The sequence below is a fragment of the Mesorhizobium abyssinicae genome, from assembly GCF_049887195.1.
Classification (GTDB): domain Bacteria; phylum Pseudomonadota; class Alphaproteobacteria; order Rhizobiales; family Rhizobiaceae; genus Mesorhizobium; species Mesorhizobium abyssinicae.
In genome coordinates this window covers 1-111,700 of record NZ_JARAKC010000005.1, presented here as the reverse complement: position 1 = coordinate 111,700, position 111,700 = coordinate 1, and the positions used below count along the sequence as shown (strand labels likewise).

The 111,700-nt window shown below is 63.9% G+C and carries 120 protein-coding genes and 1 tRNA gene (1 of these 121 cut by a window edge); 83 read left to right on the top strand and 38 right to left on the bottom strand.

The genetic code is table 11. From position 1 onward, the window contains the following. The 7 genes from PU724_RS13470 to PU724_RS13440 form a co-directional block, all read right to left on the bottom strand. Nucleotides 1-104, bottom strand: partial view of a GNAT family N-acetyltransferase gene (locus tag PU724_RS13470; RefSeq protein ID WP_127284543.1) — the beginning only. The gene continues 361 nt to the left of window position 1, outside the view; 104 of the gene's 465 nt are visible here — the first part of the coding sequence; it begins with the start codon at nt 102-104; its stop codon lies off the left edge, out of view. 33 nt (nt 105-137) lie between these two features. After that, nucleotides 138-3,059, bottom strand: coding sequence for an excinuclease ABC subunit UvrA (gene uvrA, locus PU724_RS13465; RefSeq protein WP_128346749.1), 2,922 nt, complete (start codon nt 3,057-3,059; stop codon nt 138-140). Nucleotides 3,060-3,815: 756 nt separating this feature from the next. After that, entirely contained in the window at nt 3,816-4,094 is a 279-nt protein-coding gene (locus tag PU724_RS13460; RefSeq protein WP_127285648.1) for a hypothetical protein, read from the bottom strand. Between the two features lie 73 nt (nt 4,095-4,167). After that, the gene (locus PU724_RS13455; RefSeq protein ID WP_127285647.1) at nt 4,168-4,773 is read right to left on the bottom strand and encodes an ATP-dependent Clp protease proteolytic subunit; all 606 of its coding nucleotides are present in this window, start codon (nt 4,771-4,773) and stop codon (nt 4,168-4,170) included. Nucleotides 4,774-4,789: 16 nt separating this feature from the next. After that, nucleotides 4,790-5,254 (bottom strand): SRPBCC family protein, encoded by a 465-nt coding sequence (locus tag PU724_RS13450; protein ID WP_127285646.1) that lies wholly within the window; start codon nt 5,252-5,254, stop codon nt 4,790-4,792. After that, complete coding sequence (locus tag PU724_RS13445; protein WP_127285645.1) at nt 5,251-5,565, bottom strand: ArsR/SmtB family transcription factor; 315 nt, start codon at nt 5,563-5,565, stop codon at nt 5,251-5,253. The genes PU724_RS13450 and PU724_RS13445 overlap by 4 nt, the downstream gene beginning before the upstream one ends. A gap of 43 nt (nt 5,566-5,608) precedes the next feature. Then, entirely contained in the window at nt 5,609-5,998 is a 390-nt protein-coding gene (locus tag PU724_RS13440; protein ID WP_348627108.1) for a cupin domain-containing protein, read from the bottom strand. Nucleotides 5,999-6,207: 209 nt separating this feature from the next. On the opposite strand from PU724_RS13440, the gene ssb reads away from it, so the two are divergent. The 3 genes from ssb to PU724_RS13425 are packed head-to-tail and all read left to right on the top strand — an operon-like array spanning nt 6,208 to nt 7,622. Then, complete coding sequence (ssb, locus tag PU724_RS13435) at nt 6,208-6,732, top strand: single-stranded DNA-binding protein (protein WP_127285644.1); 525 nt, start codon at nt 6,208-6,210, stop codon at nt 6,730-6,732. Nucleotides 6,733-6,768: 36 nt separating this feature from the next. Then, nucleotides 6,769-7,167, top strand: a complete 399-nt coding sequence (locus PU724_RS13430) for a DUF2306 domain-containing protein (RefSeq protein ID WP_127285643.1) — start codon at nt 6,769-6,771, stop codon at nt 7,165-7,167. A gap of 29 nt (nt 7,168-7,196) precedes the next feature. Next, a complete protein-coding gene (locus tag PU724_RS13425) occupies nt 7,197-7,622 on the top strand; it encodes an OsmC family protein (protein ID WP_127285642.1) in 426 nt (141 codons plus the stop codon). A gap of 30 nt (nt 7,623-7,652) precedes the next feature. Here the strand turns inward: PU724_RS13425 and PU724_RS13420 are convergent, their stop codons facing one another. The 3 genes from PU724_RS13420 to PU724_RS13410 form a co-directional block, all read right to left on the bottom strand. Continuing rightward, nucleotides 7,653-8,282 (bottom strand): MarC family protein, encoded by a 630-nt coding sequence (locus tag PU724_RS13420; RefSeq protein ID WP_127285641.1) that lies wholly within the window; start codon nt 8,280-8,282, stop codon nt 7,653-7,655. Between the two features lie 94 nt (nt 8,283-8,376). Beyond that, entirely contained in the window at nt 8,377-8,754 is a 378-nt protein-coding gene (locus PU724_RS13415) for a VOC family protein (protein ID WP_127285640.1), read from the bottom strand. 32 nt (nt 8,755-8,786) lie between these two features. Continuing rightward, entirely contained in the window at nt 8,787-9,317 is a 531-nt protein-coding gene (locus PU724_RS13410) for a hypothetical protein (protein WP_127285639.1), read from the bottom strand. A gap of 86 nt (nt 9,318-9,403) precedes the next feature. Here PU724_RS13410 and PU724_RS13405 point away from each other — a divergent pair, with 86 nt between their 5' ends. Both PU724_RS13405 and gyrA read left to right on the top strand, forming a co-directional pair. After that, nucleotides 9,404-10,231, top strand: a complete 828-nt coding sequence (locus PU724_RS13405; RefSeq protein WP_135908585.1) for a helix-turn-helix transcriptional regulator — start codon at nt 9,404-9,406, stop codon at nt 10,229-10,231. Between the two features lie 243 nt (nt 10,232-10,474). Continuing rightward, nucleotides 10,475-13,261 (top strand): DNA gyrase subunit A, encoded by a 2,787-nt coding sequence (gene gyrA / locus PU724_RS13400; protein ID WP_354421585.1) that lies wholly within the window; start codon nt 10,475-10,477, stop codon nt 13,259-13,261. A 71-nt stretch (nt 13,262-13,332) separates the two neighbouring features. Here the strand turns inward: gyrA and PU724_RS13395 are convergent, their stop codons facing one another. Continuing rightward, complete coding sequence (locus PU724_RS13395; protein ID WP_127285636.1) at nt 13,333-13,476, bottom strand: hypothetical protein; 144 nt, start codon at nt 13,474-13,476, stop codon at nt 13,333-13,335. Nucleotides 13,477-13,668: 192 nt separating this feature from the next. On the opposite strand from PU724_RS13395, the gene coaD reads away from it, so the two are divergent. From coaD to tgt, 7 genes are all read left to right on the top strand, one after another. After that, entirely contained in the window at nt 13,669-14,169 is a 501-nt protein-coding gene (gene coaD / locus PU724_RS13390) for a pantetheine-phosphate adenylyltransferase (RefSeq protein WP_354421588.1), read from the top strand. Between the two features lie 168 nt (nt 14,170-14,337). Continuing rightward, nucleotides 14,338-14,832, top strand: a complete 495-nt coding sequence (locus PU724_RS13385) for a peptidylprolyl isomerase (protein WP_426213288.1) — start codon at nt 14,338-14,340, stop codon at nt 14,830-14,832. A 41-nt stretch (nt 14,833-14,873) separates the two neighbouring features. Next, nucleotides 14,874-15,386: a peptidylprolyl isomerase gene (locus tag PU724_RS13380; RefSeq protein WP_127285967.1), complete on the top strand. Its 513-nt coding sequence runs from the start codon at nt 14,874-14,876 to the stop codon at nt 15,384-15,386. Nucleotides 15,387-15,399: 13 nt separating this feature from the next. Continuing rightward, complete coding sequence (locus PU724_RS13375; RefSeq protein ID WP_292349006.1) at nt 15,400-15,849, top strand: DMT family transporter; 450 nt, start codon at nt 15,400-15,402, stop codon at nt 15,847-15,849. After that, on the top strand, nt 15,849-16,937 hold the full coding sequence (gene queA, locus PU724_RS13370; RefSeq protein WP_354421593.1) for a tRNA preQ1(34) S-adenosylmethionine ribosyltransferase-isomerase QueA: 1,089 nt from the start codon (nt 15,849-15,851) through the stop codon (nt 16,935-16,937). Before PU724_RS13375 ends, queA begins: the two co-directional genes overlap by 1 nt. Next, nucleotides 16,927-17,196, top strand: coding sequence for a hypothetical protein (locus tag PU724_RS13365; protein WP_127285970.1), 270 nt, complete (start codon nt 16,927-16,929; stop codon nt 17,194-17,196). Before queA ends, PU724_RS13365 begins: the two co-directional genes overlap by 11 nt. Continuing rightward, nucleotides 17,189-18,319: a tRNA guanosine(34) transglycosylase Tgt gene (gene tgt / locus PU724_RS13360; RefSeq protein ID WP_354421595.1), complete on the top strand. Its 1,131-nt coding sequence runs from the start codon at nt 17,189-17,191 to the stop codon at nt 18,317-18,319. Before PU724_RS13365 ends, tgt begins: the two co-directional genes overlap by 8 nt. Before the next feature lie 5 nt (nt 18,320-18,324). Here the strand turns inward: tgt and PU724_RS13355 are convergent, their stop codons facing one another. Then, nucleotides 18,325-18,744, bottom strand: coding sequence for a DUF4864 domain-containing protein (locus PU724_RS13355; protein ID WP_354421597.1), 420 nt, complete (start codon nt 18,742-18,744; stop codon nt 18,325-18,327). Between the two features lie 215 nt (nt 18,745-18,959). Between PU724_RS13355 and PU724_RS13350 the strand changes: the two genes are divergently transcribed. The 15 genes from PU724_RS13350 to glpK all read left to right on the top strand — a co-directional run bounded on the left by PU724_RS13350 (nt 18,960) and on the right by glpK (nt 35,298). After that, nucleotides 18,960-19,196, top strand: coding sequence for an Lrp/AsnC ligand binding domain-containing protein (locus PU724_RS13350; RefSeq protein ID WP_127285973.1), 237 nt, complete (start codon nt 18,960-18,962; stop codon nt 19,194-19,196). A 172-nt stretch (nt 19,197-19,368) separates the two neighbouring features. Further along, nucleotides 19,369-20,781 (top strand): circularly permuted type 2 ATP-grasp protein, encoded by a 1,413-nt coding sequence (locus PU724_RS13345; RefSeq protein WP_187331400.1) that lies wholly within the window; start codon nt 19,369-19,371, stop codon nt 20,779-20,781. A gap of 145 nt (nt 20,782-20,926) precedes the next feature. Continuing rightward, the gene (locus PU724_RS13340; protein ID WP_354421600.1) at nt 20,927-21,868 is read left to right on the top strand and encodes an alpha-E domain-containing protein; all 942 of its coding nucleotides are present in this window, start codon (nt 20,927-20,929) and stop codon (nt 21,866-21,868) included. A gap of 30 nt (nt 21,869-21,898) precedes the next feature. After that, the gene (locus PU724_RS13335; RefSeq protein WP_354421602.1) at nt 21,899-22,693 is read left to right on the top strand and encodes a transglutaminase family protein; all 795 of its coding nucleotides are present in this window, start codon (nt 21,899-21,901) and stop codon (nt 22,691-22,693) included. A gap of 128 nt (nt 22,694-22,821) precedes the next feature. Next, nucleotides 22,822-23,553: a proteasome-type protease gene (locus PU724_RS13330; protein ID WP_127285977.1), complete on the top strand. Its 732-nt coding sequence runs from the start codon at nt 22,822-22,824 to the stop codon at nt 23,551-23,553. A gap of 105 nt (nt 23,554-23,658) precedes the next feature. Then, nucleotides 23,659-25,071: a pyridoxal phosphate-dependent decarboxylase family protein gene (locus PU724_RS13325; RefSeq protein ID WP_354421604.1), complete on the top strand. Its 1,413-nt coding sequence runs from the start codon at nt 23,659-23,661 to the stop codon at nt 25,069-25,071. 127 nt (nt 25,072-25,198) lie between these two features. Further along, complete coding sequence (locus PU724_RS13320; RefSeq protein ID WP_127286741.1) at nt 25,199-25,966, top strand: DeoR/GlpR family DNA-binding transcription regulator; 768 nt, start codon at nt 25,199-25,201, stop codon at nt 25,964-25,966. A gap of 127 nt (nt 25,967-26,093) precedes the next feature. Further along, on the top strand, nt 26,094-27,620 hold the full coding sequence (gene glpD / locus PU724_RS13315; RefSeq protein ID WP_354421606.1) for a glycerol-3-phosphate dehydrogenase: 1,527 nt from the start codon (nt 26,094-26,096) through the stop codon (nt 27,618-27,620). Nucleotides 27,621-27,658: 38 nt separating this feature from the next. After that, complete coding sequence (locus tag PU724_RS13310; protein ID WP_127311277.1) at nt 27,659-28,738, top strand: ABC transporter ATP-binding protein; 1,080 nt, start codon at nt 27,659-27,661, stop codon at nt 28,736-28,738. Nucleotides 28,739-28,748: 10 nt separating this feature from the next. Then, entirely contained in the window at nt 28,749-29,831 is a 1,083-nt protein-coding gene (locus PU724_RS13305; protein WP_354421609.1) for an ABC transporter ATP-binding protein, read from the top strand. After that, the gene (locus PU724_RS13300; RefSeq protein ID WP_126054723.1) at nt 29,832-30,698 is read left to right on the top strand and encodes a carbohydrate ABC transporter permease; all 867 of its coding nucleotides are present in this window, start codon (nt 29,832-29,834) and stop codon (nt 30,696-30,698) included. A 1-nt stretch (nt 30,699) separates the two neighbouring features. After that, nucleotides 30,700-31,614, top strand: coding sequence for a carbohydrate ABC transporter permease (locus tag PU724_RS13295; RefSeq protein ID WP_127287343.1), 915 nt, complete (start codon nt 30,700-30,702; stop codon nt 31,612-31,614). Nucleotides 31,615-31,616: 2 nt separating this feature from the next. Continuing rightward, a complete protein-coding gene (locus PU724_RS13290) occupies nt 31,617-31,904 on the top strand; it encodes a DUF2160 domain-containing protein (protein ID WP_127287342.1) in 288 nt (95 codons plus the stop codon). A gap of 77 nt (nt 31,905-31,981) precedes the next feature. Beyond that, nucleotides 31,982-33,709, top strand: a complete 1,728-nt coding sequence (locus PU724_RS13285; RefSeq protein WP_127392623.1) for an ABC transporter substrate-binding protein — start codon at nt 31,982-31,984, stop codon at nt 33,707-33,709. A 95-nt stretch (nt 33,710-33,804) separates the two neighbouring features. Then, a complete protein-coding gene (glpK, locus tag PU724_RS13280; protein WP_354421614.1) occupies nt 33,805-35,298 on the top strand; it encodes a glycerol kinase GlpK in 1,494 nt (497 codons plus the stop codon). A gap of 274 nt (nt 35,299-35,572) precedes the next feature. On the opposite strand, the gene PU724_RS13275 is transcribed toward glpK, so the two are convergent. Beyond that, the gene (locus PU724_RS13275) at nt 35,573-36,034 is read right to left on the bottom strand and encodes a BA14K family protein (protein ID WP_354421616.1); all 462 of its coding nucleotides are present in this window, start codon (nt 36,032-36,034) and stop codon (nt 35,573-35,575) included. Nucleotides 36,035-36,320: 286 nt separating this feature from the next. On the opposite strand from PU724_RS13275, the gene PU724_RS13270 reads away from it, so the two are divergent. Further along, nucleotides 36,321-36,396: transfer RNA gene (locus PU724_RS13270), tRNA-Lys, on the top strand. Between the two features lie 473 nt (nt 36,397-36,869). Here the strand turns inward: PU724_RS13270 and PU724_RS13265 are convergent. Continuing rightward, nucleotides 36,870-37,193 carry a c-type cytochrome gene (locus PU724_RS13265; protein WP_127285396.1) on the bottom strand — a complete coding sequence of 108 codons (324 nt, stop codon included), beginning with the start codon at nt 37,191-37,193 and terminating at the stop codon, nt 36,870-36,872. Between the two features lie 110 nt (nt 37,194-37,303). Further along, nucleotides 37,304-37,630: a hypothetical protein gene (locus PU724_RS13260; RefSeq protein WP_127285397.1), complete on the bottom strand. Its 327-nt coding sequence runs from the start codon at nt 37,628-37,630 to the stop codon at nt 37,304-37,306. Nucleotides 37,631-37,812: 182 nt separating this feature from the next. Here PU724_RS13260 and PU724_RS13255 point away from each other — a divergent pair, with 182 nt between their 5' ends. The 3 genes from PU724_RS13255 (at nt 37,813) to PU724_RS13245 (ending at nt 39,055) form a co-directional block, all read left to right on the top strand. After that, entirely contained in the window at nt 37,813-38,343 is a 531-nt protein-coding gene (locus PU724_RS13255) for an SMP-30/gluconolactonase/LRE family protein (RefSeq protein ID WP_354421619.1), read from the top strand. After that, the gene (locus PU724_RS13250; protein WP_354421621.1) at nt 38,286-38,705 is read left to right on the top strand and encodes an SMP-30/gluconolactonase/LRE family protein; all 420 of its coding nucleotides are present in this window, start codon (nt 38,286-38,288) and stop codon (nt 38,703-38,705) included. Before PU724_RS13255 ends, PU724_RS13250 begins: the two co-directional genes overlap by 58 nt. 206 nt (nt 38,706-38,911) lie before the next feature. Continuing rightward, entirely contained in the window at nt 38,912-39,055 is a 144-nt protein-coding gene (locus tag PU724_RS13245) for a hypothetical protein (RefSeq protein ID WP_189379657.1), read from the top strand. A 117-nt stretch (nt 39,056-39,172) separates the two neighbouring features. Here the strand turns inward: PU724_RS13245 and PU724_RS13240 are convergent, their stop codons facing one another. Next, the gene (locus tag PU724_RS13240; RefSeq protein ID WP_127285399.1) at nt 39,173-39,385 is read right to left on the bottom strand and encodes a hypothetical protein; all 213 of its coding nucleotides are present in this window, start codon (nt 39,383-39,385) and stop codon (nt 39,173-39,175) included. A gap of 284 nt (nt 39,386-39,669) precedes the next feature. Between PU724_RS13240 and PU724_RS13235 the strand changes: the two genes are divergently transcribed. The 3 genes from PU724_RS13235 to PU724_RS13225 all read left to right on the top strand — a co-directional run bounded on the left by PU724_RS13235 (nt 39,670) and on the right by PU724_RS13225 (nt 41,707). Further along, nucleotides 39,670-40,212, top strand: coding sequence for a J domain-containing protein (locus PU724_RS13235; protein WP_127311516.1), 543 nt, complete (start codon nt 39,670-39,672; stop codon nt 40,210-40,212). 77 nt (nt 40,213-40,289) lie between these two features. Then, a complete protein-coding gene (locus PU724_RS13230; protein ID WP_189340646.1) occupies nt 40,290-40,466 on the top strand; it encodes a hypothetical protein in 177 nt (58 codons plus the stop codon). A 185-nt stretch (nt 40,467-40,651) separates the two neighbouring features. After that, nucleotides 40,652-41,707 (top strand): hypothetical protein, encoded by a 1,056-nt coding sequence (locus PU724_RS13225; protein WP_354421624.1) that lies wholly within the window; start codon nt 40,652-40,654, stop codon nt 41,705-41,707. A gap of 98 nt (nt 41,708-41,805) precedes the next feature. Here PU724_RS13225 and PU724_RS13220 read toward each other — a convergent pair whose 3' ends face one another. Genes PU724_RS13220 through PU724_RS13200 form a run of 5 tightly spaced genes read right to left on the bottom strand, consistent with a single transcriptional unit; the run spans nt 41,806 to nt 46,233 of the window. Continuing rightward, the gene (locus tag PU724_RS13220) at nt 41,806-42,204 is read right to left on the bottom strand and encodes a hypothetical protein (protein WP_320255600.1); all 399 of its coding nucleotides are present in this window, start codon (nt 42,202-42,204) and stop codon (nt 41,806-41,808) included. A gap of 3 nt (nt 42,205-42,207) precedes the next feature. Beyond that, nucleotides 42,208-43,344, bottom strand: a complete 1,137-nt coding sequence (gene dprA / locus PU724_RS13215) for a DNA-processing protein DprA (RefSeq protein ID WP_354421626.1) — start codon at nt 43,342-43,344, stop codon at nt 42,208-42,210. Beyond that, complete coding sequence (gene plsY, locus PU724_RS13210) at nt 43,341-43,928, bottom strand: glycerol-3-phosphate 1-O-acyltransferase PlsY (RefSeq protein ID WP_127287357.1); 588 nt, start codon at nt 43,926-43,928, stop codon at nt 43,341-43,343. Before plsY ends, dprA begins: the two co-directional genes overlap by 4 nt. Before the next feature lie 56 nt (nt 43,929-43,984). Continuing rightward, nucleotides 43,985-45,271 (bottom strand): dihydroorotase, encoded by a 1,287-nt coding sequence (locus PU724_RS13205; RefSeq protein WP_127311927.1) that lies wholly within the window; start codon nt 45,269-45,271, stop codon nt 43,985-43,987. Beyond that, nucleotides 45,268-46,233 (bottom strand): aspartate carbamoyltransferase catalytic subunit, encoded by a 966-nt coding sequence (locus PU724_RS13200; RefSeq protein ID WP_127286222.1) that lies wholly within the window; start codon nt 46,231-46,233, stop codon nt 45,268-45,270. Before PU724_RS13200 ends, PU724_RS13205 begins: the two co-directional genes overlap by 4 nt. Before the next feature lie 157 nt (nt 46,234-46,390). On the opposite strand from PU724_RS13200, the gene PU724_RS13195 reads away from it, so the two are divergent. The 3 genes from PU724_RS13195 to PU724_RS13185 all read left to right on the top strand — a co-directional run bounded on the left by PU724_RS13195 (nt 46,391) and on the right by PU724_RS13185 (nt 49,073). Next, nucleotides 46,391-48,019 (top strand): DNA alkylation response protein, encoded by a 1,629-nt coding sequence (locus PU724_RS13195; RefSeq protein WP_127286221.1) that lies wholly within the window; start codon nt 46,391-46,393, stop codon nt 48,017-48,019. 152 nt (nt 48,020-48,171) lie between these two features. Further along, complete coding sequence (locus PU724_RS13190) at nt 48,172-48,732, top strand: hypothetical protein (RefSeq protein WP_127286220.1); 561 nt, start codon at nt 48,172-48,174, stop codon at nt 48,730-48,732. Then, the gene (locus PU724_RS13185) at nt 48,732-49,073 is read left to right on the top strand and encodes a DUF6105 family protein (protein ID WP_127286219.1); all 342 of its coding nucleotides are present in this window, start codon (nt 48,732-48,734) and stop codon (nt 49,071-49,073) included. The genes PU724_RS13190 and PU724_RS13185 overlap by 1 nt, the downstream gene beginning before the upstream one ends. On the opposite strand, the gene ruvX is transcribed toward PU724_RS13185, so the two are convergent. Beyond that, nucleotides 48,991-49,497 carry a Holliday junction resolvase RuvX gene (gene ruvX, locus PU724_RS13180; protein ID WP_127286218.1) on the bottom strand — a complete coding sequence of 169 codons (507 nt, stop codon included), beginning with the start codon at nt 49,495-49,497 and terminating at the stop codon, nt 48,991-48,993. The genes PU724_RS13185 and ruvX overlap by 83 nt on opposite strands. Before the next feature lie 120 nt (nt 49,498-49,617). Between ruvX and PU724_RS13175 the strand changes: the two genes are divergently transcribed. The 6 genes from PU724_RS13175 to PU724_RS13150 all read left to right on the top strand — a co-directional run bounded on the left by PU724_RS13175 (nt 49,618) and on the right by PU724_RS13150 (nt 54,125). Continuing rightward, on the top strand, nt 49,618-50,325 hold the full coding sequence (locus PU724_RS13175) for a metal-dependent hydrolase (RefSeq protein WP_127286217.1): 708 nt from the start codon (nt 49,618-49,620) through the stop codon (nt 50,323-50,325). Nucleotides 50,326-50,378: 53 nt separating this feature from the next. Beyond that, complete coding sequence (locus tag PU724_RS13170; RefSeq protein ID WP_354421631.1) at nt 50,379-50,795, top strand: hypothetical protein; 417 nt, start codon at nt 50,379-50,381, stop codon at nt 50,793-50,795. An 89-nt stretch (nt 50,796-50,884) separates the two neighbouring features. Then, nucleotides 50,885-51,172 carry an Asp-tRNA(Asn)/Glu-tRNA(Gln) amidotransferase subunit GatC gene (gene gatC / locus PU724_RS13165; RefSeq protein ID WP_127286215.1) on the top strand — a complete coding sequence of 96 codons (288 nt, stop codon included), beginning with the start codon at nt 50,885-50,887 and terminating at the stop codon, nt 51,170-51,172. A gap of 7 nt (nt 51,173-51,179) precedes the next feature. Beyond that, entirely contained in the window at nt 51,180-51,638 is a 459-nt protein-coding gene (locus PU724_RS13160) for a GNAT family N-acetyltransferase (protein WP_127286214.1), read from the top strand. Further along, complete coding sequence (locus PU724_RS13155; protein WP_292348930.1) at nt 51,638-53,203, top strand: amidase; 1,566 nt, start codon at nt 51,638-51,640, stop codon at nt 53,201-53,203. Before PU724_RS13160 ends, PU724_RS13155 begins: the two co-directional genes overlap by 1 nt. Nucleotides 53,204-53,333: 130 nt before the next feature. After that, nucleotides 53,334-54,125 (top strand): YdcF family protein, encoded by a 792-nt coding sequence (locus PU724_RS13150; RefSeq protein ID WP_354421634.1) that lies wholly within the window; start codon nt 53,334-53,336, stop codon nt 54,123-54,125. Here the strand turns inward: PU724_RS13150 and PU724_RS13145 are convergent. Beyond that, entirely contained in the window at nt 54,080-54,817 is a 738-nt protein-coding gene (locus PU724_RS13145; RefSeq protein ID WP_127392151.1) for a DUF599 domain-containing protein, read from the bottom strand. The two genes, PU724_RS13150 and PU724_RS13145, sit on opposite strands and share 46 nt — an antisense overlap. Before the next feature lie 42 nt (nt 54,818-54,859). Continuing rightward, nucleotides 54,860-55,555: a cysteine hydrolase family protein gene (locus PU724_RS13140; protein WP_292169115.1), complete on the bottom strand. Its 696-nt coding sequence runs from the start codon at nt 55,553-55,555 to the stop codon at nt 54,860-54,862. A 181-nt stretch (nt 55,556-55,736) separates the two neighbouring features. On the opposite strand from PU724_RS13140, the gene PU724_RS13135 reads away from it, so the two are divergent. The 3 genes from PU724_RS13135 to PU724_RS13125 all read left to right on the top strand — a co-directional run bounded on the left by PU724_RS13135 (nt 55,737) and on the right by PU724_RS13125 (nt 58,585). Then, nucleotides 55,737-57,140: an L-serine ammonia-lyase gene (locus PU724_RS13135; protein WP_354421637.1), complete on the top strand. Its 1,404-nt coding sequence runs from the start codon at nt 55,737-55,739 to the stop codon at nt 57,138-57,140. A gap of 74 nt (nt 57,141-57,214) precedes the next feature. Beyond that, entirely contained in the window at nt 57,215-57,652 is a 438-nt protein-coding gene (locus tag PU724_RS13130; RefSeq protein WP_354421639.1) for a DUF1489 family protein, read from the top strand. Between the two features lie 237 nt (nt 57,653-57,889). Then, nucleotides 57,890-58,585: a DnaJ domain-containing protein gene (locus PU724_RS13125; RefSeq protein WP_292169112.1), complete on the top strand. Its 696-nt coding sequence runs from the start codon at nt 57,890-57,892 to the stop codon at nt 58,583-58,585. A 43-nt stretch (nt 58,586-58,628) separates the two neighbouring features. Here the strand turns inward: PU724_RS13125 and PU724_RS13120 are convergent, their stop codons facing one another. Beyond that, nucleotides 58,629-60,050 carry an SPOR domain-containing protein gene (locus PU724_RS13120; protein ID WP_354421641.1) on the bottom strand — a complete coding sequence of 474 codons (1,422 nt, stop codon included), beginning with the start codon at nt 60,048-60,050 and terminating at the stop codon, nt 58,629-58,631. 288 nt (nt 60,051-60,338) lie between these two features. Between PU724_RS13120 and PU724_RS13115 the strand changes: the two genes are divergently transcribed. From PU724_RS13115 to PU724_RS13060, 12 genes are all read left to right on the top strand, one after another. Next, the gene (locus PU724_RS13115) at nt 60,339-60,668 is read left to right on the top strand and encodes a phasin family protein (protein WP_292169111.1); all 330 of its coding nucleotides are present in this window, start codon (nt 60,339-60,341) and stop codon (nt 60,666-60,668) included. Nucleotides 60,669-60,945: 277 nt separating this feature from the next. Continuing rightward, nucleotides 60,946-61,272: an ATP-dependent Clp protease adapter ClpS gene (gene clpS / locus PU724_RS13110; protein ID WP_187331408.1), complete on the top strand. Its 327-nt coding sequence runs from the start codon at nt 60,946-60,948 to the stop codon at nt 61,270-61,272. Nucleotides 61,273-61,278: 6 nt separating this feature from the next. Then, nucleotides 61,279-63,744 (top strand): ATP-dependent Clp protease ATP-binding subunit ClpA, encoded by a 2,466-nt coding sequence (gene clpA, locus PU724_RS13105; protein ID WP_354421643.1) that lies wholly within the window; start codon nt 61,279-61,281, stop codon nt 63,742-63,744. A 357-nt stretch (nt 63,745-64,101) separates the two neighbouring features. After that, the gene (locus PU724_RS13100) at nt 64,102-64,932 is read left to right on the top strand and encodes an aspartyl/asparaginyl beta-hydroxylase domain-containing protein (protein WP_128275797.1); all 831 of its coding nucleotides are present in this window, start codon (nt 64,102-64,104) and stop codon (nt 64,930-64,932) included. 162 nt (nt 64,933-65,094) lie between these two features. Further along, nucleotides 65,095-66,063: a helix-turn-helix domain-containing protein gene (locus PU724_RS13095; protein WP_354421646.1), complete on the top strand. Its 969-nt coding sequence runs from the start codon at nt 65,095-65,097 to the stop codon at nt 66,061-66,063. A 143-nt stretch (nt 66,064-66,206) separates the two neighbouring features. Then, nucleotides 66,207-67,724, top strand: coding sequence for an aldehyde dehydrogenase (gene adh / locus PU724_RS13090; RefSeq protein ID WP_354421648.1), 1,518 nt, complete (start codon nt 66,207-66,209; stop codon nt 67,722-67,724). A 63-nt stretch (nt 67,725-67,787) separates the two neighbouring features. Further along, entirely contained in the window at nt 67,788-68,156 is a 369-nt protein-coding gene (locus PU724_RS13085) for a DUF779 domain-containing protein (protein WP_292169122.1), read from the top strand. 31 nt (nt 68,157-68,187) lie between these two features. Then, on the top strand, nt 68,188-68,562 hold the full coding sequence (gene crcB / locus PU724_RS13080) for a fluoride efflux transporter CrcB (RefSeq protein ID WP_292169106.1): 375 nt from the start codon (nt 68,188-68,190) through the stop codon (nt 68,560-68,562). Nucleotides 68,563-68,661: 99 nt separating this feature from the next. Further along, the gene (locus PU724_RS13075; protein ID WP_292169105.1) at nt 68,662-69,648 is read left to right on the top strand and encodes an RluA family pseudouridine synthase; all 987 of its coding nucleotides are present in this window, start codon (nt 68,662-68,664) and stop codon (nt 69,646-69,648) included. A gap of 41 nt (nt 69,649-69,689) precedes the next feature. Next, the gene (locus tag PU724_RS13070; RefSeq protein WP_292103462.1) at nt 69,690-70,562 is read left to right on the top strand and encodes a DMT family transporter; all 873 of its coding nucleotides are present in this window, start codon (nt 69,690-69,692) and stop codon (nt 70,560-70,562) included. A 10-nt stretch (nt 70,563-70,572) separates the two neighbouring features. Next, nucleotides 70,573-71,364, top strand: coding sequence for an ATP12 family chaperone protein (locus PU724_RS13065; protein ID WP_320320898.1), 792 nt, complete (start codon nt 70,573-70,575; stop codon nt 71,362-71,364). Nucleotides 71,365-71,550: 186 nt separating this feature from the next. Then, a complete protein-coding gene (locus PU724_RS13060) occupies nt 71,551-73,437 on the top strand; it encodes an MFS transporter (protein WP_292169103.1) in 1,887 nt (628 codons plus the stop codon). A gap of 84 nt (nt 73,438-73,521) precedes the next feature. Here PU724_RS13060 and PU724_RS13055 read toward each other — a convergent pair whose 3' ends face one another. After that, nucleotides 73,522-73,716, bottom strand: coding sequence for a DUF2735 domain-containing protein (locus PU724_RS13055; RefSeq protein WP_354421651.1), 195 nt, complete (start codon nt 73,714-73,716; stop codon nt 73,522-73,524). 309 nt (nt 73,717-74,025) lie between these two features. Between PU724_RS13055 and PU724_RS13050 the strand changes: the two genes are divergently transcribed. Next, nucleotides 74,026-75,066: a glutamine synthetase beta-grasp domain-containing protein gene (locus PU724_RS13050; protein ID WP_292348912.1), complete on the top strand. Its 1,041-nt coding sequence runs from the start codon at nt 74,026-74,028 to the stop codon at nt 75,064-75,066. Between the two features lie 260 nt (nt 75,067-75,326). Here PU724_RS13050 and glnA read toward each other — a convergent pair whose 3' ends face one another. Both glnA and PU724_RS13040 read right to left on the bottom strand, forming a co-directional pair. Then, the gene (gene glnA, locus PU724_RS13045) at nt 75,327-76,736 is read right to left on the bottom strand and encodes a type I glutamate--ammonia ligase (RefSeq protein ID WP_127286113.1); all 1,410 of its coding nucleotides are present in this window, start codon (nt 76,734-76,736) and stop codon (nt 75,327-75,329) included. Nucleotides 76,737-76,787: 51 nt separating this feature from the next. Next, complete coding sequence (locus tag PU724_RS13040; RefSeq protein ID WP_006205430.1) at nt 76,788-77,126, bottom strand: P-II family nitrogen regulator; 339 nt, start codon at nt 77,124-77,126, stop codon at nt 76,788-76,790. Between the two features lie 357 nt (nt 77,127-77,483). Between PU724_RS13040 and PU724_RS13035 the strand changes: the two genes are divergently transcribed. Beyond that, complete coding sequence (locus PU724_RS13035) at nt 77,484-79,019, top strand: NAD(P)H-hydrate dehydratase (RefSeq protein WP_354421654.1); 1,536 nt, start codon at nt 77,484-77,486, stop codon at nt 79,017-79,019. After that, a complete protein-coding gene (locus tag PU724_RS13030; protein ID WP_354421656.1) occupies nt 79,019-81,019 on the top strand; it encodes a hypothetical protein in 2,001 nt (666 codons plus the stop codon). The genes PU724_RS13035 and PU724_RS13030 overlap by 1 nt, the downstream gene beginning before the upstream one ends. Before the next feature lie 6 nt (nt 81,020-81,025). On the opposite strand, the gene waaF is transcribed toward PU724_RS13030, so the two are convergent. Further along, nucleotides 81,026-82,045: a lipopolysaccharide heptosyltransferase II gene (gene waaF, locus PU724_RS13025; RefSeq protein WP_354421658.1), complete on the bottom strand. Its 1,020-nt coding sequence runs from the start codon at nt 82,043-82,045 to the stop codon at nt 81,026-81,028. A gap of 156 nt (nt 82,046-82,201) precedes the next feature. Between waaF and PU724_RS13020 the strand changes: the two genes are divergently transcribed. After that, entirely contained in the window at nt 82,202-82,597 is a 396-nt protein-coding gene (locus tag PU724_RS13020) for a DUF6165 family protein (RefSeq protein WP_354421660.1), read from the top strand. A gap of 395 nt (nt 82,598-82,992) precedes the next feature. On the opposite strand, the gene PU724_RS13015 is transcribed toward PU724_RS13020, so the two are convergent. Beyond that, a complete protein-coding gene (locus PU724_RS13015) occupies nt 82,993-84,525 on the bottom strand; it encodes an acyl-CoA carboxylase subunit beta (RefSeq protein WP_354421890.1) in 1,533 nt (510 codons plus the stop codon). A 407-nt stretch (nt 84,526-84,932) separates the two neighbouring features. Between PU724_RS13015 and PU724_RS13010 the strand changes: the two genes are divergently transcribed. Then, on the top strand, nt 84,933-86,354 hold the full coding sequence (locus tag PU724_RS13010; protein ID WP_354421662.1) for a DEAD/DEAH box helicase: 1,422 nt from the start codon (nt 84,933-84,935) through the stop codon (nt 86,352-86,354). 96 nt (nt 86,355-86,450) lie between these two features. Here PU724_RS13010 and PU724_RS13005 read toward each other — a convergent pair whose 3' ends face one another. After that, nucleotides 86,451-87,428, bottom strand: a complete 978-nt coding sequence (locus PU724_RS13005; RefSeq protein ID WP_354421664.1) for an alpha/beta hydrolase — start codon at nt 87,426-87,428, stop codon at nt 86,451-86,453. A gap of 68 nt (nt 87,429-87,496) precedes the next feature. Further along, the gene (locus PU724_RS13000) at nt 87,497-88,345 is read right to left on the bottom strand and encodes an SDR family oxidoreductase (RefSeq protein WP_354421666.1); all 849 of its coding nucleotides are present in this window, start codon (nt 88,343-88,345) and stop codon (nt 87,497-87,499) included. Between the two features lie 215 nt (nt 88,346-88,560). Between PU724_RS13000 and PU724_RS12995 the strand changes: the two genes are divergently transcribed. From PU724_RS12995 to PU724_RS12980, 4 genes are read left to right on the top strand one after another with little or no spacing between them, the layout of a single operon-like run. Further along, the gene (locus tag PU724_RS12995; protein ID WP_354421667.1) at nt 88,561-89,595 is read left to right on the top strand and encodes a cysteine synthase A; all 1,035 of its coding nucleotides are present in this window, start codon (nt 88,561-88,563) and stop codon (nt 89,593-89,595) included. Continuing rightward, nucleotides 89,595-90,338, top strand: coding sequence for an alanyl-tRNA editing protein (locus PU724_RS12990; protein ID WP_354421669.1), 744 nt, complete (start codon nt 89,595-89,597; stop codon nt 90,336-90,338). Before PU724_RS12995 ends, PU724_RS12990 begins: the two co-directional genes overlap by 1 nt. A gap of 34 nt (nt 90,339-90,372) precedes the next feature. After that, a complete protein-coding gene (sseA, locus tag PU724_RS12985; RefSeq protein ID WP_354421671.1) occupies nt 90,373-91,224 on the top strand; it encodes a 3-mercaptopyruvate sulfurtransferase in 852 nt (283 codons plus the stop codon). A gap of 5 nt (nt 91,225-91,229) precedes the next feature. Continuing rightward, nucleotides 91,230-91,793, top strand: coding sequence for a GNAT family N-acetyltransferase (locus PU724_RS12980; protein WP_320320908.1), 564 nt, complete (start codon nt 91,230-91,232; stop codon nt 91,791-91,793). A gap of 12 nt (nt 91,794-91,805) precedes the next feature. Here the strand turns inward: PU724_RS12980 and PU724_RS12975 are convergent, their stop codons facing one another. Further along, nucleotides 91,806-92,216, bottom strand: a complete 411-nt coding sequence (locus PU724_RS12975; RefSeq protein ID WP_354421673.1) for a GFA family protein — start codon at nt 92,214-92,216, stop codon at nt 91,806-91,808. 183 nt (nt 92,217-92,399) lie between these two features. Here PU724_RS12975 and PU724_RS12970 point away from each other — a divergent pair, with 183 nt between their 5' ends. Further along, on the top strand, nt 92,400-92,957 hold the full coding sequence (locus PU724_RS12970; protein ID WP_127393534.1) for an OmpA family protein: 558 nt from the start codon (nt 92,400-92,402) through the stop codon (nt 92,955-92,957). A gap of 266 nt (nt 92,958-93,223) precedes the next feature. Then, nucleotides 93,224-93,691 (top strand): DUF1203 domain-containing protein, encoded by a 468-nt coding sequence (locus PU724_RS12965; RefSeq protein WP_127393535.1) that lies wholly within the window; start codon nt 93,224-93,226, stop codon nt 93,689-93,691. 367 nt (nt 93,692-94,058) lie between these two features. On the opposite strand, the gene ald is transcribed toward PU724_RS12965, so the two are convergent. Beyond that, complete coding sequence (ald, locus tag PU724_RS12960; protein ID WP_127311806.1) at nt 94,059-95,174, bottom strand: alanine dehydrogenase; 1,116 nt, start codon at nt 95,172-95,174, stop codon at nt 94,059-94,061. Nucleotides 95,175-95,332: 158 nt separating this feature from the next. Between ald and PU724_RS12955 the strand changes: the two genes are divergently transcribed. Next, the gene (locus tag PU724_RS12955; protein WP_126054644.1) at nt 95,333-95,806 is read left to right on the top strand and encodes an Lrp/AsnC family transcriptional regulator; all 474 of its coding nucleotides are present in this window, start codon (nt 95,333-95,335) and stop codon (nt 95,804-95,806) included. Here the strand turns inward: PU724_RS12955 and PU724_RS12950 are convergent. Beyond that, entirely contained in the window at nt 95,803-96,462 is a 660-nt protein-coding gene (locus tag PU724_RS12950; protein WP_354421676.1) for a 5-formyltetrahydrofolate cyclo-ligase, read from the bottom strand. The genes PU724_RS12955 and PU724_RS12950 overlap by 4 nt on opposite strands. Before the next feature lie 172 nt (nt 96,463-96,634). Between PU724_RS12950 and PU724_RS12945 the strand changes: the two genes are divergently transcribed. Both PU724_RS12945 and PU724_RS12940 read left to right on the top strand, forming a co-directional pair. Then, entirely contained in the window at nt 96,635-97,900 is a 1,266-nt protein-coding gene (locus PU724_RS12945; RefSeq protein ID WP_354421678.1) for an NAD(P)/FAD-dependent oxidoreductase, read from the top strand. 143 nt (nt 97,901-98,043) lie between these two features. Then, nucleotides 98,044-100,014 (top strand): bifunctional 2',3'-cyclic-nucleotide 2'-phosphodiesterase/3'-nucleotidase, encoded by a 1,971-nt coding sequence (locus PU724_RS12940; protein ID WP_354421680.1) that lies wholly within the window; start codon nt 98,044-98,046, stop codon nt 100,012-100,014. 43 nt (nt 100,015-100,057) lie between these two features. On the opposite strand, the gene PU724_RS12935 is transcribed toward PU724_RS12940, so the two are convergent. Then, nucleotides 100,058-101,314 (bottom strand): class I SAM-dependent methyltransferase, encoded by a 1,257-nt coding sequence (locus PU724_RS12935; protein WP_354421681.1) that lies wholly within the window; start codon nt 101,312-101,314, stop codon nt 100,058-100,060. A gap of 247 nt (nt 101,315-101,561) precedes the next feature. Between PU724_RS12935 and PU724_RS12930 the strand changes: the two genes are divergently transcribed. Both PU724_RS12930 and PU724_RS12925 read left to right on the top strand, forming a co-directional pair. Beyond that, the gene (locus PU724_RS12930) at nt 101,562-101,696 is read left to right on the top strand and encodes a hypothetical protein (protein ID WP_281033931.1); all 135 of its coding nucleotides are present in this window, start codon (nt 101,562-101,564) and stop codon (nt 101,694-101,696) included. A 92-nt stretch (nt 101,697-101,788) separates the two neighbouring features. Further along, nucleotides 101,789-102,076, top strand: a complete 288-nt coding sequence (locus PU724_RS12925) for a Dabb family protein (RefSeq protein WP_354421891.1) — start codon at nt 101,789-101,791, stop codon at nt 102,074-102,076. Here the strand turns inward: PU724_RS12925 and PU724_RS12920 are convergent. Further along, nucleotides 102,049-103,005, bottom strand: a complete 957-nt coding sequence (locus tag PU724_RS12920) for a glycosyltransferase family 2 protein (protein WP_354421683.1) — start codon at nt 103,003-103,005, stop codon at nt 102,049-102,051. The genes PU724_RS12925 and PU724_RS12920 overlap by 28 nt on opposite strands. A gap of 464 nt (nt 103,006-103,469) precedes the next feature. Here PU724_RS12920 and PU724_RS12915 point away from each other — a divergent pair, with 464 nt between their 5' ends. From PU724_RS12915 to PU724_RS12900, 4 genes are all read left to right on the top strand, one after another. Further along, on the top strand, nt 103,470-104,348 hold the full coding sequence (locus tag PU724_RS12915; RefSeq protein ID WP_292348881.1) for a VOC family protein: 879 nt from the start codon (nt 103,470-103,472) through the stop codon (nt 104,346-104,348). Then, nucleotides 104,345-105,190 carry a 3-deoxy-8-phosphooctulonate synthase gene (gene kdsA / locus PU724_RS12910; protein ID WP_127393430.1) on the top strand — a complete coding sequence of 282 codons (846 nt, stop codon included), beginning with the start codon at nt 104,345-104,347 and terminating at the stop codon, nt 105,188-105,190. Before PU724_RS12915 ends, kdsA begins: the two co-directional genes overlap by 4 nt. Before the next feature lie 86 nt (nt 105,191-105,276). Beyond that, nucleotides 105,277-105,483 carry a dodecin family protein gene (locus PU724_RS12905; RefSeq protein WP_127286801.1) on the top strand — a complete coding sequence of 69 codons (207 nt, stop codon included), beginning with the start codon at nt 105,277-105,279 and terminating at the stop codon, nt 105,481-105,483. 119 nt (nt 105,484-105,602) lie between these two features. Then, on the top strand, nt 105,603-105,968 hold the full coding sequence (locus PU724_RS12900; protein ID WP_127286802.1) for a PRC-barrel domain-containing protein: 366 nt from the start codon (nt 105,603-105,605) through the stop codon (nt 105,966-105,968). Nucleotides 105,969-106,039: 71 nt separating this feature from the next. Here PU724_RS12900 and PU724_RS12895 read toward each other — a convergent pair whose 3' ends face one another. Continuing rightward, nucleotides 106,040-106,162, bottom strand: coding sequence for a hypothetical protein (locus tag PU724_RS12895; RefSeq protein WP_274608485.1), 123 nt, complete (start codon nt 106,160-106,162; stop codon nt 106,040-106,042). A gap of 199 nt (nt 106,163-106,361) precedes the next feature. Here PU724_RS12895 and eno point away from each other — a divergent pair, with 199 nt between their 5' ends. From eno to PU724_RS12870, 5 genes are all read left to right on the top strand, one after another. After that, the gene (gene eno / locus PU724_RS12890; RefSeq protein ID WP_128346554.1) at nt 106,362-107,636 is read left to right on the top strand and encodes a phosphopyruvate hydratase; all 1,275 of its coding nucleotides are present in this window, start codon (nt 106,362-106,364) and stop codon (nt 107,634-107,636) included. Between the two features lie 156 nt (nt 107,637-107,792). Then, nucleotides 107,793-108,116, top strand: coding sequence for an FtsB family cell division protein (locus PU724_RS12885; RefSeq protein ID WP_127286905.1), 324 nt, complete (start codon nt 107,793-107,795; stop codon nt 108,114-108,116). Between the two features lie 196 nt (nt 108,117-108,312). Then, the gene (gene pdhA / locus PU724_RS12880; RefSeq protein WP_127286906.1) at nt 108,313-109,353 is read left to right on the top strand and encodes a pyruvate dehydrogenase (acetyl-transferring) E1 component subunit alpha; all 1,041 of its coding nucleotides are present in this window, start codon (nt 108,313-108,315) and stop codon (nt 109,351-109,353) included. Nucleotides 109,354-109,368: 15 nt separating this feature from the next. After that, the gene (locus tag PU724_RS12875; protein WP_127311552.1) at nt 109,369-110,754 is read left to right on the top strand and encodes a pyruvate dehydrogenase complex E1 component subunit beta; all 1,386 of its coding nucleotides are present in this window, start codon (nt 109,369-109,371) and stop codon (nt 110,752-110,754) included. Between the two features lie 18 nt (nt 110,755-110,772). Then, nucleotides 110,773-111,700: biotin/lipoyl-containing protein (locus tag PU724_RS12870; RefSeq protein WP_426213211.1), on the top strand; the 928-nt coding region annotated here is incomplete at its 3' end.

Below are 111,700 nucleotides of genomic sequence, written 5' to 3'. Positions count from 1 at the left end.
GGCATGGGCGGCGCGCCGAGCAGCGCGGTGTAGGGCGCGTAGGCAGCTGTGGTCAGCGAAACGACCGCGGGGAGATCCGCCGCAAGCGCCTTTGTGATTGTCATTCAAACGCTCTCCAGGCACTGACGATTGCGCACTCACTCCGCCGCTTCGCGCTTGCCTCCGGGGCGCCGCTCCAGCAGCTCCTTGAGGAACTGGCCGGTGTAGCTGCGCTTCTCGCGCACGATCGCTTCCGGCGTGCCGGAGGCGACCAGTTCGCCGCCTCCGTCGCCGCCTTCGGGGCCGAGGTCGAGCACCCAGTCGGCGGTCTTGATGACCTCGAGATTGTGCTCGATGACCACCACCGTGTTGCCCTGGTCGACCAGCTCATGCAGCACTTCGAGCAGCTTGGCGACGTCGTGGAAATGCAGGCCGGTGGTCGGCTCGTCGAGGATGTAGAGCGTCTTGCCTGTCGCCTTGCGCGACAGTTCCTTGGCCAGCTTGATGCGCTGCGCCTCGCCGCCCGACAGGGTCGTCGCCTGCTGGCCGATATGGATGTAGCCGAGACCGACCTGCTTCAGCGTCTCCAGCTTGTCGCGCACGCCGGGCACGGCAGCGAAGAAGTCGACGCCTTCCTCGACCGTCATGTCGAGCACGTCGGCGATCGACTTGCCCTTGAACAGCACGTCGAGCGTCTCGCGGTTGTAACGCTTGCCGTGGCAGACGTCGCAGGTGACGTAGACATCGGGCAGGAAGTGCATCTCGATCTTGATGACGCCATCGCCCTGGCAGGCCTCGCAGCGGCCGCCCTTGACGTTGAACGAGAAGCGTCCCGGCTGATAGCCGCGCGCCTTGGCCTCGGGCAGCCCGGCGAACCAGTCGCGGATCGGCGTGAAGGCGCCGGTATAGGTGGCGGGATTGGAACGCGGCGTGCGCCCGATCGGCGACTGGTCGATGTCGATGACCTTGTCGAGGAACTCCAGCCCCTCGATGCGGTCATGCTCGGCCGGATGCTCGCGCGAGCCCATGATGCGGCGCGAGGCCGCCTTGAACAGTGTCTCGATCAGGAAGGTCGACTTGCCGCCGCCGGACACGCCGGTCACGGCAGTGAAGGTGCCGAGCGGGATCTCGGCGGTAACGTTCTTCAGATTGTTGCCGCGCGCGCCGACGACCTTGATACGCCGATTCTTCTTCGCCTCGCGGCGCACGCCAGGTGTGGCCACTTCGAGCTCGCCCGACAGGTATTTGCCGGTGATCGAGGCGGGGGTCGCCATGATCTGCTGCGGTGTGCCTTGCGCGATGATCTCGCCGCCGTGGATGCCTGCGGCCGGACCGATATCGACGACATAATCGGCATGCAGGATCGCGTCCTCGTCATGCTCGACCACGATCACTGTGTTGCCGATGTCGCGCAGGTGCTTCAGCGTGTCGAGCAGGCGTGCATTGTCGCGCTGGTGCAGGCCGATCGACGGCTCGTCCAGCACATAGAGCACGCCGGTGAGGCCCGAGCCGATCTGCGACGCGAGCCGGATGCGCTGGCTCTCGCCGCCCGACAGCGTGCCGGAATTGCGCGAAAGCGTCAGATAGTCGAGGCCGACATCGTTGAGGAAGCGCAGCCGCTCGCGGATCTCCTTGAGCACGCGCACCGCAATCTCGTTCTGCTTGTCGTTCAGCTGCGCCGGCAGATCGGTGAACCACTGGTCGGCATTGCGGATCGACTGCTCGGTCACTTCGCCGATGTGTTTTCCCGCGATCTTCACCGCCAGCGCCTCCGGCTTCAGCCGGTAGCCGCCGCAGGAGGGGCAGGGGGTCGCCGACATGAAGCGCTCGATCTCCTCGCGCATCCAGGCGGATTCGGTCTCCTTCCAGCGCCGGTCGAGATTGGGGATGACGCCCTCGAAGGTCTTGGTCGTCTTGTAGGAGCGCAGACCGTCATCGTACTGGAAGGTGATCTCGCGCTCGCCGGTGCCGTGCAGGATGGCTTCCTGCGCCGCGGCGGAAAGATCCTTGAACTTGTCGCCGAGCTTGAAGCCATAGGCCTTGCCCAGCGCTTCCAGCGTCTGCGCGTAATAGGGCGAGGTCGACTTCGCCCACGGGCTGACGGCGCCGTCGCGCAGCGAAAGGTTCTCGTCGGGCACCACCAGATTGGCGTCGATGGCGCGCTGGCTGCCGAGACCGTCGCAGGTCGGGCAGGCGCCGAACGGATTGTTGAAGGAGAACAGCCTGGGCTCGATCTCCGGAATGGTGAAGCCCGAAACCGGGCAGGCGAATTTCTCCGAGAACAGGATGCGCTCATGCGTCTCGTTCTTCGACTTGTTGACCGAGTCCTCACCGGTCAGGCTGGCGTCGAGCGGCCTGTCGGCGAATTCGGCGACGGCCAGGCCCTCGGCGAGCTTAAGCGCCGTCTCCATGGAATCGGCAAGTCGCGTCGCCAGGTCGCCGCGCACGACAATGCGGTCGACGACCACGTCGATGTCGTGCTTGTACTTCTTGTCCAGCGCCGGCACGTCGGCGATCTCGTAGAAGACGCCGTCGACCTTGACGCGCTGGAAACCCTTCTTCTGCAGCTCCAGGAGTTCCTTGCGGTACTCGCCCTTGCGGCCGCGCACGATCGGCGCCAGCAGGAACAGGCGCGTGCCTTCCTCGAGCGCCAGCACCCGGTCGACCATTTGGCTGACCGTCTGGCTCTCGATCGGCAGGCCGGTGGCCGGCGAATAGGGAACGCCGACGCGCGCGAACAGGAGGCGCATGTAGTCGTAGATCTCGGTGACGGTGCCGACCGTCGAGCGCGGATTTTTCGACGTCGTCTTCTGTTCGATGGAGATGGCGGGAGACAGCCCGTCGATCTGGTCGACATCAGGCTTCTGCATCATTTCCAGGAACTGGCGCGCATAGGCCGACAGGCTCTCGACGTAGCGGCGCTGGCCTTCGGCATAGATCGTGTCGAAGGCGAGCGACGACTTGCCGGACCCTGACAGGCCGGTCATGACGATAAGGCTGTCACGCGGCAGGTCGAGATCGACGTTCTTCAGATTGTGTTCGCGCGCCCCGCGAATGGAAAGGTATTTATGGTCGGCCATCGCCGGTCGCCGCCTCAGGTCTGGAATTCGTGGGATCGGCGGGTTTCTCCCGGCCATCCCCTATGTAGGTAATTTTCCCGCCACGTCGAGAGACGCCACAATTCTCGACAAAAGCGTTTAAGCGTCTTTCGCGCGGGCGAGCAAGCGGAAAGAACAAAGGCCGAACACGCTCCTGACAAAGCGGTGTGGAAATCCGGTCTCGACTTGACCTGGACGTAACCTCCCGGCGATCACATTTTTCGGTAACCGGCTATTCGATGGTTGACGTCTCCGAGCGAGGGGAGCAGTGTCCACAGGTCCAACGGAGCCGGCTGTCTTTCGATGGCCTCGCCGCCCAAAGGTGGCCTGCGAGACGCCGCAGGTTTTGCGATTTGCGCTCTGGACGACAATTGTCGCAACGGACCCAGGAGCGGAGCATGACGCCACCGGACAGTCCCTTGAGGCTCCACACCAAGATGGAGCCGCGGCGGGCATAAGTGCCAGGGCAGGCGTGAGCGTCAGCCCGACAAACCGTGACCTGTCGAATCCTCACAATTAGAGACGATAGTCGGATCGTCGGCTGAATGCCGCGATGCATCCGAAATCAAACGCCGGCAGAACACTCCCGGCAAGTTTGGATTTCAAATCCAGAAAAGCCCCGTCCGTTTTGCGGAAGCAACGGCGGGGCTGTTCGTTTGTGCAAGCACGCTACACCCCATTGCCATTGGAAACATTGGAATCGCAGTCTAGGCAGCGAAGCGCCCGGACGGTAGCCGGCTAGTGGCCCGGCGGCCTGATCCCGCCCGTCGCCATGTCGATGGTTATGCTGCCGGAAATCCTGACGTCGGTATCGCCGATCTTGAACTGGCCGTTGCCGCCGGCGGGCAGCGCGTCGTCGGGTTCGGGCTGCGGGGCAGGCTTGGCGATGCGATAGTCGCTGCTGACGCCGGGCAGCGCGCCCTTCTGCGTCGCGCTGTCATCGGCGACGGCGGCGCCCGCCAACACGCACGCGACCGCCACGATTCCCAGGAGTGTGGAAGAATGCTTGCCAATCATTGCCGGACTATAGGGTCGGCACGGCAGCGATGCCAGATCGCACGCGATCAAATTGCCGCGCGCCGGCATTCCTTCACGCGGCCTTCTTGCGGGTGTCGTAGACATGGTCGACGAGGCCCCAGGCCTTCGCCTCCTCGGCAGTCATGAAATAGTCGCGGTCGAGCGTGCGCTCGACCTCCTCGTAGGTCCGGCCGCAATGATGCGCATAGAGCTCGGTCATGCGCCGCTTGGTGCGCATGATGCCTTCGGCGTGACGCTGGATGTCGGAAGCCTGGCCCTGGAAGCCGCCCAGCGGCTGATGCAGCACGATGCTGGAGTTGGGCAGCGCGATGCGGCGCCCCGGCTCGCCCGCCATCAGCAGGAAGGACGCCATCGAGGCGGCAAAGCCCATGCACACGGTCGACACGGGGCAGGAGATGTAGCGCATCGTGTCGTAGATGGCGAAGCCGCTGGTCACCACCCCGCCAGGCGAGTTGATGTAGAGCGATATCTCCTTGTCGGGATTGTCGGACTCCAGCGACAGGAGCTGCGCGCAGACCAGCGCCGACATGCCGTCGTTGATCTCTCCGTTGATGAAGATGATGCGCTCGCGCAGCAGCCGCGAGAAGATGTCGAAGGCGCGTTCGCCGCGGCTCGACTGCTCGATCACCATCGGCACCAGATTGGCAAGCCCGCTCATCTCGTTTCTCCCTTGCTCAGGCCGCGCGCCGCAACAGCGGCGCATTCGCCGCGATCGCGCGTCCTGCGCCTTGCGCGTTGAAAGCGAGCCGGCAGCCGGCGCCAGCCATGACGACGGCGGGTGTGCGGGCGAAGCCGTCATGGACGATGCGCAGATGCGTGCCGCCGGAAACCGTGCGGGCAAGCGTGAAGGTGACGATGCTGTCCAATGCTGGAAGCTTGTCTGCATCGTCGGCACCGGGCCGCTCGCGCCACGAATAGCGCAGCAGTCGTCCAGGCTCGGCTTCAAGGACTTCGCATTCGATCGGCGCCTCGGGTCCGGCAAAGGCGAAACGGCTGCCCACTTCAGGCGTGATGTCGTTCGGCATCATCCAGGCCGCCAGCAGTTCCGGTTCGGTCAGCGCGCGCCAGACCTTCTCCGGCGGATCGGCAAGCTCGCATTCGAAGTCGAGCGGCGCTTCGGCAGGAGGACGTTCCGTCATTGGTCCATTCCCTTCAGAACTGTCTTCAGTTTCTCGATGCGTTCCGGCCAGAACGCGCGGTAGCGTTCGATCCAGCCGAGCAGCGGCTCGAGACCTTGCGGGTCGGCGCGGTAATAGGCGTTGCGGCCGGCGCGCCGTTCGACCACCAGGCCGGCGCCGCGCAGCACCGCCAGGTGCTGGGAAACCGCCGGTTGCGATACCGTCATGCCGGTGCGCAGCTCCGACACGGTCATCTCGCTGGCGGCGAGCCGCTCGTAGACGGCGCGGCGCGTCGGGTCGGCCAGCGCGCGGAAAATCTCTGCCTCGATCATGGCTGAAGCATAAGTCGATACTTATTGATTTGGCAAGCGCTGTTTACGAACCGTCAGCAAGCCAGCGTCTCACCAGTCCGGCCGGCCCGTCGAACGTCGCTTCGAAGATCGGCGAAGCGAGCACCGCATGGATGTGAAGCGGTTCGTTGCCGACATTGCGGAAGCCGTGCTTCCTGTGCGCAGGGATGATGAGAGACTGTCCTGCGGTGAGCACGCTGTGCTCGTCGTCGATCCACATCTCGGCCGTGCCGGCGATGACGGTGAGCACTTCCTCGACCGAATGCCAATGCGTCGGGGCGCCGACCGTGGGTTCGACCCACTGCTCAAAGATGCAAAGCTGCGCGGCGCCATTTCTGGCCGAGACGTGCATGCGTGTCTCGACACCGGCGCGCCACTGTTCGCGCGGCTGGTCCCCATGTGCGATCGAATTCACCTGGCACTCCATCCATTCCCGATCACGTGGAAATTCCGGGCCGGAACACTACATGCTGCTGACAACCATTGACAGCGCGTCGCCCACATCATAGAACGAAAAGAGAACAAAAACCTTGTGGGAAAAGCCAGTCACGACGGGCGGCGATTGCCCGCAAGCTGTAAGGTGCAGCGTCAAAAATTTGTTTCGGATGAGCGCGGAGAAGTACGATGGCGGGTAGCATCAACAAGGTCATTCTGGTCGGCAATCTCGGGGCGGACCCGGAAATCCGCCGCCTGAACTCGGGTGAGCCGGTCGTCAACATCCGCATCGCCACCTCGGAAAGCTGGCGCGACAAGAATTCCGGCGAGCGCAAGGAAAAGACCGAGTGGCACAACGTCGTCATCTTCAACGACCAGATCGCCAAGGTGGCCGAGCAGTATCTGAAGAAGGGCATGAAGGTCTATGTCGAGGGCCAGTTGCAGACGCGCAAATGGCAGGACCAGACCGGCAATGACCGCTACACGACCGAGGTCGTGCTGCAGAAATTCCGCGGTGAGTTGCAGATGCTCGACGCGCGCGGCGAGGGCGGCGGTCAGGTCGGCAGCTATGCCGGTGGCGGCAACAGCAGCCGCGGCTCGGATTTCGGCCAGTCCGGCCCGAACGACAGCTTCAGCCGCGGCGGCGGTGGTGGCGGCTCCAGGGGTGGCGGCGGCGGCGCGTCGCGCGAACTCGACGACGAGATCCCGTTCTGAGCGCCAGGACCACGTAACCGGCATTGAGGAGGGGAGATGTCGCTCGGACCATTGCTATCCGCGCCCCCTCCCATTCCGTGGCATGCATTCGCGGCCCTTGCCGCCCTGGCGATTGGCGGCGCGCAGCTGGCGCTGCCGAAAGGCACGCCGAGCCACCGCGTGATGGGCTATGCCTGGGCGGCGCTGATGCTGGTCATCGCCGTCTCGAGTTTCTGGATCCAGCAGATCCGCCTGATCGGCCCGTTTAGTCCGATCCATCTGCTGTCGATCCTGGTGCTGGTCACCGCGCCGCTGGCGGTGTGGTATGCGCACACCCATCGCGTCGCCGCGCATCGCGGCGCTATGATCAAGCTCTATGTCTTCGCCTTGATCGGCGCCGGCATCTTCACGCTGCTGCCTGGCCGGATCATGCATACGGTCATGTTCGGTCAATAGGCTAGCCAAGGCCTCGCAAGGAAAATGCCGTGAAAGCACGCGTCAAATGGGTCGAGGAACGCACCTTCGTCGGTGAGTCCGGCAGCGGCCACAAGGTTGTCCTCGGAACCGCGTCCGGCCCGGAGGGCAAAACGCCGGGGCCGAGCCCGATGGAGCTGGTGCTGATCGGCACCGGCGGCTGCTCGGCCTACGATGTCGTCCACATTCTCGAAAAAGGCCGCGAGGCGATCGAGGATTGCGTCGTCGAGCTCGACGCCGACCGCGCCGAGAAGGAGCCCAGGGTCTTCACCCGCATCCACATGCATTTCATCGTCAAGGGCCGCGCGCTCTCGCATGACAAGGTCAAGCGGGCGATCGACCTCTCGATCGAAAAATATTGCTCCGCCACCGCCATGATGGCCAAGACGGCCACCGTCACCCACGATTTCGAGGTCGTCGATACGGCGGCGAAATAGGGCAATAGGCAGTAGGCAGTAGGGTACGGCTCAAGCAGCCATCAGCGCCTTGACCCCGTCGGCGACAAACTGCACCGCCAGCGCCGCCAGGATGACGCCGAGCAGCCGCGTCAGGATGGAGCGGCCGGTCTGGCCGAGGATGCGGTCGATGCGCTCCGCCAGCACGAACACCAGATAGGTGATGGCGAGGCAGACGAAGATGATGCCGACCAGCGCCGCCTGCGCCGCGAACCCGTCGAAGTGTCCCGACAGCAGCACCGTAGCCGAGATCGCGCCGGGGCCGGCGATCAGCGGGATCGCCAACGGGAAGGCGGCGATGTTGTGGATCATATCCTTGGTGATGGCGACGTCGCCGATCTTCTCCTTGCGGTCCTGCCGGCGCTCGAACACCATTTCGAAGGCGATGAAGAACAGCAGGAAACCGCCGGCGACGCGGAAGGCCGGCAGCGTGATGCCGAACACCGACAGGATCGACGCGCCGGCAACCGCGAACAGCGCCATCACCAGGAAGCCGATCACCGAGGCGCGCACCGAAACCTGCTGGCGCTCCTCGCGGTTCATGCCGCGCGTCACGGCGAGGAAGAGCGGCGCCAGCCCCGGGGGGTCGATGGTCACCAGTATGGTGACGAAGGCGTTGAACAGGCTGTCGAAACTCGGCATCGCTGGTCCCCTCCTGCCGGGCGAAGCCCAAGCTCGCCAATTGGTAGAGCAAAGCGGAAGCGGTGGGAACAGGAAGGGAGGGGATTTCAGCCGGCTATTCGGCTTTGCCGCAGTAAGCCTCAAGCCGGTACCCGTCAGGGTCTATGACGAAGGCGGCATAGTAGTTGTCGCCATAGGCGGCGCGCAGGCCAGGCGGGCCATTGTCGCCGCCGCCGTCACGCAACGCAGCCGCATGGAAGGCATCGACGCTCTTGCGCGTCGGCGCGGCGAAACAGAAATGCAGGCCGGACTCCGTGTCCGCCGAAACCGGCCGCGCCGCTTCATTCACCCAGAGCGCCACCGCATCGGCGCCATAGCCAAGCGAGCCGGGCGACTGGCTGAGACAGCTATAGCCGAGCGGTTGCAGCACGGCATCGTAGAAGCGCTTCGAGACAGTCGCGTCGCGAACGCCGAGCGAGATGTGGTCAAGCATCGTTTTCTCCGTTTTTGCAATAGGTTGGCCGATCAGCCTTGAGTCGTGCGGCGGGCGAGGAATTCGACCTCGAGCCGCCAGGTGGCGCCGCCGTCAGGCGAGCGCTCGCCGAGCCAGCGGAACGAATTCTCGGTGATGCGCGAAAAGCTCCAACGCACCGACGCGCCGGAGCCATCGGCGCCGATCTGCACGATCGTATCGCCCTCGGCGCGGCCGAGTTGCCGGCTGTAGTATTGGTTACGGGGATCGCTCCAGAAGATGTGCCAGGCATCGACCCCGGGATCGTAGACGCGCAGCGTCGTGCCGTAGAACGTCCACGCGCCGAGGGATGTCTGCACACCAGTTTTGCGCGCGGGCAGGATCCACACATCCTGGATCGCCTTGCCCTCCAGAACCCAGCCGAAATGCACCTCGCCACGCCCGGTAAGAACCGTGCCATCTTCGAGATGGCGGGTGGCGTCGAACGTCCAGGCGCCGACGAAGCGGCCATAGAGCTCCAGCTTTTTGGCTAGGTCGGCGTTTGGGCTGGCGCTGTGCAGGGCCTCGGTGAAAGGATCGGTCATGATTGCTGCCTCGTTTGTCAGGAGAGGGCGAGCAATAGCGGCCGGACACGGTTCTGTGCTTGGGGAAAATTGCTATCTTTCCGGCCATGACGCGCGACAAGGAAATTGCTTCCGGGCAAGGCTGGCAGGTGTCGGACGTGGTGTGCACCGCCGGCGCCGGCGACAGCCCGTTCGAGGAAGAGCATCGCGGCTTTTGCGTCGCCGCGGTGACCCAGGGCACGTTCCGCTACCGGACGCGCGAAGGCACGGCGATGCTGGCGCCCGGCGCGATCCTGCTCGGCAATCCAGGCGCCTGCTATGAATGCGGGCATGAGCACGGCGCCGGCGACCGCTGCCTCTCCTTCCATTTTTCGCCGGCCTACATGGAACGCGTCGTTGCCGACGTGCCTGGCGCCAGGCGGCTTGGCTTCACCGGCCCGCGCCTGCCGCCCTTGCCGGCGCTCGCGTCGTTGCTTGCTGAAGCGGAGGCCGCGCGGGAGACAGGCGATACTGATGCATTCGAGGAAATCGGCCTGCGCATTGCCGGGGCGGTGGTCACGGCGAGTTCGGATGCCGCCGATGCCGTCGTCACGCCAAGCCGGCGCGACCAGAAACGGGTCGCCGAGGCGGTGCGGCTGATTGAACTCGACGCGGACCGCCCGCTGTCGCTCGCCGACCTCGCCAGCAGCGCGGCGACCAGCCCCTATCATTTCCTGCGCACCTTCCGACAGGTGGCCGGGATGACGCCCTACCAGTTCCTGCTCAGGACCAGGCTGCACAGGGCCGCCGTGCGGCTGCGAACCTCCGACACGGCGATCTCGACGATCGCCTTCGACGCCGGCTTCAACGACCTGTCGACCTTCAACCGCCGCTTCCGACGCGAGATGGGAGAAGCGCCCGGCGCCTACCGGGCGGGCCGGACGTGCCGCCGCTGAGGACACCCGCAAGGCCGCCAACGGGGCCAGTTCAGCGTATTTGCGGTTCCCGCTCGATGAGGCGATCGGTTGCGAACCAGCCGCAGCGGCGGCAAAACCCGCCGTGGCCATATCGTCGCAATCAGCGGTATCCTTTTGAAATTGCCGTCAAAATTGTCTCTGGAAAAGCGCCATGAAGATTGGAGTTTCGGCGCCGCTTCCTATATAAGCAGCAAGTGATTCCCGACTGGATTGTGACCTGATTTGACCGACCAGAAGACACCGCGCGGGCCGGACGGCGGCCCCAACGGCATCGAGCCGATTTCGATCATCGAGGAGATGCAGCGCTCCTATCTCGATTACGCCATGAGCGTGATCGTCAGCCGCGCGCTGCCCGACGTGCGCGACGGCCTGAAGCCGGTGCATCGCCGCATCCTCTACGCTTCGCATGAGAGCGGCTACCACTGGAACCGCAAATATGTGAAGTCGGCGCGCCCGGTCGCCGACGTGATGGGTAAATACCATCCGCATGGCGACGCCTCGATCTATGACGCCCTCGTGCGCATGGCGCAGGACTGGTCGCTGCGCGTGCCGCTGATCGACGGGCAGGGCAATTTCGGCTCGATCGACGGCGATCCGCCGGCGGCCATGCGCTACACCGAGTCGCGTCTGACCAAGGTCGCGCATGAATTGCTGGAGGATATCGACAAGGAAACCGTCGATTTCCAGGACACTTACGATGCGTCGGGCAGCGAGCCGAAGGTGCTGCCGGCGCGCTTTCCCAACCTACTGGTCAACGGCTCCGGCGGTATCGCCGTCGGCATGGCCACCAACATCCCGCCGCACAATCTCGGCGAAGTCTGCAACGGCGCCATCGCCCTCATCGACAATCCGGCCATCGACCTGCCGGCGCTGATGGAGATCGTGCCTGGGCCGGATTTCCCGACCGGTGGCATCGTGCTTGGCCGTTCCGGCATCTACAGCGCCTATTCGACGGGGCGCGGCTCCATCGTCATGCGCGGCCGCGTCAACATCGAGGCCCGCGGCAACGACCGTGAATCGATCGTCATCACCGAGATTCCCTATCAGGTGAACAAGGCCTCGATGATCGAGAAGATGGCCGAGCTGGTGCGCGACAAGCGCATCGAGGGCATTTCCGACATTCGCGACGAGAGCGACCGCCAGGGCTACCGCGTCGTGGTCGAGCTGAAGCGCGACGCCGTCGCCGACGTCATCCTCAACCAGCTCTATCGCTTCACGCCGCTGCAGACCTCCTTCGGCGCCAACATGGTGGCGCTGAACGGCGGCAAGCCGGAAGTGATGACGCTGATCGACATGCTGAAGGCCTTCGTCAGCTTCCGCGAGGAGGTGATCAGCCGCCGCACCAAGTATCTGTTGCGCAAGGCGCGCGAACGCGCCCACGTCCTGGTCGGCTTGGCCATCGCCGTCGCCAACATCGACGAGGTGATCAAGCTGATCCGCACGGCGCCCGATCCGCAGACGGCGCGCGAGCAGTTGATGGAGCGGCGCTGGCCCTCCGGCGACGTCGAGTCGTTGATCCTGCTGATCGACGACCCGCGCCATCGCATCAACGAGGACGGCACCTACAACCTCTCCGAGGAACAGGCACGCGCCATCCTCGAATTGCGCCTGCAGCGCCTGACCGCGCTCGGTCGCGACGAGATCGCCGACGAGTTGAACACGATTGGCGCGGAAATCATTGATTATCTTGATATTTTGTCGTCTCGCGCGCGCATCCAGCAGATCGTCAAGGACGAGCTGATCGCGGTTCGCGACGAGTTCGGCACGCCGCGCCGCACCGAGCTCTCGGACGGCGGCGCGGACATGGAAGACGAGGACCTGATCCAGCGCGAGGACATGGTCGTCACCGTCAGCCATTCCGGCTACATCAAGCGCGTGCCGCTGTCCCTCTACCGGGCGCAGCGCCGCGGCGGCAAGGGCCGCTCCGGCATGTCGACCAAGGACGAGGATTTCGTCACCCGGCTGTTCGTCGCCAACACGCACACGCCGGTGCTGTTCTTCTCCTCGCGCGGCATCGTCTACAAGGAAAAGGTGTGGCGCCTGCCGATCGGCAACCCGCAGTCGCGCGGCAAGGCGCTCATCAACATGCTGCCGCTGGAGCAGGGCGAGCGCATCACCACCATCATGCCGCTGCCCGAGGACGAGGCGAGCTGGGGCGAGCTCGACGTGATGTTCGCCACCACGCGCGGCACCGTGCGCAGGAACAAGCTGTCCGACTTCGTCCAGGTCAACCGCAACGGCAAGATCGCCATGAAGCTGGAGGAGGAGGGCGACGAGATCCTCGGCGTCGAGACCTGCACCGACAATGACGATGTGCTTTTGACCGCGAATTCGGGCCAGTGCATCCGCTTTCCGGTCAGCGACGTGCGCGTCTTCCAGAGCCGCAATTCTGTCGGCGTGCGCGGCATAGCCATGGCCGACACCGACCGCGTCATCTCCATGTCGGTGATTGAGAATGTCGACGCATCGCCGGCCGAGCGCGCCGCCTATCTCAAGCGGGCGGCGGCGGAGCGGCGGCTTGCAGCCGGTGTGGCCGGCGAGGAAGAAGAGATCGCGCTGACCAACGAGGAGATCGGCGAGGAGGCGGAGCTTTCCGACGAACGCTACGAATTCCTCAAGGAGCACGAGCGCTTCGTGCTGACGGTGACGGAATATGGCTATGGCAAGCGGTCGTCGTCCTATGACTTCCGCCTGACCGGGCGCGGCGGCAAGGGCATCCGCGCCACCGACGTGTCGAAGGTGGCCGAGATCGGCCAGCTCGTGGCGACCTTCCCGGTCGGCAATGATGACCAGATCATGCTGGTTTCGGATGGCGGCACGGTCATACGCGTTCCGGTCTTCGGCATCCGTTTTGCCAGCCGGGCCACCAAGGGCGTCACCATCTTCAACACGGCCGAGGGCGAGAAGGTCGTCTCGGTGGAGCGGATTTCAGAACCGCAATCGGACGAGGAAGAGAGCGTCGAGGGCGAGACGGACGCCACGGACGCCGCTCCCGATACCGCCGAATAGGCCTTGAAACGGCAACGCCGGCCAGACGGCCGGCGCAATCAGGACTGTCGCCGCAATCAGGCGGGTCGAATTCAGTAGTGGCGGTAGGGTTTGCGGGCTTCGAAGCGCCGCGTGTTCGTCTTGGCGCGAACGCGCACGGCTTCCTGATGCAGGCCGAATGCGGTGGCGATCAGCATGGCGACTGTCATTGCGGTGGCTAGCATGTAGATCAGCATGTGCGTGTTCTCCTGCGCCTAATAACGGATAGATGGGACTTTGGTTTCATCTCCTGAAGCGGCAACCTAGTGAACGCTGCGTGAAACGTTCCTGATCGTCGCATTCATCTGTCGTTCACGTCTGCGAAAAGGTTCACGGATGCCTGATCAATCGGATTTGCGTTCCGTCCGCGCGCCCGCTAGAAGCCTGCCATGACCGAACGCATCGCCCTTTACGCCGGCTCCTTCGACCCGCTGACCAACGGCCACCTCGATGTGCTGAAGGCCTCGCTCGCCGTGGCCGACATCATTTATGCGGCGATCGGCATTCATCCCGGCAAGAAGCCACTGTTTTCCTTCGAGGAACGGGTGAAGCTGATCGAGGCGGCGACCAAGGCCGAATTCGGCCGCGACGGTGCCCGCATCAAGGTCGTGGCGTTCGACGGTCTGGTCATCGACGCGGCAAGGCGGGAGGGCGCCTCGATCATGATCCGCGGCCTGCGCGACGGCACCGATCTCGACTACGAGATGCAGATGGCCGGCATGAACGAGACCATGGCGCCGGAACTGCAGACGGTTTTTCTGCCCGCCAGCCCGTCGGTCAGAACCATTACCGCCACACTTGTCCGCCAGATAGCCTCGATGGGAGGCGACATCCGCCCCTTCGTGCCGGCGGCCGTCGCCGGGGCGCTGACAGCAAAATTCGCGAAATAGTGCATGTCGCCCAAAAGGGGATGCCGGCTTTGGGGTGACGACATGCACCAAACAAAAGATCTTCGGAGAAATACCATGCAGCTGAAGAAGCTCGCTACGTTCCTTGTCGTGCTGGCCGGTCTCGTGACCGCCTCGGTCTCGGCCTTCGCCGCCGATCCCGAAAACACCATGATCATCACGCTGAAGGATGGCGACGTGACCGTCGCGCTGCGCCCCGACCTGGCGCCCAAGCACGTCGCGCAGATCAAGAAGCTGGTGCGCGAGGGCGCCTACGACAATGTCGCCTTCCACCGCGTCATCGACGGCTTCATGGCGCAGACCGGCGACGTCAAGTTCGGCAACATGAAGAAGGGCTTCAACCCCCAGGCCGTCGGCACCGGCGGTTCCGACCTGCCGGACCTGCCGGCCGAATTCTCGCAGACCGAGCACTACAAGCGCGGCGTGGTCGGCATGGCCCGTTCGCAGGATCCGAATTCGGCGAATTCGCAGTTCTTCATCATGTTCGCGCCGGCGTCGTCGCTCGATGGCCAGTACACCATCGTCGGCAATGTCGTCAGCGGCATGGAGCTGGTCGACAACATCAAGAAGGGCGACGAGGCGGACAACGGGACGGTCAGCGACCCCGACCGGATGATCAAGGTGCGCATCGCCGCCGACAAGTAAAGTTGTCAAATCAAATCTGTTTTTTCAAAAGGATATCTGACATGGCTGAGATCAAGGACCGCGAGAACGCGCTCATCATGGAAACGACCAAGGGCCAGGTCGTCATCGAACTGTTCCCCGACCTGGCGCCCGGCCATGTCGCCCGCATCAAGGAACTGGCGCGCGAAGGCGCCTATGACGGCGTTGTCTTCCACCGCGTCATCGACGGCTTCATGGCGCAGACCGGCGACGTCAAGTTCGGCAATTCGAGCAAGCCCTCTTTCGCGCCTTCGCGCGCGGGCATGGGCGGTTCCGACAAGCCGGACCTGAAGGCCGAGTTCTCCAACGCCAACCATGGCCGCGGCACCTGCTCGATGGCGCGCGCCCAGAACCCGAATTCGGCCAACTCGCAGTTCTTCATCTGCTTCGACGACGCCTCCTTCCTCAACCGCCAGTACACGGTTTGGGGCCAGGTCCTCGAAGGCATGGACAATGTCGACAAGATCAAGCGCGGCGAGCCGGTGCAGGACCCCGACAAGATCGTGTCGCTGAAGGTCGCGGCCGACGTCAAGTAAAGGCGGCATAACGATGATGGGCGCCGTCTGGTCCCTGCTCGGCATCCTGTCCGGCGCCTTCATCGCCGTTCAGGCGCCCATCAATTCGCAGCTGGCGCGCGGCCTGGGGCTGCCGGTCGCGGCGGCTGCGTTCTCCTTCCTGTCGGGCGCGGTCGTGCTCGGCATCATCGCTGTCGTCGTGGTGAAGCTGCAGGGCATTTCGCTCGACTGGAAGGCGCCGGCGCCATGGCTGTTCATCGCCGGCGGCATGCTCGGCGGCTTCTACGTCACGCTCTCGACCATTCTCACTCCGCGCATCGGCGCCGCCGCGCTGATGGCGTTCCTGGTCGCCGGCCAGCTGCTGGCCGGCATGCTCATCGACCGTGCCGGATTCCTCGGCGTGGCGGTGCGCGAGATCTCGCTCGGCCGCATTGCCGGCGCCGTGTTGCTGCTCGCCGGAGCGCTGCTCATCCGGCTCTTCTGATGCGCGTCGACCTCTTCGACTTCGACCTGCCGGAAGCGCGCATCGCGCTGCGCCCCGCCGAGCCGCGCGATAGCGCCAGGATGCTGGTCGTCAGGCCGGGGGAAGGGCTGTCCGACCGTACGGTGCGCGACCTGCCGTCGCTGCTCGGCGGCGGCGACGTGCTCGTCTTCAACGACACCAAGGTCATTCCGGCGCAGCTGAAGGGCATTCGCAGGCGCGGCGAGGCACAGGCGCAGGTCGAGGCGACGCTGCACATGCGGGTCGCGCCCGACCGCTGGCAGGCCTTCATGCGGCCGGGCAAGCGTATCAGTGCCGGAGACCGCATCCATTTCGGCCATGACACCAATTCCTGCTTCCTCGGCCAGCTCGACGCCACGGTGATCGAGAAGGGCGAGGCCGGCGAGGTTCTGCTCGGCTTCGATCTCTCCGGCCCGTTCCTCGACGAGGCGCTGCACGCCGTCGGCCACATCCCGCTGCCGCCCTACATCGCCTCCAAGCGCGACGACGACGAGCGCGACCGCAGCGACTACCAGACCATCTACGCCAGGGAGGAGGGCGCGGTCGCAGCGCCCACCGCCGGGCTGCATTTCACGCCCGAGCTGTTTGCCGCTCTCGACGCCAAGGGGGTGGAACGCCGCTTCGTCACGCTGCATGTCGGCGCCGGCACCTTCCTGCCGGTCAAGGCAGACGACACCGCCGACCACAAGATGCATGCCGAGACCGGCTCTGTCAGCGCCGAGACCGCCGAAGCGCTCAACGCGGCAAGGGCGCGGGGAGGGCGGATCGTCGCCGTCGGCACGACGTCGCTGCGCCTGCTGGAGAGCGCCGCCAGGGAAGACGGCAAACTCGCCGCATGGTCGGGCCCGACCGATATCTTCATCACACCCGGCTACCGCTTCCGCACCGCCGACCTGTTGATGACCAATTTCCATCTGCCGCGCTCGACGCTGTTCATGCTGGTGTCGGCCTTCAGCGGGCTGGAGACGATGCGCGCGGCCTATGCGCATGCCATCGACAGCGGCTACAGGTTCTACTCCTACGGAGACGCCAGCTTGCTTTACCGAGCGGAGACGAGCGATGGACGATGATCTGGAACACATGGACCGCGACGCTCTGGTCGCGGAGGTGAAGAAATTGCGCGCCGGGATTCGCACACATCGCGACTCCACCGGCCACGATCTCTGCTGGCATCACCCCGACCTCTGGGCCCTGCTGCCGGAAAAGACCGAACCTGCCATCGCGGTGCCGCCCTGGGAAAAATTCATGCGCGGCTGCATCCGCTACCGGCAGTCGCTCGACGAGCAGGCACCCGGCGCGCCTGTGCACGACAAGGATTTCAATGGCTGAGGCTTTCACCTTCAAGCTGCTTGCCACCGACGGCAAGGCGCGGCGCGGCGTGATATCGATGCCGCGTGGCGAGATCCGCACGCCGGCCTTCATGCCGGTCGGCACCGGCGGCACCGTCAAGGCCATGTATATGGACCAGGTGCGCGGCGTCGGCGCCGACATCATCCTCGGCAACACCTATCATTTGATGCTGCGGCCCGGCGCCGAGCGCGTGGCGAAGCTCGGCGGCCTGCATGAATTCGCGCGCTGGCCGCATCCCATCCTCACCGACAGCGGCGGCTTCCAGGTGATGTCGCTGTCCAAACTGCGCAAGCTCTCGGAAAAGGGCGTCACCTTCCGCTCGCATATAGACGGCGCGCCCTACGAGATGTCGCCAGAGCGATCGATCGAGATCCAGGGTCTGCTCGATTCCGATATCCAGATGCAACTCGACGAATGCACGGCACTGCCGGCCAAGCCGAAAGAGATCGAGCGCGCCATGGAACTGTCGCTGCGCTGGGCCGAGCGCTGCAAGACGGCCTTCGGCGACCAGCCGGGCAAGGCGATGTTCGGCATTGTCCAGGGCGGCGACATTGCCGATTTGCGCGTGCGCTCGGCGCAAGCACTGAACGCGATGGATCTGAAAGGCTATGCCGTCGGCGGGCTGGCCGTCGGCGAGCCGCAAGCGGTGATGCTGGAAATGCTCGACATCACCTGTCCCGAACTGCCGGCCGACAAGCCGCGCTACCTGATGGGCGTCGGCACGCCGGACGACATCTTGAAATCGGTGGCGCGCGGTATCGACATGTTCGACTGCGTGATGCCGACCCGCGCCGGTCGCCATGGCCTCGCCTACACGCGCCGCGGCAAGGTCAACCTGCGCAACGCCCGCCATGCCGACGATCCGCGCCCGCTGGACGAGGAGAGCGATTGCCCGGCCGCGCGCGACTATTCGCGCGCCTATCTGCACCATCTGGTGCGTTCGCAGGAATCGCTGGGGGCGATGCTGCTCACCTGGAACAACCTGTCCTACTACCAGAAACTGATGCAGGACATCCGCGCCGCGATCGAGGCCGGCGCCTTCGAGGCGCGCGCGGCCGAGATTTCCGAGGGCTGGGCGCGCGGCGATATTCCGGTCGTCTGACCGGATCAGGTGCTCAGCGACGTCGACGCCCGCAGGCTGCAGCCGGTGATCTGGAAGCTGCCGTCAGGCTGCTGCTCCAGCGTGTAGACCGCCTCGTAGTCCTTGCCGTCGGGCCCGACGATCATCACCTGCTGGATGATCGAGGTCGGGCCCGTCTGCTCGACCTTGCCGAAGGCATAGCTTTGCGGCTTGCGCACCGGCGCGTAGCCGTTGGTCACCATGTTCATGAACATGTCGACGGTCGGGAAGACGCGTTTCACGTTCGGCGCGGCGAAACTGTAGGCCTTGGCGCCGTCATTGGCGACGAAGGCCTTCAGCTGGCTGTCGATGACCGTCTGCGCCGCCTTGATCTCGGCGTCGCCGGCTAAGGCCGAGGACATGAACAGGAATGGAATGATTACGAATGCGAATAGTGAGCGGCGCATGGCCTGTCTCCGTTGTCCCCGGGGGAAATCGCAGTCCGAAGATGCATCCTAACATACGCATGGCATCGCTTGGTGGTTTCAGCAGCTCGCAAGCATCAGCCATTCGGCGCTGCCGAGCAGCCAACTGTGGTGCATGGCCGGCTGATGCTTGAAAGCCGGGCGGCAGTCTGCCAAAAGGGCCGCTTATTCGCTCACAGGCTAGGCAGGACCGGGCAATGAAGGCATTTTTCGTGCAGATTAAGTGCGATCTCGGCAAGGCCTATGAGGTCGCCAGCGCGCTTGCCGATGCCGAGATCGCATCGGAAATCTACTCGACTGCCGGCAATTACGACCTGCTCGCCAAATTCTATGTCGAGGACGACCAGGATGTCGGCCACTTCATCAACGAGAAGGTGCAGGTTTTGCCCGGCATCAAGGACACCTTCACCATCGTGACCTTCCGCGCCTTCTGAGTCGCCTTTTGTCGTTTGCCCGGGAGCAAGGCACAGCCTGACCCGGTCCTGTCGGCCCTGCCTTAATCTTGGGCAGTCCTGACATAACGACCGCCGTCACTCATCAAATCACCGATTGCGCTTGATTTTCTCCGGCGACGCCAGTGAAATGGTCTTACAGGGGAGTACGCGATTGGCAGCGTTCGATGAAATGCTTCCGGAAGTTTCCGGACTGAGAAGACCATATTCGGCTTATGATCGCTGGCTGAAGGAGCAAGACCCGGCCAGGCTTACCGAGAAAATGCAGGACGCCGAACGCGTCTTCCGCAAGACGGGCATCACCTTTGCCGTCTACGGCGAGCAGGAAGCCTCGGAGCGGCTGATCCCCTTCGACATCGTTCCGCGCATCATCTCGGGCAATGAATGGCGCCGCCTGACGCAAGGCATCGAGCAGCGCGTCCAGGCACTGAACGCCTTCCTCGACGACATCTACCACCGCCAGGAGATCCTGCGCGCCGGCCGCGTGCCCAGGGAACTGGTCGCCAAGAACGAGGCCTTCCTGCCTGAGATGATCGGCGTCAGGCCGCCCGCCGGCGTCTACACCCACATCATCGGCGTCGACATCGTGCGCATTTCGGAGAACGAGTTCTACGTTCTCGAGGACAATGCCCGCACACCCTCCGGCGTCTCCTACATGCTGGAGAACCGCGAGACGATGATGCAGCTCTTTCCCGAGCTGTTCCAGCAGATCAAGGTGCGGCCGGTCGAAAACTATCCGCAGCTCTTACGCCAGTCGCTGGCCGCGGTCAGGCCGCAGAGCACCAAGGGCGCGCCGACCATCGCCGTGCTGACGCCAGGCAGCTACAACTCCGCCTATTTCGAGCACGCCTTCCTCGCCGACCAGATGGGGGTGCAACTGGTCGAGGGCCAGGACCTGCGCGTCGTCGACGGCCACGTCGCGATGCGCACCACCGAAGGCTACAAGCAGATCGACGTGCTCTACCGCCGGGTGGATGATTCTTTCCTGGATCCGCTGACCTTCCGCCCGGACTCCGCACTTGGCGTTCCCGGCATCATGGACGTATACCGCGCCGGCAACATCACCATCGCCAACGCGCCGGGCACCGGCATCGCCGACGACAAGGCGATCTATTCCTACATGCCGGAGATCGTCGAGTTCTACACCGGCCGCAAGGCGATCCTCGGCAACATCCCGACCTGGCGCTGCTCCGAACCGGACAGCCTGAAATATGTGCTGGAGCACATCAACGAACTCGTCATCAAGGAAGTGCACGGCTCCGGCGGCTACGGCATGCTGGTCGGGCCGGCGGCGACCAAGAAGGAATGCCAGGATTTCGCCAAGAAGCTCGCGGCAAAGCCGTCGAACTACATCGCCCAGCCGACGCTGGCGCTGTCGACCTGTCCGATCCTGACCGAGAAGGGCCTGTCGCCGCGCCACGTCGATTTGCGCCCCTATGTGCTGGTCTCCGACCGTATCCAGATCGTGCCCGGCGGCTTGACGCGCGTGGCCCTCAAAGAGGGCTCTCTGGTGGTCAATTCCTCGCAGGGCGGCGGGACGAAGGATACGTGGGTGCTGGATGATTGAGCTGAGTGGGTAGGGATTGGTGAGTAGGCAGTAGGCAGTAGTGTGAAAGCATAGGGGACTGGGAATGCCGTATTTCATTGAAATTCAAGCTCTTACTACTGCCTACTCCCTATTCCCTACTCACTAGCCCGAAGGGCCACTTCCCATGCTTCTCGGCCGCACCGCCAACGGGCTCTACTGGATGAACCGCTACATCGAGCGGGCCGAAAACATGGCCCGCCTTGTCGATGCCGGCCTGCGCATGGCGCTCACCCGTACGCAGAACGCGTCGGAAGAATGGAATTCCGTGTTGCTTAGCGCCGGATCCGACGTCGCCTTCACCCAGAAGTATCAGGATTATACCGCGGCCAACGTCTCGGACTTCCTGCTGCGCGACACCTCGAACCCGTCGAGCACGATGTCGGCGATCGAGACCGCCCGCAACAATGCCCGCATGGTGCGCACCGCGCTGACGCGCGAGACCTGGGAAAGCATCAACGAGGCCTGGATGTCGCTGAAGCGCATGCTGGCCAAGCCCACCGACGAACGCGACCTGCCGACCGTGCTCGACGCCATCAAGCGCGAGACGGCGCTGATCCGCGGCTCCTTCTACGGCACCATGCTGCGGAACGAGATCTTCGATTTCTCGCAACTCGGCACCTATGTCGAGCGCGCCGACAACACGGCCCGCATCCTCGACGTCAAATATTACGTGTTGCTGCCCTCGATCTCCTGGGTCGGCTCGACGCTCGACAACTATCAGTGGGAATCGATCCTGCGCTCGGTGTCGGCGCATCGCTCCTACCGGTGGGTCTACGATGCCGACTACAAGCCGACCAACATTGCCGACTACCTGATCCTCAATGTGCGCATGCCGCGTTCGCTCACCTTCTGCTACCGCTTCCTCGCCGAGCATCTGAAATTCCTGGGCGACGACTATGGCGAGCGCCACGCTTGCCATGCCACGGCCGAGAAGACGCAGGCGATGCTGCGGGCGGGCTCGATCAAGGATATATTCGACGCCGGCCTGCATGAATTCCTGGCCAACTTCATCCGCGACAACACCAGGCTCGGCGACGAGATCGCGCAGGACTACAGGTTCTATTGAGCTTCATGCTCGCAAACGGAAAATGAAGCCATGCGGCTCAAGATCACCCATCGGACCGAGTACCGCTACGATGCGCCGGTGCAATATCTGCTGCAGCGGCTGCGCCTGCTGCCGGTCAGCGGCCACACGCAGACCGTGCAGTCCTGGGGCCTGAACATCGACGGCGCGCGCGAGGAGGTGCGTTTCACCGACCACTTCGGCAACGACACAAGGCTTCTGAGCGTCGAAGGCGAGCCTCACGCCATCACCATCGAAGCGTCGGGCGATGTGCTCACGCGCGACACCACTGGCGTATCCGGTCCGCATCATGGTTTCGCGCCGCTCTGGCTGTTTGCCCAGGAAACGCCGTTGACCGCCGCCGGCGAAGGCATTCGCGAGCTTGCCGGCTCGGCGGGGAAGGGCACCGATATCGAGCGGCTGCACCGGCTGATGGGCACGATCGGCGAGCGTGTCGCCTACAAGCCTGGCGCCACCACCGTGATGACGCCGGCCGAGGAGGCGCTGGCGTTGAAGACCGGCGTCTGCCAGGACCACAGCCATATCTTCGCCGCCGCGGCGCGCGCCATGGGGTTTCCGGCCCGCTATGTCAGCGGCTATCTGATGATGGACGCGACTGTCGAGCAGGCGGCAAGCCACGCCTGGGCCGAGGCGCATGTTCAGGGCCTCGGCTGGGTTGCCTTCGATGCCGCCAACGGCATCTCTCCCGACGAACGCTATGTCAGGGTGGCGACGGGTCGCGACTACCGCGATGCCTCGCCCATATCAGGGATTCTGCTCGGTCAAGCGGACGAGAAGCTTGCCGTCACCGTCACGGTAGAGCAGTAATTCAGCAAGATTCGCCGCTGGAGCGGTGCGGCTTTGATAGAATCGCCGATCAGCTCCAGGTTTTTTGACGCAATTCCGGGCGGAAAGGCGCTACGCACTTTTCCTCGAATTGCTCTGGAAGTGCAGCCATGACCTATTGCGTCGGCCTGAAGATCGATCGCGGACTCGTGTTCATGTCGGACACGCGCACCAACGCCGGCATGGATTCGATCTCCACCTTCAAGAAGATGCATGTCTGGGAGGAGCCCGGCGAACGCGTCATCGTGCTGATGTCGGCCGGCAATCTGGCGACCACGCAGGCCGTCGTCAGCCTGCTCGACGAACGCACCAAGGCGGTTGCCGATCGTCACGCGACGCTGCTCGAGACGCCGTCCATGTATCAGACGGTGCGGCTGGTCGGCGACACGGTCAAGGAGGTCATCGCTCATTCCTCGCCGGCCGGCGACAAGGCCGATTCCTATTTCAACGCCTCCTTCATCCTCGGCGGCCAGATCAAGGGCAGCCCGCCGCGGCTGTTCATGATCTATCCGGAAGGCAATTTCATCGAATCGACCGACGACACGCCGTTCTTCCAGATCGGCGAGACCAAATACGGCAAGCCGATCATCATCCGCGCCTATGAGCGCACCATGAGCCTGGCCGAGACGGTGAAGCTGCTTCTGGTCTCATTCGATTCGACGCTGAAGTCGAACCTGTCGGTCGGCCTGCCGCTCGATCTCCTGTTCTACGAGAAGGACGCCTTCAAGGTCAGCATGAAGAAGCGCATCGGCCAGGACGATCAATATTACCGCACCATCTCGGACGGCTGGTCGAACGCGCTGAGGACGGCCTTTGCCAGCCTGCCGGACTATCCGGGCTAGGGCGGCGCGACCTCGCTGGCGCATTGCCTTTATATATTTAACATGTTAATCACAATTCGAGCCGGCTGAACTCGCCGGCGCCGCCGCCGGCTATCGGGAGGAAACATGGACAACAGCGAATTCCGCGCATGGTCGAGGCGTGCCGCGGACTGGGGCGTCGACTACCGCGACACCTTGCGCGAACGGCCGGTGCGGCCAGCGCTCGCGCCCGGCGAGGTCTTCCGTGCCATCGAGGTCTCGCCTCCGGAAACCGCGGAGCCGATGGAGCGGATCTTCGCCGATTTCGAGGAAAAGATCGTGCCCGGCATGACGCATTGGCAGCATCCGCGCTTCTTCGCCTATTTCCCGGCCAATGCTGCGCCCGTCTCGGTGGTAGCCGAATATCTTGTCTCCGCGATGGCAGCGCAGTGCATGCTGTGGCAGACCTCGCCGGCGGCGACCGAGCTGGAGACCCGAACCGTCGACTGGATGCGCCAGGCGCTCGGCCTGCCGGAAGGGTTTTCCGGTGTCATCCAGGACTCGGCCTCGTCGGCGACGCTGGCCGCCGTGCTCACCATGCGCGAGCGCGCGCTCGACTGGCAAGGCAACCGCAAGGGTCTCGCCGGGCAGGCGCGGCCGCGCGTCTATTCTTCCGACCAGGTCCACACCTCGATCGATCGCGCCATCTGGGTCGCCGGCATCGGCGAGGAGAACCTCGTGCGCATCCCAGCAGCCGGCCGCTTCCGCGCCATGGACACCGTGGCCCTCGAGGCCGCGATCGTCTCCGACCGCGAGGCCGGCATGCTGCCGGCGGGTATCATCGCTTGCGTCGGCGGCACCAGCACCGGCGGCACCGACGACATCGCCGCCGTGGCTGCTGTCGCCAAACGGCACGGGCTCTATCTGCACGTTGACGCCGCCTGGGCCGGATCGGCGATGATCTGCCCGGAGTACCGGCATTTCTGGGCCGGCGTCGAGGACGCCGATTCCATCGTGTTCAATCCGCACAAATGGCTGGGCGCGCAATTCGACTGCTCGATCCAGTTCATCCGTCAGCCGGAAGATCTCGTGCGCACGCTTGCAATCAAGCCGGACTATCTGAAGACCCACGGCCACGACGGCATCATCAACTACTCGGAATGGTCGGTGCCGCTCGGTCGCCGGTTCCGGGCGCTGAAACTCTGGTTCCTGCTTCGCGCCCATGGGCTGGAAGGGCTGCGCACCATGATCCGCAATCACGTCACCTGGAGCCAGGCTCTCGCCGCGCGGCTTGCGGGGGAGGCGGACTTCGAGATCGTGACCGAGCCAATGCTGTCGCTGTTTTCGTTCCGGCATCGGGCAGAACCGGGCGCCAACCCCGACGAGCACAATCTTCGCCTGGTCAATGCCATCAACGATGACGGCCGCATCTACCTGACGCAGACAAAGGTCGATGGCGCGATCGCGATCCGTTTCCAGGCCGGCCAGTTCGAGGCGACGGCGGCCGATGTCGAGGCGGCATTCGACGTCATCACCGAAATCGCTCGCCGCCCCACCTGAAGCAACTCGCCGCAGCTTGCGGCCGGTTTGGCTTTGGGATCATATGGTTTTCGTTAGCCGGCTTATCCCTTTTCATCGCTTTCGTTTTGCGATATAGACAAGAAAAACGAAAACGGGAGGGAGAGCGATGTTTCTGTCGCCGCGTCATGCCGAGATCATCCAGATGGCCAAGGACCATGGCCGCGTGCTGGTCGACGACCTGGCAACGCATTTCAACGTGACGCCGCAGACCATCCGCAAGGACCTCAACGACCTCTGCGACCAGAGGCTGCTCACCCGCATCCATGGCGGGGCGCTGTTCCCGTCCGGGATCGAGAACATGGAATATGAGGCGCGCCGCAAGATCGCCGCCGACGAGAAGGAGGCGATCGGTCGCGCCGCCGCCAGGCTGATCCCCGACAACGCCTCACTGTTCATCAACATCGGCACTACAACCGAGTCCGTCAGCAAGGCCTTGCTGGACCACAACGGCCTCATGGTCATCACCAATAATATCAATGTTGCCAATAGGATGCGTGTCTATCCTTCGATCGAGGTAGTGATCGCCGGCGGCGTCGTGCGCGGATCTGACGGCGGTGTCGTCGGCGAGGCGGCCGTCGATTTCATCCGGCAGTTCAAGGTCGACTACGCCGTCATTGGCGCCTCGGCCATCGACCATGATGGCGCGCTGCTCGATTTCGACTTTCGCGAGGTCAAGGTTGCGCAAGCCATCATCGCCAACGCAAGGCACGTCATCCTGGTTTCCGACCAGACCAAGTTCGAGCGCACCGCGCCGGTCCGCATCGGCCATCTGTCGCAGGTCAACACCTTCATCACCGACCGCTGCGACATCCCCTCGGTGCGCAAGATCTGCGACGAAGCCGAGGTTCAACTGATCGAAACATCGCTGGGCTAGGCCATCTCCGCAGCGTCATCACACGCCTGTGATATTTCGTTTGACATTCGTTCCTATTTCGAATTAATTCCGTGACGGTTTCGCAAAAGACCAAAAATGCTGCAATGCGAAATCGCTGGAGGACTTCTTGGACGCATCACCGATCCATGACATTTTTGTCATTGGCGGCGGCATCAACGGCTGCGGCATCGCCCGCGACGCAGTTGGTCGCGGCTTCTCGGTCTTTCTCGCCGAGATGAACGATCTGGCCAGCGGCACCTCGTCCGGCTCGACCAAGCTGATCCATGGCGGCCTGCGCTATCTCGAGTTCTACGAATTCCGCCTGGTGCGCGAAGCGCTGATGGAGCGCGAAGTTCTCTGGAAGAACGCGCCGCACATCATCTGGCCGATGCGTTTCGTGCTGCCCTATGCCGAGGGCCTGCGGCCGGCCTGGCTGATTCGGCTCGGCCTTTTCCTCTACGACCACATTGGCGGCCGCAAACTGCTGCCGGCGACGAAGACGCTGGACATGGCGAGGGACCCGGCCGGCAAGCCGCTGAAGCCGCTGTTCCGCAAGGCCTTCGAATATTCCGACGGCTGGGTCAACGATGCCCGGCTGGTAGCGCTGAATGCTCGCGACGCGGCCGACCGCGGCGCTATCATCCGCACCCGCACCAAGGTCGTCGGCGCGCGCCGTGACGGCGACCTCTGGGCAATCCGGCTCGAGGACGTGCGGACCGGCGAGACCGAGGAAGTCAAGGCCAGGCTTCTGGTCAACGCCGCCGGCCCCTGGGTCGACCACGTGCTGTCGGCGACGGTCGGCCAGAACGACGTCCACAATGTCCGCCTCGTGCAAGGCAGCCACATCGTCATCGCCAAGAAGTTCGACGACCCGCGCGCCTATTTCTTCCAGAACAAGGACGGCCGCATCATCTTCGCCATTCCTTACGAGGAAGAGTTCACGCTGATCGGCACCACCGACCGCGACTATCCGGGCGATCCGCATGAGGTGAAGATCAGCGACACCGAGATCGACTATCTGTGCGCGGCGGCGAGCGAATATTTCGCTCAGGCCGTCAAGCGCTCGGACATCGTCTGGACCTATTCGGCCGTGCGCCCGCTCTATGACGACGGCGCCTCCAAGGCGCAGGAAGCGACCCGCGACTACGTGCTGAAGTCCGACGGCGGCGAGGGGGCAGCGCCGATCATCAACGCATTCGGCGGCAAGATCACCACCTATCGCCGGCTGTCGGAATCGATGCTGGAAAAGATCGAAGGCTTCCTCGGCAAGCGCGGCAAGCGCTGGACGGCGGACGCGCCTTTGCCGGGCGGCAACTTCCCTGCCACCGGCTTCGAGGCGCAAGTGGCGAAACTGAAGAGCGCTTATCCGTTCCTCGACCAGCGCCTGGCGCGTCGGCTGACCCGGCTCTACGGTACGCTGGCGCAGGCCGTGCTGGGCCTCGCCAAGTCGAATGCCGATCTCGGCCGCAACTTCGGCGCCGATCTCTATGAGGCCGAGATACGCTATCTGGTCCAAAACGAATGGGCGCTGACCGCCGAGGATGTATTGTGGCGCCGGACCAAGCGCGGCCTGCATCTCAGCCGAGAGCAGGCGGCGACGCTCGACGAATTCATGCGTGGAATAAGCCGCCGCCACGTCGCGGCGGCCGAATAGGATGGCCGTGTGATGCACAGAGCCGGGGAGGAGGCATCATGCTGGAACTGAGAAACGTGTCGAAGACGGTCGGCGCGGCGGAGCACATCCGTGACGTGTCGCTGACACTTCAGCATGGCTCGCTCAACGTGCTGCTCGGCCCGACGCTGTCAGGCAAGACCAGCCTGATGCGGCTGATGGCCGGCCTCGACGCGCCGACGTCCGGCTCGGTCTGGTTCGACGGCAAGGATGTCACCGGCCAGCCGGTGCAGAAGCGCAACGTCGCCATGGTCTACCAGCAGTTCATCAACTACCCGGCGATGACAGTCTACGAGAACATCGCCTCGCCGCTCAGGGTCGCCGGCGCCGAGCAGTCGAAGATCGACAAGGAAGTGCGCAACGCCGCGGCACTCCTGAAGCTCACGCCCTATCTCGACCGCACGCCGCTCAGCCTTTCCGGCGGTCAGCAGCAGCGCACCGCGCTGGCGCGCGCCATCGTCAAGAACGCCAGCCTCGTCCTGCTTGACGAGCCGCTCGCCAATCTCGACTACAAATTGCGCGAGGAGTTGCGCGCCGAGCTGCCGAAGATCTTCGCCGCCGCCGGCACCATCTTCGTCTACGCCACCACCGAGCCGCACGAGGCGCTGCTGCTCGGCGGCAATACGGCGACGCTCGCCGAAGGCCGCATCACCCAGTTCGGACCGACCATCGAAGTGTTCCGCAAGCCGGTCGACCTTGTGACGGCGAAGACCTTCGCCGACCCGCCGCTCAACACCATCGTGCTTGCCAAGAAGGGTGCGGTCTTCCTGCTGGAAGGCGGCGTCACGCTGCCGGTGCCGGCGGAGCTCGTCGGCATCGCCGATGCAAGCTATACGATCGGCTTCCAGCCCCACCATCTGTCGCTGGAGCGCCCCAACGCAGCCGCCGTGCCGGTGCGCGCCAAGGTCACCATCACCGAGATCACCGGCTCGGAGAGCTTCATCCATCTCGATTTCGCCGACGCGCGCTGGGTGATGCTGACCCACGGCATCCGCGACTTCGAGCCGGACGCCGAAGTCGAGGTCTTCATCGACCCGCGCCACATCATGGTCTTCGACGGAAACGGTCGCGCCGTCGCCGCGCCGAAGCTGGCGGCTTGAGGAGGAAGCGATGGCACGCATCGACGTCAACCACATCCGCCACTCCTATCTGCCCAATCCGCAGAAGGATTCAGATTTTGCCCTGAAGGAGGTGCATCACACCTTCGAGGATGGCGGCGCCTATGCGCTGCTCGGGCCTTCCGGCTGCGGCAAGACCACGCTGCTCAACATCATTTCGGGGCTGCTGCACCCTTCGCACGGCCAGTTGCTGTTCAACGGCAAGGACGTCACCAGGCTGTCGACGCAGGAACGCAACATCGCTCAGGTGTTCCAGTTCCCGGTCATCTACGACACGATGACCGTCTACGACAATCTGGCCTTCCCGCTGCGCAACCGCGGCGTGCCGGAAGCCGATGTCGACCGCAAGGTGCGCGAGACGCTGGAGATGATCGATCTCGCGTCATGGGCTAACAGGAAAGCGCGCGGCCTGACCGCCGACCAGAAGCAGAAGATCTCGCTCGGCCGCGGCCTGGTCCGCTCCGACGTCAACGCCATTCTGTTCGACGAGCCGCTCACCGTCATCGATCCGCATATGAAATGGGTGCTGCGCTCTCAGTTGAAGCAGCTGCACCGCCGCTTCGGCTACACCATGGTCTATGTCACGCACGACCAGACCGAGGCGCTGACCTTCGCCGACCGGGTGGTGGTCATGTATGACGGCGAGATCGTCCAGATCGGCACGCCGGCCGAACTGTTCGAGCGCCCGCGCCACACCTTTGTCGGCTATTTCATCGGCTCGCCCGGCATGAACGTCATGCCGGTGGCGATCGACGGCAGGACCGCGACGCTCGGCAACCAGCGCATCGAACTGCCGGGCGTGCCCAAGACTGTCGGTGCGAACGCCGGTGCCGGCTCGATCGAGCTCGGCATCCGCCCCGAATATGTCAGGCTCGGCCGCGACGGCATGGCCGTCAAGGTCAGCAAGGTCGAGGATGTCGGTCGCCATAAGGTGGTCCGCGCCAGCCTCGAGGGCCGCGAGATCGCCGCCGTCATCGGCGAGGACGACACCGTGCCGGCCGATCCGAAGGTTCGCTTCGACCCTGCCGGCATCAACATCTATGCCGATTCCTGGCGCGTCGAGATGGGGGCATAGATGGAAAAGACCTGGAACAACAAGGCCTGGTTCCTTGTCCTGCCGGTGCTGGTGCTGGTGGCGTTCTCGGCCGTCATCCCGCTGATGACCGTCGTCAACTATTCGGTGCAGGACACCTTCGGCAACAACGTCTTCTTCTGGGCAGGCACCGAGTGGTTCGAGGAGCTGCTGTCCTCCGACCGCTTCTGGGAAGCGATGGTCCGCAACCTGATCTTCTCCTTCATCATCCTCATCATCGAGGTGCCGCTCGGCATCTTCATCGCGCTCAACATGCCGAAGAAGGGCTGGGGCGTGCCGGTCTGCCTGGTGCTGATGGCGTTGCCGCTGCTGATCCCGTGGAATGTCGTCGGCACGATCTGGCAGGTCTTCGGCCGCAACGACATCGGCCTGCTCGGCTACTACGTCAATGCGCTCGGCATCGACTACAACTATGTCCAGGATCCGATCGACGCCTGGGTCACCGTCATCATCATGGATGTCTGGCACTGGACCAGCCTCGTCGTGCTGCTCTGCTATGCCGGCCTGGTCTCGATCCCGGATGCCTTCTACCAGGCGGCCAAGATCGACGGTGCCTCGCGCTGGGCGGTGTTCCGCTACATCCAGCTGCCGAAGATGCAGCGCGTGCTTCTGATCGCCGTGCTGCTGCGCTTCATGGACAGCTTCATGATCTACACCGAGCCTTTCGTCGTTACCGGCGGCGGCCCCGGCAATTCGACGACCTTCCTGTCGATCGACCTCGTCAAGACGGCGCTCGGCCAGTTCGACCTCGGTCCGGCGGCGGCGATGTCGCTGGTCTACTTCCTGATCATCCTTTTGTTGTCATGGGTCTTCTACACCGTGATGACCAACTACGACGCGGAGCGCTGAGATGAGCGGCGTCAACGAAAGAACAAACAGAGTGAGCGAGACGGCGGTTTCGGAAGGGCTGAGCAGCGCCCTGTCGCAGGACGAGGTGGCGCGGCTGATGCGGCGCCGCGGCGAGGAATCGCGCTGGTGGTGGATCGTGCCGACGGTCTACATCATCGTCATCCTGCTGCCGATCTACTGGCTCATCAACATGAGCTTCAAGACCAATGCCGAGATCGTCTCGTCGCTGACGCTCTATCCGCATGCGCCGACGCTCGCCAACTATCGCACCATCTTCAGCGACCCGTCCTGGTATTCGGGTTACATCAACTCGATCACCTATGTGGTGATGAACATGGTGATCTCGGTCGCCGTGGCGCTGCCGGCGGCCTATGCCTTCTCGCGCTACCGCTTCCTCGGCGACAAGCATCTGTTCTTCTGGCTGTTGACCAACCGCATGGCGCCGCCGGCGGTGTTCGCGCTGCCGTTCTTCCAGCTCTATTCGGCCTTCGGCCTGATCGACACCCATATCGCGGTGGCGCTGGCGCACTGCCTGTTCAACGTGCCGCTGGCGGTGTGGATCCTCGAGGGCTTCATGTCCGGCGTGCCGAAGGAGATCGACGAGACCGCCTATATCGACGGCTATTCGTTCCCGCGCTTCTTCGTGAAGATCTTCATGCCGCTGATCGCCAGCGGCATCGGCGTCGCCTGCTTCTTCTGCTTCATGTTCTCATGGGTGGAGCTGCTGATCGCGCGCACGCTGACCACCACCGACGCCAAGCCGATCGCCGCCACCATGACCCGCACCGTCTCGGCCGCCGGCATGGATTGGGGCCTGCTTGCCGCCGCCGGCGTGCTGACGCTGATACCCGGCGCGCTGGTCATCTGGTTTGTCCGTAACTACATCGCCAAGGGCTTCGCCCTGGGGAGGGTATGACCATGAACCTCGACCTCTCCTGGATGGCGTGGACTTGGCCGACGGCGGCCTTCTTCGGAACCGTCTTCCTGCTGCTTTGCGGTATGGCGGCGTGGGAATATGCCTCGCCGGGCGGCAATCCGCGCATCGGCGTGCTCCGCTTCGAGACGACGCGCGGCGACCGTCTCTTCCTTTCGCTGCTTGGCAGCGCCTTCATCCATCTCGCTTGGCTGGGTCTGGTTGGGCCCAACCTGTGGTGGGCTCTCGCTCTCTCCGTAGTCTACGCCATCGGCGTGTTCCGCTACGTATAGAGGGGGAAACTGTTGGAGCGGTCGCGTGCCGGCGGCCGCTCCAGATCGCACTTGAAACCTAAATGTGGAGGAAACTTATGCGACGGCAAATTTTAACATCAACGACCGCCATTGTCCTATTGCTCGGGGCAGGCAATGCCTATGCCGGTATGGACGAGGCCAAGGCCTTCCTGGACAAGGAAATCGGTCCGCTGTCGACGCTCTCGCGCGCCGACCAGGAAAAGGAAATGCAGTGGTTCATCGACGCCGCCAAGCCGTTTGCCGGCATGGACATCAAGGTCGTCTCCGAAACCATCGCCACCCATTCCTATGAATCGCAGGTGCTGGCGCCGGCCTTCTCGGCCATCACCGGCATCAAGGTGACGCACGACACGATCCAGGAAGGCGACGTCGTCGAGAAGATCCAGACCCAGATGCAGACCGGCCAGAACCTCTATGACGGCTGGGTCAACGACTCCGACCTGATCGGCACCCACTGGCGCTACCAGCAGGTGCGCAACCTGTCCGACTGGATGGAAGGCGACGGCAAGGACGTCACCAATCCGAACCTCGACCTCAAGGACTTCATCGGCACCTCGTTCACCACGGCGCCGGACAAGAAGCTCTACCAGCTTCCCGACCAGCAGTTCGCCAACCTCTACTGGTTCCGCTACGACTGGTTCAACGACGAGAAGAACAAGGCCGACTTCAAGGCCAAGTACGGCTACGACCTCGGCGTGCCGGTCAACTGGTCGGCCTATGAGGATATTGCCGAGTTCTTCACCGGCCGCGAGATCGACGGCAAGAAGGTCTATGGCCACATGGACTACGGCAAGAAGGACCCGTCGCTCGGCTGGCGGTTCACCGACGCCTGGCTGTCGATGGCCGGCAACGGCGACAAGGGCATCCCGAACGGTCTGCCGGTCGACGAATGGGGCATCAAGGTCGACGAGAATTCACGTCCGGTCGGCTCCTGCACCGCGCGCGGCGGCGACACCAACGGCCCGGCTGCCGTCTACTCGATCCAGAAGTACCTCGACTGGCTGAAGGCCTACGCTCCGGCCGAAGCCCAGGGCATGACCTTCTCCGAATCCGGCCCGGTGCCGGCGCAGGGTGCGGTCGCACAGCAGATCTTCTGGTACACCGCCTTCACGGCTTCGATGGTCGACGCCGGCGCCAAGGCGGTTATGAACGACGACGGCACGCCGAAGTGGCGCATGGCGCCGTCGCCGCACGGTGTCTACTGGAAGGACGGCATGAAGCTCGGCTACCAGGACGTGGGTTCATGGACGCTGATGAAGTCGACGCCGACCGACCGCGCCAAGGCCGCCTGGCTCTACGCGCAGTTCGTCACCTCGAAGACCGTCGACGTCAAGAAGAGCCATGTCGGCCTGACTTTCATCCGCGAGAGCACGATCCACGACAAGAGCTTCACCGAGCGTGCTCCGAAGCTCGGCGGCCTGATCGAGTTCTACCGCTCGCCGGCCCGCGTCCAGTGGTCGCCGACCGGCACCAACGTGCCTGACTATCCGAAGCTGGCTCAGCTCTGGTGGCAGGCGATCGGCGATGCCTCGTCCGGCGCCAAGAGCGCGCAGGAAGCCATGGACTCGCTCTGCGCCGAGCAGGAAAAGGTCATGAGCCGCATCGAGAAGTCGGGCGTCCAGGGCGATATCGGCCCGAAGATGGCCGAAGAGCATGACCTCGCCTACTGGAACGCCGACGCGGTCAAGAAGGGCAATCTCGCGCCTCAGCTGAAGATCGAGAACGAGAAGGAAAAGCCGATCACCATCAACTATGATGAGCTGGTCAAGAGCTGGCAGAAGTAAGACTGACTGATGCGGGCGTCAGCGCCCGCATGGATCCTGCGGGGGAGGCGGCTTTTGCCGTCTCCCCTGTTGCATGAAGAGTGGAGGGAACGGCAATGAGCGGCTTTGTGCTTGCCATCGATCAAGGGACCACATCGACCAGGGCGATCCTGTTCGACGACAAGATGAAAGTCGCCGGCACCGGCCAGCAGGAATTCACCCAGCATTATCCGGCCTCAGGCTGGGTCGAGCACGATCCGGAGGAGATCTGGGCAAGCGTGGTGGCGACGGTGAAGGCCGCGCTGAAGACGGCCGGCAGCAATGCCTCGGATGTGGCGGCGATCGGCATCACCAACCAGCGCGAGACCGTCGTCATCTGGGACAGGGCGACCGGCAAGCCGATCCACAACGCCATCGTCTGGCAGGACCGCCGCACCGCGCCGCTCTGCCAGAAGCTGAAGAAGCAGGGGCTGGAAAAGACTTTTACCAATAAGACCGGTCTACTGCTCGATCCCTATTTCTCCGGCACCAAGATTGCCTGGATGCTGGACAAGGTGAAGGGCGCCAGAAAGCGCGCCGAAAAGGGCGAACTGCTCGCCGGCACCATCGACAGTTTCCTGATCTGGCGGCTGACCGGTGGCAAGGTCCACGCCACCGACGCAACCAATGCCTCGCGCACGTTGGTCTACAACATCGAGAAGAATGTGTGGGACGACGAGCTGCTGTCGATCCTGCGCATCCCGGCCGCGCTGCTGCCCGAGGTGAAGGACTGCGCCGATGACTATGGCGTGACCGAGAAGGGTTTGTTCGGCGCCGAAATAAGAATCCTCGGCGTCGCCGGCGACCAGCACGCGGCGACCATCGGCCAGGCCTGTTTCGAGCCCGGCATGATGAAATCGACCTACGGCACCGGCTGCTTCGCGCTGCTCAACACCGGCGCCGATCTGGTGCGCTCGAAGAACCGGCTGCTCACCACAATCGCCTACCGGCTGAACGGCAAGACCACTTATGCGCTGGAAGGCTCGATCTTCATCGCCGGCGCCGCCGTGCAATGGCTGCGCGACGGCATCAAGGTGATCGGCAAGGCCGAGCAGAGCGGCGCGCTCGCGGCAGCCGCCGATCCGGCGCAGAATGTGTATCTGGTGCCGGCCTTCGTCGGCCTCGGCGCGCCGCATTGGGACGCCGAGGCGCGCGGCGCGATCTTCGGCCTGACCCGCAACTCAGGCCCGGCGGAGTTTGCCCGCGCGGCATTGGAATCCGTCGCCTATCAGACCCGCGACCTGCTCGACGCCATGCGCAAGGATTGGAAGGGGGCATCCGCGAAAACCGTGCTGCGGGTCGACGGCGGCATGGTCGCTTCCGACTGGACCATGCAGCGCCTGGCCGACATCCTCGACGCGCCGGTCGACCGGCCGACCATCCTCGAGACGACCGCGCTCGGTGCCGCCTGGCTGGCGGGCTCGAAGGCGGGCGTGTGGCCGAAGGCGAAGGACTTCGCCAAGACCTGGGCGCTCGACCGCCGCTTCAAGCCGGAGATGGACGCTGCGACACGCTCCGCCAAGCTGGCGGGCTGGCGCGACGCTGTGCGCAGAACGCTGAGCGTGCCATAAGAAGCCCCATCAGGCGCTGAGTACTGGGGGCGAGAGGGAATGGATCCCTGGAGGCGCTCGGCTGAGGGCTGACCGGGGCAATGGTTCGAATCTGCGGTGCGCTCGGCGCTTACCGCTCCCCACGCGGTGAAGGCGGAGGCCTGTATCTGATCTTCAAGACCATCAGCTGGGCCAGCTGATCCGCGCATCACTTCCTTTGCGACCGGGATATCGCGCAAGGCCCGTGCCGTTGCCGGCACGGGCCCTCGCAGCCTCCCGTGTTCCGATGGTCAGGTCAGTAGGGCGAAATGCACTGCTGACGCGGGCCGTTGTACGGCTGGAACGTATTGTCCCAGGCGCGATAGGACCGGTACCGGTCGTAGCACCACTGCACATGCGCATCGCCGCCGCGATAGACACGGGTCCGGTTGCTGTTGACGATGGCGCCGGTGATCAGCGCGCCGGTCGCGAAAGCAGCCAGCGGGAACCAGAAGTCGCCATGGCGGCGATAGCCGCGGCGATATTCGCGATAGCCGCGATGGCCATTCCAGTACATGTCACCGTTGCGCGAATAGACGCGGTTGCGCGACATGGTGCGGTGCCGTCGCCACTCCTGGTATTGAACCGTCTGGACATCAGACGAAAGCCCTTGCGGCTGCGGCGCATAGATTGGCTGGGCATTCACGGACATGACGTCCGCTGCCACGAACGAAGCCGACAGCGCGGCCGCCAGCAGGCTTGATGCGATCCTGTTCATCGCTCTTCTCCTCGAAGGGTGTTGATGTCCCTTGTGGGAAAAAAACGGGTGACGTAGGCAATTGTTCCCACGTTCCCGTCCAGATTGCAGAATGCGCCCCGATGGTAGCAGCGCTTGGATGCAAGGCCCAGCCTTCGACCCTCTCGCGCGCTGTGCCGCGCACGCTCGCATGGCTCACAATGCCGCGCCGGACACGGCCTGGAGGCCATGTTTTTCCGGTTGACCGGTCGATGCACTCTCCCTATGTTCCGCCCAATTTCGAGGGCGGCCTTATTCGAGCCCGCGGGAGCGCGTAGCTCAGCCGGTAGAGCAACTGACTTTTAATCAGTAGGTCATGGGTTCGAATCCCATCGCGCTCACCAAATTAATCAATGAATTCAGAAAGATATCGTTTCGCCTGAAACGAACGCAGCTGGTTTCCCACGAGGCTAACGGGCTGCTTGAAGTTCTTCGCGACGTGCGTCCAGCGCGATCGATCATCTAGTCAGGGGCGAGCGCGACGCGTGTCTGTTGGGCTGGGACCTATGGAATCAAGAAAGATCAAATAATGAGAGGTTCGCCCTCTCGGGCCGTGCGCCCCAACAAGGCGTCGGCCACCTTCTGCTTTTATATCCCGTTATATCGGCCTATAATTGCGGCCGCCGACAAACGTCCCCCAAACTTGCTGTTTGCCGGTTAGGCCCGGCGGTCGCGCCACCCCACCCACACCCCCGGCCGCTGGGCCGCCACGCTCGTGAGGGAGCAAGTTTCGCGGCGAAACTCGAAGACGTTTCTTCGGCGGTGCTTTTCATGCAGCGCAGCGCAAGACGTCAATGCCCGACAGGATCGTGCCTTATCAGGGCGGAACTTCGACGGCAATCTTGATCGCGGCATAGTAGGCCGCGGCATTGGCGATGTCTTCGTCGCTCAGCTTCTTGACGACCAGCGACATCATTGAACTCTTGCGCTCTCCGGCCTTGTAAGCCATCAGCGCGTGGACCAGATAGTCGTACTTCTGCCCGGCGATATTGGGCGTGTAAGACATTTTGCCGAGGCCATCCGTGCCGTGGCACATTTGGCATTGCACCATGACTTTCCGGCCGGCGATGCTGTCGCCTGCTGCCTGCGCAAATGATGAGTTGACCACGAGGGCAGCCAGGCCAAGGATCAAACCACGCATAGCTATGCTCCGTGAATGCTCCATCGTCCGTGGCCTTAGGTCGGACGACGAGGCACCCTACACCCGGTGAGGCTGCGTAGCGAGCTATATTAGCTGTAGCTTGATTACACTCACTCGAAGTGATCCAGTGCCGACCTCTCCCGGCTCGCTTCGGTACGGGGCGCAAAGAAGCACCGAATATAAGAAAACGGCGGGGACAGGCAGATGTGATACTGGCTGTCTTCGCTTTCTATAACGCGGTTCTTGGGGATGAAATACCGGGACTTGGATCCGGTCCGGACATTGAAACCGCCACCTGGCAACGGCTCGACAAAGCGCGGAGCGATGACTCCACAGTCCTTTTTGGCGTCGCAGCATTCATAGCCGGTGACCGGATCGTGGTAGCCGGTGTACCAGCTGTGAGCGATGGTGAGCGCGATTAAAAAGAGCTTCGCCATGTCCGCCTAATTTAACACGGCGGCTCGACGACAGGCTATCCACATATTAGCAGACGCTTGCGAACCAATTCGCCGCGCCGGCCGCCGGGCCGCTACGCCAGAGCAATCGCTTGCCAAAGCTTCAGAAAGGCTTGTTCGGCGGTCTCCAGAGGCACAAAGTGATTTTTCCGGAGGAGCAAATCATGCGAACAATGAAAGCATTCAGCATCCTTCTCGCCGTTCTGTCGCTCACAGCCGGTTCCACCTTCGCAGCGGATTCGCCTATCATCGCCCCAGGTGCGAAGCTGGAAAAGTTGGCTGAAGGTTATTCATTCACCGAAGGCCCGGCGGCGGATGGTGATGGCAATGTGTTCTTTACCGACGACCCAAATAACCGGATTGTTGAATGGAGCGCGGCAGACGGGAAATTCTCCGACTGGCTCAAGCCAGCTGGACGTGCGAACGGAACCGATTTCGACAAGGTCGGCAACCTGATCGTCGTTGCCCCCGAGAAGGGCGAACTGTGGTCCATCGCACCCGACAAGACAGTCACGGTGCTTGTGACGAACTTCGACGGCAAGGTATTCAACGGCCCGAATGACTTGTGGATTCGTCCAGACGGCGGCATCTATTTTACCGACCTGATTTCTATTCGGATCACGACCAAAGTACGAGGGTGGAGGGGCAAAACGTCTACTTTGTCACGCCCGACCACAAGACCGTTACGCGTGTGACGAACGACCTGTTTAAGCCCAACGGCATCATTGGTACGGCAGACGGCAAGGTGCTTTACGTGGGGGACTACGGCGCGGGCAAGACTTACGCCTACGACATAAATCCCGACGGCGAGCTTACGAACAAACGTCTTTTCTGCGATTTCGGTTCAGACGGCATGACCATCGACGAGGAGGGCAATGTCTATCTTACCGAGTTCGCCGTGATGGTGTTCGATAAGACGGGCAAAAGGATCGAACGTATCGAAGTACCGGAAACGCCAACAAATGTGACCTTTGCTGGCAAAGATAACGACCTGCTCTTCATCACCGCGACCACCAGTGTTTACGGTCTCAAGATGAGGGTGAAGGGGAAGCGCTAGGAGCTACCCAGATTGGCATCAGCTCAAGGCCCCGGTTTGCTGACGGCCAGGCAACACATGCCGCATTTTACTAAATTAGCAATGATGCATGAAATGGCCTAAAATAGCTCAGCCGGCGACGCCCCCAACCAAGGCCCACCGGTCAGGCCCGGCCTCACTGGCCTACCCCGCCGCGGGTGCCGGGCCGCTATGAGGGAGGCTTTCCGATGCGAGCGGTTCTATTGATCCTTGCCGTCGTGGCCGTGTTCTTCATATGGGACAATCTGGCCAACGAAGGCCGATATTCTTCGGCAGTAGAGCGCAGCTACCGCTTGGCAGTGGCCGATCTGCCTACCGGCTACAAGCGTTGAATCGAGGAGTCAGCGCCGGCAGGGACGCCGGTAGCTTGGCCGGATAGCCATTGAGCCTCAAAAGCTCGCCAACCGGCGCCATCGAGGCACCAGCCCAAACTGCGAGCGCCCTGGCCCTTAGCCGCCGGGCAGCTGGAAAGCGATCACGAGTAGCACAAAAGCGATGGCGGCCAGGACGATCGCGGCTGCCCGGATGCGTTTCATCCCACCTTGTTGCAATCGCTGTCGAACCTTCGCCGCTTCGTAGGCGCTATAGAGGCGCAGGCCGTCCTCGCCGAAGCGATCACTGTTCGGATAGTTGAGTTGCGGCTTTCGGCGGAGCTTCAGCATTGTTGGACCGTTGAAAGAAAGACTCGCCGGGCATGAAACCCCAAACCCATGGCCCGGCGAGATTGACAACCCGACCCCACGATCAGGACCGGTGGAGGTGTCCCGGCAATCTCTCCAACGCAAGACAGGTGCCAGCTTCTGGTCCCGAACCGGGACAGAGGTAGCCGTGCGCCAGTTGGCGCTGGTCGCCAGCCAGTCCCTCGCGGGAAGCGAGCTTGCATGTGGGTACCAGTTGCGCGAAGCTGACCGCGGGGGAGTGGTGTAGATTCGAGGCAGCACCACCAATGTTCACTGACTACTACGAACTTCTTGAAATCAGCCCGAACGCCAACTCGGAAACGATTGAGCGGATATTTCGTTATTTTGCCATGCGCTATCATCCCGACAATCGGGACACCGGCGATGATTCACGCTTCAGCGAAATCGTGGAAGCCCACAACACGCTCAAGGATCCGGTCAAGCGCGCGCAGTACGACATCCAGTATAGAGACAATTTGGGCCTGCGCCGTGAGCTGACCGAGGAGGCCAGCAATACCAAGGGGCTTGAGCGGGATGTCGTGATCCAGGCGAAACTGCTGGCGCTTCTCTATGTAAGGCGCCGCCAGGACGTCAACAATCCAGGCATTGGCGATGACGAGCTCGAACGCCTGTCAGGCTGCCCGCGGGAGCATCTGGATTTTCATCTCTGGTATCTGAAGGCAAAGAGCTGGATAGCGAGGACCGAAAACGGGACTTTCGCCATCACCGTGGAAGGCATCGATCGGGCCAATGCCGAACACCGTCGCGAAGCCACGATCACCACCAAACTGCTGGATCATGCGGATTGAAGGACATCCCGGAGTTCTCCGACAGTCGGCTCGTGCGCAGCGGAAGGGCACAAAAGGGCGCCAGGGGAGGGCAATAATTGTCCGAGAAAAAGGTGATCGCGATCAAGGACTGGAACTGTGCCATGAGCGACGAGCTTGGCCGCGTCGCCCTGATGATCAATCCGACCGATGGCGAGCCTGTCCTGGTTTTGATGACGATCTTTCAGGCAGCCAGGATGGGGCGCGAGCTGCAGTCGCCGAAACGCGTCTCGTGATGGCTTCGATATCCACAACGAGGGCGTGGGCCGGCGGCGCCAAGCTTGTCGCCAGACGGGGCGGCGGCTAGAGTCGGCGTTCGCAAGGGAGGCGATACATGGCACTTCACCTTTCGGCGGACACCCTGGCCCCCGCGGTGGCGAAACCCCAGAAATATCTGTTCGGCCCGATCGCCGACTTCCTTATGCTCGGCGGCAGCGCGTTTCTCATCCTGCCGCTTCTGTTTCTTGTGCCGCTCGAATACGAAGGCCTCGTTGCCGCTACGATGGTCTTCGTGGCCTACCTGGTAAACTATCCCCACTTCGCCCACTCATATCAGATTTTCTACCGCAATTTCGGGCGCAAGGTGAGCGGCGACGGATACGACAAGGGCCTCCGGATCCGCTACATTTTCGCCGGCATCGCCGTTCCCCTGATCATGAGCGCCTTCTTTGCCTACGGCGCGGCGACGGCGAACACACGGCTGCTGGGATATGCGACCAACGCCATGTTCTTCTTCGTCGGCTGGCACTACGTCAAGCAGGGCTACGGCATGCTGATGGTGGATGCCGTGCTCAAGCGCAAATTCTTCGACGACCGGGACAAGAAGGTGCTGCTGGTCAACAGCTATGCCGTCTGGATCCTGGCCTGGCTGCAGACGAACACGGCGGTCACCGCGGGCAAATACTATGGCCTGGAATATTACACATTCGCGGCCCCTTCGTGGATCACCGACATTGCCCTGCTGGTGGCCCTGGCATCCACCGCGGCCACGGTCCTGATGCTGGCCAGCCGCTGGCGGAAGAACGGCGGCGGCCTGCCGTACAACGGCATCGTGGCGTATGTCGCATCGCTCTACCTCTGGATCCTGATCGCGAGGATAAACCCGCTCTGGCTGCTGGTAGTGCCCGCGCTCCACTCGCTCCAGTACCTTGCGGTGGTCTGGCGCTATCAGACCAACGTCGAGCGCGACGGCCAGGATGCCGGAAAGGATCCGCAACCGAAGATCCTGTCGTTTCTCGGCCCTCTCTACCGGCTTCGTGTCCTCGGATTCATCGTCGGAGGCGGTGCGCTGGGCTATCTCGGTTTCTGGCTGATCCCGTTCGTGCTGACTGCCTTGATCCCCTACGACAGGCAGGTCCTCGGCTCATCGCTGTTCTTTTTCATCGTGCTGATATTCATCAACGTCCATCATTACTTCCTGGACAATGTGATGTGGCGCCGCGGCAACCCGGAAGTGTCGAAATATCTGTTCCGCTAGAGCAATTCCAGGAAAAGTGCGCAGCGGTTTTCCGTCCGGAATTGCGTCAAACCAAAAACTTAGGACGGTTCGGCGATTCCATGAAACGCTGAACCGCCCTAGCCGCCCGTCCCATCGTCCATCATTGTGTTGGTGAGCGCCTCATAGGCCGCGCTGCATGTCGCGGAATGCGGGCAATCCTTTACGACCAACACCGGCGCCACCGTGAGGATGGCGGCGATCAGGATTCGCAGGCTGAGCCCGATCGCGCTCATCGTTCTGCCGAGCAGGCCAGCGAACAGGAAGTAGAGACCCTGAGCCATGCAAGCGGCCGTCAGAACCCCCAGGAGCGGGCTCGTGGTTTTTGCAAACGGGGTTATGTAGCCGTCCGGAAAACCCACCATGCTGAGGTCCATGGACCATTGCAGGGCCAGCGCGACACTCAAGCCCGCCCAGGCAAGAGCGGCCATGCGTGTGATCCGTGTTTGCTTCGACTGCTCGCCGGCGACAGGCTTCAAGGATCAAGCCTCTCCGAAGACCAGCGAGACATTGCCGCCGGCGTGACGCTCGATCCTGCCGGCGAGGTCGAGTTCCAGGAGCACCATCGACACCTGCGCGGCGCTCAAGCCGGTATGGCGGATGATCTCGTCGACCGCCACCGGTGTCGGGCCGAGCGCCTCGAGCACGCCGGCGCGATCGTCCTCGCGCGGCGGTGGCGTCGCCGAGAGGTCGGGCGGCTCTGCCAGCGGCGCAACCCTCGGCGCGCGCACGCCAGCCAGCGGCGCGATGGCGCTGGAAACATCGGCCGCTTCGGTGACCAGGGTGGCGCCGTCCTTGATCAGGCCGTTCGAGCCGGCCGCGCGCGGATCGAGCGGCGAGCCGGGCACGGCGAAGACCAGGCGGCCCATCTCCCCGGCCAGCCTGGCGCTGATCAGCGAGCCTGAGCGCTGCGCGGCTTCGACCACCACCAGCCCCAGCGCCATGCCGGCGACGAGCCGGTTGCGGCGCGGAAAATCCTGCGCGCGCGGCTGCCAGCCGAACGGCATTTCCGAGACGACGGCGCCGCCGCGCTCGGCGATCTCGTTGCAGAGCCCGGCATTCTCGGGCGGGTAGGGCATGTCGAGCCCGCCGGCCAGCACGCCGATAGTGCCGGTAGAGAGGCTGCCTTGGTGCGCCGCCGTATCGATGCCGCGTGCCAGGCCGGAGACGATCGCGTAGCCGTCGCGGCCAAGGTCCGCCGCCAGCATCCGCGCCATCTTGACGCCGGCGAGCGAGGCGTTGCGGGCGCCGACGATGGCGACCGCCGGCAGACGGAAGGCCGCACCTTCGCCCTTCACCGCAAGGAGGGGCGGCGGGTTGTCCATGTTCTTCAGCAAGGGCGGATAGTCTGCCTCGCCAATGCCGACGAAACGGCCGCCGGCCCGCCTTGCCGCCTCCAACTCCGCCTCGGCCTCGGCCACCGTGGGAATACGGACGATGCGGCTGGCGCCGCCGGAGATCATCAACTCGGGCAGCATTTCGAGCGCGGCCTCGGCGGAGCCGAAGCGGTTGATCAGTTCGCGGAACGAGGCCGGACCGACATTCGGCGTGCGGATCAGGCGAAGCCAGCTCAGCCGCTGCCGGTCGCTGAGGCGCGGGCCGGCGGCGGGCTTGGTCATCCCTTGGCCCCGATCTTGCCCTCGGTGCCGGCGGTAAGCCGCGAGATGTTGGCGCGATGTTTTACGATGACGATCAGGCTCATCACCGCGAACAGTCCGGCAATCGCCGGCGTGCTGAGGAAGTAGAGCGCGATCGGCACCGCGACCGCAGCGGTCAGCGCCGCGAGCGAGGAGTAGCGGAACAGGAAGGCGACGGCGAGCCAGACGACGGCGAAGATCAGCGCCACCTGCCAGGCAAGGCCGATCAGCACGCCGAGGTAGGTGGCGACGCCCTTGCCGCCCTTGAAGCCGAGCCAGGCCGGAAAGAGGTGGCCGATAAAAGCGCCGAAACCGGCCCACAGCGCAAGCTCCGGCGCGAAGCGGCCGGCGATCAGCACCGCCGCCGTGCCCTTCAGCGCATCGAGCAGAAGCGTTGCGGCGGCGAGCCCCTTGTTGCCGGTGCGCAGCACATTGGTGGCGCCGATATTGCCGGAGCCGATCTTGCGCACGTCCCCAAGGCCGGCCGCGCGGGTGATCAGCAGGCCGAACGGAATCGAGCCCAGCAGATAGCCGAACAGCAGCGCCAGGATACCGCCATAACTCATTGTTTCCCCCCGCGTTTCCTTCACCGCACGAAATGGCGGACTATGCCGCCATCGGCCTAGATTGAAAACACTGTGCGGCCCGATACCATCGTTTGCAAGACCTTGCCTTGCAGCCGCGCGCCCTCGAAGCAGGTGTTCTTCGAGCGCGAGCGAAGGCCGCTCTCGCTGACGATCCAAGGTTCGTCGAGATCGACCAGCGCAAGGTCGGCAATCGCGCCCGGCTTCAGCGTGCCGCCGGGCAGGCCGAACAGTTTCGCCGGTGCGGTCGACAGCACCTCGACCAGCCTGAGCAGCGGGACATCGCCATTGTGGTAGAGACGGAGCGCGGCGCTGAGCAGCGTTTCGAGCCCGATCGCGCCGGCAGCGGCGTCGGCGAAGGGGAGGCGCTTGGTGTCGACGTCCTGCGGATCGTGCGAGGAAACTATGATGTCGACGGTACCGTCCTTCACGGCCTCGATCATCGCCAGCCGATCCTCCTCGGCGCGCAGCGGCGGCGTCAGCCGGAAGAAGGTTCGGTATTCGCCGACGTCGTTCTCGTTGAGCGACAGATTGTGGATGGCGACGCCGGCCGTGACATTGGCGCCGTCGGCTTTCGCCCGGCTCACCGCATTGGCCGCCATCGCCGTCGATATCTTGGCCGCGTGATAGGCGCCGCGCGTCAGCCGCGCCAGGGCGAGGTCACGCTCCAGCGGGATCGATTCCGCCTCGCGCGGAATGCCGGCAAGGCCGAGCCAGCTGGCATAGAGGCCCTCATTCATCACGCCGGCCGAGGCGAGGTCGGCGTCCTGCGTTTCATGCGCGATGACGCCGCCGAAATCGCGGGCATAGGTCAGCGCCCGGCGCATCACCAGGGAGTTGCCGATGGTATGGCGCCCGTCGGTGAAGGCGACGGCGCCGGCCTCGCGCAGCAGGCCGAACTCGGTCATCTCGCGGCCGTCGAGCCCCTTGGTGATCGCCGCCGCCGGGAAGATGTTGACGCTGGCCGTATCCTTGGCGGTGCGCAGCACGAATTCGACCAGCGCGACATTGTCGATCACCGGATCGGTGTCGGGCATCATGACGATGGAGGTGACGCCGCCGGCCGCCGCGGCGATGCTTGCCGAGGCGATCGTCTCGCGATGCTCGCCGCCCGGCTCGCCTATGAAGACGCGGCTGTCGATGAGGCCGGGGATGATCGCCTTGCCGGCGCAGTCGATGACGACGGCACCTTCCGGCGCGCCCTGGTTCAGCGCCGCCTTGCCGGCGGCGACGATCTTCCTGCCGTCGACGATGACCGTGCCGACCTCGTCGATGCCGCGCGAGGGATCGACGACATGCGCCTTGCTGAAGACCGTTGTCGTCATGCGCCGCGCCCTTCGTGGTTGCGGCGCGGGTCGAGCAGCGCTTCCATCACCGCCATGCGCACGGCGACGCCCATCTCCACCTGTTCCTGGATGACGCTCTGCGGCCCGTCGGCGATTTCGGACGCAATCTCGACGCCGCGGTTCATCGGGCCGGGATGCATGACCAGCGCGTCGTCCTTGGCCGCCTTGAGCTTTTCGGCGTCGAGGCCGAAGTAGCGGAAATATTCGCGGATCGACGGCACGAAGGCGCCTTCCATGCGCTCGCGCTGCAGGCGCAGCATCATCACCACGTCGGCGTCCTTCAGGCCTTCGGCCATCGAGCGGGCGACGATCACGCCCATTCTGTCGATGCCCGACGGCAGCAGCGTCGAGGGCGCGACGACGCGCACCTGCGCGCCGAGCGCATTCAAGAGCATGATGTTGGAACGGGCGACACGCGAATGCAGGATGTCGCCGCAGATCGCCACGATCAGCTTCGCCAGCGGCCCCTTGGCGCGGCGGATGGTCAGCGCGTCGAGCAGCGCCTGCGTCGGATGCTCGTGCGCGCCGTCGCCGGCATTGACCACGGAGCAGCCGACCTTCTGCGCCAGAAGGGCCGCCGCGCCGGCAGACTGGTGGCGGATGATGAGGATATCCGGGCGCATGGCGTTGAGCGTCATCGCTGTGTCGATCAGCGTCTCGCCCTTCTTCACCGAAGAGCTTGCCACCGACATGTTCATGACATCGGCGCCGAGCCGCTTTCCGGCAAGCTCGAACGACGACTGCGTGCGGGTCGAGGCTTCGTAGAAGAGGTTGATCTGGGTGCGGCCGCGCAGCGTCGAGGTCTTCTTCTCGGGTTGCCGCGAGATGGCGACGGCCCGGTCCGCCCGGTCGAGCAAAAGCTCGATATCGGCGGGGGAAAGATCGCGGATGCCCAGAAGATGGCGGTGGGGATAGAGCGGCAGGGACGAAGCGTCGGTCATCTCAAGGCGCTGCTATAGGGTGCGGTGTCCCCAGCCGCAAGCACCAGCTTTGGATTGCGGCCATTCTCCCCGGTATTTTCGTCGCGCGCCTTGCATCGCTTGGGCTATAAGGCCCGATGGCTTCGGATTCGTGGCCTTCGCATGATAGGGACAGGGCGTGACCGACGACGTGACGAACCAGCCGCCGCCGCTGACGGGCGGCAACGCCTGGCGGGGCGATCCGTTGCTGATCCAGCTTGCCGAGCGCTTTTCCGAACCGGTGCGCAAGGATCTCGACGGGCTCGGCCGTTTCGTGCTGACGCAGGAAGCGCAGGAACTGGCCCGCCTCGCCAATGTCGAGACGCCGAAGCTCCGGACGCATGACCGCCAGGGCCGGCGCATCGATCAGGTCGAGTTCCACCCCGCCTACCATGCCCTGATGCGCCGTTCCGTCGCGAACGGGCTGCATTCCTCGGTCTGGGAAAACGGCGACGCGGAGATCGGCCGCCGCCACCAGGTGCGGGCCGCGCGCTTCTACATCACCGCCGAGCTGGAGACCGGGCACCTCTGCCCGATCACCATGACCAGCGCCTCGCTGGCGGCGCTGATGGCGAGCCCGAAACTGTTCCGCGAATGGGCGCCACGCGTGACGACGCGCAAATACGACCAGAGCCAGAAGCCGCCGGTCGAGAAGACCGGACTGACGCTCGGCATGGGCATGACCGAGAAGCAAGGCGGCACCGACGTGCGCGCCAACATCACCAGGGCCGAACGCGCCGGCAGCGGATTCTATCGGCTCACCGGCCATAAATGGTTCATGTCGGCGCCGATGTCGGATGCCTTCCTGGTGCTCGGGCAGGCGCCGGAAGGGCTTTCCTGCTTCCTTGTTCCGCGCATCCTCGGCGACGGCTCCGGCAACGGCTTCCGCTTCCAGCGGCTGAAGGACAAGCTCGGCAACCGCTCCAACGCTTCTTCGGAAGTGGAGTTCGTCAACGCCATCGGCGAGATGGTCGGCGAGCCGGGCGCCGGCGTGAAGACGATCATGGATATGGTAACGCTGACCAGGCTCGATTGCGCGGTCGCCTCGTCGGCGATCATGCGGGCAGGGCTGGCCGAGGCCATCCACCACACCCGCCATCGCCAAGTTTTCGGCGCCAACCTGATCGACCAGCCGCTGATGCAGCGCGTGCTGGCCGACATGGCGCTCGATGTCGCAGCCGCCACGGCGCTGTCGTTCCGCCTGGCGCGTTCCTTCGACGAGGCGGCGAGTGATCGCGGCGAGGCGGCCTTCGCCCGCGCCATGACGCCGGTGGTCAAATACTGGGTCTGCAAGATTACGCCGCCGCTGCTCTACGAAGCCATGGAATGCCTCGGCGGCAATGGCTATGTCGAGGAGGCGCCGCTTGCCCGCTACTATCGCGAGGCGCCGGTCAACGCCATCTGGGAAGGCTCCGGCAATGTCATGGCGCTCGACGTGCTGCGCGTGCTTGGCCGCGCGCCGGGCCTGTTCGAGGAAGTGCTCGCCGGCATCGACCGCGATCTCGGCGCCGGCGGCCGCGGCACCATCGGCGTGCTCAAGGCAGCCATGCAGGTGGCGGCGACCGACGAGGGTTCGGCGCGCCTGCTTACCGAGCAACTGGCGCTGTCGGCGGCGGCAGCAGAGCTTCGCCGGTTGGGGGCAGGGCGGATCGCCGACGCCTTCGTCGAGACGCGTCTCGCCGGCCAGTGGCGCAACACCTATGGCATGCTCGATTCACGCCACGATGCGCGGATGATAGTCGACACGCTCTATCCGCCGGTGAACTGAGCGGGTTCCGCCAGGCCCTCGCGTGGCCTGTGGATACACGTTAACCTTAACGAATGGTTTCCATTGCGGCGGCGACCCGCAGGGCCCACTGTTCTCACCGGAGCAAGGATTGGTTAACCATGCCGTTCCTTGCCCTGCGAAGCAGGAACGCCATGCGGCACGTATTGACCTCCTTTCTGGCCTTGCACTGGGCGATCGTTTTCGCCCTGCTGGCGTATATCTGCATCGACGGCAATCGCGGCGTCGCCGCGGCCCTTGCGGTGCTCGGCCTTGAAGTCGAAAACGGCCGCATCACCGGACTGGAGAACGCCGCCATCGTGGCGCCGCTGGCGATCGCGCTGCTGGTGGTGGCGGTGCTGTTCTGCTGGGCCTTCGTCGAGACGCTGATTAACATAGCGGCCAGTCCCGACGCCACGGACAGTGTCGTGCGCATCGCCTTCATTTCCGCCTCGGCTGTGTTGTCGCTGGTTCTGGTCGGCGGCGCGGCGCAAGGCATCGACGGCCTGTTCATGGTCGTCGCCGTGCAACTGACCGCGCTGCTCGCATCCTATGTCGCGGTGCTGGCCGAGCAGCGCACGGCGCGGGTCGAGGCGTTTGCGGCCGACACCGAAGTCCGCGCGACCGCCCATGTCATGGCACGAGGCGCCGCGCACAGTTCACTGCTGTCACGCATTTCCGGCCGGCCGGAAGCGAATTCGAGGGATGGCCGCTGATGCGCACGCTGTTCGCGCTCTGGGCCGCTCCGCTGCTCCTGTTCTGGGGCTGGTTCTTCCTGTCGCTCAACGACATGAATTTCGGCTATGTGATGCTGAGCCGCCCGCTGCACGACCTGGTATTCCAGCTTTACGGCGAGATGCTGGGCATCGATCCGGCGCTCATTCCCGGCATGGTGGCCAAGGCCTGCGTCTTCGACAGCTTCCTGCTGATGGCGCTGTGGGCGTTCCGACGCCGCCGCAACATCGCCGCCTGGGTCAGGACCCGCTGGGGGAATCCGGTTCCGCAAGAGCGTCTGGACCGAGCGACTGAAGCCGGTCCAGTACTCCCTGCAGAATAAAGGCGGCCGCCGCCGAATCGATCTTGCCGGCACGCTTCCTGCGCGAAAAATCCATTTCGATCAGCGTCCGCTCGGCCGCGACCGTCGACAGCCTCTCGTCCCAAAGCACGAAGGGAAGGTCCGACAGGGCAGCCATGTTGCGCACAAAAGCGCGCGATTTCTGCGCGCGCGGACCTTCCGAACCGTCCATGTTCACTGGCAGACCGAGCGCGATCGCGCCGACATTGTCCTTCTCCAGCTGCGCGAGCAGCAGCGCCGCGTCGAGCGAGAATTTCCGCCGCATGATGACGGGGCGCGGATGGGCGAATGCCAGGCCTCGGTCGGAGACCGCCACGCCAATCGTCTTGTCGCCGAGGTCGAGCCCGGCGAGCGTCCTGCCGCCGACGAGGCGCGCCGGCAAGTCCTCGATCGATATGATGCCCAAACGGCTTTCCTTCAGACGCACGGTGCGGCGCATCCTTTTTGATGCACCGAATGTGATGGCCCTTTAATTTTGCCCGAGGCGTTCTATCCTCTGGCGCAACAAAAATCGAGGAAGTCGTTGATGAAACTGACCTGGTATGGACATTCGGCGTTCCGCGTCGAGACGGCGGGAGCCAATATCCTGATCGACCCCTATCTGGTCGGCAATCCGTCCTGGACGGGCGGCTGGGAAGGACCGGCCGAAGGGGTGACCCATGTGCTCCTGACGCATGGCCACAACGACCATGTCAGCGGCGCGCTGGAGGTGCTGAAGAAGAGCGGCGCCATGCTGGTCGCCAATTACGAAATCTGCATGTATCTGGTCGGCCAAGGCGCCAACGGCAGCAGGATCAATCCCGGCAATATCGGCGGCACCGTCGATTGCGGCGCCTTCACCACCACTTTCGTCCAGGCGCTGCACTCATCGTCCTTCGGCGGCGAGGGCGGCGCCAACACCTATCTCGGCAATCCCGGCGGTCTGGTCCTGCATTTCGCGGAGGACAAGACGCTCTACCATATGGGCGACACCGACATCTTCTCCGACATGGCGCTGATCAACGAACTGCATGAGCCGAAGATCGGCCTCGTGCCGATCGGCGACCGTTTCACCATGGGCGGCGCGGTGGCGGCGCTCGCCTGCCGGCGCTTCTTCCATTTCGACACAGTCGTGCCCTGTCATTTCGGCACCTTTCCGATCATCGACCAGACCGCCGACAAATTCGTCGCGGGAATGGAGGGCTCAGGTGTGAAAGTGGCCTTGCCGGCAATCGGCCAGACCATCACGATATAGGGCCGAGAGGCGCGTCGCGCCGAGATCATTCATGAGAGAAATGGAATGAAATCATGGCTTTGAGGCAGACACTTTGCGTTTCGATGCTGATTGCCGCTTCTCCCGCGCCGGCGGCGGAGGACTTCATCGACGGTGTCTACCTGCAATCCGAAGAGCTGTGCGCGCAGGCCAAGAAGGGCAAGCTGCAGGATGTGATCGAGGCCGGCAACATCGTTTTGTCGGCCCACGGCCTGCAAGGCGTCGAATACAATTGCGAGTTCCTTCAGGTCACCAAGGCGACACGCTCGCCGAGCTGGGCGGTCACCGCCATCTGCCAGGAGCCGGGCTTTGTCTTTCCCGATGTGCTGTCGGTAACGCAGATGAGCCCAAAGCAGCTCGATCTTGTATCGGTCCGCCCGGTCGACGACGAAAGCGACCAGGCCGGCAACAGCGGCAGCTATTTCCTCTGCGAAGGCGTGACGCCGCCTTAAGCCCAGATCTCGGCCATCCGCGCGCGACGATGCAGGTTGCGCGGCGCGCGCGGCGCCGCTATAGCGCTGGTTTTCCAGAGGCAACAGAAATGTCCGTTGATCTTCAGACAGTGAAGCGTGTCGCGCACCTTGCCCGCATTGCAGTGAGCGAGGAGGACGCCGAGCGCATGACCGGCGAACTGAACACCATCCTCGGCTTCGTCGAGCAATTGAACGAGGTCGACGTTTCCGGCGTCGAGCCGATGACATCGGTGACGCCGATGGAGATGAAGAAGCGGCTGGATATCGTGACCGACGGCAACAAGGCCTCCGACATCGTCGCCAACGCGCCGGCCACCGAAGAGAACTTCTTCCTCGTTCCGAAGGTCGTGGAGTAACCGGCCGATGGCAATCGAGATCGCCGTCGAGACCGCCTTGCAGGACGATGTGCGCACGCTGGTCGAGGAGCTCAACGCGACGCTGCTCGAACTGACGCCGCCAGAACACTGCTACCACATGACCGTCGAGCAGATGGCAGGCAAGGACACCACCGTCTTCGTCGCCCGCGACAATGGTCTTGCCATCGGCTGCGGCGCGCTGAAGCGTCATGACGGCGCCGTTGGCGAGGTCAAGCGCATGTACACCAGGCCCTCGCATCGCGGCCAGAAGATCGGCGCGAAAATCGTTGAACGGGTCGAGGCGCTGGCGCGTGGCGAGGGGATGAAGCGCCTTGTGCTGGAAACCGGAGACCGCCACCCCGCCGCCTGGACCGTCTATGAACGCGCCGGATTCTCGCGCTGCGGCCCGGTGCTGGATTATCCCGACTCCGAGTGGTCGGTGTTTTACGAAAAGAGCCTTGCCTGATGAGCGACCTGACACATCTGACGATTTCCGAGGCCCGCGCCAGGCTGCGCGGCAAGGAGATCACCGCGGCCGAGATCACCGAGGCCTATCTCCAGGCGATCGAGCGCGCCAATCCGGTGCTCAATGCCTATGTCACCGTCACCGGCGACAAGGCTCGCGACATGGCCAAGGCCTCCGACGCCAAGCTCGCCAGGGGCGAGGGCGGCGCGCTGGAAGGCATTCCGCTCGGCATCAAGGACCTGTTCGGCACCAAGGGCGTCCACACCCAGGCCTGCAGCCACGTGCTGGACGGTTTCGAGCCGCGCTACGAATCAACCGTCACCGCCAATCTGTGGGCCGACGGCGCCGTCATGCTGGGCAAGCTCAACATGGACGAGTTCGCCATGGGCTCGTCCAACGAGACCTCCTACTACGGTCCGGTCATCAATCCGTGGCGGCGCTCGCGCCTCGATACGGTGGTAATGCCGACCACGCATCAGGGCGACGGCGGCTTCGTCTCGGCCGGCGGCGCGAAAACCCAGCGCACGCTGGACAATGCCCAGCTCGTGCCGGGCGGCTCGTCCGGCGGATCGGCCTCGGCCGTTTCCGCCTTCCTCTGCGCCGGCGCCACCGCCACCGACACCGGCGGCTCGATCCGGCAGCCGGCGGCTTTCACCGGCACGGTCGGCATCAAGCCGACCTACGGCCGCTGCTCGCGCTGGGGCATTGTCGCCTTCGCTTCCTCGCTCGACCAGGCCGGGCCGATCGCGCGCGACGTGCGCGACGCCGCGATCCTGTTGAAGTCGATGGCCTCCGTCGACCCGAGGGACACCACGTCGGTCGATCGTCCGGTGCCGGACTACGAGGCCGCGATCGGCAAACCGATCAAGGGCATGAAGGTCGGCATTCCGAAGGAATACCGCGTCGGCGGCATGCCGCAGGACATCGAAGCTCTGTGGCAGAAGGGCATTGCCTGGCTGAAGGAAGCCGGCGCCGAGATCGTCGACATTTCGCTGCCGCACACCAAATACGCGCTGCCGGCCTATTACATCGTGGCGCCGGCCGAGGCCTCTTCGAACCTCGCCCGCTATGACGGCGTCCGCTACGGGCTGCGCGTGCCGGGCAAGGACATCGTCGACATGTATGAAAAGACCCGCGCCGCCGGTTTCGGCCGCGAGGTCAAGCGCCGCATCATGATCGGCACCTATGTGCTGTCGGCCGGGTATTACGATGCCTACTACCTGCAGGCGCAGAAGGTCCGCACCCTGATCAAGCGCGACTTCGAGAACGTCTTTGCCGCTGGCGTCGATGTCATCCTGACGCCGGCGACCCCGTCGGCCGCCTTTGGCGTTGCCGACGAGGACATGGCGTCGGATCCGGTCAAGATGTACCTCAACGACATCTTCACGGTGACCGTCAACATGGCCGGCCTGCCGGGCATCAGCGTGCCCGCCGGTCTCGACGCCAAGGGCCTGCCGCTCGGCCTGCAGCTCATCGGTCGTCCCTTCGACGAGGAAACCCTGTTCCAGACGGCGCATGTCATCGAGCAGGCGGCCGGCACATTTCAGCCGGAAAAGTGGTGGTAGGATCGTCCCTCATCTAGCTCGTGCCTCCGAGAATCGGATTCGATTGTCGGAAAGGATCATGCGCAAGATCAAAGTGTTACAGCGTCCTTTGCGCGTCCAGGGCGCGCGCGGCGCTGTAATGGGGTGAGGGATGTTCTTCTATCTTTCCAAGATCTTCTGGTTCTTCATCCAGCCGCTCAACCTGGCGATCTTCCTGCTGCTGGCGGGCCTGCTCGCGGCCGCGTTCGGCCGCCGGCGGCTGGCCGCCACCGGCAGCGTGCTCGCCTTCCTGATCCTGTCGCTTTCCGCCTGGACCTCGCTCGGCGCGATGATGCTCAACCCGCTGGAGGAGCGCTTTGCCAAACCGTCGCTGCCGCAAAAAGTCGACGGCATCGTCGTGCTCGGCGGCGGCTTCGAGGGCGCCATCAACCTCGCACGCGGCGGCTATGAGTTGAACAGTGGCGGCGACCGCATGGTCGAGACCGCGATCCTCGCCCGGCGGTTCCCACAGGCCAAGGTGGTGGTATCCGGCGGGACCGGAGAACTGTTCCTGGACGGCGAGGGCGATGCCGACACCGCGCCGCGCCTGCTTGGCGCGCTCGGCGTCGGCGCCGATCGGCTGATCCTCGAGAACAAGTCGCGCAACACCTATGAGAACGCCGTCTTCACCAGGCAGATGGTGGCGCCGAAGGCGGGCGAGACCTGGCTGCTGGTGACCTCGGCCTTCCACATGCCGCGCGCCAAGGCGCTGTTCGACAAGGCTGGCTTCCCGACCATCCCATGGCCGGTGGATTACCGCACCTCGGGCAAGGAAGGCATCGGCCTGTTCCGCGACAACCCGGCCGATTCGCTGCAGGTGACGACCATGGCGATCCGCGAATGGATCGGGCTTGCCGCTTACTGGCTGTCCGGCCGCATCGACCGGCCCTTCCCGGGCGGCTGACCGAGGACGGCCTCCCTGGCCGCAGAGAAGAACTGGCGCCGGACCAGCACCGCCAGCAGCAGCAGCGTCGACAGCACGAAAATCACCGGGTCGATGAACCAGCCGAGATAGCCGATCGAAAAGAACACCGCGCGCAGGCCGGAATTGAAATGCTTGCCGGCCAGCATGTTCATGCGCGTCGCGCGCCAGACCGCGGTCTCGGTGACCGGATTGCGCGAAGCCTCGCCGTACGGGATCGGCACCGCGCCGATCAGGATCGAGCAGTAATTGAACAGTCGGTAGGCCCAGCCGAACTTGAAGAAGGCGAAGGCCAGGATCAGCACCAGGCCGAAAACCTTCATCTGGAAAGCCTCCCGCGAAGAGGTCGCGCTCAGCGGCAGGTCACTCAGCACCGTAAGCACCTGGTCGGAGGCGCCGAGCAGCGCGAAACAGCCGCCAAGCGCGATCAGCGAGGAGGATGCGAAGAAGGCGGTGCCTTGCTGCAGACCGGTCATGATGGCGGTGTCGACGATACGGATCTCGCGCTCGGCCATGGTTCGCATCCAGGCCGTGCGCTGGGCGTTCATCGCCGTCGTCAACGAGACGCGGCTGACCAGCTTGCCGTCGGAGGCCAGCGTATGCAGCACCCAGACGATGAGGAAGAAGGCCAGTGCCGCGAGGTCGGCCGTCGAAAGATGGAAGGAATCGCCCATGTCCCCTTGTACCACAGGCGAGCCGGCCGCTTCGACGGTCGGCTAGGCCGGCAGGGGTTGGGCGGCTTTCGCGCGCAGGGCCTCGACCACCATGTCGGTCCGGGTGACCCATCCGAACGCGTTCTCGAAATTCCACAGCGTTGCCTGGCGGTTGAAGTCGGGGCCCGAATGGTTCATCGCGTCCTCGACCAGGACAGGCCAGAACTCCAGCATGTAGGCGTCGCGCGCGGTCGCATCGACGCAGACATTGGTGGCGACCCCGCTGAACAGCAGATGGTGGATATTGCGAGCCCGCAGATACGCTTCCAGACCGGTGTTGCAAAAGCCGCTGTAGCGGGATTTGCGGATGATCTGGTCGCCCGGATCCGGCTTCAGCGCATCGACGATTTGCCAGTCCCAGCTGTTGTCGATCAACAGCTTGCCGCGTAGCTCGGGGCGCTGGCGCATCAGCACCATTCCCAGTTCCTTGTGGTAGTTCGGCGAGGAGGCATCGCCGGCGTCGCCGAGGTCGGGCCTGTACGACATCTGGAGATAGACCACGGTGAGGCCAGCTTTGCGCGCGGCCGCAAGCAGCCTTTTGTTGGCCTCGATGGCCGGTGCAGCACCCGATATGTCGAAGCCCGCCAGGTCGAACATGCCGCCCGCCGAGGCGAAGGCGTTCTGCATGTCCACCACGATGATGGCCGTCTGCGCCGGCACGATGCACACCGGTTCCGGCTTGGCATCCAACGCAAGCATTGCTTCCTCCCCAACGATTACCTGGCGTCTCGGAGAATAGCCCCGCCGGCGTGACCCGACAATCAATGTCGCTGCCGGAGCAGACAAGGTCGGCGGGCGCTCAGCCGCGATCCGCAAAACAGCGGAAACATCTCAGCAATTCCTATATGTATGCCGAGACGGATTCAGGAGACAACGGCGCGTGTTCCTTTCGGTTTTCGACCTGTTCAAGATCGGCATCGGCCCATCGAGCTCGCACACGATGGGGCCGATGACCGCCGCGCGGCGTTTTCTGGACGAAATCCTCGCCGGTGACTGGCCACGCCCGGCAGGTGCAAAGGTCGACCGCATCGGCGCCAGCCTGCACGGCTCGCTCGCCTATACAGGCATCGGCCATGGCTCCGACCGCGCCGTCGTTCTCGGCCTTGCCGGCGAGACTCCGCAGACGGTCGATCCCGACCTCGCCGACGGCATCGTTGCCGGGATCGCAGCCGAAAAGCGCATCGCGCCGCCGGGTCACCCGACTTACCGCTTCGATCCCGCGACCGATCTCGTGCTCGACCGCAAGACGCCGCTCACCGGCCACGCCAACGGCATGGCGTTCTATGCCTACGACGCCGGCGACCGACTGCTGCTCAAGCGCATCTATTATTCGATCGGCGGCGGCTTCGTCGTTTCCGAGGAAGAGCTGCAGCGGATGAAGGCCAAGGGCTCGGTGACGACGGAAGGCAAGAAGGTGCCTTATCCCTTCAAGAATGCCGTCGAGATGCTGAAGATGGCGGCAAAGAGCGGGCTTTCCATCGCCGAGATGAAGCGCGTCAACGAAGAGACGCAGATGTCGCGCGAGAACCTCGACGCCGGTCTCGACGCCATCTGGGGCGCCATGAAAGGCTGCATCGACCGCGGCCTGTCGCAGGACGGCATCATGCCGGGCGGGTTGAAGGTGCGCCGTCGTGCCCGGCAACTGCACGACAAGCTGCAGGAACAGTGGCAGCAGAACCGGCCGAACCCCTTGCTCGCCAATGACTGGCTGTCGATCTACGCCATGGCGGTCAATGAGGAGAACGCCGCCGGCGGACGCGTCGTCACCGCGCCGACCAATGGCGCGGCCGGAACGCTGCCGGCGGTGCTGCGCTACTGGCTGCATTTCCATCCCGAGGCCGACCAGCCGAGCATCCGCGACTTTCTGCTCACCGCCGCCGCCGTCGGCGGCATCATCAAGTCGAACGCCTCGATCTCGGGCGCTGAGGTCGGCTGCCAGGGCGAGGTCGGTTCCGCCTCGGCCATGGCGGCGGCGGGCCTTTGCGCCGTCATGGGCGGCACGCCGGAGCAGGTCGAGAATGCGGCCGAGATCGCGCTGGAGCATCATCTCGGCATGACCTGCGATCCCGTCGCCGGGCTGGTGCAGGTGCCATGCATCGAGCGCAATGCGCTCGGCGCCGTCAAGGCGGTGACCGCCGCTTCGCTCGCCATCAAGGGCGACGGCACCCACTTCGTGCCGCTTGACGCGGCGATCGAGACCATGCGCCAGACCGGCCTCGACATGAACGAGAAGTACAAGGAAACCAGCCTCGGCGGTCTCGCCGTCAACGTCGTCGAGTGCTGAACGCGGTCGCTGGCACTGTGGAGAAGTCGGGCAGGGGCGTTGACGGTTTCGCGTGCCGGACTAAACCTTAAGCGATGGCTCTCAATCTCCTAAAACTTTGCGTCGGCTGCGACAGCGTCGAGGATCTCGAAGAGTGGATCGACTTTCGCCTCGACGAGCGGCGGCGCGCCGGCGAGCCGGCCGAGCACTGGCACACCACCCGCATGATGCCGTCGCGTGGCGACGAGGTCACCGACGGCGGCTCGCTCTACTGGGTGATCAAGGGCAGCGTGCAATGCCGCCAGCTGATCACCGAGATCCGGCCGTTCACCGATGATGAAGGCATCGGCCGCTGTCACCTGATGCTCGACCCGCAAGTCGTGCGCACCGAATGGCAGCCGCGCCGCGCCTTCCAGGGCTGGCGCTACCTGAAACCGTCCGACGCGCCGGCCGATCTCGGCAAGGGTAGGGCAGGCCTGGTCGAGATGCCGCCGAAGCTGAGGCAGGAACTGGCCGAGCTGGGCCTGCTGTAGGCGCACGATCCTGCCGGCCTGGTTGCGATCCGCCGGCGCCTGCTGGCCCTCCCCGTGGTGAGACATGGGACTTGCAAGCATTGGCGCCGCGCCACATCTTCAATCTATGTGCGACAATCAGCAGATCGCTCAGGCGCGCCCCGCGCAGGCCCCGGCTTGCCGGAAGGGTCACGACTCCGGCAGGAAATGGCGGTCAAACGAGCGGTCTGTCGTGACTTTGCAGGGCGACGGGAATCGATGGGCATACTGATCGCATTGGTCGCATTGCTTCTGGTGCTTCTAGGCGCCGTCACGATTTTCGTGCGCGCCGATCCTGCGAAAATGGCGGATGGATTGAAGACGCTGGGGCCGATTCTCCTTGCCCTGGCCGGCGCAGCGATATTCGCCGTCGGGCGCAGCGGCCTCGGTGGGATCATGCTGGTCGGCGCGGCAGCCTGGTACGGCACGATGCGCATGAACCGGCCGGCGCAGCCACCGCCGCGAAAACGCTCCACCGTGCGCACTGCCGCGCTGGAAATGGAGCTCGATCACAAGACCGGCGGACTGGAAGGGCTCGTTCTGGCCGGCCGCCATGAAGGCAAGATGCTTGGCGCGATGAACCTGGCCGAGCTGCAGCACCTCTATCGTGAGCTCTCCGGCGATCCGGAGAGCCGCCAGCTGCTAGAGACGTATCTTGACGGCCGATTTCCCGTCTGGCGCAAAAACGCTGAGCCGGACAGTGGCGAAGGGCTGGGTGTTGCGCCAGGTGCGGGCGCCATGACTAAGGAGGAGGCCTACAAGATCCTTGGTCTTGAAGCGGGGGCCGCCGCGGCGGATGTCCGCAAGGCGCACCGCCGCCTGATGCAGCGCCTGCACCCCGATATCGGCGGCACGTCGTTCCTTGCGGCGCGGATCAATGAAGCCAAGGACGTCTTGCTCTCCAACCACAACTAGTCTCCTTCGACGCAGAAATTTCCCGGGAGATTCCAATGCCGCCCTACTGCTGGACGGCGTAACAGCTGATCTTCTTCTTCTTCAAAGCGGTGCAGGCATTCCACGCGGCATCCTTCGACGAGAAGCCGCCGAAGCGGGCGCGGTAGTAGGTGACGCCGTCCTTGTCGAAGGCGACGGTGAACGCGGAGGCATCGGCCAGCACCTTCGGCGCCTGCTTGCTCGTCTTGTCGAGGAAGGCCTGGGCTTCCGATTGCTTCGGCGAGGACGCCACCTGCACCGCCCAGCCCGACGGCACCGAGGCCGTCTTGACCGGATCGACCGCCGGCGCCGGCTCAGGTTCGGCATAGGCGGCGACGGCCTGCGGCGCCGGGGCCGCAGCCACAGCGGCGACAGCCACGGTCTTGACCTTCTTGATCTGGACGACCGGCGTCGTATCCTCGACGACCGGGGCGGTTTCTTCGACAACGGGCGCGCTGTCGTCGGCGGAGGCGACCGTCGCCTCGTCTTCAACCGCCGGCTTTTCGTCCGGGGTCGGTGCATCGTGCTTCGGCAGGAACACCTTGGCGAGGGCGCTGATCGGATTGCCGCCACCGGCCTTGGCGACCAGGGCGCCGCCACCGCGCGTCGAGGCCCGCGGCATGTAGGCGTTGATCAGCCCGGCCATCTGGTTGTCGCGCGAGCGGCCCGAGGCGCCGCCCATCACCACGGCGACCAGCTTGCGATCGCCGTCGTTGACCGACGAGACCAGATTGTAGCCGGAAGCGCGGGTGTAGCCGGTCTTGATTCCGTCCACGCCCTTGATGCGGCCGAGCAAGCGGTTGTGGCCGTTGATGCGCTGGCGGCCGTACAGGAAGGAGCGCTGCGAAAAGTAGCCGTAATATTGCGGGAAGTGCTCCCTCAACGCGATGCCGAGCATGGCCATATCGTGGGCCGTGGTGAACTGGCCAGGATCGGGCAGGCCGTTGGCGTTGCGGAAGACCGTGCCGTTCATGCCGAGCTGACGCGCCTTGGCGGTCATCATGCGGGCGAAATTGGCTTCGTTGCCACCGATCAGCTCCCCCAGCGCCGTCGCGGAATCATTGGCCGACTTGGTCACCATCGACAGGATGGCGGTGTCGACGGACACCGATCCGCCGGGCTTGACGCCGAGCTTGGTCGGCGGCTCGGCCGCGGCGTGGGCGGAGAACGGCACCGGCGTGTTCTTCGAGATCCGGCCCTTCGCCAGCGCCTCGAACGTCAGATAGAGCGTCATCATCTTGGTCAGCGAAGCGGGATAGCGCCGACCATTGGCGTCGGAGGAATACAGCACCTTGCCGGTCTTGGCGTCGATGACGATGGCGGCCGACTTCGCCGCCATCGACGATGCGGCATCGGCGACGACGACGCCCATCGCCAAGGCGACGATCGTGGCCGCCTTGAGGAATGAGGAGGATTTGGAGACGAAGCCCGACAACGCCTGACGCACTGATACTTCCCTGAATTTTCGTTGCCCCGGAGGCGGCGGCGTGAGCCTGCCTCGCTTCCGGTCAAGCTATCGCGGCCAGCGTTACCAATCCGTTTATGGTAACCGCCGCGTTCACCATTTTCTGGCGATTTGAACCGCTTTTTATTCGAATTTTGGACTCTTCCCGTCCGCCTATGCCCAGCAAACAGGCAAAAACTTGACTTTTGTGCATCGCACAATATATTTACGGTGCATTGCACAAGGGCGCCCGGGGCAAAAGGGCGTTTCAACCACGAAGGGAAGCGTGAAATGGCCCAGACCTACGAGGACTTCAGCAAATACGGCAAGGAATTTGCCGACACCGGATTGAAGAGCTTTGCTTCGCTCACCAAGGGCGCGCAGGCGATCGCCACCGAAGCGGGCGAGTACACCAAGAAGAGCTTCGAGGCCGGCAGCGCCGCCTTCGAGAAGCTGTTCTCGGCCAAGTCGCTGGACAAGGCGATCGAGATCCAGTCCGACTACGCCAAGCAGAGCTACGAGAGCTTCGTAGCCGAGGCCGCAAAGATCGGCGACCTCTATGCCGAGCTCGCCAAGGAAGCCTACAAGCCGTTCGAATCGATCGTCGCCAAGGCGAAGTAATTTCGCCGCAAGGCACTGAAATTAGGCCAGCCGGCCTGCACGACAGACCCGGTCGCGGATGCGCGGCCGGGTTTTTTCATGTTCACTTCAATCCGGCGGCTTTGCTGCCTTCACGATTGCGAAAATCGCTGAAGTTTGCCCACCTAGCCATATTGTCAGCTAAACAGAAGGGCTTAAAATCGTCCATCGAACACCTACATGTCGAACTCGCATGGGGATTCGAAAAAGGCAGGACTACGTGACGATCGGTTTGACTGCCACGGCAGGCGTGGTGCGGATGCAGAGTGAAGGCGACGGCAACGAGGCCGGTCGCGGTACGGCCGTCATCACGCGCACCAAAACCAAGACCAAGAAGCCCAGTCTCTACCGGGTCCTCATCCTCAACGACGACTACACGCCCATGGAGTTCGTGGTTCACGTGCTGGAGCGTTTTTTCCAGAAGGACCGCGAAGCCGCCACACGCATCATGCTTCATGTTCACAATCATGGAGTGGGCGAGTGCGGGGTCTATACATTCGAGGTGGCCGAGACCAAAGTGTCCCAGGTCATGGATTTCGCCCGACAGAATCAGCATCCGCTGCAATGCGTGATGGAGAAGAAGTGAGGTAACATGCCGGCTTTCTCCCAAGGCCTGGAAAAGGCGCTACATCAGGCGCTGACGCTCGCCAATGAGCGGCACCATGAATACGCAACACTCGAACACCTGCTGCTCGCGTTGATCGACGACACCGAGGCGGCCGCCGTCATGCGCGCCTGCAACGTCGACCTCGACGAATTGAAGCACACGGTTCTCACCTATATCGACACCGAGCTCGACAATCTCGTCACCGGCTATGACGAGGATTCCAAGCCGACCGCCGGTTTCCAGCGCGTCATCCAGCGCGCCGTCATCCACGTGCAGTCGTCCGGCCGCGAGGAGGTCTCGGGCGCCAACGTGCTTGTCGCCATCTTCGCCGAGCGCGAGAGCCACGCCGCCTATTTCCTGCAGGAACAGCAGATGACCCGCTACGACGCGGTCAACTACATCTCGCATGGCATCGCCAAGCGCCCCGGCGCGTCGGAGAGCCGCACCCCGCGCGGCGCCGATGACGAGCAGGGCGGCCAGAACAGCGCCGAGCCGCAGGAGGAGAACGGCAAGAAGAAGCAGCAGCAGGACGCGCTGACGGCCTATTGCATCAACCTCAACAACAAGGCCAAGGCCGGCAAGATCGATCCGCTGATCGGCCGCGAGTCGGAGATCAACCGCACCATCCAGGTGCTGTGCCGCCGCTCCAAGAACAACCCGCTCTATGTCGGCGATCCCGGCGTCGGCAAGACGGCGATCGCCGAGGGCCTGGCCAAGCGCATCGTCGAAGGCGACGTGCCGGAGGTGCTGCACAACGCCACCATCTTCGCGCTCGACATGGGCACGCTGCTTGCCGGCACGCGCTATCGCGGCGACTTCGAGGAGCGGCTGAAGCAGGTCGTCAAGGAACTCGAGGACTATCCGGGCGCGGTGCTGTTCATCGACGAGATCCATACCGTGATCGGGGCAGGGGCCACATCAGGCGGCGCCATGGACGCGTCGAACCTGCTGAAGCCGGCGCTGTCGTCGGGCGCCATCCGCTGCATCGGCTCGACCACCTACAAGGAGTTCCGCCAGTTCTTCGAGAAGGACCGCGCTTTGGTGCGGCGCTTCCAGAAGATCGACGTCAACGAGCCGACCATCGAGGACGCCATTGAGATCATGAAGGGCCTCAAGCCCTATTTCGAGGAGTTCCACAAGGTCCGCTACACGAGCGAGGCGATCAAGGCCTCGGTCGAGCTTTCGGCGCGCTACATCAACGACCGCAAGCTGCCAGACAAGGCGATCGACGTGATCGACGAGACCGGCGCCTCGCAGATGCTGGTGCCTGAGGCCAAGCGCAAGAAGACGATCGGCATCAAGGAAATCGAAGCCACGATCGCCACCATGGCGCGCATCCCGCCGAAGACGGTTTCGGCCGACGACGAGAAGGTGCTGCAGGGTCTCGACGTCGAGCTGAAGCGTGTCGTCTACGGCCAGGACACCGCGATCACCGCGCTGACCTCGGCGATCAAGCTGGCGCGCGCCGGCCTGCGTGAACCCGAAAAGCCGATCGGCTCCTATCTGTTCTCGGGCCCGACCGGCGTCGGCAAGACGGAAGTGGCCAAGCAGCTCGCCGCCTCGCTGGGAGTCGAACTGATCCGCTTCGACATGTCGGAATACATGGAACGCCACACCGTCTCGCGGCTGATCGGCGCGCCTCCCGGCTATGTCGGCTTCGACCAGGGCGGCCTGCTCACCGACGGCGTCGACCAGCATCCGCACTGCGTGCTGCTGCTCGACGAGGTCGAGAAGGCGCATCCGGACCTGTTCAACATCCTGTTGCAGGTGATGGACCACGGTAAGCTGACCGACCACAACGGCAAGCAGATCGACTTCCGCAATGTCATCCTGATCATGACAACCAATGCGGGTGCGTCGGATGCGCAGCGCGCAGCGATCGGCTTCGGCTCGACCAAGCGCGAAGGCGACGATGTCGAGGCGATCAACCGGCTGTTCACGCCGGAGTTCCGCAACCGCCTCGATGCGATCATCCCGTTCGGCTCGCTGCCGGTGCCGGTCATCCATCAGGTGGTGCAGAAGTTCGTCATGCAGTTGGAGGCCCAGCTCTCCGAGCGCGGCGTCACCTTCGACCTGTCGCCGGACGCGATCGCCTGGCTGGCCGACAAGGGCTATGACGAGCGCATGGGTGCCCGTCCGCTCGGCCGCGTCATCCAAGAGCACATCAAGAAGCCGCTGGCCGACGAGGTGCTGTTCGGCAAGCTCAAGAAGGGCGGCACGGTGCGCGTCACCGTCGAGAAGAAGGAAACCGGCGAGACCGGCCTGAAGCTCGAATCGCTGGCCGACGAAGCGCCGGTGAAGCCGAAGAAGGAAGAGCCGGAAGAAGCGCCGAAGCCCCGCAAGGCGGCAAAGAAACCCGCGGCCAAGAAGGCGGTGGCGCAGAAGCCGGAGCCGAAGGGCAAGGACGGCGGCAAGCGCAGCCTTGTGCCGCAGTTGCCGCGCAAGGGCTGACGGCCCTCACGATCGAAAAAAGCCCCGGAAACGGGGCTTTTTTCATGGTCCTGACAGCGAGCGCGAGGCTGGCCAAGCGAGGCGAAGCGCCGACGCTCCGAGTTCCTGGTCGGCGATGCCGTGCCGCAGGAGAAATGGGACGACCTCAGCCTGCCGACAGCGCATTGACCTTAAGTGGAGCAGCCGACTCCAAATATTCTTGTTGGCAACAGCCATCGACCATTCGGGCCGTATGCGACGGCATTGTGCCGAGCAACAAAAGACCTTATCAAGGCGCACGACCTGGGTGGTGGTCGCGGCCAAGAGCCTTTGGCGATAATCATTCGGAACAGGAATCGCGCCCGGCGCGAGCAACCAATGACAAAAACCCTTCGCAAATCCCTCCGCCAGCTGATCATAGCGGTTCCGCTTCTCGCGCTCGGCTTCTACTTCATTCCGATCCTGACGACGATCTGGATCGTCTGCGGCCTGATCGACGTGCTGCGCAACAAGAACAAGACCCTGTCGCTGTTCCGCGGTTATTTTCTCGGCAACGGCCTCTTCACCTGGCTGCTGTCACCGTTCAACCTGCTGGTCGACCTGCTTTGCTACCGGAACCCTGGCGTCTGGAAGCTGGAGCAGTTTCCCGCCGACTATCAGCGAGAGGTCAACGAGGTTCTCGACGTCTTCAAGGCGCGCAAGGACGAGATCATCGCCGATATCGACGCCAATTTCGGCACCGGCCGGCGCGGCATGTATGTCTATCAGTGGTACGGCAAGCACAAGATCGACAACGTGGCGGAATTCAACAAGGATTTCAAATACATCAAGACCATCGCCGTATCCGTCTTCAGGGGCAAGGAATCGACCTCCTGGCATTTCGGTCCGCTTCGGCTCAGCCTGCGCATTCTCTACAATTTGCTGCCGGTGAAGGCCGAGATTTTCGTCGAGTGCAACGACGCCAGGAACTACTGGCACGACAATCCGCTCTACATTTTCGACGACACGCTGCTGCACCGCTCGGTCAACGAGTATGACGGGCGACGCTACTGCGTCTTCATGGACATCATCCGCCCGTCCCCGTTCCCGGGCCTGATCGCCGGTCTTCTCGCGATCGTCTCGGTCAGCGTCGAGCGCGTCAACGCCATGTTCTACAAGAACTGGAAGATGATCGGCTCCAGCAAGCCGAAGAAGGCCGGGGCGAACTGATCCTGGCCGTGGGTCGGCGGGCTGCCCGGCAGGCCTGCAGCCGTCTTGAACCATCGTCTTATAGCGCCGACTGGCTCTGATCCTTTAAAACTGCATATGTCGGATATATTCCTCGGAATATAACGACGGGCGGAGGAGATCCGCCGCCGGGAGGATAGGATTTTGAGCGGGCGGCAGACAGCCGATCATGCGGATCATGTCCAGGCCTCGATCGCCAGGAGCGACGCGGCCCATTCGGCGCTGGTCGCCTCATGGCGGCGTTCTCTCCAGCTGCACCGTCTCGATCCGGCCGAGCGCAAGGCGCCAAAGCGGTTGACCGAAGCCGAGCTGATGCTGGCCAGGCAGCGCATGGAGCCACTGGCCCGCGCCGCCGAGGCAAGTCTCAACCGGCTCTATCTCGCAGTCGGCGGCGTCGGCTGCTGTGTGATGCTGGCCGACCGGAATGGCATCCCCATCGAGCGCAGGGGCGCGGTCGCCGACGACGAGACGTTCGACGAATGGGGCCTGTGGACCGGCACGGTGTGGAGCGAGGACAGCGAAGGCACCAACGGGATCGGCACCTGTATCGCCGACCAGCGGGCGCTGACCATCCATCGCGACCAGCACTTCTTCTCACGCAACACGCTGCTCAGCTGCACCACGGCGCCGGTCTACGACCACGAAGGCAATCTGGCGGCGGCGCTCGACGTGTCGTCCTGCCGGTCGGATCTGACGGAAGGTTTTGTCCAGCTCATCGCGGTTGCGGTCGGTGACGCCGCCCGCCGGATCGAGGCGGAGAATTTCCGCATGGTGTACTCCAACGCCCGCATCCTGCTCGCTCCGGTCGCCGAGCGCGGCGCCGGCGCGTTCATTGCCGTCGATGCCGACGATCTGGTTGTCGGTGCGACGCGCTCCGCGCGTCTTGCGCTCGGCATAACCCGAGAAGCCCTTGCCAAGGGGCTGCTTGCCGCCGATCTCCTCGGCGATGCAGCCAAGACCTCCGAGGATTTGGATGATGCCGAGCGCGGTGTGGTGCAGCGCGCAATTGCACGCACCGGCGGCAACGTCTCCGCCGCGGCCCAGAACCTCGGCATTTCCCGCGCCACGCTGCACCGCAAGCTCGCCCGTTTCGGCATCCACCGCACCCATTGATTTTCCCGGACCCGACCTGTCGCAGTTCTGCGACACTCGGCAGCTGCGATCGTCCGACCCCGGGCTGACAAGCTAAAAGCCATCCGCGACTGTCTCCCGCGACGCGACACATTCCGTGGCGCTGTTTTGCTGGGAGGCAGACAATGAACAAGGTGGAATTTTCCCGCACGGCCAAGGTTCCCTTCGCCAAGCGCTACGACAACTTCATCGGCGGCAAATGGGTGGCGCCGCTTTCCGGAAAATACTTCGAGAACATCTCGCCGGTGACCGGCGGGCCGCTGGGCGAGATCGCCCGGTCGGACGCCAGCGACATCGAGGCGGCGCTCGACGCCGCGCACAAGGCCAAGGACGCCTGGGGCAGGACAAGTCCAGCCGCCCGCGCGCTCATCCTCAACCGCATCGCCGACCGCATGGAAGACAATCTCGACCTGCTGGCGCTGGCCGAGACCTGGGACAACGGCAAGCCGATCCGTGAGACGACCGCGGCCGACCTGCCCCTGGCCATCGACCATTTCCGCTATTTCGCCGGCGTCCTGCGCAGCCAGGAGGGTTCGATCTCCGAGATCGACCACGACACCGTCGCCTATCATTTCCACGAACCGCTCGGCGTCGTCGGCCAGATCATCCCTTGGAATTTCCCGCTGCTTATGGCGGTGTGGAAGCTGGCGCCGGCGCTCGCCGCCGGCAATTGCGTGGTGCTGAAGCCGGCCGAGCAGACACCGGCGACCATCATGCTGTGGGCCGACCTCGTCGGCGACCTTCTGCCGGAGGGCGTGCTCAACATCGTCAACGGTTTCGGGCTCGAGGCCGGCAAGCCGCTGGCGTCGTCCAACCGCATCGCCAAGATCGCCTTCACCGGCGAAACGACGACGGGCCGGCTGATCTCGCAATATGCCAGCCAGAATCTGATTCCGGTGACGCTGGAGCTCGGCGGCAAGTCGCCCAACATCTTCTTCCAGGATGTGACGGCGGAGGACGACGACTTCTTCGACAAGGCGATCGAGGGCTTTGTGATGTTCGCGCTCAACCAGGGCGAGGTCTGCACCTGCCCGAGCCGGGCGCTGGTGCATGAGAAGATCTACGACAAGTTCATCGAGCGGGCGCTGAAGCGTGTCGAGGCGATCGTCCAGGGTGATCCGCTCGACCCCGCCACGATGATCGGCGCGCAGGCGTCGAGCGAGCAGCTGCAAAAGATCCTGAGCTACTTCGACATCGGCCGCCAGGAAGGGGCCGAGGTGCTAGCCGGCGGCGAACAGAACCACCTGCCGGGCGACCTTGCCGGCGGCTACTACGTCAAGCCTACCGTGTTCCGCGGCCACAACAAGATGCGCATCTTCCAGGAGGAGATTTTCGGACCGGTGGTGTCGGTCACGACCTTCAAGGACGATGACGAGGCGCTGTCGATCGCCAACGATACGCTCTACGGCCTCGGCGCCGGCATCTGGAGCCGCGATGCGAACCGTTGCTACCGCTTCGGCCGCGCCATCCAGGCCGGTCGCGTGTGGACCAATTGCTACCACGCCTATCCGGCGCATGCGGCGTTCGGCGGCTACAAGCAGTCCGGCATCGGCCGCGAGACGCACAAGATGATGCTCGACCACTACCAGCAGACCAAGAACATGCTGGTCAGCTACAGCCCGAAGAAGCTCGGCTTCTTCTGATCGAATCCCGAGGTGCGGGGAGGGCGCGGTTCGCCGCGTCCCCCCTTCAAACAGGGGGAGGATATCTTGGACAAGAAATCGCTGGGCAAAGTGTCCGCCACGCCGGAGGCCGAGGCGTTCCTCGCCGAGATCATCGCCGATCACGGCCCGGTTCTGTTCCATCAATCCGGCGGCTGCTGCGACGGCTCCTCGCCGATGTGCTACCCGCGCGGCGATTTCATCGTCGGCGACGGCGACGTCATGCTGGGCGAGATCGGCGACACGCCGGTCTATATAAGCGCCTCACAGTACGAGGCCTGGAAACACACGAATTTGATCATCGACGTGGTGCCGGGCAGGGGCGGCATGTTCTCGCTCGACAATGGCCGCGAGAGGCGGTTTCTGACGCGCTCGACGATCTGCGCGGTTCCCTCCGCCATCGAGAGGGATTGACCGGGCAATCCGGCAACGGCAGAAAGCCGCCATGGCCAATCTACTTCTCGTTGTCATCGGCGGCGGCATCGGCGCCGGCATCCGCCACCTGACCAATATGGGCGCCCTGCGCCTGGTCGGCCCCAACTATCCCTGGGGCACGATGGCGATCAACATCCTCGGCTCGTTCGTCATGGGCCTGTTCATCGCCGTGCTCGCGCGGCGCGGCGGCTCGAACGAGGTGCGGCTGTTCGTGGCCACCGGCATCCTCGGCGGCTTCACCACCTTCTCGGCCTTTTCGCTCGATTTCGCCACGCTTTGGGAGCGCGGCGCAACGCTGCCGGCGTTCGGATATGCGCTCGCCAGCGTCATTGGCGCGATCCTCGCCCTGTTTCTGGGTCTTTGGCTCGCAAGAAGCCTGCCTTAGGTTTGTTCATGCATGTCGTTGTCCCAAAACCGCCAAACACTTTTGGGCGACATGCATTAGTGCTATTGCCCCCGCTTCCGAAGAGGCAAAGCGAGACAAATGGCAGGCGTTGAACAGATCACGGTGGAAGCCGGCGAGGCGGGCATGCGGCTCGACCGCTGGTTCAAGACCCATTTTCCGGGTCTCGGCTTCGGCCATTTGCAGAAGCTCTTGCGCTCCGGCCAGATCCGCGTCGACGGCAGCAGGGTGAAGGCCGACACCCGCGTCGAGCCCGGCCAGACGGTTCGCGTTCCGCCGCTCGAGGTCGACAAGAAGGGCGATGCGCCGCTCACCGGCCATTCGATCCGCAACCAGGGCGACGCCGATGTGCTCGCCAAGATGCTTCTGCACGAGGATGCGAAGGTCTTCGTCTTCAACAAGCCGGCGGGGCTCGCCGTGCAGGGCGGCTCCGGCGTCACCCGCAATGTCGACGACATGCTGGAGGCTTGGCGCAACCAGAAGGGCGAGAAGCCGCGCCTGGTGCACCGGCTCGACCGCGACACCTCCGGCGTACTGGTCGTCGCCCGCACCCGCCTTGCGGCGATGAAGCTGTCGGAAGCCTTCCGGGCGCGCGAGACCAAGAAGACCTACTGGGCGCTGGTCAAGGGCGTGCCGCCGAAGCGCGAGGACAAGATCTCGACCTGGCTGATCAAGGAGCCGACGCCGGATGGCGACCGCGTGCGCATCGCCAAGCACGGCGAGAAGGGCGCCGACCATGCGGTGTCCTACTACCGCGTCGTCGAGCAGGCGGCGCAATCGCTGTCCTGGCTGGAGATGGAGCCCTATACCGGCCGCACCCATCAGCTGCGCGTCCACGCCGCTCATATCGGCTGCCCTATCATCGGCGATCCCAAATATTTCGAGGCCGATACCAATTGGGATTTTCCAGGCGGTATGCAGAACCGACTGCATCTGCATGCGCGCCGCATCCTCATCCCGCACCCGGACAAGGGCGTCATCGACGTCACCGCGCCGATGCCGCCGCATATGCGCCAGAGCTGGAATCTGATCGGCTTCGATGAGCAGAGCGCGGAGGAGGAGGGGTGAGCGGCGTCACCGGCACGCTCGACCGCCGCGATGCGGTCGACATGGCGGCCGCCGCGATCATGGTCGGGCTGACCTTCTCCTGGGGGCTGAACTATGTCGCCGCCAAGGTCTCCTACGCCGGCTATGATCCCGTCTTCGTTTCGATCGCGCGCTCGATCCTCGGCGGGCTCTGCGTGCTCGGCTGGTGTCGGCTCCGCGGCATCAAGCTGTTCGAAGCGGACGGGACGCTTGTCGCCGGCATCATTGTCGGGGTGCTCTTCGGGGTCGAGTTCCTGTGCCTCTATATCGGGCTGGAATACACAACCGTTGCCCGCAACACGCTGCTGGTCAACACCATGCCGTTCTGGGTCTTGATCGGCGGTCATTTCCTGCTCGGCGAGCGCATCAACGCGCGCAAGCTGGGCGGACTGGTTCTGGCCTTCTGCGGCCTTGCGGCGGTCTTTTCCGACGGCATCGTTGCCGGCAACAATGTCACACTCACCGGTGATCTGCTCAGCCTCGGGTCGGGGATCCTGTGGGCGATGACCAGCATCGTCATCAAGCGGTCGAAACTGGTCGAGACCAGCGCCGAGAAACTGCTGCTCTACCAGCTGGCTGGCGCAGCTGTTGTCGGTTTGCTGGTAATGCCTTTCGCCGGCCCGCCGATCCGCGCGGTCACCGCCTTGCCGACCCTGGCGCTGTTGTTCCAGTCTTTCTATATCGTCGCATTCACCTATGTGTTGTGGTTCTGGCTGCTCACGCGCTATCCGGCGGCCGGCCTGTCGAGCTTCGCCTTCCTGTCCCCCGTCTTCGGCGTTCTGTGCGGCGCGGTGCTGCTGGGCGAACCACCGACGGTCAGGATCTTCCTGGCGCTCGGCCTGATCGCCGCCGGCCTGATCATCGTCAACCGGCCGCGCAGGCAGGTTCCAGCGTAAGGAGTTCGACATGCGCGACATCCTCAATGACCTCGAAGCGGGAAAGCAGCTCTCCGATCCCGATCCCGTGCGCCGCGCCCAGATCCAGATGAAGACGCCGCTGCCGAAGCGCTTCTACAAGGCCGTCTCGCTCGCGCCGGTTGAGGAAGGCTTCGCCGTCCATCTCGACGGCAGGCCGGTACGCACGCCGGGCAAGGCACTGCTGGCCCTGCCAACCGAAAAGGCGGCGGCCCTGGTTGCCGGCGAGTTCGACGCGCAAGGCGAGGTCATTGACCCCGTCACCATGCCAGTCATGCGCCTCGTCAATACCGCCGTCGACGGCGTCGCCAGCGATCCTCAGGCGGTGCTGGAGGATATCCTGCGCTTCGCCTCGTCCGACTTGCTCTGCTACCGCGCCGATGGCCCGCAAGGGCTGGTAGACCGGCAGAACCAGCTTTGGGACCCGGTCATCGACTGGGCGCGCGGCGCGCTTGGCGCCCGCTTCCTTCTCGCCGAGGGCATCGTTCATGTCGAGCAGCCGCGCGAGACCATCGCCGTGCTCGGCGCCCATCTTGCGCAGCGCAACGAGCCGCTGCGGCTCGCCGCCATCCATGTCATGACCTCGCTGACCGGATCAGCGCTGCTGGCCATGGCTGTCGATTTCGGCGAACTCGATGGCGAAACGGCCTGGGCCGCAGCCCATGTCGACGAGGACTGGCAGATCGAGCATTGGGGCCAGGACGCCGAGGCCGTGGCGCGCCGCTCGGCCCGCAAGCGCGACATGTTGGCGGCCATCGGCCTGCTCGAGGCGCTGAAAGCCTGAGCGCAGCGCTCCGCTTTCGCACTGCACCTAATACGAAAGTCATAATCCCATCGTCGCGGTGCCTTTCGCCGGCGCTTTCTGCCACTTTTTACCTGTGGCTGCGTCTTTGAGTCTGCTCTCGGAGGAGAGGTGGACGATGGCGCGCAGCCATCGCGGACAGACGGGATCTCACGGGAGGACTTTTCAATGGCAATGGCATCGACCGCCGGCGGAACAAGCCGCGGCATGACGCGGGAGGAGAAGAAGGTCATCTTCGCTTCCTCGCTCGGCACCGTTTTCGAATGGTACGACTTCTATCTCTACGGCTCGCTGGCGGCTTTCATCGGCGCCACCTTCTTCTCCTCGGCGCCGGAAGCGACGCGCAACATCTTCGCGCTGCTCGCCTTCGCCGCCGGGTTCCTGGTCCGCCCCTTCGGCGCTCTGCTGTTCGGCCGCATCGGCGATCTTGTCGGCCGCAAATACACCTTCCTCGTCACCATGACGATCATGGGCCTGTCGACCTTCCTGGTCGGTCTCTTGCCAGGCTATGCCAGCTGGGGCATCGCCGCGCCGGTGATCCTTATCGGGCTGCGCATGCTGCAGGGCCTGGCGCTCGGCGGCGAGTATGGCGGCGCCGCCACCTATGTCGCCGAACATGCCCCCGACGATCGCCGCGGCTTCTACACCTCCTGGATCCAGACGACGGCGACGCTCGGTCTGTTCCTGTCGCTGATCGTCATCCTCATCGTGCAGGGGTCGATGAGCAAGGAAACCTATGCCGATTGGGGCTGGCGCATTCCCTTCATCGTCTCCTTCCTGCTGCTCGCCATCTCGATCTGGATCCGGCTCTCGCTCTCGGAGTCGCCGACGTTCCAGCGCATGAAGGAGGAAGGCAAGGGTTCGAAGGCACCGCTCTCGGAAGCCTTCGGCCAGTGGAAGAATGCCAAGATCGCGCTGCTGGCGCTGCTCGGCCTCACCGCCGGCCAGGCCGTGATCTGGTACAACGGCCAGTTCTACGCGCTGTTCTTCCTGCAGAACGTGCTGAAGGTCGACCCGCAGTCGGTCAACATCATGATCGCGGTGGCGCTGGCGATCGGCTCGATCTTCTTCGTCGTGTTCGGCTGGCTATCCGACAAGATCGGCCGCAAGCCGATCATCATGGCCGGCCTCGCCTTGGGCATCGTCTGCACCTTCCCGCTGTTCAAGGCACTGACCTGGGCTGCCAATCCGGCGCTCGCCACCGCGCAGCAGAACACCCGTGCGACGGTGACCGCGGCGCCCGGCGACTGCAAGTTCCAGTTCAACCCGGTCGGCACGGCGAAGTTCACGACGTCCTGCGATATCGCCACGTCGTTCCTGACCAAGAACTCGGTGCCTTACGACGTGGTCACGACGGCGGCACCCGGAACGGCCGCATCGGTCAAGATCGGCAATGAGACGGTGGAGTCCTACGACGCCGTCGCCGCCGGCGATCAGGCCAAGGCCAAGGACGCTGCCTTCGTCAAGGCGGTCAACATGTCGTTGCGGGACGGCGGTTATCCGCTGAAGCGCGCGGCGGCCAAGGTGCCGGACCAGAAGCTCGACGCCTTTGTCGCGGCCAATCCCGAGCTCAAGCTCGACGCGGCGGCGATCCGCGGCGGCGAGAAGACGACGGTTGCTGTCGACCAGGCCGTCAAGGACAAGCTGCTGACCAAGGATGAGGCGGCGGGTGCGCCCGAGATCACCGTCTACAGCATTCCGGGCGGCGGCGCGTTTGCCATGTTCGCCGATCCGGCGGCGGTGAACTGGCCGATGACCATCGGCATCCTGTTCATCCTCGTGCTGTTCGTCACCATGGTCTACGGGCCGATCGCGGCGATCCTGGTCGAGATGTTCCCGACCCGCATCCGCTACACCGGCATGTCGCTGCCCTACCACATCGGCAATGGCTGGTTCGGCGGTCTCTTGCCGGCGACGGTATTCGCGCTCAGCGCCTACAAGGGCGATATCTATTACGGCCTCTGGTACCCGGTGGTGATCGCCGCCATGTCGCTGATCATCGGCATGATCTTCGTCAGGGATACGCTGGGAACCGACCTCAACACCAAGCAGTAGGCGCTGCCCAGGCGCTCAAAGCAAAAGCCCGGCGTGAGCGATCACGCCGGGCTTTTCCCATCCTGAAATCCCTGGAGGGCTCGATCAGCTCTTGCGCTGCGTGCTCTCTTCCTCAATCGCCGCCTCGTGGTACCAGCCATCAAAATCGGCATGCGTGTTGCGCAGCGAGGCAAGCTCTGCCGCGAACTTGGCCTTTGCGCCTAAATTTGAGGCAGATTTGCGCCCTGCCAGGGGGAACATCAAAATCTTTGCCGACGGACGGGGCGGGGTGACTTGCATTGGCGATCTCCCTTCTTCTCCAGGAGCCTGTCGATTCATCTACTTTCCAAGATAGTGGTTGCGACTCATTTAGGCAATATGCCCACAAAAAGATCAATATTTGCACTATTTTTGTGCAAACTATGCTTTTGATCGATCTGAACGCATCGCTGAGGCGGCTCAGCAAATTCAGCGCTTTGTGACGACCATTTTGCCGCACCCACCACTGCCGGAGTGGCACACGAATTGCTTTTTAAGACGCGGCAGGTCGGCTCGGCCCGGCCATGCGTCGTCGCCCGGCGCGGTGATCAAGCAACGAGAGGCTCTAGAATGACCAAATACAAGCTCGAGTATATCTGGCTCGACGGATACACACCGGTCCCCAATCTTCGCGGCAAGACCCAGATCAAGGAATTTGCCGAGTTCCCGACGCTCGAGCAGCTGCCGCTGTGGGGCTTCGACGGCTCCTCGACCCAGCAGGCCGAAGGCCACAGCTCCGACTGCGTGCTGAAGCCGGTCGCCGTGTTCCCGGATCCGGCCCGCACCAACGGCGTGCTGGTGATGTGCGAAGTGATGATGCCCGATGGCGTGACGCCGCATGTCTCCAACAAGCGCGCCACCATCCTCGATGACGAGGGCGCCTGGTTCGGCTTCGAGCAGGAGTATTTCTTCTACAAGGACGGCCGTCCGCTCGGCTTTCCCGAGAGCGGCTACCCGGCGCCGCAGGGCCCGTACTATACCGGCGTCGGCTACTCGAACGTCGGCTCGGTCGCGCGCCAGATCGTCGAGGAGCATCTCGACCAGTGCCTCGCCGCCGGCATCAACCATGAAGGCATCAACGCCGAGGTGGCCAAGGGCCAGTGGGAATTCCAGATTTTCGGCAAGGGCTCCAAGAAGGCCGCCGACCAGATGTGGATGGCTCGCTACCTGCTGCAGCGCCTGACCGAGAAGTACGGCATCGACATCGAGTACCACTGCAAGCCGCTCGGCGACACCGACTGGAACGGCTCGGGCATGCACGCCAACTTCTCGACCGCCTATATGCGCGAAGTCGGCGGCAAGGCCTATTTCGAAGCGCTGATGGCTGAGTTCGACAAGAACCTGATGGATCACATCGCCGTCTACGGCCCGGACAACGACAAGCGTCTGACCGGCAAGCACGAGACCGCGCCGTGGAACAAGTTCAGCTACGGCATCGCCGACCGCGGCGCCTCGATCCGCGTGCCGCACTCGTTCGTCAAGAACGACTACAAGGGCTATCTGGAAGATCGCCGTCCGAACTCGCAGGGCGACCCCTACCAGATCGCTTCGCAGATACTGAAGACGATCGCGGCGGTACCGGCCAGCGGCCAGGTTTCGGCTGCCGCCTGATCCGCTCGGCGCGCGTTCGCGCCGCAACAGAATACTCTGCGACCAGAAGGCCCCGGCGGAAACGCCGGGGCTTTTTTTGCATGGAGATCGCCCAAGCGGCGGCACGGAAATCGCGCACGCGGGGAAACACGCTGACGGCAAGCCTGCGCGTCGCCTGTTGAGCACCGGCTCGCGATAGCTCGCATCATCACCATGGACGACAATGAAAAAGCCCCCGGAGGAGACCTCCGAGGGCTTCAAATCTCAATCCGATCAGAAGTTTAGATCGAGTAGTACATGTCGTATTCGACCGGATGCGGGGTCATCTCGAAGCGCATCACCTCGGCCATCTTCAGCTCGATGTAGCTGTCGATCTGGTCGTCGTCGAAAACGCCGCCGGCCTTGAGGAAGCCGCGGTCCTTGTCGAGGCTCTGCAGCGCTTCGCGCAGCGAGCCGCAGACGGTCGGGATCTTCTTCAGCTCCTTCGGCGGCAGGTCATAGAGATCCTTGTCCATCGGCTGTCCCGGGTGGATCTTGTTCTTGATGCCGTCGAGGCCGGCCATCAGCATGGCGGCGAAGGCGAGGTAGGGGTTCGCGCCCGGATCGGGGAAGCGGACCTCGACGCGCTTCGACTTCGGCGACGAGCCGAACGGAATGCGGCAGGACGCCGAGCGGTTGCGCGCCGAATAGGCGAGCAGCACCGGCGCCTCGTAGCCCGGCACCAGGCGCTTGTAGGAGTTGGTCAGCGGGTTGGTGAAGGCGTTGATCGCCTTGGCGTGCTTGATGATGCCGCCGATGTAGTAGAGGCAGCTCTCCGACAGCCCGGCATATTCATTGCCGGCGAAGGTCGGCTTGCCGCCCTTCCAGATCGACTGGTGGACGTGCATGCCCGAACCGTTGTCGCCGAAGATCGGCTTCGGCATGAAGGTGGCCGTCTTGCCGTAGGCGTTGGCGACCTGATGCACGACGTACTTGTAGATCAGCATCTTGTCGGCGTTGCGCACCAGCGTGTCGAACTTGATGCCGAGCTCGTGCTGCGCGGCGGCGACCTCATGGTGATGCTTCTCGACGCGCACGCCCATTTCGGCGAGCACGGTCAGCATTTCCGAGCGCATATCCTGAGCGGAATCGATCGGCGGCACGGGGAAGTAGCCGCCCTTGATGCGGGGGCGATGGCCGAGATTGCCGGTCTCGTAGTCGGTGTCGTCGTTGGACGGCAGTTCGGTGGAGTCCAGGCGGAAGCCGGTATTGTAGGGATCGGCCTTGTACTTGACGTCGTCGAACACGAAGAACTCGGCTTCCGGACCGACGAAGATCTGGTCGCCGATGCCTTCCGACTTCATGTAGGCCTCGGCCTTCTTGGCGGTGCCGCGCGGGTCGCGGTTGTAGGATTCGCCGGAGACCGGATCGAGGATGTCGCAGAGGATGACCATGGTCGACTGGGCGAAGAACGGATCCATGTGCACCGTGTCGGGATCGGGCATCAGCACCATGTCGGACTCGTTGATCGCCTTCCAGCCCGCAATCGAGGAGCCGTCGAACATGACGCCGTCGGCGAACATGTCTTCCTCGACCTCGACGACATCCATGGTTACGTGCTGCAGCTTGCCCTTCGGATCTGTGAAGCGCAGGTCGACGAACTTTACGTCGTTGTCCTTGATCTGCTTCATGATGTCTTTGGCTGTCGTCATGTCATGTATCCCTGTGTGACGTTTTTTTGATGATGACGTTGCAGAAAGGCGTCAGACGGCGTCCATCCCGGTCTCACCGGTACGGATGCGCACGACTTCCTCGATGTTGGAGACGAAGATTTTGCCGTCGCCGATGCGGCCGGTCTGCGCCGCCTTGCGGATGGCCTCGATGGCGCCTTCGACGGCGTCGTCGCCCAGCACCACCTCGATCTTCACCTTGGGCAGGAAGTCGACGACATATTCGGCGCCGCGATAGAGTTCGGTATGGCCCTTCTGCCGGCCGAAGCCCTTGGCCTCGGTCACGGTGATGCCTTGCAGTCCGGCCTCCTGAAGCGCTTCCTTCACTTCGTCCAGCTTGAATGGCTTGATGATCGCTTCGATCTTTTTCATGTAAAACGTGGCCTCCACTGCCAAAAAGACGGGTTGTGTGCCCCGCTTGCGCTTCGATCAAGCACGAACTGTGCCAGTCCGGACGGATTCGAAGCGCCATTGGGCGATTTCACTACCATGCCGCGTCCCGATGCGCATTCGCGTCATTCGCTGCATTGGAAGCGTCATCGACGCTCGAAGCCTATACATTGCTGACCCTCCCGTCCGCACAATAATTAGGCAAATAGCGCAATCTGCAGGCAGTTTTGCCAGTTGGCGCATCGCATCGAACGATGCGTTTATAGGCAATGGCAGTGTTCGCTGTTTGCTTCAAATCGAAAACTGGACAATGCTTCACCGGAGGGCGGACGGCAATCCATGAGCAACGAACTTTTATCTCCGGTTGAAATGGCCGAGGCCGACCGGCTGGCAATCGCGACCGGCCCGTTCGACGGCATCGGCCTGATGCGGCGGGCCGGCGCGGCGGTCGCGGCCGTTGTGCTGGCGCGTTACCCGGCCGCGACGCCCGTACATGTGCTGTGCGGCCCCGGCAACAATGGCGGCGACGGCTATGTCGTGGCGCGGTTGCTGGCCGAGGCCGGCGTCGATGTCGCGATGTGGGTATCGGGCAAGCCGCGGGCCGGCAGCGACGCCGCGATTGCCGCGGCGGAGTGCCCGGTCGCGCCGAGGCCGCTGACGGCTTTTGCCCCTGATTTCGGCTCAATCGTCGTCGATGCGCTCTACGGGGCAGGACTGTCGAAGTCGCTGCCCGTCGACGCTACGAACGCCATCGATTTTGCCAAATCCCTGCTCTTGCCGGTTGTTGCAATCGATTTGCCTTCGGGAGTCTCCGGCGATACCGGTGCAGTGCTTGGGGAAGAAGCTTTTCGGGCCGACATCACCGTTACCTTCGCTCGAAAAAAGCCCGGGCATCTGCTGCTGCCAGGTCGCGAACTCTGCGGTGAGATCGTGCTTGCCGACATCGGCATCCCCGACAGGGTCTTCAACGACCTCATTCCAAGAACGTTTGAGAATAAGCCGGCTCTCTGGGTCGGGAACTTGCCAGTTCCGGCCACCGACGCGCACAAATACAAACGTGGCCATGCCGGGGTGTTTTCCGGCGGGCCGTCGACAACCGGCGCCGCGCGCTTGTCGGCGCTTGCCGCCGCGAGGGCAGGGGCAGGAGCGGTAACCGTGCTGTCGCCAGCGGACGCCATGCAGATAAATGCCGCGCACCTGACCGCGATCATGCTGCGCAGGACCGACACCGTAGCCGACCTGAACAACTTCATCGGCGAGCGCCGGCCTTCGGCCTTTGTTCTCGGACCTGGCTTCGGCGTTGGCGAGAGGACACGGGATGTTGCCTTGGCGATACTGCGAGCCGGGCGGCAAGGCGCTGCCAGCGGGATCGGCGGGCTGGTCCTCGATGCCGATGGCATCACCTCGTTTCGCGATGAGCCTGCGAGCCTCTTTGAAGCTACTCACGAGCCGCACGCGCCCGCATTGGTGATGACACCGCATGAAGGTGAGTTTGCTCGCCTGTTTCCGGACATTGCCGCAGACAAAAACCTCTCCAAACTAGCCAAGGCGCGCGCAGCCGCCCAGCGAGCCAATGCGGTCGTCGTCTACAAGGGCGCCGATACGGTGATTGTGGCACCGAACGGCCTCGCGGCCATCAACGGCAACGGCGCGCCCTGGCTTGCCACGGCCGGGTCGGGCGACGTGCTGGCGGGCATCATCGCCGGCCTTCTGGCGCAAGGCATGGCAGTGTTCGCAGCGGCGGCGGCGGCGGTCTGGATCCATGCCGAGGCTGGCGGCCGCTTCGGTCCCGGGCTGATCGCGGAGGACCTGCCGCTGGCCATGGTGCCGGTGCTGCAGGAACTGGTTGAAGCAAAACAGGCGGATGCCATCTGATGGGGCGGTTCGCTCTCGTCATTGCGGCTGTCGTCGCGCTGTTGGTACCGTGCGGCGCTCGCGCTGAGCAGCCGGTGACCATCGTCGACGATCCGTCCGTGCTTGCCGCGCTCGATGCCAAGGGATTCTCATTCGCCGGCGTGTTCAGCGTCGACGGCAAGGATGATTTGAAGACACTCTACGACGAGGCACCCGCCTATCACGCCATCGTCGAGATGGTGGCGGGCGATGTCGCCGGCCTGCGCGCCGAGATGAAGGCCGGCGGGCGCAACCTCTACGAGGTCACCGACGGCAATGTCGGCCGCATCATGGACATGCGCTGGCTGAAGACGGACGCGGCTCGCTTCCGCCTGGTCGGCGTCGTCAACCGTCTCGACCGGCGCGACTTCGCCACTTTGAACGGCGACAAGAGTTGCGGCGAGGTGCGCTTCATCTACCGCCTGGCCTACAGTTTCAGGAAGAACGGCAAGGTCCTGGCCTCGCGCCTGCCGTTCAATTTCAATGCCGTCTACAGCGTCGCTCCGGATGTCGACGGCGGTTGCGTCGGGGTTGCCGGGCGCTGGACGCCGCAGCTCGACGAGGCCGTCGATGCCGGCTGGCTGGCCGGCGGGCCGCTGGAGCCGGAAGAACTGACCTTCAAGCAGCTGGAACTCAACGCGCAAGTGGTGCGCTTTCCCTCCGGCCAGGAGACCGAATTCGGCGGGCAGGCCGCCTACCTCATGCGGATTTTTGGGATCGGTGGCGCCACAGGCAGCGAAAAGCCGCTGGAGAACACGCCTGACGTCGCGCGGCTGTCGGAAGATGCCGTGCTCAAGAAAAAGCTCGCCGACTATGTCCGGGCCAATGTCGGCGCGGTCGATCTCGGCGTCTATGAGATGCCGGACGAATTCCTGGCGAAGAAGGTCATCTCATGGTCGACCTTCGGCAGCGCCAGGCAGGCCAACCATCCGTTTACGTCGCTGTTCGAGCCCACGGATTTCGCCGGGCTCGACTATTCCGGGTTGAAGCTGGCGCGCACGCCGGAGGCGCTGGTCGAACGGCTGGACAACGGCGCCTGCCAGGGCTGCCATCAGGCCGGCTCCACCGCCGGCTTCCATTTCATCGGCCTCGACGACAGGACAACGTCGCCGCTCAACCGCATCGAGGTCGGCATCTCGCCGCATCTCCATGCCGAGATCACGCGCCGCGAGGCCTGGCTGCGCGCCGTGACCGAGGGCAAGGAGCCGAACCGCTTCCGCCCGTTCTCATTCGCACCGCCGGCCGAATGGAGGGATGCCGGCGAAGTCTCCTACGTGCCGGCCGAGATGGCGATGCCGTGCCTGATGCCGGAGGACGCCGCCCGCTTCGGCCAGACCTGGCAGTGCGGCGGTGGCACCATCTGCACGCCGCTCGCCACGGCTTCGGGCGTGCGCACCAGGCTGGCGCAATGCCTGCTGCCCAAGGACAGCAAGGCGATGTTTTCCGGCCATCCGTGCCTGAGCGGCTCGATCGCCAGCAATGAAGCGCAGCCCTTCAACGATCGCTACACCGTGACCGGCCAGTTCGCCGCGTTCGCCTCCGACATTTCACGCACCGCCTACACCTGTCGGCCGCCGAAGATCGGCGTGCCGGCCGGCATCGCCTATCGAGCTTGCGACGACAAGGACCGCAGCTTCGCCGCCTTCAAGGCCGGCAAGCCGATGCCGAACGAGATCTGCGGACTGGTCGGCGGCAAGAAGTTCGATACCTGCGTGGCGACAAACAATTTCGACCAGTGCCTCGGCGGCGCCGTCAATCGCGGCAACCGGCCGGCCTGCTCGGCGGACCATTTCTGCCGCGAGGACTATATGTGCCAGTCGCTGCCGGCGGACACGCCGGGCGCCGCCAAGGTGAAAGGCATCGGCTTCTGCTCGCCGACCTATTTCATCTTCCAGATGCGCATCGACAATCACGCAACGCCCTGGGCGAGCGCGGCACGCGCCACCATGGGTGCGGGTTTCGGAGCGGCGCAAGAGGAGTAGCTGATATCAGGCGCCTTGCTGGCGGCGCGGTTCCGCGAAGGCACCGGCCAGCGCCTCGCGCACCCGTTCCTCGCTGACCCCCGATGTATCCTCGATCCAGCTCGGGGTCGAAATGGGCGGCTCGAGAAAGCGGACATGGTCGTTGACCGGCCCATGTATGTAGGAAAGGTTCGAGCCGAAGATCTGCACGCAGGGAACATTCAAGGCCGCGGCAGCATGAGACATGCCGCCATCGACGCCAAGGAACAGCGCCGACGCGCCAAGCTGATACATCACGTCGAGCAGCGGCGTCGTGGTGAAATCGACCGCTTGCGGCAGCTCGGCGCGAATTCGGTTCGCCGCATCGTGTTCGCGAGGACCGCCGACGATCCATACCGCCCAGCCGCGATTGGAATGGTCCTTGGCGACCGAGATAAAGCGCTCCATTGGCCACGATCGGGAGCTCGTCATGTCTCCGGTGAAGATTGCCAGTGCCGGCTTGCCGGCCTCGACCCCGGCACGGCTGCGCCATTCATCCAATTCCGCGGCCGGGATGACCAGCTGCGGCGCTGGCCAATCGACGTTGGCCGGCCTCGCGTCTAGGGTGGCGATGGAGCAAACCTCCTCATAGAGACGCGTCTTGCGCGGACCGAACGCCCACAAATGGCGCAGCCAGCCGGCTGGGAAGCGATTGACCAACCCGAACTGCAGCTCCTGCGGGTAGCCGATGCGCTCCGGTATGCCGGCCATGAAAGGTATCAGGGCGGCTTTGATTGAGCTCGTCATGAGATAGGCCGCGCCATAGTTCTGCTGGCGAAGCTCGCGCACCAGGCTGCGGCGCTCGGCCAGGCCGAGCTCCATATGCCGTTTCTTCAGGGGCCAGGCTTTGCGGACATGCGGCATGAACCGCGCAAAAGAGACGTTGCCGGGCGAGGTCACGACATCGATCGGGCGCTCGGGAAACCGCTCCGCGAGGATGCGGATGGCCGAATGACAGCGGACGAAATCGCCGACCGCCGGAAAGCCGACCAGGAGGATTGGATCCAAGACACATACCTTTCGATTCGTCGGCGTCGGCGCAGCCGCCGCCATCCGGGAGATTGACTTGGCTCGTTTCGGCTGCCTATTGCCGCTGCTCCGTCCGGTGGGTCCATATTCCTCGCCGGCGATGTTTGACAAGGCTCATCAGAAAAGGGCAATTGCATGGTCCGCCCCATACTCGTCGAGATCGCCCCCGGCGAACTGCTGGACAAGATATCGATCCTCGAGATCAAGGCGGCAAGCATCGCCGACGCGTCCAAACTGGCCAACGTCCTGCACGAACTGGAGGAGCTATCGCGCGTTCGCGACGACCACCTCCCGGCGTCGGAGACGCTGGCCGGCCTTTACGCGGAACTGAAGGCCGTCAACCAGGCGCTCTGGGTCATCGAGGACGATATCCGCGTCGAAGAACTCAACAAGCGCTTCGGTGATCGTTTCATCGAACTCGCCCGCGGCGTCTACCGAACCAACGACCGCCGCGCCGCGCTGAAGCGCGAGATAAACGTGTTGCTCAGCTCCGCCCTAATCGAGGAAAAATCCTACGAAAACTACGAGTAGGACCGCCGCTTAGCGCTGGGAGATAGTCCTCCATCCGCTCGGTCCATCTGTTGTTAAACCCGGCGATCTGTTGTTCGGCCGTCTCTGGGTTCAGCAGCGTCGAGAGTGCTGGCCGCTGTATCGGTTCGATCTCAGGCGTCTCCACGTATCCAAGCGCGGCCAGACGCTGTGCCCATGACGGGTGTGTCGACTTGCCATCATCCGGACGTTCCCACGCCCTTTGGGCGCAACCGTTCAGATACTGGCTTTGCGACAAGTCTGCGGCCATTTCTAGAAGGCGGGCAAGCGGCGGTCGAGGCGGTCGCAAGGCTCCCATGATCTCGCGCCGCAGGCGGACAGCACCGCGAACCTGCCGAACCGCCGCCCAGCGCTGATGATGAAGCGCGACATTCAGGTCACAGCGGGATGTTGTCGTGCTTCTTCCAGGGGTTCTGCATGTGCTTGTTGCGCAGCATCCTCAGCGCCCGGGCGACGCGGCGGCGGGTCGAATGCGGCATGATCACCTCGTCGACATAGCCGCGTTCGGCGGCGACGAAGGGCGACAGGAAGCGGTCCTCATAAGCCTTTGTATGCGCTGCTATCTTTTCCGCATTTCCGATGTCCTTGCGGTAGATGATCTCGACCGCGCCCCTGGCGCCCATCACCGCGATCTGCGCCGTCGGCCAGGCGTAGTTCATGTCGCCGCGCAGATGCTTCGACGCCATGACGTCATAGGCGCCGCCATAGGCTTTGCGGGTGATGACGGTGATCTTCGGCACGGTCGCCTCGGCATAGGCGAACAGAAGCTTGGCGCCATGCTTGATCAGCCCGCCATATTCCTGCGCGGTGCCGGGCAGGAAGCCCGGGACATCGACGAAGGTGACGATCGGAATGGAAAAGCAGTCGCAGAAGCGCACGAAGCGCGCCGCCTTGCGGCTGGCGTCGGAATCGAGCACGCCGGCCAGCACCATCGGCTGGTTGGCGACGAAGCCTACCGTGCGGCCCTCGACCCTGCCGAAACCGGTGACGATGTTTTTCGCAAAGCTCTGCTGGATCTCGAAGAAATCGCCCTCGTCGGCAACCTTCAGGATCAATTCCTTGATATCGTAAGGTTTGTTGGCGTTGTCGGGGATCAGCCGGTCGAGCGACAGGTCGTGGTCGGTGACCGACTGGTAGCACTCGATTTCCGGGATTTCCGAGGTGTTGGAGGCAGGCAAGAGATCGACCAGCCGGCGCATCTGCAACAGCGCCTCGACGTCGTTGTCGTAGGCGCCGTCGGCGATCGAGGATTTGGTGGTGTGGACCGAGGCGCCGCCGAGGCTCTCGGCGGTCACCGTCTCGTTGGTGACGGTCTTCACCACATCCGGCCCGGTGACGAACATGTAGGAGGTGTCGCGCACCATGAAGATGAAGTCGGTCATCGCCGGCGAGTAGACATCGCCGCCCGCGCAAGGGCCCATGATCAGTGAGATCTGCGGGATGACGCCGGAGGCCAGAACATTGCGCTGGAAGATTTCGGCATAGCCGCCGAGTGCCGCCACGCCTTCCTGGATGCGGGCGCCGCCGGCGTCGTAGAGGCCGATGATCGGCGCGCGGTTGCGCAGCGCCATCTCCTGCACCTTGATGACCTTCTCGGCATGCGCTTCCGACAGCGAGCCGCCGAACACGGTGAAGTCCTTGGCGAAGATGTAGACTGGCCGGCCATTGACCGTCCCCCAGCCGGTGACGACCCCGTCGCCGGCGATCTTGGTCTTCTCCATGCCGAAATCGGTCGAGCGATGCTCGACATACATGTCGAACTCCTCGAACGAGCCCTCGTCGAGGAAGACATCGATGCGCTCGCGGGCGGTGAGCTTACCCTTCTGGTGCTGGGCGTCGATGCGTGCCCTGCCGCCGCCCATGCGGGCGATCTCGCGGCGGCGCTCGAGTTCCTTCAGCACGTCCTTCATCGCCGGTCCCCCAAACGGATAGGTGCGTTTGTCGTAAATGATGCGGGCAGGGGAGTGCAAGCGCCGCTTTCGCCGCCGTTTTGCTGCATTGCAGCATGCAGCCCTTGCATTTCGAGGCGAACTCGTCCATATGCGGCGGCATAGGCGCTTGGGCCGGCATTGTCCGGCCTTCTCGACGAATGAGACTGGTTGCGTCTGTTTTCCCTCTTTCCGGTATATCGGCCCCTCTTTCCGGTACATCACAAAGTGGCGAAAAAGCCCCGAGGCATGATGCTTGCGGGCACGACAGCGCAGCCGCGCGGACGTTCCGTCCGCCGCCTTGTCGTTCCATGACAATTTTTCGACGGCAGGTTGCGCCCTGCCGCCATCGATGTTGCGGCCAGAAGGCCGCGTGAAAGAAGATTATTTTGACCAACGAAAACACAGCGGAACAGAATGGTTTCGCCGCGCTCGGGATCTCCGGCGCGCTGCTCAAGGCCACTCATGCTGCGGGCTTCACGGATCCAAAGCCGATCCAGGTCCAGGCGATCCCGCCGCAGCTGGAAGGCCGCGACATTTTCGGCATCGCCCAGACCGGTTCGGGCAAGACCGCGGCCTTCGCGCTGCCGATCCTCTCGAAGATCATCGGACTCGGCACCAAGCGCCGGCCGAAGACCACACGTGCGCTGATCCTGGCGCCGACGCGCGAGCTCGCCGTGCAGATCGAGGACACGATCAAGATCCTCGCCAAGGGCGCGCATGTCTCGACCGCGCTGGTGCTCGGCGGCGTCTCGCGCTTCAGCCAGGTGAAGAAGATCGCGCCCGGCGTCGATATCCTGATCGCCACGCCCGGCCGGCTGACCGACCTGGTGCGTGAGGGCGATCTGATCCTCGCCGACACCAAATGGCTGGTGCTCGACGAAGGCGACCGCATGCTCGACATGGGTTTCATCAACGACGTCAAGCGCATCGCCAAGGCGACCGCGCCCGACCGCCAGACGGCGCTGTTCTCGGCAACCATGCCGGACGAGATCGCCGAATTGGCCAAGGGCCTGTTGAAGACCCCGGTTCGCGTCGAAGTCGCGCCGCAAAGCACGGCGGCGGCTGAGATCGTCCAGAGCGTCGTCCTTGCCCGCACCAAGCAGAAGCGCCAGGTGCTGTCGAGGATGCTCGGCGATGAAGCGATGAAGTCCGTCATCATCTTTTCGCGCACCAAGCATGGCGCCGACAGGGTGACCAAGGATCTCGATCGTGATGGCTTCAAGGCCGCCGTCATCCATGGCAACAAGTCGCAGAACGCCCGTCAGAAGGCGCTCAACGATTTCCGTGACGGTTCGGTGCGCATCCTGGTGGCGACCGACATCGCCGCGCGCGGCATCGACGTTCCCGGCATCAGCCATGTCGTGAACTTCGACCTGCCCGACGAGGCGGAGAGCTATGTCCACCGCATCGGTCGCACCGGTCGCAACGGCAGGGACGGCATCGCCATCACGCTTTGCGATCCATCCGAGAACGCCAAGCTGCGCCAGGTGGAGCGCATCATCCGCGCCAAGCTGCCGATCACTGCCGACCATCTCGGCAGCCCCGATCCGCAGCGCGATCCCAAGGAACGGAACGAGCGCCATTTCGAGCCGGCCAATGATCGTGCCGACCACAATGGTCGCCGCGACGGCCGGCGTCCGGGCGGCGGCAACAACGGCTCCGGCAAGAAGCGGTTCGGCGGCAAGCCGAACGGCGAGCGGCCGTTTGCGGCAAAGCCGCAAGGCGAGCGTCCGGAAGGCCGCAAGCCGTTCAAGGGCAACAACAAGCGCCGCTTCGGCGGCAAGCGGCCGGCGACGCGGGCGGCTTGAAGCCTGCGGTTCGGCAAGCCTGCTTAATCTGACTGCCGACCAGTGAATGCGAGGGCGATCGTAGCGATGCTTCGGTCGCCCTTTTTCTTGTGACGGCTACTGCCCGGTCAGCGCCTTGACCCAGACGACGATCCGCTCCGCGAGGACGGCCGTTGTCGACGGCGACAGCGCGTCTCCGGCAATGACGTGGTTGTCGGCGTCGCCGGTGTCGTCGACCGGCACCAGCTCGTGGGGCGCGCCCCAGCGCCCGGCGATCTCGCGGGTGCGGTCTGGCCGCACCACTCTGTCCGAATCCGAAAAGATGAAGAGGGCAGGGATGGTCGCCTTTTCCACAGGCGCGGCATAGGCGAGTTCGGTCAGAGCCTGCATCGGCAGCGTCGCCGCCATCGGATATTGGTGGGTCCAGAACTTTTCATGCAGCGCGTTGCGGGTCGGGAAGCTGCGCTCCTTGCCGCCGACGAGTTCGGCGATCTGTTTGCCCCAGGGCTTGGTGAGCAGCTCCGCGCCGGACGCCTTGACGCCGAAGTTGGGCGATATAAACGCGATCGCCGCAACCCCGTCCGAGGCGCGCGGCTCTGTCGCGGCCCATGCCGCCAGCGAGCCACCCGTCGAGGTGGCAATGACGATCACCCTGTCGCCGATCGCCCGACCGATGGCGAGCGCCTCCTCGTAGTCGTTGATCCAGGCATTGACGCTGCCCTCGGCCATCGCGGCGCCGTCCTGGCCGTGGCCGGTGAGGCGCGTGTAGAACAGGTTGGCACCAAGCTCATCGGCGACGTCGTCGGGCAGCGGCCGGACCTCGCCCTTCGAGGCCGAGAAGCCATGGATGTAGACGATGGCCAGCGGCGTCTTGGCGTGAACCATAGGATTTGCCCAGATGATTTCCTTTTCCAACCCGTCGCGGATGTTGGGCACGGCAGCCTCGTCGCGCGCCAGATAGGCCTGCGGATCGTCGCCAATGATGGACGGGTCGAAACGGATCCTCGTGTCGACGGGTACGCGCGGGCCGAGAACAAAGGCCATGGAGAAGATGACAGCGAGCCCCAGTACCGCAAGCACGATCCGCCGCCCCATCAGAAGCTCCAAGCAACAATTCTCAACCTATGGCCGTGCCGTCTAACAGGCAATCGCCGTTCGCCAGATCAGCTCGCCTGGTCCGACGCCTGGTCGGCCGCGCCCGGCAGCTTGCGGTCGAAATTCAGCGGCCGCGCCCTCCAGCCGGTCGTGATGCCGATCACCCAGCGGCAGATCGGCCGCGGTAGAAGGCCGAGCAATTTCAGCGGCCAGCTTATGCGGTAGGGGAAGGTGACCTCGAAGCCGCCCTTCTCGATGCCGCGCACCATGCGGCGGGATGCGCGGTGGACAGGCATCAGCCCTGGCATCGGCAGCGTGTTCTTTTCCGTCAGCGGGGTGTCGACGAAGCCCGGGTTCATCACCTGAACCCTGATGTTCATCTTGTCGAAGTCGTATTTCAGCGATTCCGCCAGGATGTTGATCGCCGCCTTGGTGCCGCCATAGGCGGCGGTGGTCGGCCAGCCGGAATAGGCGGTGACCGAACCGACGAGAACGACATGGCCGCGCCCGCGCACGCGCATATGCTCGACGACAGGCACCAGGCCGTTGACGATGCCGAAATAGTTGACGTCGAAGGAGCGGCGGAAATCGCGCACCACGAGATGCTCGCCCGGCGTGGCGATGTAGTTGCCGGCATTGAAGACCGCGAGCACGATCGGCCCCATGTCCTTCTCGATCGCGGCGGCCGTCTTTGCCATCCCCGTCTCGTCGGTGACGTCGCAAGGAAACGACTTCACATGCCCGGGCATCTGCGCCGTCTCGACGATCAGCGTGTCGATCGGATCGTCCGCGAGCGCGCTCACCGCCACGGCGTAGCCCTTCGAGGCGAGATCCTTGGCCAGTGCGCGGCCGATGCCGCTGCTGCCGCCCGTGATCCAGGCGACGCCATGCTTCGGGTTGGCCCGATAGAGTGTCATGCTAAGTCCTGCCAGTGTGTCGGTAGTGCTCTAGCGGCGAAGGAATCGAATGAAAAGAGCGCTTTTCGGCGCAAGGTTGAAATGCGTGCCGGAACACGGCATCTGAATTCAGGAGATTGCAATGCCCGAAATGCGACTGGTCCAGGCGAATTCTTGCCTTGAAACCGGGCCTTTGGGTTTCTAGGGTCTCGCCTCGCTCATACAAGGAATCCTTGATGCCCCGTTCTGTGATCGACGCGATCGGCAACACGCCCCTGATCCGCCTCAACAAGGCCTCGGAAGCAACCGGCTGCGAGATCCTGGGCAAGGCCGAGTTCATGAACCCGGGACAGTCGGTCAAGGACCGCGCCGGCCTGTTCATCATCCGCGATGCCGAGCAGCGCGGATTGCTGAGGCCGGGCGGCGTCATCGTCGAGGGCACGGCCGGCAACACCGGCATCGGCCTGACGCTGGTCGCCAAGGCGCTCGGCTATCGCACGGTGATCGTCATTCCGGACACGCAGAGCCAGGAGAAGAAGGACACGATCAAATTGCTCGGCGCAGAGCTGATCGAAGTTCCGGCAGTGCCCTACAAGAACCCCAACAACTATGTGAAGCTGTCGGGGCGCCTGGCCGAGCAATTGGCGCGCACCGAGCCGAATGGCGCGATCTGGGCCAACCAGTTCGACAACGTCGCCAACCGCGACGGCCATATCAGGACGACGGCTGAGGAAATCTGGACCCAGACCGGCGGCAGGGTCGATGGGTTCGTCTCGGCGGTCGGTTCGGGCGGAACGCTGGCCGGCGTCGGGCTCGGGCTGAAGGCCAAGAGCAGCCAAGTCAAGATCGGGCTCGCCGATCCGCTGGGCGCCGCGCTCTACAGTTTCTACACCAGCGGCGAATTGAAGGCCGAGGGCAGCTCGATCACCGAAGGCATCGGCCAGGGGCGCATCACCGCCAACCTCGAAGGCTTCAAGCCGGACTTCTCCTTCCAGATCCCGGACGAGGAGGCGCTGCCGATCGTCTTCGACCTGATCCAGGAGGAGGGCTTGTGCGTCGGCGGCTCGACCGGCATCAACATCGCCGGCGCCATCCGGCTGGCACGCGAGCTGGGACCGGGCCACACCATCGTGACGATCCTTGCCGACTACGGCACGCGCTACCAGTCGAAACTGTTCAATCCCGAATTCCTGCGCGAGAAGAACCTGCCGGTGCCGGGCTGGATGGAAGAGAAGGCCGACATTTCGGTGCCCTTCGAAAAGGTCGCGTGATGGCGCACCGGACGGAAGCTCTGTTTCGTGACGACGCCTACCTGAAGGCGAGCGAGGCGGCGGTTGTCGCGATCAACGAGCGCGGCGGCATAATCCTCGACCGGACAATCTTCTACGCAACCTCGGGCGGCCAGCCTGGCGACACCGGCAGGCTTGAGCGTGCCGACGGCAGCCCGGTCGCGATCGCCGCCACCATCACCGGCGACACCAAGGACGAGATCATCCATGTGCCGGCGCCCGGGCAAGCGGCGCCCACGATCGGCGAGCGGCTCAAGCTCGCCATCGACTGGGAGCGGCGGCATCTTCTGATGCGCATGCACGCGGCCTGCCACCTGCTCACCGTCGTGTGTCCGTTCCCGATCACAGGTGCTGCCGTTTCCGAGGACGACAGCCGCGTCGACTTCGACATTCCCGATGCCAACTTCACCAAGGAAGATGTGACGGCGAGGCTGATGGAACTGGTGCGTGCCGACCATCCGATCTTCACCCGGCTGATCACCGAGGCGGAACTGGCGGCCAATCCCGGTCTTGTTAAGTCAAAGAATGTGCGCCCGCCTGTCGGTACTGGCAGGATCCGCCTCGTTTGCATCGGCGAAAATGCCTCGATCGACAGCCAGCCCTGCGGCGGCACCCATGTGAAGAGCACCGGCGAGGTCGGCGAGATCCATATCGGCAAGATCGAGAAAAAGGGCCGCGAGAACCGGCGTTTCCGCATCCGCTTCGGACCGATGCCGGCGATCTGATCGACGACACTGTTGCCGGATGGGAGGAGAAAGAATGGCCGAAGATAGTCCTTTCATCGTCGACGCGGATTGGCTGCAGCAGCGCCTTGGCGAGCCCGGCCTGACGATCATCGACGCTTCCTGGTACCTGCCGGCGCAAAACCGCGATGCGCGCGCCGACTATGAGGCGGCGCATATTCCCGGCGCCCGCTTCCTCGATCAGGACGCCATTTCGGACCCCGATTCCGGGCTTCCGCATACGCTGCCGTCGCCGCAAAATTTCGCGCAGTATGTCGGCGCCATGGGCGTTTCGGCCGACGACACGATCGTGATCTATGACGGCCCGGGCTATTTCTCGGCGCCGCGCGGCTGGTGGATGTTTCGGGTCATGGGCGTCTTCCAGGTCTACATACTGAGCGGCGGCTTCGATCGCTGGAAGGCGCAGGGCCGCCCGGTGACGGCGGAGCCGACGAAGATCGCGCCCTGCATCTTCCAAGCCGACTTCGATGCCGCGCGCGTCGTCGGCCTCGCCGAAATGCGCCGCATCGTCGACGGACGAGAAAGCCAGATCGCCGATGCACGATCCGCCGGCCGTTTTGCCGGAACCGATCCGGAGCCCCGCGCCGGCATCCGCTCCGGCCATATGCCGGGCGCGCGCAGCGTGCCGGTCACGGCATTGGCCGATAACGGCGAGCTTCTGCCCAGGGATCGTTTGCGCAAGGTGATCGAGGATGCCGGCATAGATCTGTCGAAGCCGGTCGTCACGTCATGCGGCTCGGGCATAACGGCGGCGGCGATCACGCTGGCGCTGGAGACGCTTGGCCACACCGACAACAGGCTTTACGACGGCTCATGGACCGAATGGGGCGGGCTTGCCGATACGCCCGTGGTGACGGGCAAGGAATGACCGTGATGGAAAACGGAGCGCTGCAGGACATCGACGTCACGGTAACGTTTCTCGAAATGCATGCGCCGCCGGCCGCGTCGCCGCCTGTCCCGTACAACCGGCAGATCGCGCTCCTGAAGACCAGGGATATTCCGCTGCATTTCTACCGCTACCTGATGGACCGGGTGGGGCGCAAATGGCATTGGGTGAACGTGCTGAGGCTGAACGACGAGGAGCTTTCGGCCGGCCTCCACCGCGAGGATCGCGACATCAGGGTGCTCTATCTCGACGGTGCGCCGGCCGGCTTCTTCGATCTCAAGCCGCATCTGCCGGAAGAGGTGGAACTCGCCTATTTCGGCATGATGGAGCATGCGCACGGGCAAGGCATCGGCCGCTGGTTCCTGGGCGCTGCGATATCGGCTGCCTGGTCGCATGGCCCGAAGCGGGTGACTGTGCAGACCTGCACGCTCGACCACCCGGCGGCGCTGCCGCTCTACCAGAAGCTCGGCTTCACGCCGGTGGCGCAGAAGAAGGAGATCGTGCACCCGCTTTCCTTCGCCGAGCGTTCGGCGAGCGTCATGCGGCCGTAGTGTCGATGCCGCCTAGGCCACCGGCGGCGGCTGGCCCTCGAAGGTCGGCAGCGAAGTGTCGATGCAGGCCCAGGCCGGCGCCTTGGCCGTCCATATCGTCGCCGCGGGCCTGATCATATTCGGATCGTCGAGCGTGCCGGCGCGCACGAAAATCAGATGCGGGCGCGACTCCGCCTCGCTGAAGAGATGCACGCCGCAGGCCGGGCAAAAGCGCCGGTGCATCCTGTTGCCGCTGTCGGCCACGCTCTCATAGTCGCCCGTCTCGCCGACGATCTTGATCCGCGCGGTCAGGAAGCAGACGCTCACCGCCGCGTTGCCGGCCGCGATATACTGGCAGAAGCGGCACCAGCACAGGCGCGTGGTGATCGGCTCCGCGCTGCTTTCGTAGCGGACTGCGCCGCACAGGCATCCTCCGGTGATCATCGGATCCTCGTCAGCTCCGTCAACCGCTGCCGCGTTCTTCCGGGATCATCATGGCGCGGAGCGACATGTCTGGCCAGTCGGAAAACTTGGCATCTGTTCGTTCATCCTCGCTTCAGGCTGACTTTGCCAAGGTGTCGGCAAGATCAACGCGCCCGTCAGAAGGACGGGCCGAAGGAGAAAGACATGCTGACCCGACGTACATTTGCCGTTGCCATGATTGCGGCACTTGCCATGCCGAGCCTTGCATTTGCACAGGCCACCACGCCTTCCGCCGCGACGATCGAGCGCCAGCTCGAGGCCGCGCCCCGGGTGAAGCTGCGCCCCAATCAGCGCGTCACCATCCGCGAATTCAAGCGCCGGCCGGATCTCAGGCGCATGGCGCGCTCGATCGACATCCAGTCGATCAACTTCGCCTTCGGCTCGGCTGCGATCTCGGAGTCGCAATACGGCAAGATCGACAACATCGCCGATGCGCTGCACCGCATCCTGCGGCGCGATCGCGGCGCCCGCATCCTGATCGAGGGCCATACCGATGCGGTCGGCTCCTTCCAGTCGAACCAGATCCTCTCGGAGCAGCGCGCCGCCTCGCTGAAGCGGACGCTGGTGCGCGAGTTCGGCGTGCCCGGCCATGCGCTCGAAACCGTCGGCTATGGCGAGGAGTTCCTGCTGGTGCCGACACAGCAGGAGAACTGGCGCAACCGCAGGGTGACCTTGCGCCGCTTCGACGACTTCATCCGATAGCGCCCGCGTCAGGCCTTCGCCTGGAAGAGCCCGGCTTGAATGAGCCGGCTCTTTCCATATCGCTTGATGTCCAGGGCCAACGAAGATCGCGCAAGAGGATCCGACGATGGCGATACGTGTGATAATGGCCGGCGCGACCGGCTGGGCCGGCAAGGCGCTGGTGCGCGGGCTCGACGCGCTCATCGACTGACGCTGCTTGGCAGGAATCGGGTGGGAAGCGTGCCGGGGACCGCGTAATTTCCGGTCAGCGATAGCGGAGACATGCCATGACCATCCAGTTCAAAGCGCTGCCGACCGACAATGTGAGAGCCCTGCAGCGCGGCGGGGCGGACGCGTACGGCCATACGCCGGAGCGCCAGGTTTCCGACGGCGACGGCGTGCCCTGCCGCCACTGCCTGAAGAACGTCGCCGCGGGCGATGCCTATCTCGTTTTGGCCTACCGGCCGTTTCCCGAGCTGCAGCCCTATGCCGAGACCGGGCCGATCTTCCTGCATGCGCAGGAATGCGCACGCGCGCCGGAGGACGCGGCGCTTCCCGAAATGCTCGAGAGCAGCGACTACATCGTGCGTGGCTATGGCCGCAACGACCGCATCGTCTATGGCAGCGGCGGGGTCATAGCGACGCCGGACATCGCAGCTCGCGCCGAAACGCTGCTCGAGCGCGACGACATCGCCTACATCCATGTCCGCTCGGCGCGCAACAATTGCTACCAGTGCCGCATCGAACGCGCCTGACGCGTTCCAAAAAATATGCCCGCCGATAGGCTGGCGGGCAGTTGGGGAAAAAGCCTGCGACAGAAGAGAAAGCCGCCTACAGGCCGATGCGACTAGGCATGGTTTTCGAATGCCGAATGTGAAGTGCTTCACAAAGGCACCACGGATCTGCGTGAATGTCGGGCGAGACTGTCGTATAGCCGTCGCAATTACTTGCTAAAAGGCAAGTGTTGATCGATTGCCGACCGCGGATGGACCGGCGGCACGTCTCAACGTCGAGGAAGCGGGGCTTTGGCTCCGCTTTTTTGTTGGCTAAATTGTTCCGCGCAAAGAAAAACCCGCCGGACGGAGCCGGCGGGCGACAGGAGGAACTCTCTTCGCGTGCCTGTCAGGCGGCGAGGACCGCCTTCGGCTCGACGAGCTCGTAGCCGAGCGCTTCGGCGACCGCGCGGTTGGTGATCTTGCCCTTGTGGACGTTGAGGCCGTTGCGCAGATGGTGGTCGTCGACAAGCGCCTTGAGGCCCTTGTCGGCAAGCTGCAGGCCGTAATGCAGCGTCGCATTGTTGAGGGCATGCGCCGAGGTGACCGGCACCGCGCCCGGCATGTTGGCGACGCAATAGTGGATGACGCCGTCGACCTCGTAGGTCGGCTCGGCATGGGTGGTGGCGTGCGAGGTCTCGAAGCAGCCGCCCTGGTCGATGGCGACGTCGACGAGCACGGAACCCTTCTTCATGCCGGACAGCATTTCGCGCGTCACCAGCTTCGGCGCCGCGGCGCCCGGGATCAGCACGGCGCCGACGACGATGTCGGCGGAGAAGCACTCGTCCTCCAGCGCCTCGACGGTCGAGTAGCGGGTGTGAACGCGGCCGCCGAAAATGTCGTCGAGCTGGCGCAGCCGTGGGATCGAGCGGTCGATGATGGTGACATCGGCGCCAAGGCCGGCCGCCATCTTGGCCGCATGCAGGCCGACGACGCCGCCGCCGAGCACGGTGACCTTGCCGGGCAGCACGCCAGGGACACCGCCGAGCAGCACGCCGCGGCCGCCATTGGCCTTCTGCAGCGCAGTCGCGCCGGCCTGGATCGACAGGCGGCCGGCAACTTCCGACATCGGCGCGAGCAGCGGCAGGCCGCCGCGGTCGTCGGTGACGGTTTCATAGGCGATCGCCGTGACGCCCGAAGCCAGCAGCCCCTTGGTCTGGTCCGGATCCGGAGCGAGGTGGAGATAGGTGTAGAGGATCTGGCCGTCGCGCAGCTGGACCCATTCGTTGGGCTGCGGCTCCTTGACCTTGACGATCATGTCGGACTTGGCGAACACGTCGGCGGCCGTCTTGGCGATGGTGGCGCCGGCGGCGCGGTAGGCGTTGTCGTCGGCGCCGATGCCGGCGCCGGCGCCGGTCTCGACCAGCACTTCATGGCCATGCGCGACATATTCGCGGACGGAGCCAGGCGTCAGGCCGACGCGATATTCGTGGTTCTTGATTTCCTTGGGGCAACCGACGCGCATTTTCTGTCTCCTGATCCGGCCCTTTGCGGGCGCGTTCCCTGTATTGGTCGAGTGAACCATGAATCGGCCCGCAAGTGTTTGCGAATGCGCTTGCGAGAACAGGCGCACTTCGATAATCGTTGCGCAAAACGTCCACATTTTCGCAGGAACCACGAAAAATGCCGCTCGACAGGATTGATATCGCCATTCTGGAGGCTTTGCAGAAAGACGGGCGGATACCCAACGCCGCGCTTGCCGAGAAGGTCGGCCTGTCGCAATCGGCGTGCTCGCGGCGGCTCGACAATCTGGAGAAGTCGGGCACTATCCGCGGTTATCACGCGCGGCTGTCCAACGCCGCGCTCGGCCACCAGATGACGGCGATCGTGCATATATCGCTGTCGGGCCAGTTCGAGAAGACGCTGTCGGATTTCGAGGCAGCGATCAAGCGCTGCCCGAACGTGCTGTCCTGCCATCTGATGTCGGGTGAATACGACTACATCCTGCGCATCGCCGCGAAGGATCTGGTCGACTATGAGCGCATCCACAAGGAATGGCTGTCGGCGATGCCGCATGTGACGAAGATCAATTCGTCCTTCGCGCTGCGCGAGATCGTCGATCGGACGGCGGTTGGGCTCAGGCCGGAGATGGCCTAGCTGGCGAAAGCCTCCGTCACCACCTCGCTCATCGGGATGTCGTGCGGCTGCGGGTAGATCGTCGGGATGCGCTGCAGTTCGTAGCCGACGCCGATCACCAGCGGCCTGAACGGCATCGCCGCCAGCGTGCGGTCGAAGAAGCCGCCGCCGTAGCCCAGACGATATTTGCCGGGATCGATGCCAACGATCGGCGAGATGACGATGTCGGGCAGGACCGGATCGCCCACCGCCGGGATCGGGATGTTCCAGACGCCCTTCTCCAACCGGTCGCCCGGTCTGTAGGCGCGGAACACCAGTGGCTGCCCTTTCTCGATGACGACCGGCAGTGCGGTCCGCCCGCCGCGTTCGTTGATCGACGCCATCCAGGACCGCAGATCCGGCTCGCCGCGGAAGGGCCAGTAGAGGCTGACCATGCGGCCGCCAATGTCGCCAATCAAAGCATCGAGGCCTTCGGCGATGCGCGTCGACATCGCCGCGCGGGCATCGGCGGAGACCGCAAGCCGCGCCGCGATCAGCCTTTCGCGCTCGGCCTTGCGCCAACGTCTGACATCAGTCCAGTCGGTCAGCGGCGCCAGGAACTGCGGATCGAGTTCATGCATGAAACAGGGCGGGGAGGCGTATTGGGCCGGGCCTTGCTCGTCGCGATCGTCAGCCATGCTTCACTCCTGTATTCCGGCACTGACGCTATACCTCGTGCAAACCGGTCGACATGTGCATTCACGACATCCGGCGGCGAGTCCCGGGCAATTGGACGGTCTTCCCGCTATTGTTGCAATGCACAATAATACCTAGATTGGGTCCGGTGGGTTTGCTTGGCGAGGTAAGTGAATGAACGAAGCCACCCATCATGTCGTGGTCGTCGGCGCCGGGTTCGGCGGCCTCGAACTGACCCATGCGCTCGCCGGCGCGCCGGTGCGCATCACCATGATCGACAAGCGCAACCATCACCTGTTCCAGCCGCTGCTCTACCAGGTGGCGACGACATCGCTGGCGACTTCGGAAGTGGCCTGGCCGATCCGCCATCTGCTGCGCAAGCGCAAGAATGTGACGACGCTTTTGGGCAACGTCACTGGCGTCGACCGCGCCGGCAAACGCGTGCTGCTCGAGGATGGCAGCGCCGTTGCCTTCGACACGCTGGTGCTTGCCACCGGGGCGCGCCACGCCTATTTCGGCCATGACGAATGGGAGCCGTTCGCTCCCGGGCTGAAGACGCTGGAGGATGCCACCACCATCCGGCGCCGCATCCTGCTCGCCTTCGAGCAGGCCGAGCGCGAAACCGATGCAACGAGGCGCCAGGCGCTGCTGACGCTGGTCATCGTCGGCGGCGGGCCGACCGGCGTCGAACTTGCCGGCACCATCGCGGAACTGGCGCATGACACGCTGCGCGACGAATTCCGCAACATCGACACCAGGCAGACGCGCGTGGTGCTGATCGAGGCCGGCGATCGCATCCTCGCCAACTTCGCGCCGCAGCTCTCCGCCTATGCCCAGAAGGCGCTGGAACGGCTCGGCGTCACGGTCGAACTCGGCCAGGCGGTTACGCAGTTGGATGCGGATGGCGTTGTCTTTGGCGACAAGCGCCTGCCGGCAAAGACAATTCTGTGGGCCGCGGGCGTTGCCGCCTCGCCGGCGGCGGAATGGCTGGGAGCGAACGCCGACCGTGCGGGCAGGGTGCTGGTCGAGCCCGATCTCACCGTGTCGGGCAGCCCGGAAATCTTCGTCATCGGCGACACCGCGCATGTGTTGCGCCCGGACGGGAAACCGGTGCCTGGCGTGGCGCCTTCCGCCAAGCAGGAGGGGCGCCACGTCGCGGCGACGATCAAGGCGCGGCTCGCCGGCGATACGACTTCGCGTCCTTTCCGCTATCAACACGCCGGCGACCTGGCGACGATCGGCAAGCGCGCGGCGGCGATCGACTTCGGCTGGATCAAACTCACCGGCTGGCTTGCCTGGTGGCTGTGGGGCGTTGCCCACATCTATTTCCTGATCGGTTTCCGCAACCGGCTCGCGGTCTCGCTTAGCTGGCTATGGATCTACTTCACTGGCCAGCGCAGCGCGCGGCTGATCACCCAGGGCGACGACGACAAGGGCTGACATCGCGCGCCTCGTCTCGCTTCATCGACACGTCACCTTGTCGTGATCGACAGGCATTTCGCCGGACATGGACTCATGCGTCTTTCACCGGCAAGCTCCGCGCTCGCTGGCAGGGGTGTCGCGTTGTCGAAGAGGAGAAAACAATGTCACGACTGCCGGTCTCCCGTCGCGAATTCCTGGCCGGTGCCGCCGCCACCGGGGCGCTGATCATGCTGCATCCTTTCTCGGCCCGCGCCGCGGCCAATCAGGCGCATCTCAGGATCATGGAGACGACCGATATCCACGTGAACGTGCTGCCTTATGACTACTACGCCGACAAGGCGAACGACACGATGGGCCTGTCACGCACCGCGTCGCTGATCGACGCGGTGCGCAAGGAGGCAACCAATGCGATGCTGATCGACAATGGCGACCTTTTGCAGGGCAACCCGATGGGCGACTACATCGCCTACGAGAAGGGCCTGAAGGACGGCGACCTGCATCCGATCATGAAGGGCATGAACCTGCTCGGCTACGAGTGCTCGACGCTCGGCAACCACGAGTTCAATTACGGCCTGTCGTTCCTCGACAAGGTGCTGGCCGGCGCCAATTTCCCCTTCGTCTGCGCGAATCTCATCCGCGGCACCGCGCTTGCCGCCAACCCGCGCGACGACAAGCTCTACCTCAAGCCGTATGTCATCCTCGACAGGAAGATCAAGGACGGGTCGGGCGCCGAGCAGCCGATCAGGATCGGCATCATCGGCTTCGTGCCGCCGCAGATCATGGTCTGGGACCTGAAGAACCTCGAAGGCAACGTGAAGACGCGCGACATCGTCGAGGCGGCAAAGGCCTGGGTGCCTGAGATCAAGGAGGCGGGCGCCGACATCGCCATCGCGCTGTCGCATTCCGGCATCGACATCAAGCAGGGCGACATGATGGAGAACGCCTCCTTCTTCGTCGCCGGCGTCGAAGGCATCGATGCCGTCTTCACCGGTCACCAGCATCTCGTCTTCCCCGGCAAGAAGGATTTCCAGGCGCTCGATGGCGTAGACACCGGCAAGGGCACGCTGCAAGGCAAGCCGGCGGTGATGGGCGGCTTCTGGGGCTCGCATATGGGCCTTATCGATCTGCTTCTAGAGCGCGAGGGCTCGAAGTGGCGGGTGGTTTCCGCGACGTCCGAGGCGCGGCCGATCTATGAGCGGGTCGACAACAAGAACAAGGCGACTGTCGGCGACGACAGGCGCATCATCGCCGCGCTCGAGCAGGACCATGAGGCGACGCTCGCCTATGTGCGCCGTCCCGTCGGCAAGACCTCCGCGCCGCTCTATTCCTATTTCGCACTGGTGGCCGATGATCCGTCGGTGCAGATCGTCAACCAGGCGCAGAGCTGGTACCTGAAGGACATACTGAAGAGCACGCAGTGGAAGGACGTGCCGCTCCTGTCGGCGGCCGCACCCTTCAAGGCGGGCGGGCGCAGCGGCGCCGACTACTACACCGACGTGCCGGTGGGCGACATCGCCATCAAGAACGTCGCCGACCTCTATCTCTATCCCAACACTGTGCGAGCCGTCGAAATCACCGGCGCGCAGGTCAAGGAATGGCTGGAGATGTCGGTCGGCATCTTCAACCGGATCGAGCCCGGCAAGGCCGACCAGCCGCTCATCAACACCGACTTCCCGTCCTACAATTTCGACGTGATCGACGGCGTCACCTACAAGATCGACCTTTCGCAACCGCCGAAATACGATGCTAAGGGCGGGCCGGCGAATGCCTCCAGCCGCATCGTCGATCTGATGTTCGACGGCAAACCTATTGATCCCGCGCAGAAATTCGTCGTCGCGACCAACAACTACCGCGCCGGCGGCGGCGGCAATTTCCCGGACATAAACGCTTCGAAGATCATCTACGAGGCACCGGACACCAACCGCGACGTGATCGTGCGCTACGTCATCAGTGAGGGCACGATCAATCCGTCGGCGGACGGCAACTGGTCGTTCGCGCCGCTGCCCGGAGCCAGCGTGGTGTTCGACACCGGCCCGAGGGCAAAGGATTTCATCGCGGACGTGAAGTCGCTGAAGATCGAGCCGGCGGGTGAGGGCGATGCGGGCTTCGCCAGATACCGCATCCTCCTCTGACGCGGGTCACATCTGTGTCGGGCCGGCTCTGCCGGCCAGATACTCAGGCCTTGTAGACCACCTGGCGCACATCGATGTAGCTGGCGCGGAAGCCGGCTTCGCAATAGTGCAGATAGAACTCCCAGAGCTTCTTGAAGCGCTCGTCGAAGCCGAGCGGGACGATCTTTTCCCACGAGCCCCAGAAGCGCTGGCGCCACTCGGCGAGGGTGCGGGCATAGTCCTGCGGGAAGACGCGCTCGCGCAGATGCGCGAGGCCGTGATCCTTGCCGAGAGCCTTGAGGATCGAGGGTGTCGGCAGCATGCCGCCAGGGAAGACATAGCGCTGGATGAAATCGGGGCGCGCGCGATACGCCTCGTAGGCGGCCTCGTTGATGGTGATGATCTGCAGGCCGGCCGTGCCGCCGGGCTTCAGGCAGGTCTTCATCTTGCCGAAGAACACCGGCCAGTATTTCTCGCCGACCGCCTCGAACATCTCGATCGATGCGATCCGGTCGTAAGTGCCTGTCTCGTCTCGATAATCCTGCAGCTTGATGTCGACCTTGTCGGCAAGCCCGGCTTTCTGGATACGCGCTTTCGCGAAATCATGCTGCTCGCGGCTGATGGTCAATCCGGTGACGCGGCAACCGATCTCGCGCGCGGCGAATTCGGCAAAGCCGCCCCAGCCGCAGCCGATCTCCAGCACATGGTCCTTCCTGCCGATGCCGGTATCTTTTGCCAGTGCACGATATTTGGCGGCCTGCGCGCTTTCGAGATCGTTGGCGCCCGTCGCATAGAGCGCCGACGAATAGGTCATGCTCGGATCCAGCCATTTCTCATAGAAGGCGTTGCCGAGATCGTAATGCGCCGAGATGTTGCGTCGCGATCCGGCATGCGTGTTTTCGTTGAACCAATGGCGGATGCGCTGGACGGTGTTGATGAGCCAGTTGGCGCCGCCGGCGACCTTCTCGCCGAGGGCGGAATTGACCACGAACAGTTCGAGGAAGCTGGTGACGTCCGGGCTGTCCCAATCGCCGTCCATGTAGGATTCCGCGAGGCCGATGGTGCCGCCGGAAAAGGCGCGCCCCGGCAGGCGCCAATTTTTCAGCACCAGTTCGGCGTCGGGGCCGGGTGCCTTGCCGCCGACGAGGACGGCGCGGCCGTCGGGCATCCGGACCTTGAGCGAGCCGCGCGGCAGGCCCATGGCGGCCGAAAGCACCAGGCGCGCCTTGGCCGGCAATCCCTTGACGATCTCGGCGAAGTTCAATTCGTCAAGCAGCACCGCGTCGCCGGGCGCAACACCCAAGTCTTGCTTGAAAGCCATTTCCTGCCCCCGACTTTCAGGAGGCCAGCACACATGGCCGACCCCGCACCCCTCTTGAGGTTCATTCATCCGGCACAAATGCAGCGGCTACATTTTCCGTTGAATTCCCGACACAATCTTCCACGGCATCAGGGTCAACTTCAAGAGGCAGGCGAAGACGGTTCTGGAGCCAACAAATCCAGAGGAGAATGTCCTCGGCCCTTGGAATCTCTATGGTTGCCGCCACCCGCATGCGATAACTTTAGTCATGCGTTATGTCATCGTCATCATCACCCTCACCTTCGCCCTGATCTGGGACGGCCTCTACAACCAGGGCCGCTACCTCGACACGACGGTCAGGGAGGTATCGCGCATCGTGCGCTACGTCACCGGCGCGGTCTGACGCCGCGCATGGCGGGCGCGACATCGTTGCCGGTTGACGCTGCGCCCTTGCTCCCACAAAACACGCCTGAAATGACGATCAGGGAGGCTGGGTTGATCCGGCACATCGTTTTCTTCAGCGTGCGACGCAAGGAGGATGTGGAGGCCGTTCGATCGGGCCTGCTGGAATTGGGCAGGATCCCGCACTCGACGCATTTCGAAGTTACGCTCAACACCAAGGTCGATCTGTTCTCCAACGCGATCGACGTTGTAGTCTACGCCGAATTCGAGGATGACGCCGCGCTCGCCGCCTACAAGGCGCATCCGCTCTATGCCGAGACGACCAGCCGGGTCAAACCGTTGCGTGAACTGCGTTATTCGGCCGACGTCGTGGCCGCCTGAGCGAGCGACTGTTCGAGCTGGCGCCTTTGCCGGCGCCCGGCGAAATAGCCAGTCACCACGCCAAAGCCGCCGGGCAGGTTGCTCGCCCTGCGCCACGCCATGATTTCCGCCAGCGCCACGCCGAAGCTGCCTTGCGCCAGAGCCTTCAGGACGCCGCGCAGCGTCAGGTAGCTGAGGATCGTGGCGTAATCCTGCGTCTGATAGTCCTCGCAGCGGGCGACGAAATCGCTCAGCCCGGCGATGTAGCCGGCATGGCTGCGCGACATCGAATTGGCTTCGCGGTATTTGAGGACGTCGACGGCCTTGCCGAAGGCGATGCGGTGCTGCCGTCCCAGCCTGACCAGGAACTCACGGTCCTGATGGCGGTACAAACCGTCATCGTAGCCGCCGATCGACGCGAAGGCGGAACGGCGCACTGTTACGGTCGAATTGGTCAGCGGCACGCAGTGGCAAAGCAGGAGCCGGCGCAGTCTCTCCGCGTCAGGCGTCGGGTCGGGCAATCGATGCAGGCGCTGGCGCCTGTCGGCGACGTCCTTGAAGCCGTCGATCGTGCAGGCGACATCCGGATTGGCATCGAAGAAGGCGATCAGCCGTTCGATGCGCCCGGGACAGAAGGCATCGTCGGAATCGAGAAACGCAATAAGCGGCGCGCTGGTCAGCGCCGCGCCTTCGTTGCGCGCCCGGTTGGCGCCGGAGGGCACCGGGAGGCGGCGCCACGCCAGGCGCGGATCGGCAAGCGAAGCAAGATAGGCCTCGGTATCGTCCTCGGAACCGTCGTCGATGACCACCAGTTCGATATCGGGCCGCGGATCGGACAGGACCGATGCCAGCGTGCGGGGCAGGCTGCCGCGGCGGTTCCTGGCCGGGATGACGACGGCGAGCCGGGGGGTGACAACTGCTCCCTGCGCGGCTGGAAGGGAATTCGGCAAGGCTGTCACCGGCGGAACTCGTGCGTGGCGGGTCGAGTGCGGCAGAAGCCGGCCTTTGCCGCCCAGCGAAAGTCGACCATGTTGCGATGCGCGATCAGCCGTTAGCCCATACGGTAGGTGACGAAACGTTGCCAGACATCAAACTGAGGCGAAATTCGTATATCAGCAATATCGCTGTATTCGCAAGAAACGCAGGCGCGCCAGGCGGCCTTACTCTGTTTGAACGGCCGAAGTCTCGGCCGGGTCGACGCCGCCTCGTTTTGGCGCGACCAGCACAAGCGCGGCCACAATTGCAATCGCCGCAATCGTCATTGCGATGAACACAGTTCTTCCCATGGTTGTAAGTTAGGGTGGCTTCGTTCGACGACAAGGACACGCCTCCGAGATCGAGACCGGCAAAGCCCGCCGGGCGGTTGGCCGAGCCCTCTTGAACCGACTTCCGGAATGATGCACACCGCGCCGGCATGACCAAAGCGACGCAGGCTCATCCGCTCGACCATCTGGTGCTGCCGACAGCGCGCCTCGATGCCGCGCGGGCGCGGCTGGTTTCACTCGGCTTCGTCGTCGCGCCGACCGGCATCCACCCGTTCGGCACCGAAAACTGCTGTGTCTTTTTCGCCGATGGCACCTACCTGGAGCCGCTGGCGGTTGGCAACGACCAGGACGCGGACCTGGCGATAGGCGAAGGCAACGTGTTCGTCGCGCGAGATCGTCTCTACCGGCAAAACCTCGGCGACGAGGGCTTTTCCGCTGTCGTGCTCGGAACCGGCGATGCCGATGCCGACCACGTTCGTTACGTCGGGGCCGGGATGTCGGCGGGGGAGATGCTGAGTTTTTCGCGCACTTTCACCGATACGAGCGGCAAGAGCGACCTGGCGTCCTTCAAGCTGGCCTTCTGCGCCAGCAAGGATGCCGATGAGGCTTTCCTTTTCGCTTGTGAGCGCATCAATGCACCGAAGATCGACCGTACCGCATTGCAAGCCCACGCCAACGGCGTGACAGGCATCGTCGAAGTCGTCGCTGTCAGCGACAGGCCTTCTGGCCAGATCGGGCTGCTCTCGACGGCTGCCGCCAAGCAAGCTGCGCAAGGTGATGCGATCGTATTGCCGAATGCAACCCTGACCGTCCTGGAGCCGGCGGCCTTCGCCTCGCGCTGCAACCTTCCGACCGGAGCGTCGCCGCATCTGCGCTTTGCCGCCATCGTTTTCTCGGTCCGCAGCGCCGCCATCGCAGCGCGCCTGCTTGCGGCCAACGCCATCGCACATCACATGAGCGGCAATGATATTGTCGTCAGGCCGGCGCCCGGGCAGGGCGCCGCCTTCATCTTCCGGGAGACAAAATGAACAAACCCCTGGCGCCCAATCCGTCCGTGACCGTCGGCAACGTCGTCTTCTCGAACGCCGCGCCGCTGTCGCTGATCGCCGGCCCCTGCCAGCTGGAATCGCGCCAGCACGCCTTCGACATGGCCGGCGCGCTGAAGGAACTCACCGACAGGCTCGGCATCGGGCTTGTGTACAAGACCAGCTACGACAAGGCCAACCGCACCTCGCTGTCGGCCACGCGAGGCGCCGGGCTGGAAGCGGCGCTGCCGGTCTTCGACGATCTGCGGAAGACGTTTTCCCTTCCGGTGCTGACGGACGTCCACACCGAGGAGCAATGCGCGATCGTCGCGCCGCATGTCGATGTCCTGCAGATCCCCGCCTTCCTTTCACGCCAGACCGACATGCTGGTCGCGGCGGCCAGGACGGGCAAGGTGATCAACGTGAAGAAAGGCCAGTTCCTCGCCCCCTGGGACATGAAGAACGTGGTCGCCAAGATCACCGGTTCCGGCAACGCCAATGTGCTGACCACCGAGCGTGGCGCCTCCTTCGGCTACAACACGCTGGTGTCCGACATGCGGGCGCTGCCGATCATGGCCGAGATCGGGGCGCCGGTGATTTTCGATGCCACGCATTCGGTCCAGCAGCCTGGGGGGCAGGGTGGTTCTTCGGGCGGCGAACGTCGCTTTGTCGCGACGCTGGCGCGCGCCGCGGTCGCGGTCGGCGTCGCCGGCGTGTTCATCGAGACGCATCAGGATCCGGACAACTCGACCTCTTCCGATGGCCCGAACATGGTGCCCTTGAAGGACATGCCAGCCTTGCTGGAACGGCTGATGGCATTCGATCGCATCGCCAAGGGACGCTGACCCGACTCGGCGTCCCATCGGCTTGTCGCAGGCAACCGCCGGCTGTAGGCTCCTGCCGCAACTGAGCGCCCTGGCAGGAGGAAGCCATGTCCGTCGCCCGCGTCACAGAGATCACGTCATCGTCCAAGAAGAGCTTTCAGGATGCCATCGAAAAGGGCATCGCGCGCGCCGCAAAGACCCTGAAGAACGTCGAGGGCGCCTGGATCCAGGACCAGAAGATCGTCGTCGAGAGCGGCAAGATCGCCGCTTACCGCGTCAACATGAAGGTCACCTTCATCCTCACCGACAACTAAGCAATTTCAGGAAAAGTGCGTAGCGGTTTTCCGTCCGGAATTGCCTAAAAACAAAGTCGGGAACCTTCGTCCGCCCCTCTCATTGTCCATGCAGGCATTCAATCGAGAGGAGTTCCACCATGAGCACCCTGACCGGGCACACCGAAGCCATTGCCGCCTCGCGCGTCATCGGCACATCGGTCTACAACACCGAAGGCAAGAGCATCGGCAGCGTCGAAGACATCATGCTCGACAAGACCTCGAACGGCATCATGTTCGCGGTGATCGGTTTTGGCGGATTCCTCGGCGTTGGCGAGAAGTACCACGCCATCCCGTGGGCGAGCCTCGACTATGACGAGGACAGGGGCGGCTATGTCGTGCCGTTCTCCAAAGAGCAGTTGCAGGCCGCGCCGGCCTATTCGATCAACGAATTGGCGGGCGCCGACGGCCAGGCGGCACGCGACGAGTCGTACAGCTACTACCGGGTCGAGCCCTACTGGCACTGAAGCGTTCGGCCAGCCCGGAGCGGAATCAAAAAAGGCCCCCGCACATGCGAGGGCCTTTCTTCTGCAAGATCCTACTGCGCTGCTTGAAGTGTCGACAGTTGCGCGGCGCCCTGCTGGGGCTGCTGGTTGTCGCACGACGTAAGGAACGCAGCCGCGATCAGGAACAAACTCACGATACCGCTCAACTGGGACATGGCGAAACTTCTCCTGTTTCGCCCCGCGCAAGCAGAATCATAGACCAGAACGTTGCGCGCCGCGCATGACTTATGATGACAGAAATTTGCGCTTCGTGAATCGGCGGGCGGGCAATATTTGCGGGCGCCCCGATTGCCTTTTGCGGCACTTTGGCTAAGAGGGGCGCGACGCTTCAATCGATCAATCGGGGACATTGCAATGACCGCCATCGTCGACATAATCGGGCGTGAAATCCTGGACAGCCGTGGAAATCCGACCGTCGAGGTCGACGTGGTGCTGGAAGACGGCTCGATGGGCCGCGCCGCCGTGCCGTCAGGCGCCTCGACCGGCGCGCATGAGGCGGTCGAGCTGCGCGATGGTGGCCCGCGCTATCTCGGCAAGGGCGTGCTGCGGGCGGTCGAGGCCGTCAACGGCGAGCTGTTCGAGGCGATCGGCGGCATGGAGGCCGAGAACCAGATCCATATCGACCAGACGATGATCGAGCTCGACGGCACGCCGAACAAGAGCCGGCTCGGCGCCAACGCCATCCTCGGCGTGTCGCTGGCGGTCGCCAAGGCGGCGGCTGAAGCGGCCGGCCTGCCGCTCTACCGCTATGTCGGTGGCGCCAAGGCGCATGTGCTGCCGGTGCCGATGATGAACATCATCAATGGCGGCGCGCATGCCGACAATCCGATCGACTTCCAGGAATTCATGATCCTGCCGATCGGCGCGCCGACGCTGCGCGACGGCGTGCGCTGGGGCTCGGAAATCTTCCACACGCTGCGCAAAAAGCTCAAGGACGCCGGCCACAACACCAATGTCGGTGACGAGGGCGGCTTCGCTCCCAACCTGAAGAGCGCGCCGTCGGCGCTCGATTTCATCATGGAATCGATCGAGAAGGCCGGCTTCAAGCCGGGCGAGGACGTCGCTCTCGGCCTCGACTGCGCCGCGACCGAGTTCTTCAAGGACGGCAACTACGTCTATGAGGGTGAGAAGAAGACTCGCGATCCGAAGGCGCAGGCCAAGTACCTCGCCAAGCTCGCATCCGACTATCCGATCATCACCATCGAGGACGGCCTTGCCGAAGACGACTGGGAGGGCTGGAAGATCCTGACCGACCTCATCGGCAAGAAGACACAGCTGGTCGGCGACGATCTGTTCGTCACCAACACGGCCAGGCTTCGCGACGGCATCCGCATGGGCGTCGCCAATTCGATCCTGGTCAAGGTCAACCAGATCGGCTCGCTGACCGAAACGCTCGACGCCGTCGAGACCGCGCACAAGGCCGGCTACACCGCCGTCATGTCGCACCGTTCGGGCGAGACCGAGGATTCGACCATTGCCGATCTCGCCGTCGCCACCAATTGCGGACAGATCAAGACCGGCTCGCTGTCGCGCTCCGACCGCATGGCCAAGTACAACCAGCTGATCCGCATCGAGGAAGAGCTCGGCAAGCAGGCCCGCTACGCCGGCAAGTCGGTGGTCAAGGGCTGATCCGGCAACCAATCGGGATATCGAGGAAGGGCGGGGCGTTCCCCGCCCTTTTTCGTTTTGAGGCTTCGCGTACGCCCGTCCGTAACCGTCCATTAAGCACAATGGAGCGAAAAAGAGCCTGGGCCGTTCGGGTTCGCGGCCACGAGGATCTGGATCATGTGGACACGTCAGCACAAGCAGCGAAACACCGGCCGGCTGATCGTCCCCTCGCTCTGCGTGCTGTTCCTGGCCTATTTCGGCTTCCATGCCTATCACGGCGAATTCGGCATCTATTCCAAATATCAGCTCGAAGCCCGGGCAGTCGAACTGCAGGGGCAGCTCGATGCCGTCAAGGCGCGCCGGGTCGATCTCGAGCGGCGTGTCCAGCTGATGCACGAGGGCACGCTGGAAAAGGACATGCTTGACGAACAGGCGCGCAAGGCGCTCAATCTCTCGCATGCCGACGAAATCACCATCATGCTGCCGGCTCCAGCGAAATAACTGAATTCCAGTTAATCGTCTTTATTTTCAATGATTTTAATTGCTTAGACGCATGCCAGCCATGCATTTTTCGGCATGGCGCAATGCTTTTATGCGTGTTAGCCTCGTATAAATCGGTGGGGAGAGACGATCTCCCTCGGAGCGGATTTCATCCTGCTCTAAATGTCCGCGAAGAGACGCCAACAGGGAGTGATGCATGGCCACCGCCGCCAGAAAAGCGCCTGCCAAATCCAAAAACGACGGTAAATCACAAGGGCTCTCCGCCCCGAAGCCTGCCGACTTCACCAAGGACGATGAGCTTGCCGCCTACCGGCACATGCTGCTCATCCGCCGCTTCGAGGAAAAGGCCGGCCAGCTCTACGGCATGGGCTTCATCGGCGGCTTCTGCCACCTCTATATCGGCCAGGAGGCTGTCGTCACTGGCATGAAGATGGCGCTGATCGAAGGCGACCAGATGATCACCGCCTATCGCGACCACGGCCACATGCTGGCGATGGACCTGTCGCCTCGCGGCGTCATGGCGGAGCTCACCGGGCGCCGGGGCGGCCTGTCCAAGGGCAAGGGCGGCTCCATGCACATGTTCTCCAAGGAGAAGCATTTCTATGGTGGCCACGGCATCGTCGGCGCGCAGGTGTCGCTCGGCACCGGTCTCGCCTTCGCCAACCGCTATCGCGAGAACAAGAACGTCTCGCTGACCTATTTCGGCGACGGCGCCGCCAACCAGGGCCAGGTCTACGAAAGCTTCAACATGGCCTCGCTGTGGAAGCTGCCGGTGATCTTCATCATCGAGAACAACCGCTACGCCATGGGCACCTCGGTGTCGCGCTCCTCGGCCGAGACCGATTTCTCGCATCGCGGCGCATCCTTCAAGATCCCCGGCATCCAGGTCGACGGCATGGACGTGCGCGCGGTGAAGTCCGCCGCCGATCTCGCCACCGAATGGTGCCGCGCCGGCAACGGCCCGCTGATCCTGGAGATGCAGACCTACCGCTATCGCGGCCATTCGATGTCCGATCCGGCGAAGTACCGCTCCAAGGAAGAAGTGCAGAAGATGCGCTCCGAGCATGACCCGATCGAGCAGGTCAGGGCGCGGCTGCTCGACAAGAAATGGGCCAGCGAGGACGAGCTCAAGGCCATCGACAAGGAGGTCCGCGACATCGTCGCCGACGCCGCCGAATTTGCCCAGAACGACGCCGAGCCGGATCCGTCCGAGCTCTGGACCGACATCGTACTGTAAAGGGAGGGCAAGGACATGCCGATCGAAATTCTCATGCCCGCTCTCTCGCCGACGATGGAAGAGGGCAATCTTTCCAAATGGCTGAAGAACGAGGGCGACAAGATCGTCGCCGGTGACGTCATCGCCGAGATCGAGACCGACAAGGCGACGATGGAAGTCGAAGCCGTCGACGAGGGCACGCTCGCCAAGATCGTGGTTCCCGCCGGTACCGAAGGCGTCAAGGTCAACGCTGTGATCGCCGTGATCGCGGTTGACGGCGAGGACGTCGACAAGGCCGGCGAAGGCATCGGCGAGGAGCCCGCCAGGCCTGAGGCGGCAGCACCTGCGCCTGTTGCGGCCAAGAGCGAGGCCGCGGCACCGGTCGCCGCAGCGCCGAGAGCGGAAGTCGCCGCCGATCCGGACATTCCGGCCGGCACCGAGATGGTGTCGACCACGGTGCGCGAGGCGCTGCGTGACGCCATGGCCGAGGAAATGCGCCGCGACGGCGACGTCTTCGTCATGGGCGAGGAGGTCGCCGAGTACCAGGGCGCCTACAAGATCACGCAAGGCCTGCTGCAGGAATTCGGACCGCGCCGCGTCGTCGACACGCCGATCACCGAGCACGGTTTTGCCGGCGTCGGCGTCGGTGCCGCGATGGCTGGCCTGAAGCCGATCGTCGAGTTCATGACCTTCAACTTCGCCATGCAGGCGATCGACCAGATCATCAACTCGGCCGCCAAGACGCTCTATATGTCGGGCGGCCAGATGGGCGCGCCGATCGTCTTTCGCGGACCGAACGGCGCCGCCGCCCGCGTCGCCGCTCAGCACTCGCAGTGCTACGCCGCCTGGTACAGCCATGTTCCCGGGCTGAAGGTGGTGATGCCGTACACGGCGGCCGACGCCAAGGGCCTGCTCAAGGCCGCGATCCGCGATCCGAACCCGGTCATCTTCCTCGAGAACGAAATCCTTTACGGCCAGTCCTTCGATGTGCCGAAGCTCGACGATTTCGTGCTGCCGATCGGCAAGGCGCGCATTCATAAGCCGGGCAAGGACGTCACCATCGTCTCCTTCGGCATCGGCATGACCTACGCGGTCAAGGCCGAAGCAGAGTTGCGCGGCATGGGCATCGACGCCGAAATCATCGATCTGAGGTCCATCCGTCCGCTCGACTTCGACACCATCATCGCCTCGGTCAAGAAGACCAATCGCCTGGTCGTGGTCGAGGAAGGTTTCCCGCAGAGCTCGGTCGGCGACCATATCGCCAACCAGGTGTCGCAGCGCGCTTTCGACTTCCTCGATGCGCCGGTCATCACCATCGCCGGCAAGGACGTGCCGATGCCTTACGCGGCCAACCTCGAAAAGCTGGCATTGCCCAATGTCGGCGAGGTCGTCGAGGCGGTCAAAGCCGTCACGTATCGCTGAGCCGGGCGGGAGGGAAACATGCCAATCAACATCACCATGCCGGCACTCTCGCCCACGATGGAAGAAGGCAATCTTTCCAAGTGGCTCGTGAAAGAGGGCGACAAGGTTTCGCCGGGCGACGTGATCGCCGAGATCGAGACCGACAAGGCGACGATGGAGGTCGAAGCCGTCGATGAAGGCACGGTCGCCAAGCTGGTAGTTCCGGCTGGCACCGAAGGCGTCAAGGTCAACGCGCTGATAGCCATCCTGGCCGGCGAAGGCGAGGATGCCGGCGCTGCCGCAAAGGGTGGTGGCGATGCTGCGCCCAAGGCCGAGGCTCCGAAAGCCGAAGCGCCAAAGGCGGAAGCGCCGAAGCCGGCAGCCGCGGCAGCGCCCGCGCCGGCGAAGGCAGAGCCTGCTCCGGCCGCCAATGGCCACGCTGGCGGCGACCGCACCTTCGCCTCGCCGCTTGCCCGCCGCATCGCCAAGGATGCCGGCGTCGATGTGGCTAATGTCACGGGAACGGGGCCGCATGGCCGTGTCGTTAAGGCTGATGTCGAGGCGGCGATTGCCGGCGGCGGCGCCAAGGCCGCGCCCGCTGCCAAGGCGCCTGGCGGTGCTCCGGCGGCAGCTCCGGCTGCAGCGCCGAAGGCGATGTCGGACGACCAGGTGCTGAAGCTGTTTGCCGAAGGGTCCTACGAACTCGTGCCGCACGACAATATGCGCAAGACCATCGCGCGCCGCCTGGTCGAGGCCAAGTCAACCATCCCGCATTTCTACCTGACGCTCGACTGCGAGCTCGACGCGCTGTTGGCGCTGCGCACGCAGCTCAATGCGGCGGCACCGGTGAAGAAGACCGAGAAGGGCGAGGTTCCCGCCTACAAGCTCTCGGTCAACGACATGGTGATCAAGGCGATGGCGATGGCGCTGATGGCGGTGCCGGATGCCAATGCCTCGTGGACCGACA

Coding starts and splice junctions, on each gene's coding strand:
- PU724_RS13035 (WP_354421654.1), top strand. CDS start 77,484: ATGAGCAACGAACTTTTATCTCCGGTTGAAATGGCCGAGGCCGACCGG.
- PU724_RS13310 (WP_127311277.1), top strand. CDS start 27,659: ATGCTGGAACTGAGAAACGTGTCGAAGACGGTCGGCGCGGCGGAGCAC.
- PU724_RS13255 (WP_354421619.1), top strand. CDS start 37,813: ATGCGAACAATGAAAGCATTCAGCATCCTTCTCGCCGTTCTGTCGCTC.
- plsY (WP_127287357.1), bottom strand. CDS start 43,928: ATGAGTTATGGCGGTATCCTGGCGCTGCTGTTCGGCTATCTGCTGGGC.
- glpK (WP_354421614.1), top strand. CDS start 33,805: ATGAGCGGCTTTGTGCTTGCCATCGATCAAGGGACCACATCGACCAGG.
- PU724_RS12900 (WP_127286802.1), top strand. CDS start 105,603: ATGAGCACCCTGACCGGGCACACCGAAGCCATTGCCGCCTCGCGCGTC.
- PU724_RS12875 (WP_127311552.1), top strand. CDS start 109,369: ATGCCGATCGAAATTCTCATGCCCGCTCTCTCGCCGACGATGGAAGAG.
- PU724_RS13205 (WP_127311927.1), bottom strand. CDS start 45,271: ATGACGACAACGGTCTTCAGCAAGGCGCATGTCGTCGATCCCTCGCGC.
- PU724_RS13235 (WP_127311516.1), top strand. CDS start 39,670: ATGTTCACTGACTACTACGAACTTCTTGAAATCAGCCCGAACGCCAAC.
- PU724_RS12980 (WP_320320908.1), top strand. CDS start 91,230: ATGGAAAACGGAGCGCTGCAGGACATCGACGTCACGGTAACGTTTCTC.
- PU724_RS13200 (WP_127286222.1), bottom strand. CDS start 46,233: ATGACCGACGCTTCGTCCCTGCCGCTCTATCCCCACCGCCATCTTCTG.
- PU724_RS13445 (WP_127285645.1), bottom strand. CDS start 5,565: ATGATCGAGGCAGAGATTTTCCGCGCGCTGGCCGACCCGACGCGCCGC.
- PU724_RS13330 (WP_127285977.1), top strand. CDS start 22,822: ATGACCTATTGCGTCGGCCTGAAGATCGATCGCGGACTCGTGTTCATG.
- PU724_RS12885 (WP_127286905.1), top strand. CDS start 107,793: ATGTGGACACGTCAGCACAAGCAGCGAAACACCGGCCGGCTGATCGTC.
- PU724_RS12940 (WP_354421680.1), top strand. CDS start 98,044: ATGTCACGACTGCCGGTCTCCCGTCGCGAATTCCTGGCCGGTGCCGCC.
- kdsA (WP_127393430.1), top strand. CDS start 104,345: ATGAACAAACCCCTGGCGCCCAATCCGTCCGTGACCGTCGGCAACGTC.
- queA (WP_354421593.1), top strand. CDS start 15,849: ATGCGCGTCGACCTCTTCGACTTCGACCTGCCGGAAGCGCGCATCGCG.
- PU724_RS13155 (WP_292348930.1), top strand. CDS start 51,638: ATGAGCGACCTGACACATCTGACGATTTCCGAGGCCCGCGCCAGGCTG.
- PU724_RS13070 (WP_292103462.1), top strand. CDS start 69,690: ATGGCGGCCGCCGCGATCATGGTCGGGCTGACCTTCTCCTGGGGGCTG.
- clpS (WP_187331408.1), top strand. CDS start 60,946: ATGCAGAGTGAAGGCGACGGCAACGAGGCCGGTCGCGGTACGGCCGTC.
- PU724_RS13060 (WP_292169103.1), top strand. CDS start 71,551: ATGGCAATGGCATCGACCGCCGGCGGAACAAGCCGCGGCATGACGCGG.
- PU724_RS12975 (WP_354421673.1), bottom strand. CDS start 92,216: ATGATCACCGGAGGATGCCTGTGCGGCGCAGTCCGCTACGAAAGCAGC.
- ssb (WP_127285644.1), top strand. CDS start 6,208: ATGGCGGGTAGCATCAACAAGGTCATTCTGGTCGGCAATCTCGGGGCG.
- PU724_RS13240 (WP_127285399.1), bottom strand. CDS start 39,385: ATGCTGAAGCTCCGCCGAAAGCCGCAACTCAACTATCCGAACAGTGAT.
- uvrA (WP_128346749.1), bottom strand. CDS start 3,059: ATGGCCGACCATAAATACCTTTCCATTCGCGGGGCGCGCGAACACAAT.
- PU724_RS12905 (WP_127286801.1), top strand. CDS start 105,277: ATGTCCGTCGCCCGCGTCACAGAGATCACGTCATCGTCCAAGAAGAGC.
- eno (WP_128346554.1), top strand. CDS start 106,362: ATGACCGCCATCGTCGACATAATCGGGCGTGAAATCCTGGACAGCCGT.
- PU724_RS13430 (WP_127285643.1), top strand. CDS start 6,769: ATGTCGCTCGGACCATTGCTATCCGCGCCCCCTCCCATTCCGTGGCAT.
- gatC (WP_127286215.1), top strand. CDS start 50,885: ATGTCCGTTGATCTTCAGACAGTGAAGCGTGTCGCGCACCTTGCCCGC.
- PU724_RS12970 (WP_127393534.1), top strand. CDS start 92,400: ATGCTGACCCGACGTACATTTGCCGTTGCCATGATTGCGGCACTTGCC.
- PU724_RS13365 (WP_127285970.1), top strand. CDS start 16,927: ATGGACGATGATCTGGAACACATGGACCGCGACGCTCTGGTCGCGGAG.
- PU724_RS13040 (WP_006205430.1), bottom strand. CDS start 77,126: ATGAAAAAGATCGAAGCGATCATCAAGCCATTCAAGCTGGACGAAGTG.
- PU724_RS13265 (WP_127285396.1), bottom strand. CDS start 37,193: ATGCGTGGTTTGATCCTTGGCCTGGCTGCCCTCGTGGTCAACTCATCA.
- PU724_RS13285 (WP_127392623.1), top strand. CDS start 31,982: ATGCGACGGCAAATTTTAACATCAACGACCGCCATTGTCCTATTGCTC.
- PU724_RS13150 (WP_354421634.1), top strand. CDS start 53,334: ATGTTCTTCTATCTTTCCAAGATCTTCTGGTTCTTCATCCAGCCGCTC.
- PU724_RS13375 (WP_292349006.1), top strand. CDS start 15,400: ATGATGGGCGCCGTCTGGTCCCTGCTCGGCATCCTGTCCGGCGCCTTC.
- PU724_RS12895 (WP_274608485.1), bottom strand. CDS start 106,162: ATGTCCCAGTTGAGCGGTATCGTGAGTTTGTTCCTGATCGCGGCTGCG.
- PU724_RS13405 (WP_135908585.1), top strand. CDS start 9,404: ATGACGCGCGACAAGGAAATTGCTTCCGGGCAAGGCTGGCAGGTGTCG.
- PU724_RS13245 (WP_189379657.1), top strand. CDS start 38,912: ATGCGAGCGGTTCTATTGATCCTTGCCGTCGTGGCCGTGTTCTTCATA.
- PU724_RS13145 (WP_127392151.1), bottom strand. CDS start 54,817: ATGGGCGATTCCTTCCATCTTTCGACGGCCGACCTCGCGGCACTGGCC.
- ald (WP_127311806.1), bottom strand. CDS start 95,174: ATGCGCGTCGGTTGCCCCAAGGAAATCAAGAACCACGAATATCGCGTC.
- PU724_RS13275 (WP_354421616.1), bottom strand. CDS start 36,034: ATGAACAGGATCGCATCAAGCCTGCTGGCGGCCGCGCTGTCGGCTTCG.
- PU724_RS13450 (WP_127285646.1), bottom strand. CDS start 5,254: ATGACGGAACGTCCTCCTGCCGAAGCGCCGCTCGACTTCGAATGCGAG.
- PU724_RS13415 (WP_127285640.1), bottom strand. CDS start 8,754: ATGCTTGACCACATCTCGCTCGGCGTTCGCGACGCGACTGTCTCGAAG.
- PU724_RS13115 (WP_292169111.1), top strand. CDS start 60,339: ATGGCCCAGACCTACGAGGACTTCAGCAAATACGGCAAGGAATTTGCC.
- PU724_RS12965 (WP_127393535.1), top strand. CDS start 93,224: ATGACCATCCAGTTCAAAGCGCTGCCGACCGACAATGTGAGAGCCCTG.
- PU724_RS13190 (WP_127286220.1), top strand. CDS start 48,172: ATGCGGCACGTATTGACCTCCTTTCTGGCCTTGCACTGGGCGATCGTT.
- PU724_RS13225 (WP_354421624.1), top strand. CDS start 40,652: ATGCTCGGCGGCAGCGCGTTTCTCATCCTGCCGCTTCTGTTTCTTGTG.
- PU724_RS12955 (WP_126054644.1), top strand. CDS start 95,333: ATGCCGCTCGACAGGATTGATATCGCCATTCTGGAGGCTTTGCAGAAA.
- PU724_RS12950 (WP_354421676.1), bottom strand. CDS start 96,462: ATGGCTGACGATCGCGACGAGCAAGGCCCGGCCCAATACGCCTCCCCG.
- dprA (WP_354421626.1), bottom strand. CDS start 43,344: ATGACCAAGCCCGCCGCCGGCCCGCGCCTCAGCGACCGGCAGCGGCTG.
- PU724_RS13300 (WP_126054723.1), top strand. CDS start 29,832: ATGGAAAAGACCTGGAACAACAAGGCCTGGTTCCTTGTCCTGCCGGTG.
- PU724_RS12945 (WP_354421678.1), top strand. CDS start 96,635: ATGAACGAAGCCACCCATCATGTCGTGGTCGTCGGCGCCGGGTTCGGC.
- clpA (WP_354421643.1), top strand. CDS start 61,279: ATGCCGGCTTTCTCCCAAGGCCTGGAAAAGGCGCTACATCAGGCGCTG.
- PU724_RS13295 (WP_127287343.1), top strand. CDS start 30,700: ATGAGCGGCGTCAACGAAAGAACAAACAGAGTGAGCGAGACGGCGGTT.
- PU724_RS13130 (WP_354421639.1), top strand. CDS start 57,215: ATGGCTCTCAATCTCCTAAAACTTTGCGTCGGCTGCGACAGCGTCGAG.
- PU724_RS13020 (WP_354421660.1), top strand. CDS start 82,202: ATGGTCCGCCCCATACTCGTCGAGATCGCCCCCGGCGAACTGCTGGAC.
- PU724_RS12915 (WP_292348881.1), top strand. CDS start 103,470: ATGACCAAAGCGACGCAGGCTCATCCGCTCGACCATCTGGTGCTGCCG.
- PU724_RS13030 (WP_354421656.1), top strand. CDS start 79,019: ATGGGGCGGTTCGCTCTCGTCATTGCGGCTGTCGTCGCGCTGTTGGTA.
- PU724_RS13055 (WP_354421651.1), bottom strand. CDS start 73,716: ATGCAAGTCACCCCGCCCCGTCCGTCGGCAAAGATTTTGATGTTCCCC.
- PU724_RS13140 (WP_292169115.1), bottom strand. CDS start 55,555: ATGCTTGCGTTGGATGCCAAGCCGGAACCGGTGTGCATCGTGCCGGCG.
- PU724_RS13000 (WP_354421666.1), bottom strand. CDS start 88,345: ATGACACTCTATCGGGCCAACCCGAAGCATGGCGTCGCCTGGATCACG.
- PU724_RS12995 (WP_354421667.1), top strand. CDS start 88,561: ATGCCCCGTTCTGTGATCGACGCGATCGGCAACACGCCCCTGATCCGC.
- PU724_RS13325 (WP_354421604.1), top strand. CDS start 23,659: ATGGACAACAGCGAATTCCGCGCATGGTCGAGGCGTGCCGCGGACTGG.
- PU724_RS13185 (WP_127286219.1), top strand. CDS start 48,732: ATGCGCACGCTGTTCGCGCTCTGGGCCGCTCCGCTGCTCCTGTTCTGG.
- adh (WP_354421648.1), top strand. CDS start 66,207: ATGAACAAGGTGGAATTTTCCCGCACGGCCAAGGTTCCCTTCGCCAAG.
- PU724_RS13170 (WP_354421631.1), top strand. CDS start 50,379: ATGGCTTTGAGGCAGACACTTTGCGTTTCGATGCTGATTGCCGCTTCT.
- PU724_RS13260 (WP_127285397.1), bottom strand. CDS start 37,630: ATGGCGAAGCTCTTTTTAATCGCGCTCACCATCGCTCACAGCTGGTAC.
- PU724_RS13350 (WP_127285973.1), top strand. CDS start 18,960: ATGAAGGCATTTTTCGTGCAGATTAAGTGCGATCTCGGCAAGGCCTAT.
- PU724_RS13380 (WP_127285967.1), top strand. CDS start 14,874: ATGGCTGAGATCAAGGACCGCGAGAACGCGCTCATCATGGAAACGACC.
- PU724_RS13160 (WP_127286214.1), top strand. CDS start 51,180: ATGGCAATCGAGATCGCCGTCGAGACCGCCTTGCAGGACGATGTGCGC.
- PU724_RS13355 (WP_354421597.1), bottom strand. CDS start 18,744: ATGCGCCGCTCACTATTCGCATTCGTAATCATTCCATTCCTGTTCATG.
- PU724_RS13175 (WP_127286217.1), top strand. CDS start 49,618: ATGAAACTGACCTGGTATGGACATTCGGCGTTCCGCGTCGAGACGGCG.
- PU724_RS12935 (WP_354421681.1), bottom strand. CDS start 101,314: ATGGCTTTCAAGCAAGACTTGGGTGTTGCGCCCGGCGACGCGGTGCTG.
- PU724_RS13050 (WP_292348912.1), top strand. CDS start 74,026: ATGACCAAATACAAGCTCGAGTATATCTGGCTCGACGGATACACACCG.
- PU724_RS13460 (WP_127285648.1), bottom strand. CDS start 4,094: ATGATTGGCAAGCATTCTTCCACACTCCTGGGAATCGTGGCGGTCGCG.
- PU724_RS13395 (WP_127285636.1), bottom strand. CDS start 13,476: ATGCTGATCTACATGCTAGCCACCGCAATGACAGTCGCCATGCTGATC.
- PU724_RS13005 (WP_354421664.1), bottom strand. CDS start 87,428: ATGGGGCGGCGGATCGTGCTTGCGGTACTGGGGCTCGCTGTCATCTTC.
- PU724_RS13100 (WP_128275797.1), top strand. CDS start 64,102: ATGACAAAAACCCTTCGCAAATCCCTCCGCCAGCTGATCATAGCGGTT.
- glnA (WP_127286113.1), bottom strand. CDS start 76,736: ATGACGACAGCCAAAGACATCATGAAGCAGATCAAGGACAACGACGTA.
- PU724_RS13320 (WP_127286741.1), top strand. CDS start 25,199: ATGTTTCTGTCGCCGCGTCATGCCGAGATCATCCAGATGGCCAAGGAC.
- PU724_RS13125 (WP_292169112.1), top strand. CDS start 57,890: ATGGGCATACTGATCGCATTGGTCGCATTGCTTCTGGTGCTTCTAGGC.
- PU724_RS12990 (WP_354421669.1), top strand. CDS start 89,595: ATGGCGCACCGGACGGAAGCTCTGTTTCGTGACGACGCCTACCTGAAG.
- pdhA (WP_127286906.1), top strand. CDS start 108,313: ATGGCCACCGCCGCCAGAAAAGCGCCTGCCAAATCCAAAAACGACGGT.
- PU724_RS13015 (WP_354421890.1), bottom strand. CDS start 84,525: ATGAAGGACGTGCTGAAGGAACTCGAGCGCCGCCGCGAGATCGCCCGC.
- PU724_RS13340 (WP_354421600.1), top strand. CDS start 20,927: ATGCTTCTCGGCCGCACCGCCAACGGGCTCTACTGGATGAACCGCTAC.
- PU724_RS13420 (WP_127285641.1), bottom strand. CDS start 8,282: ATGCCGAGTTTCGACAGCCTGTTCAACGCCTTCGTCACCATACTGGTG.
- PU724_RS13075 (WP_292169105.1), top strand. CDS start 68,662: ATGGCAGGCGTTGAACAGATCACGGTGGAAGCCGGCGAGGCGGGCATG.
- PU724_RS12930 (WP_281033931.1), top strand. CDS start 101,562: ATGCGTTATGTCATCGTCATCATCACCCTCACCTTCGCCCTGATCTGG.
- coaD (WP_354421588.1), top strand. CDS start 13,669: ATGACCGAACGCATCGCCCTTTACGCCGGCTCCTTCGACCCGCTGACC.
- sseA (WP_354421671.1), top strand. CDS start 90,373: ATGGCCGAAGATAGTCCTTTCATCGTCGACGCGGATTGGCTGCAGCAG.
- PU724_RS13455 (WP_127285647.1), bottom strand. CDS start 4,773: ATGAGCGGGCTTGCCAATCTGGTGCCGATGGTGATCGAGCAGTCGAGC.
- PU724_RS13065 (WP_320320898.1), top strand. CDS start 70,573: ATGCGCGACATCCTCAATGACCTCGAAGCGGGAAAGCAGCTCTCCGAT.
- PU724_RS13290 (WP_127287342.1), top strand. CDS start 31,617: ATGAACCTCGACCTCTCCTGGATGGCGTGGACTTGGCCGACGGCGGCC.
- tgt (WP_354421595.1), top strand. CDS start 17,189: ATGGCTGAGGCTTTCACCTTCAAGCTGCTTGCCACCGACGGCAAGGCG.
- PU724_RS13305 (WP_354421609.1), top strand. CDS start 28,749: ATGGCACGCATCGACGTCAACCACATCCGCCACTCCTATCTGCCCAAT.
- PU724_RS13335 (WP_354421602.1), top strand. CDS start 21,899: ATGCGGCTCAAGATCACCCATCGGACCGAGTACCGCTACGATGCGCCG.
- crcB (WP_292169106.1), top strand. CDS start 68,188: ATGGCCAATCTACTTCTCGTTGTCATCGGCGGCGGCATCGGCGCCGGC.
- PU724_RS13410 (WP_127285639.1), bottom strand. CDS start 9,317: ATGACCGATCCTTTCACCGAGGCCCTGCACAGCGCCAGCCCAAACGCC.
- PU724_RS13385 (WP_426213288.1), top strand. CDS start 14,338: ATGATCATCACGCTGAAGGATGGCGACGTGACCGTCGCGCTGCGCCCC.